The organism is Aeromonas allosaccharophila, assembly GCF_000819685.1.
GTDB classification, from domain to species: domain Bacteria; phylum Pseudomonadota; class Gammaproteobacteria; order Enterobacterales; family Aeromonadaceae; genus Aeromonas; species Aeromonas allosaccharophila.
In genome coordinates this window covers 1-103,109 of record NZ_CDBR01000119.1, presented here as the reverse complement: position 1 = coordinate 103,109, position 103,109 = coordinate 1, and the positions used below count along the sequence as shown (strand labels likewise).

Below are 103,109 nucleotides of genomic sequence, written 5' to 3'. Positions count from 1 at the left end.
CCTTAACTGATCGGCATTAAGCCGTGATGGCTCCCTTTTCAGCGATGTGAACACCCACTTATTCTGCGGCGGCGTCATCCTGCTTGTACTTGGCGGCAGTTTCCTTGATCAGGGTCTGCAACTCGCCAGCCTGGAACATCTCGATCATGATGTCACAGCCGCCGATCAGCTCACCCTCAACCCACAGCTGGGGGAAGGTCGGCCAGTTGGCGAATTTTGGCAATTCGGCGCGGATATCCGGATTTTGCAGAATATCAACGTAGGCAAACGGCTCGCCGCAGGACATCAGAGCCTGGGAGGCCTGGGCAGAGAAGCCACAGCTGGGTAGCTTGGGGGAGCCCTTCATGTAGATGATGATGGGGTTGTCAGCCAGCTGCTGCTTAATCTTTTCAATAGTTTCCATAGGTGCCTCACTAGAGCGATTTCGGCGGCCATTCTACTGCAATCTTGCCCGAGCACAAACTGACAAAGGGGTGACCCGGCTCGAATTGCGCAAAGAACCCACAAAGGATTGATCGCGATCATGGCGCCAATCAAGAGTTGTTAGGCCATCTTTGATACTGCTACAATCCCTTGGCTTTGGGCTACCCAGCCCCATCATTTTAAAAACAACTCTTTTCACATATAGAAAAGAGTACGCAATGTCTTGCAACCGTCGCCTTCGCACGGTCCAGCCAATGGAGAGTAGAAAATGGCATTCGAACTTCCCGCTCTGCCCTATGCAATCAACGCTCTGGAACCGCACATCTCCCAGGAAACTCTGGAATATCACCACGGCAAGCACCACAACACCTACGTGGTCAACCTGAACAATCTGGTGCCGGGTACCGAGTTTGAAGGCAAGTCTCTGGAAGAGATCATCAAGACCTCCAACGGCGGCATCTTTAACAACGCCGCCCAGATCTGGAACCACACCTTCTACTGGCACTGCCTCTCCCCGAATGGAGGTGGCGAGCCGACTGGCGCCCTGGCTGAGGCCATCAACAAGGCATTCGGCTCCTTCGCCGAGTTCAAAGATGCCTTCACCAAATCTGCCATCGGCAACTTCGGTTCCAGCTGGACTTGGCTGGTGAAGAAAGCTGACGGCTCTCTGGCTATCGTCAACACCTCCAACGCCGGTTGCCCGCTGACCGAAGCCGGCACCACCCCGCTGCTGACCGTTGACCTGTGGGAGCACGCCTACTACATCGACTTCCGCAACCTGCGTCCGAAGTACATGGAAACCTTCTGGGCTCTGGTTAACTGGGAATTCGTGGCCAAGAATCTGGCTGCCTAATCAGCCTCGCTTGCCAAAACGCCCCGCACTGCGAGGCGTTTTTTTATCTCGACATGGCTGCAAAAATGAATACGGCGCCCGCAGGCGCCTTTTACATATCGAGATGACCCGCTTACTGGTCCAGCTCGTCCATGTATTCATCCAGATTGGCATCGTCGGCCTGCTCTTGCTGAGACGCTTTCAGCTCGGTCTGCTTGCCCGTCACCTTGCCCTGGTTATATTGCAGGTAGAAGTCCTTGGTCAGCGCATAAGGATCGAGGGAGTTGTCGATGATCCGCTCCTGATCGATCAGCTTGGCGCGTGTGCCCAAGCCATCCAGGGCCCAGTGTGCAACCTTCATCGGGAAGGTTAACAAGGCATAGGGGAAGTAGAAGCTGTCAATCGCATCGCCAACCAGCTCCCGGGTGGTAGTCGGGCCGTAGACAGGCACCATGATGTAGGCGCCATTACCGATATCGGCCCTGCCCAGTACGGTATCCATCTCCAGCTTGTTGCGCTCGAGGCCGGCATGTTTGGCCACATCGAAGATACCCAGCAGACCGACCGTGGTGTTGAGGGTAAAGCGCCCCAGGTTAGTGCCCGCCCCCTTCAAATCACCGGTGATCAGATGGTTCACCATACTGCTTGGCTCATCAAAGTTGGCAACAAAGTTGGCAATGCCATCCTTCACCCCTACCGGAATGTAGCGGGCATAGGCATGTACCACTGGACGTGCCACATAGGGCTCCAGCACATCATAGTTGACCGCCCACATGGCCCGGTTGGCCCCCTGGAAGGGATCGCGCGGATCGGCCGCCGTACTGGTGGCACCCGGATTATTCATGCCGGGATTGAGATCCAGACTCTCTGGGCCAGGCTTGGGTGGGCCACCGGCACAGCCAGCCAGCAAGAGGGCTGCCAGTATGGCCCCTGAACGAAGATACATATGATTGTCCTGACGTTTTATTTTGATTTATCAGAAGTATAGATAACCCGGCCCCCATCCAGGGGCCGGGTTATCCAAAGGCATATTAGAGAGCGTGATCGATGCGGATGTCAATCGGAGCAGCAGGGATCTCGGCCGTCTTGACCGGCACGGATACTCCTTCGAAGGCTCCTTCCTTGTTCATCACATTACCACCGCGCGAGAGACGCGCCTTGAACTGCAGCTCCGGATAGGCCGCCAGCTTGCTGCCTTCCATCATGGCATCGCCATCCCCGAGTGACAGGGTAACAGGCAGGGTTGGCCCTGCGATACGCTTCACGGCGATGGGCATAGGCGGCCCGTTGGGCACCACGGCGAAGACGAAGAGATGGGCATCTTCCGGCAGCTGAATGCCCGCAGCCAACGTGATATGGATGGGGAATTCCCCCTCCTTCACCGCGAGCGGTTGCTCTTCAATTGCGCCCGCTTTGACTGCGCCTGAATTCGTCACCTCGATGCCGCGTTGCTTGAGCTGCGCACGGGCATACTCCATGGAGCGCTCGACCATCACGTAACGGGGGGTACCTTTCTCCATCAGTGGCAACATCGCCTGCCAGCGATCAAGCGCGGTCTGGAAGTCCTCTTTTTGCAGCGCCATAAAGGCATAGACGGAGCGCGCTTCAATATTGTCCGGATCCTGCGCGATAGCCGCCTGCAACAGGGCATCCGCTTGCGCCTCATCCCCCGTCATCATCAGCGCCTGCGCGTAGGGCACCGCCACCAGCGATTTCTGGGGGGCAAGCGTGTAGGCCCGCTCCAGCGCCTCGTTGGCCATCTCGGGATCGTTGCCATCCAGCGCCAAACGTCCCAGCAGCAACCAGCCGCGGTAGTCATTCGGTTCATCCTTGAGACGGGTACGCAGTGCCAGCGTGAAGTCCAGCAGATCCTGCTCGGTCACCTGGGCGTCGCGTTCCACCAGAATGCGGTTGCTCAGCTCGCCAAGACGGCTGCTGGCATCTTGCCAACGGCTCACCTCCTGCCAGGAGCCCAGCTTGTAGTAGAGCCCCAGACTCACCACCACCAGCACCAGCACACCCGGGATCCAGATCAGACTCTTGCCACTGCGGGCGGTCTGCTCCACATCGGGAATATCATCCAAGAGGCTTCGCTGCAGCTCAACCAGCGAATCGGACTCCTCGGCCAAGACACCCTGATCACGCTCTTCACCAATCTCCAGCAGCCGCTGGCGATAGAGCTGTTTGTTGAGCGCCGAGCGACTGATGCTCTGTTTGCCTTCACCACGCCACAGCGGCACGACGAGTGCCAGACTCACCAGCACCAGCAAGCCCGCAATCACTATCCAAAAAGCGGTCATTGTTTCTCTTCCTCTTTGAGCAGCTCGGCCAGTCGGCGCTGCTCCTCCTCGCTCAGGGCGTTATCCAGTTGTTTTTTCACCGCAGGGACCCGGCGGCTGCGCATCACGACCACGGCACCACCGATCAGGATCACCAGCAGCGGGCCGAGCCAGAGGATCAGGGTAGAAGCCATCAGGGGCGGGTTATAGAGGATAAAGTTGCCATAGCGGGCCACCATGTAATCCACGATCTCCTCTTTATCCTTGCCCTCGCGCACCATCTGGTAGGTCTTGTCGCGCAAGTCCTTGGCCAGCCCCGCATTGGAGTCGGCGATATCCTGGTTCTGGCACTTGGGGCAGCGCAGCTCCTTGGTCAGTTCGCGAAAGACCTGCTCCTGATTGTCGTTGTCGAAGGTGTAGACATCGATAGCGGCCATGGCGGGCGCTTGCACCACCCATCCCAGCAACAGCAGCATGGAAGCAATAAATACTCTCATCAGGGCTCCCCTCACTTCATGGCATCAAAGATGGGTTTGAGGGTCGACGCCCAGTTCTCGGGGTTGATATCCCCCACGTGGCGATAGCGGATGACCCCCTTGCTGTCGATAAAGAAGGTCTCCGGCGCGCCATATACCCCGAGATCCAGTCCCAGCATGCCGTCCGGATCATAGAGGTTGACCTGATAGGGGTTGCCCAGCTCCGCCAGCCACTTGATCGCCTTGTCGCGCTCATCCTTGTAGTTCATGCCGATAATGGGAATGCCCTGCCCCGCCAGCTGTTTGAGGTGGGTGTGCTCGCCATAGCAGGTGGGGCACCAGGTGGCCCAGACGTTGAGCAGCATGGGGCGACCGGTGAGGATGGTGCGATCATGCTGTTTGTTCAGATCGTAAATGTCCTGCAGAGTGAACATCGGCACCTCTTTGCCCACCATCACGGATTCAAGCTTGGTTGGGTCGGAGTAGAGCCCCTTGAACAGGAACACAGCCCCCAGCAAAAAGACGATAAAGGGGATTAAAAACAACCAGGTCTTTTTGTTCATGCCTTGGCCTCCTCCTCACGACGGCCGAAACGGTAACGCTTGTCGAGCATCGCCAGCACGCCTCCGATGGCCATAAAGACGCCGCCGAACCAGATCCAGCGCACAAACGGTTTGTAGTAGATCCGCACCGCCCAGGCTCCGTTGTCGAGCTGCTCACCCAGCGCCGCATAGAGATCACGGGTGATACCGGCATCGATGGCCGCTTCGGTCATCGGCATCCGGGTCACCTTGTACATCCGCTTCTCGGGCTTGAGCAAAGCGACCTGCTTGCCATTCTTGTGCACTTCCAGCACGCCCTTGAAGCCATCGTAGTTGGGGCCGTTCTTCTCCTTGATGCCGGTGAAAACAAACTCGTAATCGGCAAAATGGACCCGATCCCCCGCCTGCATCCGCAGATCCTTCTCGATGCTGTAGTTCTGGGTACAGGCGATACCTATGATGCTGACTGCCAGCCCCACATGGCCAAGGATCATGGCCCAGTGGCTGTTACCAAGCTTGCGCACACCGACCGCAAAACTGTGCTTGTGGGTCGCTCGCGCCCAGGTCTCCTGCACGCTGGTGACGATGATCCAGGCACCCAGCCCAATCCCTACCGCCGCCCACGGCTTGAAGGTTTCGGCAAAGAGCAGCGGCAACAGCAAGGCAGCGGCCAGACTCAGCACCAGTGCCACGACCACCTTGCTTTTGAGTTCCCCCAGCTCCTGACGACGCCAGCGAAACAGTGGGCCAACCCCCAGCAGCAGGGCAAACGGGATGATCAGCCAGCTATAGATGTGGTTGAAGAAGGGAGTACCGATAGAGATGCTCCCCAGCCCCAGCTCCTTGTGCACCAGCGGCAACAAGGTGCCAAGCAGCACGGTCAGCAGACCCGCCACCAGCATGATGTTGTTGCAAAGCAGCAGGGTCTCGCGACTCCACAGCTCGTGTTTGCCGTGGCTCTTCACCTGCGAGCCTTTAAAGGCAAACAGCAGCAAGGATGAGCCGATCACCGCCAGCAGGAAACCGAGAATAAACAGACCGCGGGTCGGATCGGAGGCAAACGCATGCACCGACACCAGCACGCCGGAGCGCACCAGGAAGGTACCGAGCAGGCTCAGCGAGAAGGCAGAGAGGGCCAACAGGACGGTCCACGCCTTGAAGGTGGCACGCTTCTCGCTCACCGCCAGCGAGTGCAGCAGGGCGGTACCCGCCAGCCAGGGCATAAACGAGGCATTTTCTACCGGATCCCAGAACCACCAGCCCCCCCAACCGAGCTCGTAGTAGGCCCACCAGGAGCCGAGAACGATGCCGAGAGTCAGGAATACCCAGGCCGCCATGGTCCAGGGGCGAGACCAGCGGGCCCAGGTCGCATCGAGACGGCCGGTCATCAGCGAGGCAATGGCAAAGGCAAACGCCACCGAGAAGCCCACATAACCCATGTAGAGCATCGGCGGATGGAAGATAAGACCCGGATCCTGAAGCAGCGGATTGAGGTCACGGCCATCGACCGGAAAATAGGGCAAGGTGCGGGTGAAGGGATCGGAGGTGAACAGCACGAATGCGGTGAAGCCGACCGAGATCAGACCCAGCACGCCGAGTACCCGCGCGACAGCATCGAGCGGCAGACGGCGACTGAACATGGCTACCGCCGCAGTCCAGCCACCCAGGGTCAGTACCCACAGCAGCAGGGAACCTTCGTGGGCACCCCACACTGCCGAGATGCGATAGGCCAGCGGCAGCAGGCTGTTGGAGTTAGTGGCCACATATTGCACGGTGAAGTCGTTATCGATAAAGGCCCAGGTCAGGCAGAGAAACGACAGCAGCAGCAACAAGAACTGGGCATAGGCGAGCGGGCGGGCCGCCGACATCATGCCAAGACGCCCCCAACTGGCGCCAAGCAGCGGGTAGCTGCCCAGCAGCAGGGCGGTGGCAAAGGCCAGGATCAGCGCAAACTGACCTAATTCCGGGATCATGAAGGCATTCCTTTCAATTGAACGGTGACAACAGCCGCATCACGCACGGCAGGCAAAGCGAAAAAGGCAACCACCACAGGGATCACTGTTTGGCTCCCTTCAACTGCGCCTCGGAGTACTCCGGCTTGAAGTGCATGCCGTTGGTGGCGTCGGCCACTTCCGGCGGCATGTAGTTCTCATCGTGCTTGGCCAGCACCTCGAACGCCTCTACGGTCGTAGCATCCTTGAGGGTGCCCTGGGCAACAATCCCCTGCCCTTCACGGAACAAGTCCGGCAGGATACCGTCAAACTCGACCGTCACCAGATGCCCGCCGTTATCCACCAGCTTGAAGGCCACCTTGAGGCTCTGGGGATCCCGCTGCACCGACCCCGGCACCACCAATCCACCGATGCGCAGGCGCTGCCCCTCTTCCGGCTTGATCTTATCCGGGCCCTTGCCCTCCACCAGCTCGCTCGGGGTATAGAAGAGGTCGATATTCTGACTGAGGGCGTAGAGCACCAACCCGCTGACGGTCGCCAGACCCAGAGTGATAGCCAGAATGATGGTGAGGCGTTTTTTGCGTCTCGGGTTCATAGGGTGTTCTCCATCTGCCGGGCCGCCTTGCGACGGGCCTCGCGCGCCTGTTTGCTGCGCAGCTCGCCGAGCAGGCTGCGAGTTTTCATGCGGGTAGAAATGATGATGCCGACCAGACACACCAGCGTCAGGCCAAAAGAGAGCCAGACATAGAAGGCGTAACCGCCCATCGCCATAAAATCACTGAAAGAGGCAAAGTGCATGCTTACTTCTCCTGCTCTGCAATCTCTTTGACCCAGGGACGATGCCACTCCCGCATCAGGAGTTCATTGCGAAAACGCATCAGGGTCAGGGCCCCGAGAAACGCGGCAAACGCCAGGATCATGATCAGCAGCGGCCAGAGCATCTCGGGTGAAATGGAGGGTTTGTCAAATTTGGTGATGGTGGCCCCCTGATGCAGGGTGTTCCACCACTCTACCGAGTAGTGAATGATGGGCAGGTTAATCACCCCCACCAGCGCCAGAATGCCGGCAGCACGGCCAGCAACCACCTTGTCGCTGAAGGCGTTGTAGAGGGCAATCACGCCGAGGTAGAGAAACAGCAGGATCAGCTCAGAGGTGAGCCGCGCATCCCACACCCACCAGGTTCCCCACATGGGCTTGCCCCAGGCGGCACCGGTAAAGAGGGCAATAAAGGTAAATACGGCGCCGACCGGTGCGATAGCCGCAACCGTCATATCCGCCATCCGCAGTTGCCACACCAGGCCGATAAAGGCGGCCACCGCCATGGTGGAGTAGGCCCCCATGGAGAGAATGGCGGAAGGCACGTGGATATAGATGATCCGGAACGAATCTCCCTGCTGGTAATCCGCTGGCGCAAACGCGAGGCCCCAGACAGTACCGATCACAAACGAGAGCAGACTAATCACCGCAAACCAGGGCAACAGCGTGCCTGCCAGCTGATAGGCCCGCTCCGGTTTGGCATAAGGGTGCAACCATTTCCACATAGCTCACAAAACCTTTTTGTTATTAATCGTTTGGCGAGGCCTACCATACCGACCACGGGGCAGCATCAAATACCCCGAAAGCAATAAGCGGCGCTCTCCTTGATCCATCGCAACATTATTTTTTGTAAAAAGACTCCGTTCGGAGCCAAATCCGGTTCAGCAAACAGCCATCAGTTGAGGCTGACCCGCAATGCCGCCGACACAGCCAGCGGCGTCAGCGTCAAAGCCCCCACCAGCATGGCGGCCAGAATGGCAAGCTGCCCGCCATAGGGCAAGCTCATCCCCGCCGCATCAATGGCGGAGGTGGCAAAAATCAGTACCGGAATATAGAGCGGCAGGATCAGCAGACTGAGCAATACCCCGCCTTTGCGCAGCCCCACCGTCAACGCGACACCAACCGCGCCGAGCAGGCTCAATACAGGAGTGCCAAGTGCCAGCGTCGCGACGACGGCCAGATAGGTGTTCATATCCAGCGACAGCAAAATCGCCAGCAAGGGAGAGATCAGCAGCAGCGGCAAGCCGGTCAGCAACCAGTGAGCGACCACTTTCGCCAGCGCCAGCAAGCCCAGCGGGTGCGGCATCAGCATCATCTGCTCCAGCGCGCCATCGGCAAAGTCGTCGCGAAACAGCCGCTCCAGTGACAGCATGGCCGCCAATAGCGCCGCCACCCAAATAATCCCCGGGGCAATACGGGCCAGCAGCTTGGGCTCCGGGCCAATCCCTAGCGGAAACAGTGTGATGACAATGAGGAAAAACCAGAGCGGATTGAGAATATCGGAACGCTGGCGCAGGGCCATCAGCAGTTCACGATGAATAAGGTGCATAACAGCGCGCAACATGGCGTTACTCCTGCAATGTCGAGGCGAAGGGGGTCAACGAGATACTCTTCAGCCGTCCCTGCATCAGGGTCAGATCCTGATGGGTGGTGAGGATCACCATGCCGCCCCGCTCGGCGTGGGCCAGAAAGAGCTGCTCGAGCACCTTGACCCCCTGCTTGTCGATGGCCGTAAAGGGCTCGTCGAGGATCCAGAGCGCCGGTTTCTGTGACAGCCAGAGTCTGGCCAGGGCCACACGACGTTGCTGACCGGCAGAGAGTTGCCCGGTCGGGTTCTCTTCAAAACCGGCCAGCCCTACCCGGGCCAATATCTGCCACAAGTCAGTCTCTGTTTGCTGCGGGTGATGCAACTGCTGGTAGAACTTCAGGTTTTCAAAAGGGGTCAGCGCCGCTTTGACACCAGGCTGATGACCGAGATAGAGCAGATTGGCATGATACTCATCACGACAGTGACGAATATTCTCCCCATTCCAGCACACCTCACCGGCAAACGGCTGCGACAGCCCGGTCATCAACCGCAACAGACTGGTCTTGCCGACACCGTTGGGCCCTTCGATTTGCACCAGATCGCCGGGCGCAACAGAGAAAGAGAGGTGTTCAAACAGAGTGCGATCTTCGCGCACGCAGCTCAGATTGTTAACTTGAAGCAGCATGGGGATTTTTTCAGAGAAAATGAAGCGGTCTGCATCTTAACACAGTATTGGAATACGTCTTTTCAAAGATGCAACAATTGAACTGACTGGCGACCAGGATCACAAAGAAAATGCGGTAGAAACGACCCGTTCACCGCAGTTGGGGGACAAGCGGCTGCACGCCATAAAATTCAGGAAGGCAGTTGCCTTCCTGAATCATCAAGAACGACCTTTTCGCAACGATATCAAGAGCTCGGCCTCTGCCTTTGGCAACTCGCACTCACTCATGACTTCATCAAGATCGGCGCCCAGTTCGACCATCTTTGCCGCTCGGCTATAGAGCCTGCGCTCGGGATCCTGCAGGGTCAGCTCTTGCTGGCGATCATTGACCTGCTGCATCGCCCCTTCCACCGACTGCAGACGCTGCCCCATGCCAATGGCACCGGTATGCAGCTCCATCATCTGCTTGCGCAAGCTTTCCAGCTGACCTTGCAGGGTTGCCACACTGGCCTCGGACTCCTGCTTGCTACGCTTGCTCTTGAACCAGATATAAGAGGCAAACACCAAGGCAATCAGGGACAACCCCAAGGCAACCATCTCGATTATCAAAACATCACCTTACTTATCAGAGGGAACCGATATCTTCCCACTCTTCATCAGAGAGCAGCTTGTTCAAGTCAACCAGGATCAGCAGTTGACCATCACGGTTGCTCACCCCTTGAATAAACTTGGCGCTCTCTTCAGTGCCGACCGCTGGTGCCGCATCGATTTCGGAAGAACGCAGATAAACCACTTCTGCCACGCTGTCGACCATGATGCCGATCACCTGCTTCTCGGCCTCTATGATCACAATGCGGGAGTTTTCACTCACATCACCGGAAGGCAGACCAAAACGGGAACGGGTATCGATGACAGTCACCACATTGCCGCGCAGGTTGATGATCCCCAGAACGTACTCGGGCGCACCCGGCACCGGCGCAATTTCGGTGTAGCGCAACACCTCCTGAACCTGCATCACATTGATGCCGTAGGTTTCGTTTTCCAGTTGGAAGGTTACCCATTGCAGCACTTCATCTTCGGCCAGATTCTGTGCAATATTGCGCTTTTCTGTCATGTTTTTATTCCTTTTATGAAAACGTCTACTGCTAAAACTAGCAATAAAACAGCTCGATTGCAGAAGTTATCAGCGACCTTCTATGTTCACCCCACGCTCCAGCAACAGGAGCAGTTCACGAACATGTAACAGGGCACACATTTTTTCTTTGACCATGCCAGCCAACCAGGGGCGCTTGCCCTCCTGATGACGCCACTTCACCTGATCACGGTGTAACAGTTCAGTCCCTTTCAGGTGATGACACGCCAGCCCCCAAGGGGATTCGCCCAACATAATCAGATACTTGTAATCATCCATCTCGAGATGCTGACCCGGCATGACCCACTGGGCCGTATCGACCACATTCATCTTCTGCTCGCGTGAGGTCATGATCCCCTTGTACCAGCCCGGCTGGCCAAACAGGGAGGTGATCTCGCCCAACTGGTGGATCCCGCCAAGCTCGGTCAACGGCACCGCAAACGTCATGCCCGCGACTTCAAAAAAGAGGGCCTGAAACTCTTTGCCGGTATCGATATTTTCCCAAGCCACTGGTTCACTGGCCTCTACCGGAGCAACCTCCAGCGCCGTCTCGGTCAGGATAGTGGTATGAGGCTCTGCAACCTCGGGAGCCAGCACTTCAGCTGGCCATTCCGGTTCCACCGGCAACAGTGACTCTTCCGCGACAATCTCCAGCGGTGCGGTGAGTGTTGCTTCATGGGTGAAGGCGTCATTCTCGAACTGGACTTGTCCCACCTGCGCCAGCAACTCACCGAGCTGGGCAAGCCGTGGATCACTTTCGAGGTAAGGTGCAGCCACCACATCAGGAACGCTCTGGGGTTGACGTTGCAATTGCAGAACAGGGGCAGATTGAACCTCTTCCGCCTCATCCAGCACCAGCGGCTCATCGAGCAGCAGGGAGTGGAAATAGTCATCCATCGCCCGGACTTGAATGGTATCTCTCATGGCGTCACCTCATGAACCCGTTGCCGCTCAAGGGCATCAAGATGGTTGAGCAGCGTTTCGTATGCATAGGTTCCGCGACTCCCGGGAGAATAGATAGACGGGGGGATATGCAGCAAGCTGGCATCCCGAAACTTGGTATCAATCGGGATCACCGCATTCCACACCGAATCACCGTATTGATCCTTGATCGATTTCAAGGTCATCAGAGAGGCACGGGTGCGCTTGTCGAACATGGTCGGGATCACGGTATAACGAAACTTGTCACGCTTGGAACGCTGCATGATCTCGAATGTTTTCATCATCCGCTCCAACCCCTTGAGGGCCAGAAACTCGGTCTGGACAGGCACCAGAATGCGATCGCAGGCAGCCAGCGCGTTGACCATCATCACCCCAAGCACCGGCGGGCAATCGATCAGCACGTAATCATATTGATCCTGAATGCGCAGCAGTGCCCGCTTCAGTACCAATCCCATTCCCTCACGATTGCCCATCACCCGATCAAGGGTCGCAAGGGTAATTGAGGCAGGCAGCAAATGGATATTTTCAAACTTGGTTCTGAGCGTCAGTTTATTGACAAGCTCGGCGGTCGGTTTGACAGCCTGAAACAGCTCATAGAGAGTGCCATCCAGGCGATCGGAATCAAAATCAAGATATGCAGTCAGCGAGGCATGGGGATCGGTGTCAATCAACAGCACCCGCTGGCCACGCTGGGCCAGGATCCCGGCAAGCGAGACCACTGTGGTGGTTTTACCCACTCCACCTTTCTGGTTGGCAACCGTCCAAACAATCACTGTATCAATCCTGCCTTGTTGTTATGCGTATGCCACCACCGGGCAAGGTGATCACCTTTATCTCTCCAGCATCCACCGCCTGCTGCACCGCAGGGACTGGCTCGGCAACCACAGTGGGCGTTGCAACCACAGGTGCCGGCGGCACCCAGGCAAATTTGGAGATAGCGACCACAACCTTGCGATTCTGCAGTCTGCCCTGCTCGCTGCCGTTGTCAGCAAAGGGGGAAAACTCGCCATATGCCTCGAACGCCAAACGCTGGGGGGCTATACCATCGGCGATCAAACCATTGAGTACCGCCTCGGCCCGAGCGGCAGAAAGCGCCCAGTTAGAACGATAAATTTCATTATTTATCTGCTGGTTATCGGTATAACCCCGAACTCTTACATAGTTATCGACCGGTTTGAGAATACTTGAAAGAGTATTAATGACCGGTGCTGCATTTGGCCCCATAAAGGCGCTGCCGCTGCCAAACAACAACCCGGAGCTGAGTTCAACCGTCAGCCAGTTCTCATCTTGTGTCAGTTTGACGATACCGGCATCCACCAACGAGCCCATGCTCTGTTGCAACTGCATATCGAGTTTCGCAAGTGTCGTGCCATCTTGCAGCACTGGCACACCAGAAATGGGAGCAAGTGAAGGAGAAGGGGACGCAGGACTTTCCAGCAACGAGGGGGATGCAGAGACCGCATTGTCCAGCAGGGAATTGCCCTGCCCCTCAAGCAAGCCATGGCTACCGGGCTGCATGACACTGAACGCCTGACTCATGCCATCAATTACTGCGCGGTATTTGTCCTTGTTCACCAACGCAACGGAGTAGAGCACCACGAACAGAGCAAAGATCAGCGTCATATAATCGGCATAGGAGACCAGCCAACGGTCAAGATGCTCGCGACCCTGCAAGTGCAACCGATAGCGCTTGCGCATGGCTACTCTCCTTTCAAATAGGCCCTGAGCCGACGCTCAACCTGCACACCATTTTCACCATGGGCGATGGCCAGTAGCCCTTCCAGGGTCATCTCCTGAAAGAGTGCGTAATGATAGTGAAATGCACGCAACCGGTTGGCGATCGGCAGATAAATGAGATTGGCAAAACCCACCCCATAGATGGTTGCCACAAATGCGACTGCGATACCTGCCCCCAGCGCTGACGGATCTTCGAGATGAAACATGGCCTGGATCAGGCCCAGCACGGCACCGATGATCCCGATGGTCGGACTGTATCCCCCCATGGCTTCAAAGACCCTGGCGGCATGTTCATTGCGCTCCTGCTCGATATCGATGTCCGCTTCCAGCAGCATACGAATATCCTCTGTGGATACCCCATCGACAATCATGCCAAGCCCTTGGCGGGTAAAGTTGTCCTCCTCCTGCTCGGCCTGATTTTCAAGGGCCAGCAGCCCTTGCTGGCGTGCAAAGACGGCCCACGACTGCAACCGTTCAGCCTGCGTCGAGAGATCTTGTCGGGGAGGGGTAAAAATCCATAACAGCTGGCGCAACGCCAGCAGAATGTACTTGGCAGGAGTCTGCAATGTAACGGCACCGACAGTACCGCCCAGCACGATCAGAAATGCGGGCCCATCCACCAGCGTCAACAGGGAGCCACCATGCCACAGCTGGGCAATAGCAATAGCCCCCAATGCCAGGAGCAGACCGAGCAAGCCCATGATTAGCGCCCCAACTCAACCAGAATGCGCTGGGCCACCTTGTCCAGAGGAAGTGATTCGCTGGCAATCCCTGCTTTGGCAACCGCTTGGGGCATCCCATATACCACGCAGGAAGCTTCATCCTGAGCCCAGATGGTAGAGCCTTGCTCTTTCAGCAGTCTGGCACCATCACGGCCATCAGCGCCCATACCGGTCAACACAATCGCCAACACCTTATCGGCATAGGTTTTGGCCGCCGAGGCAAAGGTAATATCTACGCAAGGCTTGTAGTTCACCTTGTCGTTGCCATCAATGATACGGATTCGGGCACCTGCACCACGCCCTTCCAGCAGCATCTGTTTACCACCAGGCGCCAGATAGGCATGGCCCGGTTTGAGCACATCGCCATCCTCGGCCTCCTTGACGCCAATCTGGCACAAGCCATTGAGACGGGCGGCAAATGCGGCGGTGAAGGTGGCAGGCATATGCTGGATAAGCAGGATGGGATGGGGAAAATCCCCCGGCAACTTGGTCAGCACGTTTTGCAGCGCAACCGGCCCACCAGTAGAAGTACCGATCGCCACCAACTGGTAAGTCTTGCCACTGCGCTTGAATGAGGCACTTGGCACAGTACGTTGCAGGTCAGACGGACGCTCAGGCGTTCTGGGCGCAGTGCTGCCCAGTGGCGCACGAGCAACCGGTTCAGGTGCTTTGGGGCGGGCTGCAGGTGCCATCAGGAAGCGCTTGCGGGAGATCTCCTTCACCCGCTGTTGCAACAGCCTGACCGCTTCGTCCTTGTCTCTGGCAATGTCCTCAAACTTCTTGGGCAAAAAGTCGAGGGCACCGGCGTCCAGTGCATCCAGCGTCGCCTTGGCTCCTTCATGGGTCAGGGAGGAGAACATCAGAATGGGAGTCGGACACTTGGCCATGATCTCGCGCACCGCACTGATGCCATCCATCACGGGCATCTCGATGTCCATGGTGATCACATCAGGGCGCAGCGACATCGCCTTGTCCACCGCTTCACGTCCATTCTGGGCCGTGTCGATCACCGTCAGCATGGGATCCTGATTGATGATTTCACTCACCCGACGGCGAAAGAAGCTCGAATCGTCGACAACTAATACCTTGACTGCCATTGTTATTTTTCTAACTCCTTGGGCCTGAGCTATTAATGTCTACGCGCATATGCTTTGAGCAGACTCGGCACATCCAAAATAAGAGCAATCCCGCCATCGCTGGTAATCGTCGCTCCGGCCATCCCCGGCGTACCTTGCAGCAGGTTATCGAGTGGCTTGATCACCACCTCTTCCTGACCAATCAGGCTGTCAACCACAAATCCGATTTGCTGAGTGCCAATCTGCACGATCACCACATGCCCGGTATCCTGACGAGAACGCTTGTTTGAACCACGGATCAACCATTTGTGCAGATAGAAGAGCGGTATCGCCTTCTCACGCACAATGATGGTGAGCTGGCCATCAACCATGTTGGCCTTTTTCAGATCCAGATGGAAAATTTCGTTCACGCAACCAAGGGGCAACGCGAAGGTCTGCTCACCCACTTCCACCATCAGGGTCGGCAGGATCGCCAGCGTCAACGGAACCTTGATTTCGAGACGGGTACCTTTTCCCCAGGTGGAGTCGATGTGCACCGAGCCATTAAGACTGACAATGCTGGTTTTAACCACGTCCATCCCGACGCCACGACCTGAGATATCCGAGATCTCGGCCTTGGTTGAAAAGCCCGGGGCAAAGATCAGGTTATAGGCATCGTTGTCGCTCATGCGAGCGGCAGTATCTGCATCCAGAACACCGCGACTGATTGCGATGGACTTGAGCTTCTCCGGGTCCATCCCTGCGCCATCGTCCTCGATGCAAAGCAGAATATGGTCACCTTGCTGGGAGGCGCTAAGGGTAATCGTCCCTTGCCGCGGTTTGCCCGCTTTCTCCCGCACATCCGGCATTTCTACCCCGTGATCGCAGGAGTTGCGAACAAGGTGGACCAGAGGATCGGCAAGCGCCTCCACCAGGTTTTTATCAAGATCGGTCTCCTCCCCCACCATCACCAGCTCAATATCTTTCTTGAGGGTTCTGGCCAGGTCACGCACCACGCGAGGGAAACGACCAAACACTTTCTTGATGGGCTGCATGCGGGTCTTCATCACCGCGCCTTGCAGGTCAGCCGTTACCACATCCAGATTGGCAACCGCCTTTGACATCTCTTCATCATTGCTGGCAATACCAAGGCTCACCAAGCGGTTACGTACCAGTACCAGCTCACCCACCATATTCATGATGACATCGAGGGTCTTGGTATCCACCCGAACGGTGGTATCGCTCTGTACCGCACTGCTTTCAGCTGGCGCTGATGCCGCCTTGGCTGCGGGTGCTGGAGCCTTGGCTGCTTCTGCGGGTTTTGCCGGTGCGGCCGGTGCTGCCGGTGCGGGTTTCGCTACAGGGGCTGCCGGTTTGGGCGGCGTCACCGCGGCTGGTGCGGCTGGTGCCATCGTACTCTGCGGCCCCTGGCCACGACCATGCAATTCATCAAGCAGACGCTCAAACTCATCATCATCAATAAGCTCGTCCACCTCTTTTTGCACGGACTTCAAGGGGTTAACCTCTGGCGCCCCCATGTGCTGGCCCTGACCATGAAGCTGATCCAGCAAGGCCTCAAACTCATCATCGGTGATATCACCAGAGCCGCCAATAACAGGAGGGGCTGTGGTCGTTTGGGTGGGTGTACCACCCACGCCATGAAGTTCATCCAGCAGACGCTCGAATTCATCCGCAGAAATCTCGTCGATCGATCCACCACCATTGACAGGCGCGGGCTCACTGTTAACGATGACGGGCTCGACAATTTCGGGGGCAGCCTCGACGATCGGCGCAACAGGTTCCGGCTCGGCAGCACCAGCAGAGCTGGTAGCAGTACGCAACTGCTCTTCACCTTCAGGCTTGCACAGCTCATGGAGATCATGAAGCAAATCATCCGACGCAGGGCTAGGCGCTTCGCGATTTTGAACCTGGGTGAACATGACATTGATGGCATCCAGCGCTTGCAGGATCACATCCATCAGCTCGGCTGTCACGGTTCGCTTGCCATTGCGCAAGATGTCGAACACGTTTTCCGCACCGTGACACACATCAACCAGTTCACCGAGCGACAGGAAGCCAGCCCCCCCTTTCACGGTATGGAAACCACGAAAGATGGCATTCAACAGGTTCTTGTCATCGGGCCGCTTTTCCAAGTCGACCAGTTGTTCAGACAACTGTTCCAATATTTCGGATGCTTCGACCAGAAAGTCTTGCAGTATGTCTTCATCAACTTCGAAGGCCATGCGTCACTCCATTAGAATCCCAGGCTAGACAGCAGATCGTCCACATCATCCTGACTATTAACCACATCGGCGCGAGCCTCGGGGTTCATGATCGGTCCTTCTGCTTCAATCCCGCTGACAGGAAGAGTACGAGTTGAATGCTCAGCAGAAGCCTCACCAAACATGGTCAGCATTTCTATTAATTTTGTTTCAACTTCCTGAACAAGCTTGATGACCTTGCGGATCATCTGGCCTGTCAAATCCTGAAAATCTTGCGCCATCAGGATTTCTGTCAGCAGTTGCCGTAATTTATCGGCATCAGACTCCGAAGCCTTAATAAAATCATCAAGTTGGTGACATAAAGCTTTGAACTGTCCCACGCTCATGTCACGGGACATCAAGGCATTCCAGTTCGGCATCACCAGCTGGATATTGTCATTCAGGCGATCCGCTATCGGTAAACTGGCTTCCACCGCATCCATGGTGCGATTGGCCGCCTTGTCGGTCATATCGATAACGTAGCTCAAACGTTCCCGTGCATCGGGAATGTCATGAGTAGCCAAGTCAGGAATACGGGGGTCAATGCGAAATTCTTGAAGTGAATCATGCAGTTGTCGGGTCAGCTTACCTACTTTTTCAAACAGATCAGCTGCGTTGGGGGCACATACTTCGGCAAGCAGTTCATCGGCCAGCTCAAATTCGCCTTGCTCCAGATGAGCAACAAGCATCCTTGCCTGGTCGAGCGAAATCATTGCTCTCGTTTTGGCCATCATCCCTGCAGCTCCTTAGCCAATTCGTTCGAAAATTTTGTCGAGTTTTTCTTTGAGCGTTGCTGCAGTGAAGGGCTTGACGATGTAACCGTTGACGCCAGCTTGCGCGGCCTCGATGATCTGCTCGCGTTTGGCTTCAGCCGTTACCATCAGAACCGGCAGATGCTTGAGCTTCTCATCGACGCGAATAGCTTTAAGCAGGTCAATACCTTGCATGCCAGGCATGTTCCAGTCGGTAACCACAAACTGAAAATCACCATTTTTCAGCATCGGCAGCGCTGTATTGCCGTCATCCGCCTCATGGGTGTTGTTGAATCCCAAGTCGCGCAGCAAGTTCTTGATAATCCGGCGCATCGTTGAAAAATCGTCAACAATGAGGATTTTCATGTTCTTGTCCAAAATTCCCTCCTAAATAGCCACCAGAGTGGCTCACTTACATGATGCTAAAAACGGGTTGTGTCGTGCGGATTATGCCTTAGAGTTTCATCTCAGTGTAGCCAGTACAAACACTTATAGATGCCAATCTCTCAAACGAGCTCGCAATCTGTGCATCGCCTGACTGTGGATCTGGCTCACACGCGACTCGCTCACATTCAAAACCTCGCCAATTTCACGCAAATTCAGCTCTTCATCGTAGTAAAGAGAGAGAACCAGAGCTTCTCTCTCGGGTAAGCGACCAATTTGCTCCGCTAATTGAATTTGAAATCGCTCGGCAGCCAATTCATCGAATCCGGAGCCTGAAGGGGCATCATCGGGATTACCGATGACATCCTCACTGACACCCAAATCCTCGATACCGATAATTTTGCCGCAAGAGACATCCTGCAACATGACGTGGTAATCGGTGATGGAGACCCCCATCTGAGCGGCAACCTCGGTATCCCGGGCGTCACGCCCATGAGCCTGTTCGACATTCTCGATCGCTTCTGCGATAGCCCGGCTGTTGCGATGCACTGAGCGGGGCACCCAGTCACCACGCCGGATCTCATCCAGCATGGCGCCACGGATGCGGATCCCGGCATACGTCTCGAAGCTGGCACCCTTGCTACCGTCAAAGTTACGGGAGGCTTCAAGCAGCCCAATCATACCTGCCTGGATCAGGTCATCCAGCAAGACACTGCTGGGCAGGCGAGCCAACAAATGCTGGGCAATCCGCTTGACCAGGGGAGCATGACGCTCCACCAGCACGTAGGAATCCTGATGACGCAAGTACGCTTGGGCTTTATTCACGGGAACCTTCCTGTGTTGTGGCCGGTTTCTGCAACAAATTTTCCAGGAAAAACTCCAGATGGCCGCCTGGCTGGTTGGGAACCGGCCAGCTCGCCGCCTTGTTGGCAAGGGCCCGGAACGCCAGCGCGGCCGGCGACTTGGGAAACGCCTCGACAATCAATTTTTGCTTGCGCACGGCGGCACGCAGATTGGTGTCATAAGGTACACAGGCGACCAGCTCCAGCGAGGTATCGAGGAAACGATCCGTGACCCGGGTCAGTTTGGCAAAGAGCTCCTGCCCCTCGCGTAGGCTGCGCACCATATTGGCCACCACCTTGAAGCGGAACACGCCGTGATCCTTGGAGAGGATCTTGATGAGTGCGTAAGCATCGGTGATGGAGGTTGGCTCGTCACAGACCACCACCATGATGTCCTGAGCAGCACGGGTGAAGCTCAGCACCATGTCGGAGATACCGGCCGCCGTATCCACCATCAGAATGTCGACCTGGGTCTTCATCTCGCTGAAGGCGCGGATAAGCTCGGCATGCTGCACCGGCGAAAGCTCGACCATCGACTGGGTGCCCGAGGTCGCAGGCACAATCATCATGCCGTAGGGACCCTCGACGATGATGTCGTCGATGGTGCATTCACCCGCCAGCACGTGAGAGAGGTTGCGATGAACCCGCAGCCCCAGCATGACGTCGACGTTCGCCAGACCCAGGTCGGCATCCAGTACCATCACCCGCTTGCCTTGGGCTGCCATGGCTCCGGCCACGTTCAGGGTCACGTTGGTTTTGCCCACGCCACCTTTGCCACCGGACACGGCGATTACTTTTACTCGATTGTTTTGACGCATTTTGCGCAGACCACTCGCCTGATCCATATACATGTTACTCATAAAACTCCGAATCTTCGGCCTCGCCAAAGCCTGCGCCCCAGAAATAGGGCTCATCTGTTTCTCGCTCCAGCGAGCCCATGGCCGCTCCGACGAGCTGCGCCGCATTGGCAACCTGAATATCTTCCGGAACCCTTTGTCCGTCAGTGATATAGCTGATGGGCAAGGCATTCTGGATACACACGTTAATCACTTCGCCCAGATTCAGACTTTCATCCAATTTGGTAAGTATGCAGCCGCTTAATGGAATACGCCGGAAATGGTCTACCGCCTCCTGCATCACCCGACGCTGGGAAGTTGCCGACATCACCAGATAACTGCGGATCCGCACCTTGGCATTCTTGACCAAGGTATCGAGCTGCTCGGTCAGCCGGATATCCCGCTGGCCAACCCCGGCCGTATCGATAAGTACCAACCGACGATGGCGGAACTGATAAAGGGCATTGGCCAGCTCTTCGGCATCACGCACCTGCCGTACCGGGCAACCCATGATGCGACCATAGGTCTGCAGCTGTTCATGGGCACCAATCCGGTAGTTGTCGGTGGTGATCAGCGCCACCTGCTCGGCGCCATACTTCATGGCGAAACGGGCCGCCAGTTTGGCGATGGTGGTGGTTTTGCCCACCCCGGTCGGACCCAGCAGCGCCACCGCGCCGCCCTGACGCATGATCTCGTCCTCACTGATCTTGAGCTGGGCCGTCAGCACCTCGGCCAATTGGGCCATCGCCTGATGGATGGACATATCTTCGGGGATCAGTCCCGCAAGTTGATCGGCAAACGCATCGTCAAAGCCGAGCTTCTTGAGCTCCTTGATCAGCAGGGCCCGCATCGGTTCGCGGCGCTCCACCTCTTGCCACATCAGCCCGGAGATCTGGTGCTCCAGCAATTTACGGATGCTGGCCATCTCCTTGCGCATCCCTTCCATCTCCTGATCCCGCTGGGCAGGTTGAGAGGGGCGCTGGCCGGACGCAACCCGGGCCTTGGGCTTGGCAGGTTCAGGAGCGGCGCCCCACTGCCCCTGCTCGGCCAATGTTCTGGGCGCTGCATTGGCAGCGGCCAGACCGGCCGATTGGGTATTGCCCATTGGCGCCCCATTGCCCGGCTTGAGCTTCTGCTGGCGCGCCAGCAAGGCGGCCAGGGTATCGGCATAATGTTCGTTCTGCTCCTTCGCCGGCGACGGCTCGGGGCGGATCATCTGCCGTGCAGCAGACGAAATATTGACGCTCTCATCGTTCAGCTGACGGCGAACCGGCGCATCTTTGGGCCCCGGGACCTGGGATTGATAATCGACTGCGGCGACTATCTCTACCCCTCCGGTGACCTTCTTGTTGGACATGATGACGGCGTCCGGCCCGAGAGTCTCCTTGACCTCGGCCAGAGCCGTTCGCATATCCTTGGCAAAAAACCGCTTAATCTTCACCCGTCGTCTCCGCTAACTAGTTCTGCCCTACCGCACTGACGATGCGGATCTGCTTGTCGTCGGGCACTTCCTGATAAGACAGAACGCGCAATCCAGGAATGGCATTCTTCACAAACTTGGCCAGGGTATTGCGCAAGATCCCCGATGTCAGCAGCACGGCAGGTTGACCTTCCAACTCTTGCCGCTGTGTGGCCTCCACCAGCGAGCGCTGCATCCGCTCGGCCAGACCCGGTTCAATACCGGCACCATCACCGCCACCAGCCTGCAGGGATTGATGCAATATACGTTCCAATTCCGGCGCCAAGGTAATCACCGGCAGCTCGGGATCGGGGCCTGCAATCTCTTGCACAATCAGGCGACGCAGGGCAATCCGGCAAGCGGCCGTGAGCACTTCCGGATCCGGACTGCGCGGCGCGTATTCAACCAAGGTCTGCAGGATAGTGCGCATATCGCGGATTGGCACGCCTTCATTGAGCAAATTCTGCAATACCTTCACAAGGTTACCCATGCTGATCACTTCCGGCACCAACCCTTCGACCAGCTTGCTCTGATGTTTGCCAATCATGTCGAGCAGTTGTTGTACCTCGTCATGGCCCAGCAGCAGAGCCGCATGGTTGGTCAGGATCTGGCTCAGATGGGTAGCCACCACGGTCGCGGTATCCACCACCGTATACCCCAGCGTCTGTGCCTGAGAGACCATCTCCTTGGCAACCCAGACCGCTTCCAGTCCGAAGGCGGGATCACGGGTAGCTATCCCCTGGATCTGGCCGAACACCTGCCCCGGATTGATGGCCATCTCCTTATCATGGTAGACATTGGCCTCGCCGGTACTGACCCCCATCAAGGTGATGCGGTATTGGTTTGGCGCCAGATCCAGGTTGTCGCGAATGTGGACGGCAGGGACCAGAAAGCCCAGCTCTTGCGAGAGTTTCTTGCGCACCCCTTTGATCCGGTTGAGCAGTTCGCCCCCCTGATTGCGATCCACCAGCGGGATCAGCTGATAACCCACTTCCAGCCCGATGATGTCCACCGGCATCACATCGTCCCAGCTCAGCTCTTTCTGTTCATGAGGCTGCTCGGCTGTGGCAGGCAACAGCTCACCCTTGGCCGCTTTGGCGGCTGCCAGTTTCTCGCGGCGCAGCAACCACCAGGCGCCAGCGGCGGCAAGAGCACCCAGACTCAGGAAGGCGAAATGCGGCATCCCCGGCACCAGCCCCATCATCAACAGAATACCGGCCGAGATGATCAGCGCCTTGGGATTGTCAAACAGCTGGCCTAGTACTGCGGTACCCATGTCCTGATCGGTATTCTGACGGGTCACTATGATGGCGGCTGCAATTGAGAGCAGCAGGGAGGGGATCTGCGCCACCAGACCGTCACCGATGGCCAACAGGGTATAGATCTCGGCAGATTCGCTGAAGGTCAGCTGGTGCTGCATCATCCCGATGATGAAGCCCCCGATAATGTTGATAAAGAGGATCATGATGCCTGCAACCGCATCCCCTTTGACAAATTTGGAGGCACCGTCCATGGAACCGTAGAAGTCGGCTTCCTGGGTCACATCCTGACGACGCTTCTTCGCCTCTTCCTGATTGATGAGGCCGGCATTCAAATCGGCATCGATAGCCATCTGTTTGCCCGGCATCGCATCAAGGGTAAAACGGGCGCTCACTTCCGCGATCCGCCCGGCCCCCTTGGTGATCACCACAAAGTTGATGATCATCAGGATGGTAAAGACGATGATGCCGACCGCATAGTTGCCGCCGATCACCACGTTACCGAACGCCTCGATCACATGACCGGCCGCCGCACTACCATTATGGCCTTCCAGCAACACCACCCGGGTCGAAGCAACGTTCAACGCCAAACGCAGCAAGGTAGCGAGCAGCAGTACGGTCGGGAAGGCAGCGAATTCGAGGGGGCGGCGAGTATAGACAGATACCAGCAGCACCACGATGGAGAGGGCAATGTTGAAGGAGAAGAGCACATCCAACATCAACGGTGGAATGGGCAACACCACCATGCCGAGCGCAGCCAATACCAGCAGAGGGGTACCCAGGCCTTTGCTCAATACTCCCCGGTACTCTTTGAACTGGCCCAATACTGCCTTGAATTCCATCGCGCTTCTCAATTTCAACCTGCTGGTGCCAGATTAAAGCAAACATCAAGCCAACAATGCAAGGCATTGAAATGCAATGAATTTATTTTGACTACGTCAGAACTTTGTCATTTGCGATATTCGGTCGGAATGGGGAGATCCTTGGCCAGCGGCTGGGGACGACGCCCCTGACCACGACGGAATTTCTTGAGCTGGAAGACATAAGCAAGCACCTGGGCAACCGCCGCAAACAGCCCTTCCGGGATCTCGTGGCCCAGCTCGGTTGAGTGGTAAATCGCCCGGGTCAAGGCCGGTGACGGCATGATCGGGATCTCGTACTCTCTGGCTATCTCCCTGATCTTCATTGCAATTTCATCAGTGCCCTTGGCCACGACCTTGGGCGCGGCACCGGGTTTGCCCGCATCATACTTGAGCGCCACCGAGTAGTGGGTCGGGTTGGTGATCACCACATCGGCCTTGGGCACATCGCCCATCATCCGGCGCATCGCCATCTGCATCTGCAACTGGCGGATCTTGCCTTTTACCTCGGGCTTGCCTTCGCTGTCCTTGAACTCGTCCTTCACCTCCTGCTTGGTCATCTTGAGCTGACGCATGTGGTTCCACTGCTGGAAGGGTACATCGATGGCCACGATGGGAAGCAGGGCGCAGCAGAGAATGATCAACATCCAGAGAAACAGCTCCAGCGCATCGATAATGCCGCCGGGAAATCCCTCCATGGAGAGGTTGAGCAGGTGATTGAACTGGCTGGATAACATCCACCAGGCAAACAGGGTAATAAACACCACCTTGGCGATGGACTTGACCAGCTCGATCAACGAATGCACCCCGAACATCCGCTTGAGGCCACTGAGCGGACTCAACTTGCTCATCTTGGGCATCATGGCTTCGGTGGAGAAGTTCATCCCCCCCATCAGGGTGTTGCCGATAAAAGCGGCAATTGCCACCAGCGCGAACAACAGCCCCAGCGGAAGCACCAGTTCCCCCAGCAGCGCCGGCAGCATGGCGATCATGGCATTGGGATCGAAAGCCTGCTCCCGATCCAGGGTAAAGCCCATGGTGACGACCTTGATCATGGCTGTCGCCAGCGAGCCCTTGAGCATCAACAGACCAAAAACCGCCGAGAGCAGAACGCTGGCGGTCCCCAACTCTTTTGAACGTGCAATCTGCCCTTTTTCACGGGCCTGTTGCAGTCGTTTGCCCGTGGGTTGTTCAGTACGTTCCTGGTCGGTATCAGCCATGAGCGCCCCCGAAGCACTGGGTGTTGATCAGCTCGCAGCTGACCTCCTGCACCCGCTCCCACATGATGTCGAAGTGGCCGAGGAACCCGCCGATAGTGAGCCAGAGGATCAGCAGACCCGACATCATGCTGACCGCAAAACCGATACTGAAAATGTTGAGCTGAGGCGCGGCCCGGGTCATGACGCCAAAGGCGAAGTTGATCAGCAGCAGGGCGACGATGGCAGAAAGGGCCATCACCAGTGAGGCCTGATACATCACCCCGAGAAAACCGATCAGGGTGCGGATGGCGGGCAAGGTGAGTCCGCTGTCCGACACCGGCAAGGTTTCAAAACTGAGGATCACCAGCCGCAGCATCACCAGATGGCCATCCAGCGCCAGAAACACCAGGGTCGCCAGCATCAGATAGAACTGGCCGACCACGGGGGCCGACTGGCCATTCATCGGATCCACCAGAGTGGCAAAGCCGAGGCTGGTTTGCATGGCGATGACCTGACCGGCCATCACGAAGCTCTCCATCAGAAACTGGGTCATCAGACCAAGGGCAATACCGATCAGCAGCTGCTGGCCCAATACCAGAAAACTGCCAGCAGAAAAGAGCTCGATAGGGGGCATTTTCGGAAGCAACGGGGCTATCAGAAAGGTGATGGCCAAAGCCAGCCCCATCCGTACCCGCGCAGGAGCAAGGCGGCTGCCAAACACCGCCATCACCATCAACAGACTGCTCACCCGCGCCAGCGGCCAGAGGATCGAAGACAACCACTCTATGATCAGAGCGGTTGTATAGGTCATCCCACCACCTCGGGGATTTGGTTGACCATCAGCACGAAGAAGTCCATCAGACTCTGCAAGCCCCAGTGAGCGCCCGCGCCCAGGGCAAACAGCGTCACGATGAGACGGGGCAGAAAGCTCAGGGTCTGTTCGTTGATGGAGGTCGCGGCCTGAAAGATGGCAACGACCAAGCCAATCATCAGGCTGGGCAGGATCACGGCGCACACCATGATGGTCACCAGCCAGAGCGCCTCACGAAAGACGTCGACAAAGGTTTCAGGACTCATGTTCGGGCTCCTTGCGCTCGACCGGCTAACCGGCACCCAGTCCGAAACTGTTGGCCAGCGACCCCAGAATGAGGTTCCAGCCATCCACCATCACAAACAGCATCAGCTTGAAGGGCAGCGAGACGATCATCGGCGAGAGCATCATCATCCCCATCGCCATCAGGATACTGGCGACTACCAGATCGATGACCAGGAACGGCAAGAACAGCATAAAACCAATCTGGAAGGCGGTTTTCAGCTCGCTGGTGACAAAGGCCGGGATCAGCACCCGCAACGGCACATCGGCCGGTTTCTCCACCTGCACGTTGGCGATCTCCATAAAGGTATTGAGATCCTTGATCCGGGTCTGGGCCAGCATGAACTGGTGGATGGGCAACTCGGCCCGCTCCAGCGCCTCCTTTGCCTGAATGGTCTCGGCCAGATAGGGCTGCAACGCCTCATCATTGATGCGATCCAGCACCGGCGACATGATGAAGAACGACATGAACAGGGCGATGCCGATCAACACCTGGTTAGAGGGGCTCTGTTGCAGACCGATCGCCTGACGCAAGATACCCAGCACGATGATGATGCGGGTAAACGAGGTCATCATGATCACCATGGCCGGCAAGAAGGAGAGCGCAGTCATCAGCGCCAGCACTTGCAGGGTCAGGCTGTACTCCTGAGAACCATCCCCCATGGTCTTGACGGTCACCGCCGACATGGCGTCCTGTGCCAGCGCGGGCCAAGAGCAGAACAGGGGGATCAGCAGGCCGACCAGCAGCCCTGTTTTCAGCAATAAGCCGTTAGCTTTTTTCATGCTTGCCCATCAATTTGCCAAGCTGCTGTGAAAACGCCTGCTGCTGATTTTCATCGAGCGGCTGTTCCAGTCGATAGAGGAAGTTGACCTGCTGCGGCGTTACGCCAACCAGCAACTGCTGTTCCCCTACCTTGACCACCAGCAGCTTCTCTTTGTACCCCACCGGCAACGAGGCGATGACCCGCATCTGGCCGCCACCCATGGCGGTCGCCAGCTTGCTCTTCTTGAGCAGAAAGCCCAGCACCAGAATGAGGCCGATCACCATCAGACTGGAGAGCAACCAGGAGCTCAGAGTGGGCGCACTGGCGGATGCCACTGTCTCGGCAAAGGCCGGGACAGGCAGCAATAACAACAGGAGGCGCGTCATTTGAGCTTCTTGATCCGTTCAATCTGGCTGATGACGTCGGTCAGACGAATACCGAACTTGTCGTTCACCACCACCACCTCGCCGTGAGCGATCAGGGTACCGTTGACCAATACGTCCAGCGGCTCGCCTGCAACGCGATCCAGCTCTACCACCGAGCCCTGGTTCAGCTGCAGCAGGTTGCGAATGCTGATCTGGCTGCGGCCCACTTCCATGGCAATGGTGACAGGGATATCGAGAATGGTGTCGAGCTTGCGCCGCTCCTCGGCACTGATGGGGGCATCGTCGGTCAGCTCCTCAAGCGGGGCTGGCTTGGCTTCAGCAATCACCTGCTCCTCCAGCGCCGCAGCCCAGGCATCAGCCATCAAATCCTCTTCCTCAGTTCCGCTCATCTTGTTTCCTTATGCTACTTCGTGACCGTTTACCGCAATAAACCGTCGATTATCGCTGTTGATCTTCGATACTGCGCTCGAGCTCTTCCAGCTCGGCCTCGCCATCAATTCGTACACCACCGCGGGTCACCAGATGCATCTCTGTCTTGACCCCTTCCGGGCGCTTGAGTTTGTCGGTGATCTTGAGCGCCACATTGTCCTTGGTGCGGCCCATCTTGGCATGGAAGGTAGGCAAATCTTCCACATAGACCAGCAGATTTTCCGGCATCTCGACCGGGATGATATCGCCGGGTCGCAGCTCCATCAGTTCACGCAGGGTCAGTTCAGTCTCCAGTAGCTTGGCGCGCAGCTCTACCTTGACGTCCATGATTTCGTCACGCAGCGCCTTGCTCCAGCGCACGTCGGTATCTCCCTTGTCACTCTGCACACCGGCATCCAGCAGTTCGCGGATCGGCTCCAGCATGGAGTAGGGCATTGCGACGTGGAAGTCACCGCCACCGCCATCGAGCTCGATGTGGAACGAGCTGACCACAATCACCTCGGTCGGGCTGACGATGTTGGCCATCGCCGGGTTCACCTCGGAGTCGAGATACTCAAAGCCCACGTCCATCACCGGCGCCCAGGCATCCTTGTAATCCTCGAACACCAGTTTGAGCAGCATCTGGATGATCCGCCGCTCGGTCGGGGTGAACTCGCGCCCTTCAATCTTGGCGTGATAACGGCCATCGCCACCGAAGAAGTTCTCCACCAGGATGAAGACCAGCCGGGCCTCCATGGTGATAAGCGCAGTCCCCTTGAGCGGGCGGAAGCGCACCATGTTGAGACTGGTCGGCACAAACAGGGTATGGACATACTCGCCAAACTTGAGCATCTGCACGCCGTTGATGGAGACCTCGGCGGTGCGACGCATCATGTTGAACAGGCTAATCCGCATGTGGCGGGCGAAACGTTCGTTCACCAGCTCCAGCGTCGGCATGCGACCACGGACGATGCGGTCCTGGGAGGAGAAGTCAAACTGGGCAACGCCGGGATCCCCCGCCGAGCCTATCTCTTCCTCTTCGACATCATCGACACCGTGCAAGAGGGCATCAATTTCGTCCTGACTTAACAGATCGCTCACGCTTCACCTACTGCATTACAAAGCCGGTAAACAGCACTTGTTCGATAACGGGGGAAGAGACTAGGTCCTTGAGCACCCGACGGCACTCTTCCAGTGAATCCTTGCGCAGCTTCTCCTTGCCTTCAAAGGTCATCAGCTGTTCGGCACTGGCTGCACTGAATACCCGCAGCAAAGTGCCTTCAATCAGGGGAATATTCTGTTTGGCCAGCGTCTCGTCGGCAGTGCCGCGCACCATCAGCTGGATCTTGATCTGCACCAGTCGATCCCGCTGGGCACCCGCGACGTTAAAGACAAAGGGTCGTGGCATCCCCACATACAGGGAGGGTTGAGGCGCTTCCACCTTGGGCTTGCCCTCTGCGCCCTCCGCCGCTTCAACGGGCGGTTTTTCCGAACCGGAGAGCATCAGGAAGGCGCCAGCACCACCACCGCCCAGCAAAATAACCGCCAGGGCAATGATAATGATCAGCTTCTTTTTCTTGCCCGCAGCCGGGTCTTTTAGCGTCAACTCGTTATCGTCAGCCATCCCTTGTCCACCCTAGTCTCAAACTTGTTCGATATCATAAACTTACTCGGGATTGCATCAAGCATAGAAATCAATTCCGGAACCGTTTGTCGATTCCACCAGCAAACTGAGGTTGGCAGTGGTGGGTTCCCCCTCAACCTGCCCGTTACCGGCATGTGACTGACCGCCACTCTGACCCTGCTGCCCCTGCCCGCTAAAGGTAGGCTGGCCCTGTTGTTGCTGTTGCTGCGACTGCTGTTGAACCTGCGTCTGGCCAAGCTGGATCCCCTGCCCTGCCAGCATGTCACGCAGCCGGGGCATCGCCTGCTCCAGCATCTCGCGAGTCTGTCCATGTTGTACCACAAAATGGACGTTGGCCTGGCTGTCGGCCCCAATCTGGATCTGGATCTTCATCTTGCCAAGGCCGAGGGGGTCGAGCTGAATTTCCGCCTGTTGCAGTTTTTCGGCCAGCATCACGTTGACCTTCTGGTGCAATTCGGCAGGCGCTTCCTGACTGGCCAGCTTCAAATGGGGTAAATTCTGCGGTTCACGGCGCAACGTGCCCTCGGCAGCGGGCGCACGGCTGTCGGCCACCTGGGGCTGGGGCTGACTGTTCTGGCCATGCTGTACGGTCTGGCTCTGGCTGCTCTCGCTGCTCGATGTGGCAGCGACAAGACTCTTCTCAGACTCACCGGCCTTCGGTTTCACCTCCAACTGCACCGCCTTGCGCACCTCGTCGGTGCCCGTCACGTCCATCTGCTTGATACCGGCTGCAATGCTCGACAGCGGCGCTTGCGGCCCCTGAGATTCGGCCTGCGCCAACACCTGTTCTGGCGCCACCATCACGGGCGCGGCAGCGCTATCGGTCTGAGTCGTGGTATTTGACGTCACGCCGCTCTGGGCTGCGGCACTTTGCGCTGTCGTCACCGGCGCCGAACCTTGATTGGCGGCTGTGGCTGGCTGCTGGCTTCCCTCGGCGGCACTTTTTTCTGCCCCCTTGCCAGCCATACCAGTGTTCTCTGCGGTGGTGGCAGTGGTTACGGTGCCCGCATCAGGTTGCTTGAGCCCCTCGCTGAATGCCTTGAGCGCAGCCCCCTGAGTCGCGGCTTGCGCCGTCTGTCCCTTGCTGGTCACGGCGCTGCTGGTTACGGAGTCGGATTTGCTGTCGCTCCCCTCTTTCGCTGTTAATCTGCCTTCCTGTTTGGCTGTAAATGATACATCGTTCTGGTTAACCTTAGCTCCGCTATTGCTTACGCTCTTGCCTGTACTATTACTACTACCATCATGCCCCTCTGCGGTGGCTGAAGTGGCAGCAGCGCCCACTTCAGGTTGCTTGAGCCCCTCGCTGAATGCCTTGAGCGCAGCCCCCTGAGTCGCGGCTTGCGCCGTCTGTCCCTTGCCGGTCACGGCGCTGCTGGCTGCGGAGTCGGATTTGCTGTCGCCAGCTTCTTTTGTTGCGAGTGACTCCGCAGGTTTGGTGGTACTGGCCGACTCATCGACCGGCAGCACCTTGGCCAGCTGGGCCATTCGTTCTGCCCCCGTGAGGGGCTTGGTGTGCTTGCCACCCGCGGGGGTTTCTCCCTTGGCAGAGGCTTTTTCCCCGGACTGCTCATCCGCAGTGGTCGCGGCCTTCTCTCCCTCAGAGGAGAGGACTGAGGGGGAGAGAACGGCGGAGGATGCGTCGCCCTGCACCACCACTCGCGCCGCAGAGGGCGATACGGTGGTTTCAGGAGTCAATTGGGCGGTCGTGGCCAACGGCGATTGCGCCCCGGTCTGACCGGCAAGCTGGCGGGCGATCCTGGCAGCGGCAGGGGCTGGCTCGCTTTCATCAAGCGCAATGCCCTGCTGCTCACCCTCTTGCGGCAACGGATTGCCGTCTACCGCAGTGGCGCTCTGTTGGGCCACTACAGCCAGCTGGGGCGTCACTAGCGAGGTATCGAGCTTGAGGGAGTCTTGCAGGCGCAGCAGAAAGTCGGTGGCGGGAACCTCCTCCACCTTGCTGTCGGCGTCAGGATCCTGCTCCTTGCTGGCCTCCTCGTTGGGAGATGCGCTCTCGGTCGCCAAAGATTTGGCTGATCGGACATTGTTATCGCCCTGACTGGCCTCGGCGGCGCCCTGTTCGCAGTTCTGAGCCTTGGCAATCAGGATAGCGAAATCCCCCTTGCTGTCACTGCTGGTTCCCCCATCGATGCTTTTGCTCTCGACGGAACCGCTCAGAGGCGCTTTGTCCAACCCGTTGGCCGGAGCCGAAGGCGTTTGTGTCAACAGTGTCTGCATCATGATGGGATCCCTGAATTCTGGTGGCCCCCAAAGAGATGGCCGCCGACAATGTCCAGATCAAAGCAAGTTACAGGCCAGATTGATGAAAGCGCCGCAACATGGCGTACTCATCCAGCATCTTTTGCTCTTGACGCAGGGCCTTCTGCTGCTCGCGGCTCGCCTGCTTCTCCAGCAGCAGCTCTACCGCCTTGCGCCGCTGCTGGGCAGCCAGCCACTCTTCACGGCGCAGTTCGAGAGCCTGACGCACCTGCAGCACCCCCTCGTACTGCTGGGTCGCCGCCTGTTCTAGTTTGTTGATAAAGGCGTGATACTGGCTGTTTTGCTGGGGCGAGATCCCCTGCAAGCCGCGATCGGTCCACTGCTGGTGATAGATCTGGCGGTACTGGTTGAGGGCATTTTGCTGATCCATGAACAGCTTGAGATCCTGCTGCGCCTTCACCAGCGCCAGCGCACACTGTTGCTCCGCCTCCACCAACCGCTCGGCCAACAATATCAGCCCTCTACTCATCGTCGACCTCTCTGTTACCGACCATCATCAGCGCATCAATGGCATCGCCACCATCTGCAAGGCTTGCAGGCCATCATCGTAGTGAATGACCTCGCGCATCCCCTGCTGCAAGAACTGATCCAGATAGGGTTTTTGAATGATGGCGCGGTCGATGCGCGGATCGGAGCCCTGACTGTAGGCGCCGATGGTGATGAGATCCCGGTTCTGCTGATAGAGGGAGTAGAACTGCTTGAGGGTGCGCGCCAGATCCATATGTTCCGGCGAAGTCACCATAGGCATGACCCGGCTGATGGACTTCTCGATATCGATGGCCGGATAGTGGCCCGCATCGGCCAGCTCGCGCGACAAAACGATGTGGCCATCGAGAATGGCCCGCGCCGCATCGGCGATGGGATCTTGCAGGTCATCCCCCTCGGTCAACACGGTGAAAAAAGCGGTGATAGAGCCCTGGCCATCGCTGCCGTTACCCGCCCGCTCCACCAGCGCCGGTAATTTGGCAAAAACCGAGGGTGGATAACCCTTGGTCGCCGGCGGCTCGCCCACCGCCAGCGCGATTTCACGCTGGGCCTGGGCATAACGGGTCAGTGAGTCCATCAGCAGCAGCACGTTGAGCCCCTGATCGCGGAAATACTCGGCGATGGCCAGTGCCGTTTCACACCCCTTGAGCCGCATCAGCGGCGAGGCATCGGCGGGAGCCGCTACCACCACGGAGCGGGCACGCCCCTCCTCTCCCAGAATGTCTTCAATAAACTCTTTTACTTCCCGCCCCCGTTCACCGATGAGGCCGACCACCACCACATCCGCCACCGAGCCGCGGGTCATCATGCCAAGCAGCACCGATTTACCGACACCGGAACCGGCAAACAGCCCCATCCGCTGGCCCTGACCCACCGTCAGCACGGCATTGATGGCGCGTACCCCCACGTCCATCGGCTGATGGATCGGACGGCGAGAGAGCGGATTGATGCGATGCTGGGCAAACTGCACCGTCTGGGAGGAGAGAATGGGGCCGAGGCCATCGAGTGGCTGGCCGATGCCGTCGATGACCCGACCAAGCAGGTTCATGCCTACCGGAATGCCGTGCTCTTCGGTGATGGGCACCACCCGGGCACCGGGGATCACCCCCTTGAGCTGTTCGCTCGGCATCAGAAACAGGCGATCGCCAGAGAAGCCCACCACTTCTGCTTCCAGCATGCCGTCCTGGGTATCGATGCGGCAGAGCGCACCGATGGCGGCGCGGCAACCGATAGCTTCGAGGGTCAGCCCCACCACTCGGGTCAATTTGCCAGCAACCGGTGGTTTGGGGGCGCTGTCGCGTACCTTGTACCCTTGCAACCGGTTCAGTAGCGAGCCGCTCATCTGGCCTCCTGGAAGCTAAAAAGTGCAGCCGGACAGCAACGTCCGGCATCGGTTATGGGCGTGAGTCCGGCGAAGCCGGGTTCTGCGACGCATTGTCCCGCAAGAAGTTGCGCAGCAGCTGATCGATACGCCCGGAGAGGGTCAGATCGATGCTGGAGAGCTCGGTCACCAGTTGCAGATCGCCGGGGGAGAGGGTGGGATCGCTCTGCAATCGCCAGTGGCGCTTGGCGCATTCTTCGGCGCCAAATGCCTGCTCGATACGTGCGACATCGTCAGGATGCAGCATCAGGGTCACCCCCTGCTCGGCGGCGGGCAGCAACGCCAGCCCCTCCTTGAGCGCCTCCAGCAGAATGCGGGGGGAGGTCTCTGCTTCGTGACGAATAAGCGCGCGGGCCAGTTGCATCACCAGCGAGACCAGCTGCTGCTCCACCGCCTGATCCAGCTCATTGAGCGGATTGGCAAGGCGGGCAGCGAGCCCCTGCCAGTGGGCGATCTCCTGCTCCACCAGCTCGCGGCCCATGGCCAGCCCCTCCTCGCGCCCCTGTTCGAGACCGGCAGAGTGACCCTGTTGCAATCCTTCCAGCTTGCCCTCTTCCATCCCCTTGGCATAACCGGACTCCCGTCCCTCGGCCATTCCCTCTTCCCAGGCGGCCTGACGGATCGCTTCGAGCTCTTCGGCGGTGATGCTGGGGGTCGGCTCCTGTTCGGGCTCCGGCTCCACCACATCCTCTTCCTGCTGATACCAGTCAGGGGCCAGGCCGAGGGCATTGGTGGGCGCTCCGGGCTCCACCTCGACGGCCATCTCGGGCCAGCCCCAGGTCTCTACCCGGGCATCATCGCCGTCGGGGCGCACATAACCACGCAGTTTGTTGTTCATGCTTTGCGCGGCTCCTCACCACTGCCTGATGCGGGTTTGGCATCGCGATTCTGTTTATGGGCCATGGCTTAGAGGAACTCCTCGCCGCCACCGGCACCCAGCATGATCTCGCCGGCATCCGCCAGACGGCGGGCGATGGAGAGGATCTCTTTCTGGGCGGCTTCCACTTCGGAGACCCGGATCGGCCCCATGGCCTCCAGATCGTCCGCCAGCATTTCGGCCGCCCGTTTGGACATGTTCTTGAAGATCTTCTCGCGCATCTGATCGTCGGAGCCCTTGAGGGCGCGCTGCAGCAGATCCCCTGGTACTTCCCGCAGCATGGTCTGGATGCCGCGGTCGTCCACATCGATGAGGTTTTCGAACACGAACATCAAATCCTGGATTTGCTGGCTCATCTCTTCGTCCGACTCGCGGATAGAGTCCATCAGCTGGCCTTCGATGTTGGTATCCAGGTAGTTCATGATGTTGGCGGCCGCCTTCAGGCCGCCCATCTTGGCTGCCTGGGCACCGGCTGCACCGGCGAACTGTTTCTCCATGATATCGTTCAACTCTTGCAGTGCCGCCGGTTGTACCTCTTCGAGGTTGGCGATACGCATCACCAGATCGAGGCGCACCTGCTCCGGGAACTGGCTCAGGATCTCGGCGGATTGTTCCGGTTCCAGATAGGAGAGCACGATGGTCTGGATCTGCGGGTGTTCGTTCTGGATGATGCTGGCCACCTGACGGGCATCCATCCACTTGAGCGAATCGAGGCCACGGGCACCGGAACCGAGAATGATCTGGTCCACCAGGTTGCTCGCCTTGTCCTCGCCAAGGGCCGCCACCAGCGCCTTGCGCACGAAGTCTTCGCTGCCGATACCGATATTGGTGTACTTCTGGATATCGTCGATGAATTGACGGTGCACCGCCGCCACCCGATCGTGACTGAAGTCGGACATGGAGGCCATCGACATACCGAGCCGCTGCACCTGCTTGGGCTCGAGATGACGGAAGATCTGGGCGGCATCCTCTTCATTGAGGCTCAGCATCAGCACCGCAGCCATCTCCATCCCCGACATCTGGTCGAGGATCTGGCGCTGACTGTCGGTGATGTCATTGCCTGTAACCTGGCTCTTCTTTTCTTCAGGCATCTTTGTTCGTTACCCATTCTTTAATGACCTGAGCGGCCAGATCCGGCTCGTTCGCTACCAGCGCACGGACCGCCTTGAGCAAGTCTTCGTCACGGTGCAGATCAGGCAGCTTGAGCTGACCATCGCGTACACCGAATACCTGATCGTTCTCCACCTGGGCCGACAGCAGGCTCAACTCGTCGTCGCCACCCAGTACGGTGTGGTTGTCAAAATCCAGTTCCCCTTCCGGTTTGGCATCCGGATAGAGCAGTCGCTTGAGCATGGGACGAACCACGGTCACGATCAAGACGATGATCACCAGTACCGAGGCGGCGATGCGCACCGCACGCCAGAACCAGGGCTGATCATAAATCGGCAAGTCGGCAACCGTTTCCAGCTCGGGACGATTGAACGGAATGGCGACCACCTCAAGGGTATCACCACGGGTCACATCAAAGCCAAGACCACCGCTCAGCAGACGGCGCAGGGTATCGATCTCTGCCTGACTGCGCGCTTCGCGGGTCACGGCCCCGTCGGCACCGGGCACTGATTTATAGTCTACCGCGACCGAGACGGTCATGCGGCGAATCCCCCCCATCTGGCGACGGGTATGGCTGACGGTAGTATCCAGTTCAAAGTTACGAGTCGCCTCTTTACGGGAACGGCCGGAAGACGCCGCCCCTGCGCCATCGCCACCGGTGGCCTGCTCGGGAATGTTGGACGCAGCAGGTGGCTGGTTGGAGAGGGCGCCGGGCACGCCACCGCTGCTGCCATTGGCGCTGTTCTCTTCCATGGTCATTTCGGAGCGCACCGCAGGCAGGTCGGGGTTGTAAGTCTTGCGGGTCTGCTCCTGCTGGGAGAAGTCGAGGGAGAGATCCACTTCCGCCGTATAGTTGTCGGCCCCCAGCACCGGGATCAGGATGGCGTCAATTTTTTGTTTGTACTCCAGCTCCTGCTTCTGCTGCATGGCAAACTCTTTGCGAGTCTGGGCAGAGACCGGGTCTTGCGAGCCGGAGTTGAGCAGACGACCGTTCTGGTCGGTGACGGTCACCCGGGTCGGTTCGAGGCCATGAACGGCAGAGGCCACCATGTCGACGATGGAGTCCACCTCTCCCTGCCCCAGCGCTGCCCCTTTCAGGTTGAGCACCACGGTGGCACTGGGTTTGCGTTCGTTGCGGGCGAAGACGTTGTCTTTGGGGATGGCCAGCAGCACTTGGGCCTTGGCCACATTCTGGAACTGCTCGATAGCGCTCGCCAGCTGGCGCTCGCGGCTCAGCTTGAGGCGCTCGCCCTCCATCCGCTGGCTGACCCCGAAACTGGAATCTTTCAGCAGGATATCTTCACCACCGATGCTGGTATCGGCGGCATTGGCGAGACCGGCACGGGTCAGAGCCAACTGGATAGTGGCGTAATTTTCGGCGTTGACCAGCACGCTCTTGCCATCCACCTCATAGGGGATCTTCTGCTGATCGAGGAAGTCGAGGGTCTTGACCAGCTCCTGGGTGGTGTAGGTGCCGAGGGGACGCATGTCCGGCTCCTTGCCCCACAGCAGGATAAACACCGCGATGGCCAGACAGATGGCAAGCCCCAGGATCAGGGTGATTTGTCGCAGTACATCGGTATTGGACAGGAATCCCAGCGCCGAACTCTTCTGCTCATTTTCATCGAGGGCGGCGGTGCCCTCATCGTTTATCAGCAGATCGCCGTTTTGGTCAGTAGCCACGATTTATGTCCTTATTGCTGACATGTTCATGATGTTCAGTAATCACTTATACCGGCATGTTCATGATGGTCTTGTAGGCATCGACCATCTTGTTGCGCACCTGTACCGTGGCTTCAAAGGCGATGGAAGATTTTTGGCCGGAGATCATGACCTCGGCCAGATCCACCGACTTGTCGCCCATATCGAAACGGGTGCGCAGATCATTGGCGGCGCCTTGCAGCTCGTTGACGTTGCCCAGCGCCTGTTGCAGCAGCTGACCAAAGTCGGATGTCACCGGACGACCGGGCTGTGCCAGCGGCGTTGCGCCTGCTTCAATCTTGAGCGCCTGCATCTCTTGCATCAGGCTGCTTGCACTTATTTCCATTTTCCATCCCCAGACAATTCATTGACGCTGACTGGCTTAAAGCAATAAAAGTGCCAATCAGGAAAAATACTCTCAAGCCAAAGGAATGGGGTATTCGCAGAGCACTGATGAGGAGCCCGCATCACTCACGGGCGCGGTACGCCATCCTCACCAAATAACAGCCTCAGATAGCTAAGATGCAGATCGTAATGCTCTCCGGTGGGTAGTTTGACCAGCACTTCATCGTGAAGGTAACCCGCACGGCTCACTGCTCGTTCGGGCGAGATCAATCCCTCCACCACCAGCCTGGCGACAATCGCCTGCGCCAGGGCCATCGTCGCCTCATCGGCCTGCCCCCAGCCAACATGCCCCCGGTATTCCGATCCTGCCAGGCCGGGTTCGAGGGGAAAGACCTGTTCCCCCTTGACCCAGAAGGCCATGGGGATGCCATCCTGCAGACGCAGATAGATACTCTGCTTGTCCCACTCTCGACTCGGGCTCATCTCCATCCCACCCGGTTCCGTTGCTTGTACCATGCCACTCTCCTTGTTCTGTTGATAAATCTTGCTGGCGCCCACGTAAAAGAGGGCCAGTGGCCCTCTTTTACTGCACGTTGCCGCGTTTAAACAGACAGCGACTCACAGTGCATAAAGAAAAACGTGCGATCGCTCAAAGCACGAACAATTACTGGGTCAGATCCTTGTCGATCCAGTATTTGGAGCCGGAGATATTGGCATCAAACAACAGGCCCTTCTCACCAATCTGGTAGATCGCCATGCCGCCGTTGTATTTGGCGGTCAGCTCGGCACTCTCCTTGCCAGCCACCACCCCCACTTCGGAAGTGGCCTCCCAACCCTGGGTCACGAAGGCATCGAATCTGGCCTTGTCTTCGAACAGGATCACCTGCTGATAGAACTTGCCGCCGATCCCGGCAGCAAGACCCGCGCCAAACATCTTCATATAGGTGTGCTTGCCGTTTTTGCGATTAACCGCCACCCCGGCACCCTGATTGGTATGCAGCATCAGGGAAAACTTGCGCGAATCGAACACCGCATAGCCATAAGCCTTGTCAAACAGCAACTTGGCAGAGGGTTGCTCGTTGAACAGCCGCACCAGTGCGGTATCTGCCATGGTGTTGAGGGCCAGCCGGGCCTCTTGCGCCGTCTTGGGATTCAACATCTCGTCGAGCTTCTTGTCGGCGACTTTCAACCACTCCTTGCCGGTCGCGATGCTCTTGTCGGTCCAGACTCCGGCTGTGTTGAAAGCATCCTCACCCCAGGCGGAGATGGAGGCCCAACTCTTCTTGGAAAAATCGCTGACATCCTGCCACACCTCCTTGCCGGTCTCGCTCACCGCCGTCCCGAGATCGGAGGCGGCGGCCTTGAGCTTGGCCCAGTCGGCATAACAGGGTGAGAAGGCCAGACTCAGTGACAAGGCCAGCAACCAGTTACGATTGTTCATCTTCTTGCTCCCATTCCGTGTTACCCGTTTAGCCGCCCTCTCACCCGGAGCTCGGGTGATGGCCAACATAAACAGGTTTGTCGTGCATGTCGTGCGCAGGTCATCCCGCATTATCGGGACGATGGGCTATTGAGGCAATCATTGAGTCCATCCTCACCTCACACTTGGCACACAAACCCGTGCCGCAACCATAAAAAAAAGCTGCTCGCCAATGGCGAACAGCTTTGATGACAGCACAGGCAGAGGCGCTTATTCGACCATCATCACCTTGCAGGTGTTGGTACTGCCCACGGTTTCCATCTTGTCACCGTGAGTCAGCAGCACCATGTCGCCGCTCTGCAGCAGGCCTTTGGCCTTGAGCACGTCCAGCGCGTCGCGACACACTTCGTAGACCGGCTTGGTCTCGTCACCGTCAAACATCACCGGGGTAACGCCACGGTAGAGGTTGGTCCAGGCCAGGGTCTTGTTGTGGGGAGACATGGCGAAGATCGGCAGACCGGAGCTGATACGGGACATCAGCAGCGGGGTGGTGCCGGATTCGGTCAGCGCCACGATCGCCTTGACCCCTTCCAGGTGGTTGGCGGCATACATGGTGGACATGGCCACCGCCTCTTCCACCGAGGTGAAGGTGTAGTTCATGCGATGGTTGGAGACGTTCAGGCTCGGGTGTTTCTCGGCACCGACACAGACGCTCGCCATGGAGGTCACGGTCTCGATGGGGAACTGACCGGCGGCGGTTTCGGCAGAGAGCATCACCGCATCGGTACCATCCAGCACGGCGTTGGCCACGTCCATCACTTCGGCACGGGTCGGCAGCGGCGCGTTGATCATCGACTCCATCATCTGGGTCGCGGTGATCACCACCCGGTTCAGACGACGGGAGTGACGGATCAGCTTCTTCTGTACGCCAACCAGCTCGGGGTCACCGATCTCGACACCGAGATCGCCACGGGCGACCATGACGGCATCGGAACCGAGGATGATGTCTTCCATCGCCTCATCGGTCGCGACGGTTTCGGCACGCTCTACCTTGGCCACGATCTTGGCATTGGAGCCTGCTTCACGAGCCAGTTCACGGGCATAGCGCAGATCATCGCCACAGCGCGGGAAGGAGACCGCCAGGTAGTCGACGTTCATCAGGGCCGCGGTCTTGATGTCTTCCTTGTCTTTCTCGGTCAGGGCCGGTGCGGAGAGACCGCCCCCTTTCTTGTTGATGCCCTTGTTGTTGGAGAGCGGCCCGGCCACGGTCACCGTGGTGTGAATGCGGGTGCCTTCAACCTGCTCGACTTTCAGTTGCACACGGCCATCGTCCAGCAGCAGGATGTCGCCCGGTACCACATCGTTTGGCAGGCTCTTGTAGTCGATGCCGACCTGCTCCTGACAGCCTTCACCCTTGCCGAGTGCCGCGTCGAGAATGAACTTGTCACCGATGGCCAGATAGACTTTGCCATCCTTGAAAGTGGAAACACGGATTTTCGGGCCTTGCAGATCACCCATGATGGCGACGTGACGACCGAGCTTGGCAGCAATGTCACGCACCTGATTGGCGCGCAGGATATGGTCTTCAGCAGTGCCGTGAGAGAAGTTCATCCGCACCATGTCAGCCCCGGCGCGGATGATCCCTTCGAGGATCCCTTCGCGGTCGGTAGCCGGACCGAGTGTGGTTACAATCTTTGTACGTCTAGGCATGAAAGACTCCAATATGAAGTTGATATGACTTGAGATTCTGCCCCATCAAGCCCATGGCTCGATGCACCCGTTTGCAAACCATCTGGGTGGTTTTTGTTATTAAATTACAATACTACACCAAGGCGGGTGGCATAGACAGTCGGGGGCCGGAGCCCCCGACGGTTCAGGAAGAGTGCGGGGTTTCGAAGCGGGATTCGCGCAATCCCTCTTTCACTTTTTTCAGATTTTCGCGAAATTTCATCCCCCGGCGCAGGGTAAAACCGGTCGCCAGTACATCCACCAGCGCCAGCTGGGCAATGCGGGATGCCATCGGCATATAGACATCGGTATCTTCCGGCACATCCATGGAGAGCACCAGATTGCACTCGCGGGCCAGCGGGGAATCCTTGGCCGTCATGCCGATCACGGTGGCATCGTTCTCGCGGGCCAGCGCGGCGATCTCCACCAGCGCCTTGGTACGGCCGGTGTGGGAGATCAGCACTACCACATCCCCTTCACTGCTGTTGATGCAGCTCATGCGCATCATGACGATGTCCTCAAAACTCACCACCGGAATATTGAAGCGGAAGAATTTGTTCTGGGCATCGCGCGCCACGGCGGAGGAGGCACCCAGGCCAAAGAAGCTGATCTTCTTGGACTGGGTCAGGATATCGACACAACGGTTGATGGCGGAGATATCCAGACTGTTTTTGGCGGCATCCAGACAGGCCATGGTGGATTCGAAGATCTTGGCGGTGTAGGTATCCGGCCCGTCTTCCGCTTCCACATGACGATTTACGTAAGGGGTGCCATTGGCCAGGCTCTGGGCCAGATGGAGTTTGAAATCGGGAAAGCCCTTGGTATCGAGACGGCGGCAAAAGCGGTTGACGGTCGGTTCACTGACGTCGGCCATCTTGGCCAGGGCGGCGATGCTGGAGTGGATAGCGGTCTGGGGAGACGCCAGGATCACCTCGGCAACCTTGCGTTCTGATTTACTGAAACTTTCCAAGTTGTTCGTAATTTTATCAAGGGTATTCATCATCACCACCAGGCGTTTTTGTAATTTAGCTTCAGTGTCTTTGCACTCAATCTACGGCTAAGCAGGTTTCCAATCAAGCTAAGGACTATACAAGACAAGCGGTTATGGCCACTAACGCCTGCCATACAAAGTATGACTCATCTCTAATTATTTCGTACTTTTCGTTACAAAACGTCACCTTGCCGTGAAAGCGCTTACAAATGTTGCAAAGCAACAACACTGTGAGCAGGCGCACGTTTGTATCGATCCGGCGAGTGAGCGGGGCCCGGCTCGGATAGAATGGGCCGTCATAATCCAACAATAATCTCGGGACACCACGGTCGTCCCCATCCTGTAACGAAGGAGTTGTTATGCAGCATACCCATGCGCTGGTCGGCGATGTCGGCGGCACCAATGCGCGTCTGGCCCTGTGTGAGCTGGCCACCGGTACTATCTCTCAGGCAAAGACCTACTCAGGTCTGGCCCATCCCAGCCTTGAAGCCGTGGTACGCCTCTATCTGGACGAACACAAGGTAGAAGTGGGTGAAGCCTGCATCGCCATCGCCTGCCCCATCAACGGTGACTGGGTCGCCATGACCAACCACAGCTGGGAGTTCTCCATCAGCGAGATGCAGAGCAATCTCGGGCTGGCTCGCCTGCAGGTGATCAACGACTTCACCGCCGTCTCGATGGCGGTGCCGGTACTGGCTGAATCGGATCGCATCCAGCTGGGCGGCTCGGCGCCGGTGGCTGGCAAACCCATCGCCATCTATGGCGCGGGCACCGGCCTTGGGGTCGCCCATCTGGTCAAGGCGGGCGAGCAGTGGCTGAGTCTGCCGGGTGAAGGGGGTCATGTGGATTTTGCCGCCAACAGCGAAGAGGAAGATGCGGTGCTGCAGGTGATGCGTGGCGAACTGGGTCATGTCTCGGCCGAGCGCTTCCTCTCCGGCCCGGGTCTGGTCAATCTCTATCGCGGGCTGGTGAAGTCAGATGGCCGTGAGCCCGAGCCATTCGCCCCCAAAGACATCACCGAGCGCGCACTGGCCGGGGAGTGTCTCGATTGCCGTCGTACCTTGAGCCTGTTCTGCGTGCTGATGGGTCGCTTTGCCGGCAATCTGGCGCTCAATATGGGTACCTACGGCGGCATCTATATCGCTGGCGGCATAGTGCCACGCTTTCAGGAGTTCTTTACCGGTTCCGGTTTCCGGGTCGCCTTTGAAGACAAGGGGCGCTTCAAGTCTTACCTCAAGGAGATCCCGGTGTTCCTGATCACCCACGAAGGGCCGGGGCTGCTCGGCGCTGGCGCTTACTTGCGCCAGTCGATGGGGATCAGCATCTGATTGAAGAGGGGCATGAGGCGGGATCATCCATGGTTCAGCCTCGATTCAGTGTGAATGGCATAAAGTAGCTGCACGTAACCAAGAGGGTTGTGCTTCACAAGGAGTGGAAAGCGACTCTCATCCGCTGGATACGTTTGTCACCTGACAAGCCTGAACTGTTTCAACCGGCCTTTTGGCCGGTTTTTTTTATGTCTGAGATCCGGGATTACTGAGCCAGCGCCTTCAACTGCGCCTTGTCCGGCGGATTGTTCCAGTCGATAGGGCCGTGGGTAAAACGGTACTGCAACCGTGGCAGGCTGGTCTCCAGCCACTCTTCCCGAAAATAGGCATAACCCTGATCCCAATCCGGATCGTTGGCCCAACCGCTCTGCAGGAAGTAGAGGCGAGTGCCCTGCCCTTCCGGCACAAAACGCAGGCACACCTGGGTTTTCTGCTGGCGGATATGGGGTAGGCTAGGTGGGAAATTCCAGCTGAAACTGAGCAGGTCATAGGGCATGACGGCCATGACCCGGCACCCTTCGCTGCCACGCTCACCCAAGGGCGCATCAGGCCTGAAGTAGATCTCGAAAGGGCCATTCGGTTCGGCCACCATCAAACATTCGGGAGCCAGAAAGCTGCGCAGACCGCTCTCGGTGGTCCAGGCGTGCCAGACATCGTCTATGTGCGCCGGAACAAAAATGTTGCCTTCAATCTGTTTATTGTCCATAAATCAGCGATCCTCAAGCCATCCATACATGGGACTCCGGCAGTATAGCCCCATGGCAAATACAATGGACAGAGCTTAATCACACCCTTGTCATTTGCATCAGATTAACCTGCCGCCACGCGGTTGCCTCAGCGAACAGTGACTTGACCCGGGAGGTCATCATGATCCGGCTCATGGAAGAACAAGACATTCCCCAACTGGCCCGGCTGTTTTTAAAGAGCCGCCGCCACACCTTTCACTGGGTCGATCCTGCCCGCTTCCAGCTCGAGGATTTCGAGGAACAGACCCAAGGTGAACAGGTGTGGGTAGCCGAACAGGGGGGCAATATCTGCGGCTTTATCGCCATCTGGCAGCCCGACCACTTCGTCCATCACCTCTATGTATCAAGCGACTGGCACGGTCAGGGGATCGGGCGCGCTCTGCTTGAGCGGGGCCTCGCTGATTCGCCGCGCGGCTCGCTCAAGGTGGCGACCCGCAACACGGCGGCATTAGCCTTCTACCATCGACTGGGCTGGCAAAACAGCGACGAGACAGGCCACTGCGAGGTCACCGGCCCCTGGTGCAAACTGCTCAGAAACTAGCGAGTCACTCCGCGCCTGCGCTTTGCGGCTGAACAGGCACCAGCGGTGCCGGGGGGAAGAACCAGCGGTAGAGATCGAACCAGCCATCTCGCTGGGCAATCACGACCTCGTGCACCGGATCGCGCTGGAAGATCGCCACCTTGTTTTCGGTCAGCGGCACCCAGGCGTAATTGACCAGCGCATATTGCGACTGGATCAGGTTGTACTCATTGAGATAGGAGTCATCGTTATCCGACTCGTGCAGCTGGGTACGACTGTCGATGAGGTAAACAAGCTGGTTGAAGAAGGTCAGTTGAAAACCGGTCACCCGCCACTTCTCCCGGGTCGCCTCCTCCTCTTCAATCACGGTGATTTTTCCCCAGCGACACACCCCGTGATAGTTGACCCCGTTGGCCGACATCTTCAGCTCGTAATGACAGCCCAGACTGTTGATAAACATCCCGGCCACAAACAGCAGCACCAAAAGCAGTGGCAACAGCAGCAAGGTATTTTTCAGCGTTCGTTTCATCAGAGATCCCTTACAGCGTTTTTTCGAGCTCTTTATAGGAAAGCACGCGGACCTTGTGGCCGGAAACCAGCACCAGCGATGCCGGTTTGACTGGTGGCACGTCACTCCTGGCCTCCATCTGGCAAACAACACCGGTAGGCGAGTCGGCACACTGCACATGGAGCCACTCGAAATGGAGATAACTGGCGACAAAGACCACCAGCACAGCCAGTACCAGATTGACGTAAACCAGACTCCTGACCAGCATCGGCCGCCCGATACCGCTTAGAAAAGCGAGTTTGACACGCTCAGAGAAGGAACGGGCCGCGGCAGAAACAGGCTCTCTGATAGCCTCATTCTCAGGCCGTGGTGATGTCGACGATGACGGCTCAGCCACAGCGGGCGTGGGTTCGCTCACCGGCTCGGGCAAGGGCTCACTCTCTGTAGGCAGCGGCTTGCCGTAATCGCACTTCATCTTGCAGTTCAGATGCAGGGAATACCCTTTTTTCGGGGTACTTCTGATATCCAGCGTCTGGGGTGATGACACAAAGTGGCGGCGAATATTGGCGATGGCCACGTTCAGGGAGTTGGGGCTGATGGGGCGACCCAGCCAGCCGATATCGAGCAGCAGATCCTTGTCGCACACCTCGTCCTGATGATCGAGCAGGTAGCTGAAAATAAGGCTCTCGGCCGATGACAAGCGCACCACTCTGGCGCCTTGCTCGTTGTCCTTGTCGGCACAGAAAATCAGCTCTCGCCTTTTGACATCAAAGACATAATCACCGAAGTGATAGGCCGATATGTTATTGCCTGGCGCAGCCCCCGTCATACCAACCACCTGTTATTTGCATTCATCATGAAGAAGATGGGATTCCACGCCCGATGAGGCCAGATGGCGACTCAGGATGTAGTGTAATGGCGCGAAATTTTAATGGGTCGGGATCAGCGGCACAATAGATGCAATCAGGCATAAGCGGGGAAAATGAAAATATGCGTCCAGCGCTGTCGGAGTGCGTATTGGCCAGAGCATGATGCTACGATGCCCACGCGTCGCAGCCATGCCAATCTCAACGGAACAGCGGCGTGAGCATGGCTAAAAGCTCCACGACCGGACAGGGGGCCCTGTCCCTCACAACATCTCGCCGCTCCGCACAATAAAGAGAACCGGCCCCGCAGGATGCAACGACATCATCGGCGGGGCAAAGGGGCAAAGTTGACTGACTAGACCCGAAACTGCTTGAGCAAGGTGTCGAGCTGGGCCGACAACTGGCGCAGATCGCTGCTGGCTTCGGCAACCTGTGCCACTCTGGCCGCACTCTCGCTGTTGAGCGTCGCAATGCGGTTGACGCTGTGACTGACCGCCTCCGCCACCGAGTGCTGCTCCTCCGATGCCTGGGCGATATACATGTTCATCTCGCGGATCAGGCTGACCTGATTTTTTATCTTCTCCACCGAAGCCTGCACATCTGCCGCCTCGGCACCGGCCCGGGAGGCCTTCTCTTGGCTCTGCTGCATCCCGGCCCCGACATTCTGGGTCGCTTGCTGCAGCCGCTTGATGCTGGCACTGATCTCTTCCGTTGACTGGCGGGTACGGCCTGATAAGGTGCGCACCTCATCTGCCACCACCGCAAATCCGCGCCCCTGATCGCCCGCGCGGGCCGCCTCGATGGCGGCATTGAGGGCAAGCAAATTGGTCTGTTCGGCAATGCCGTTGATCACTTCTATGATGGTGCCGATGCTGCTGCTCTCGGTCGATAGGGTACGCATCAGCGTAGCGACCCTCTCCACCTCGCCCACCAGCTGATGAATCGCCTCATTGGCATGGCCCGCCAGATGGTAACCCTGCTCCACATAGTGATTGGCCTCATCGGTGGCGCCGGAGGTTTTCACCGCGTTGCCAGCCACCTCCTGCACCGCCTGACTCATTTCGGTAATGGCGGTGGCGACCTGATCCAGCTCGGACTGCTGGGCGTCACTGCCAATACGGGTATCTGCCGAGAGCGTGTCGCAGCGCTCGGCATTTTGCAGCACACCGGCGGACAGCTCATTAATCTCCGCCACCATATCCTGCAGCTTGGCAATAAAGTGGTTGATGTTGGTGGCCAGCGCCCCCATCTCATCCTGACGGTTGATCTTGAGTCGCCGGGTCAGATCCCCCTCCCCTCTGGCCAGATCAAATACCGCCTGATTCATCTGATGAAGTGGCCTCAGCACATTGCGGTGAATCAGCACCATCAGCAACGCGATGATGCAAAGATCGAGCACCAGGATCTGCCAGACGGTAGTAAGCAACTGCTGGCGCAAGTGGGCCTGAATGGCGGCATCACTGGTTTGCACCAGCAATCTGGCCACGGTGTTTTTCTGGCCGCTGTCGTCATAGACCAGATCATATTCCCCATAGGCAGAGGTATCGGCAGGCATGGCCGTCACGGGGGCAATGGCGCCCGCCGTGTCGCGGGCAAACCCGGCCACCAGCTTCTCCTTGTTGACCACCAGTAAAGCGCTGAGGATGTCGGCCGCCAGCTCGGACTTGAGCGATGCCTCGATGAAGGTCGATTCATAATTCCACAGCGGGCCGGGCAGGGAGAGTTGCAGCCGGCCGATGGCCTGTTCGACCAGCGCACTCTGTTTGCTGTAGCTCTCCGCTCTGGCGGCGTTGTAGTTGTAAGCACCAAACAACACCAGCAGCAGACTCACCGACAGGGAGGTCAACACGGCGATCCTGAACGTCAGACTTTTCCAATCCATGGCTTCCTCCCGGTTTTTACGGCAGCCGGCGCAGTGCCATTGCGTGGCACTTGCTATTGGTACTGTTACTGGTACTTGGCATTGATCTTGTCGATGGTGCCATCCGCCTTCATGGCGGCCAGGATCTCGTTGAGCCTGGTGATGAGCTCATCGGGCGTATCCTTGTTAAACGCCAAGCTCATCTGGGTTTCCTTGAATACGAAGACCTGCTTGGGACTGGCGACTTTCTCCTTGTTGGCCAGATAGGGGGCCAGATACTGGCCGGTAGCCCAGAGATCGATGCGGCCTGCCTCCAGTTTTTTCACGTTGGCGGTGTCGTTGGCCGCCAGCTGCAACTTGGTGAATCCCTGCGCCTTGAGATACTCGGCCGCCGCATCGCCGTTATAGCCCCCCACCGAATACTGCTTGGCATCGTCCAGCGAAGAGACGGTGATATTGGCGGTCGAACTGGAGAAGAAGACCCAGTTGTTATTGACCAGCGGCCCGACCCACTTGAACAGCGCCTCCCGCTCCGGGGTACGGGTCGTGGAGTAGAGGGCGGTATTGGGGGTGCCGAGGGTATCTTCGTACGCCCGCTTCCACGGCATCAGGGTCAACTTGTATTCGACCCCGGCACGCTTGAACAGCTCTTCAACCACCTCGGTCGACAGCCCGACAATCTTGCCCCCCTCCCCCTGCATGTTGAAAGGCGGGTAATCCTCGGTCATCACGTTCAGTGGCGCCGCCTGAATCGCGCTCATCGCCATCATGGAAGAGACTGAAAAAATTGCACTTTTCCACAGCAGTTGATAGTTCATTGCAACCTCGCTTTGCTTGCCATTCATCCCTGAACATCCGCCATTACCGATGGCGGTGCACGTCTGACCCGCCGGGGTCATGCCGGCTTTCACGGCTCGCCGCCCACCCATGTGCAGCAGCAAACAGATCCGGATTTGGCCAGCGCGCGATAAAACGCCACTGGCGAGAGAGGCTCACAACACATCGAGGTGGAAAACATGCCAGAGCAGCATGAGGGAAGCGTGTGGACAGGGGCGGAAAAAACCGGTGCCGTGCAACAGCGCCGTGGCAGAGAAGGGGCGCATCGTTCCATGACAGGGGTTTGGGAGAGAAATGATTGAAAACGCCAACATCCATTTTCCCATACAGCTCAAGGAGACCTCAGAGCCAAACCTGTCCTTTAGCTAAGGTCACGAAAAGAGATACGTCAAATGAGAGAGCTAACCTCCTCATCTGCTTCCAGATTACCTTCCTGATGGGCTCAGCCGAGCCGAAAACAGGCGCAAGAGACCCGAAAAACAGAAGGCCACCGCGAGGTGGCCTTCTCCGAATCAACGATGAACGTCTGGCGACACTCAATCCTTGGCAGCCTCCATCACACCCTCTTCGGAGTGTGCCGGCAGGATCAGGTTGAGCAGGATGGCGGCAACGGAGGCCAGACCAACACCGGCCAGCGCGAAGTCACCAATCTTCATCTCCAGCGCCCCGACACCCACGGTCAGGGTCACGGCGACGATGGCGATATTGCGTGACAGCCCCAGATCCACCTTGGATTCCACCAGGGTCTTGAGACCGATGGCGGCGATGGACCCGAACAGCAGCAGCATGATACCGCCCATCACCGGCATCGGGATGGAGGTGAGCAGCGCATTGAACTTGCCGAAGAAGGCCAGAATGATGGCAAACACGGCGGCCCAGGTCATGGTGACCGGATTGAAGTTGCGGGTGATCATCACGGCACCGGTCACTTCGGCGTAGGTGGTCACGGGTGGGCCACCGATGAAACCGGCGAAGCAGACACCGATACCGTCACCGGCCAGCGTACGATGCAGGCCCGGGTTCTTGGTGTAATCCTGCCCGGTTACCCCACCGATGGCCAGCACGCCACCGATATGCTCGATACAGGGGGCAATCGCTACCGGCAGCATAAACAGGGCGGCAGCCCAGTTGATCTCCGGCGTTTCGAAGTGAGGCAGCGCCAACCAGGGGGTGTTGATCAGGCCGTCGAAGTTCACCTGGCCCATCAGCACGGCAGAGACATAACCGGCAATCACACCGCACAGGATGGGGATCAGCTTGATCCAGCCCTTGCAGAACACCGCTGCAATCAGGGTCACCGCCAGCGAGATACCGGCCAGCGTCAGCGCAGTTCCCGCAGGCACCACCTGCTCACCACCGGCACGGCCCATCGCCATGTTGCAGGCAACCTGCGCCACGGAGAGGCCAATCACCATGATCACCGGACCAATCACCACGGGCGGCAGCAATTTGTGCACAAAGCCCATGCCCCGCACGCGAATCAGTGCGGCCAGGATGAAGTACATGAAACCGGCGGCAAACAGGCCAAACATGGTGGACGGCAATCCCCAGGTCTGGGTGGCGTAGATGATGGGGGCGATGAAGGCAAAGCTGGAACCGAGGAAAATCGGGACCTGGCGGCGGGTGCAGAGCTGGAACAACAGGGTGCCCACACCGGCGCCAAGCAGGGCCATGGAGGGGTTCAATCCGGTGAGCAGGGGCACCAGAACCATGGCACCGAAGGCGACAAACAGGATTTGCAGCCCGGCGACACTTTGCTTGACTAAGGAAAACATGGATGTCCTTAATTTTTTGATAACTGATGGGGATATTTATCACTTTTCAGTTATCACAAGACTTTTTCAAGGCACAAAATGAACACAAACGCGTCACTTGTTACCTTTTACTGCTTGGGGAGGGCATGAAACTGGCTTTTTAGGCGGGATTCGTTGCTACAAGCATCGAGTATGCGATTTTACGCATTATTGTGGCGAACGCCAATCGTTTTTCTGCCCAGTTTATTGAGATTGAATTCAACAGGGTGATGTTTTGTACGCCAAGTGGAGAAAACCACGGGGACTTGACCCCGATGCTGACAAGCTCACTATCTGGCTACCCGCTCTGGCAACCAAAACCGGAACACAGCGGTAAAAAAGGGGGATGGCCATGCCATCCCCCTTTACTATCAATATGTTAGTAAAACCCGTACGTGACCTATACCCGACGATAGGGCAGGTAAACCGGCTCCCACATGTGGTGGAGGATATGCTGCTGCAGATCCTGACCGATCAGCGAATGGGAGGGATCCCGGCGCACGATATCTTTCAGCACCGCGGTCGCCACATGCACCGAAATGCTGCGCAGCTCGCGAATACGCGGATAGACGGAGCCCTGTGCCAAATCCTCCTCGCTCACGCACTCGGCCAGTGCAAAAGCGGCGGTGGTGAAGATATCCGGGGTGATCTCGCGGATCTGGCTAACAATCGCCGCCAGCCCCACACCGGGGAAGATAAAGACGTTGTTACCCTGACCGATACGGTAATCCTTGCCCTCAAAAGCGACATCCTTGAACGGGCTGCCGGTGGCGACGATAGCCTTGCCGTTGCTCCAGCGATAGATATCCTCCGGCAGCGCTTCACAGTTGGCGGTCGGGTTGGAGAGCGGGAACACCATGGGGCGCTCGCAGTGCTTTTGCAGCAACTGGATATGCTCTTCCTTGAAGGCACCACCCGAGCCGCTGGTCCCCAGCAACACAGTGATAGGCACGTGGCGCAGCACATCGGCCAGATTGGCCTTGCCCGCCACCTCTGTATCCCAGCCCGCCAGCAGCAGACCCGGCTTGGCATAGCGGCGTTTGTATTCGTCGAGCCCTTCGCGGTTGTCACACACCAGCCCCTGGGTATCCAGGATATAGATGCGATCACGGGCCGCCTGCGGATCCATCCCCTCGCGGATCATCCCCGCGCAAATCTGATCCGCGACGCCAACCCCGCCAGCGCCAGCACCATAGACCAGATAGTTCTGCTGGCCGAGGGTTTCCCCCTTGACCTTGACCGCGCCTATGATACCGGCCAGCACCACGGCGCCGGTGCCCTGAATGTCATCGTTGAACGACGGCAGCGCCTGCTGGTAGCGGGCCAGATTGTTGAAGGCGTTGGATTTGCTGAAGTCTTCCCACTGCAGCACGGCATTGGGGAAGTGACGCTTGACCCCCTGCACGAACTTGTCGATGAAATCTTCATATTCCTTGCCACGAATGCGCTTGTGCGGGCGGCCCAGATACATGGGGTCATCGAGCAGTTTCTGGTTGTCGGTGCCCACATCCAGCGCGATGGGCATACAGCAGGCAGGATGGATCCCGGCCCCCAGGGTATAGAGCGCCAGCTTGCCGATGGGGATCCCCATGCCGCCGACCCCCTGGTCGCCGATCCCCAGAATGCCCTGGCTGTCGGTGACAACGATAATGCGGATCGATTTGGCATCGAAGTGGCGGGCCTGGATCCCCATGTCATCCACGTTGTCGGGAGTGATATAGAGACCACGCGGCTTCTGGAAGCGGTGGCTGAACTCCTGACACGCCTTGCCGACGGTCGGGGTATAGATGTAGGGAGTCATCTCCTCCACATGGCGCGACAACAGAGCGTAGAAGAGGGTTTCGTTGCGATCCTGCAGCGCCCGCAGGTTCTGGTATTTTTCGATGTCGCTGCAGGCACTCTTGAACCCTTCATAAACCCGCTCTAGCTGGGCTTCAAAGGTTTGCACCTGAGGGGGCAACAGGCCGTCGAGATCGAAATCGGCCCGCTCCTGTTCGGTGAAGGCAGTGCCCTTGTTGAGGTATCGATTGTTGAGCAGATCGGTGCCGGTCAGTGCAACGGGGCGAAAAGCCTGTCCCTGAGCATCTTTCCACAGCAGATATTGTCCGGTAGCCATAGTCATTCTCTTTGATTTACGTGAAATTGCCGTTCGGCAGGAGAGTAAGACTCATAATGAAATCAATCATATGACGTTTAATCGATCGGTTTTGTGAGCTTGGGCATACCCTGCGGCCAAAATAGGCGCCCGGCGCCCTCGGCGGGACAAATATCCACGGCAAGGAATGAGACTCATGTTAGCATTGCGGACAACCCAACCCCCTTAACCGCATTCCAGCCGGGAGTGACCCTGATGCCCTCGACTCAGCCAGCCTGCGCCCCCTTCTTGTTGCCATGCGCCTGATCCCGCTGCTTGCTCTGTGGTTGTGTCTGACCTGCCAGTCGGCTCTCGCCGCACCGGGGCGGGTGCTCAATATCATCGTCGGCGAGTGGCCCCCCTTTGTCTCGGAGCAGTCGAAACAGCACGGGCCGGTGGCGCATCTCATCCGCGATTTGTTCAAGGAGGCGGGCTATGAGGTGACGTTTCACTTCGCCCCCTGGGGGCGGGTCTATTCGCTGGCGGCCAACAGCCAGCTCTACGATGCCACCGCCGTCTGGATGTACAAGCCAGAGCGGGAACAGGATTTTCTGTTCAGCGAGGCGGTGCTGCAGGAGCAGTTTGTCTTCTTCTCCCTCAAAGCACGGAAATTGCAGGCCGAGCGCCTTGAGCAGATCACAGGCATGCGGTTGGGGGGCGATATCGCCTACAGCTACGGGCCCGAGCTGGACAAGATGGTAGCCGACGGCAAGGTAACCCAACAGAAAGTCACCGACGTGAAACAGAATTTCGGCAAGCTGCTGCGCGGGCGGATCGACCTCTATCCGCAAGAGCTGCGAGTCGGTCTGGCCGAGTTGCAGAGCCAGCTCGACCCCGCCAGCGCGGCACTCATCACCCACAGCCAGACCCCATTTCTGCGCAACGACAGCTTCGTGATGTTCCCGCGCAAGATGCCGGGCTCAGCCAAACTGCGGGATCAATTCAATCAGCAGTTGCAGCAGGCCATCGCCAGCGGACGTTATAAGCGCTACTTCGAACAGCTTTCCCGGGGGGAATATTGACCATGGCGAGGCAAAAACAGAGGGGATGAAACAACGGTGGCGGTCCTTTGTGGCCGCCACCGCCGTGATGCTTGTCAGCTGCTGGCATTAGCCGCTGATGCCCACCTCCAGCTTGAACGGCGTCTTGGCCTTGCTGCTCTCGGCCGCCCCCATCTGGTAGACCCGAATGGTATAAGTGCCCTTGGCTGGCAGGGTCGACTCAAAGTTGTTCCCTTCGGTAGAGCCGATAAAGATCGCCTCCCCCGTGCTGCCTGGCGGCAGAATATTGAAGTAGGGCTTGCCGGTCAGGATCACCACCATGCTCTGGCCCTTGTTGGCCGTCAGCTTGTAATCGAGGGTCTGACTGCCCTGAATGGTGCCGTTGATGGTCGCCCCGGACTCCCCCTTCTTGAACTGCACCTGCTGGGTCTTGATCCCGTCAGCCGCATGCGCAACGCCCGCCATACCACCGAATAGCGCCGATACACATACCGCAGCCAGCCATGCTTTTTTCATCATTTGTCATCCCTTATGTGAATGGAACCCCTGTTACTGTTGCTCAAGGTGGCCTAAAAAACCATCGCCGTTTGCGGCATCGCTCAATCAATTTGCCATCACCATCGACCCGCCATCAAAAGGGGCGCCGCAGCGCCCCTTCTCTTTACTTTTTGTCGACCATCAGCTTGATTTGCCCGTCTTGGGCTCATCGAGGGTGTGCTTCACCTCTTCATACCAGAGGTCGTGGTGCTCCCTGGCCCAGGTCTCGTCCACCTCGCCGGTCACCATCCCCTCCAGCGCCCCTTCCAGCTGGAACAGACCCATGTAGATATGGAAGATAAAGCCGCAGATGAGGATCAAGGCGCCTACGATATGGATAAAGCTGGCCCACTCCATCTGGCGGCGCAGCTGGCCGAAGATGGGGAAGTCCAGAAACAGCCCGGTCGCCACCACAATGCCGCCAAACCAGATCAGCAGCCAGAAGATCGCCTTCTCACCGCCGTTGGAGAAGCCCGCCGAGGGGTGACTTCCCTTGTGCTTGCCGAGCATGCCGCCAAACTTCATGAACCACTGCACATCCACCATATTGACGATGTTGTGGCGGAACCACTTGATGAGTACCCCCATCAGGCAGAGGAAGAAGAGCGGCCCCACATAGTTGTGGAACACCTTGGCAAACCATATCCAGTTCTCCCACACCCCGAGGCTCACCACCGGCTTGATGAAGTACTTGCCGTAGATGATGGCCAGCCCCGACCCGGAGAGGGTCAGGAACATGGCCGCCGTGGTCCAGTGCAGCGCCCGATCCAGCCTGCTCCAGCGCTTGAGCTTGCGCCCGGTGCGCGGTTTGGAGAGCTTGGTCTGCCCCACGATCAGGTACATCAGACCGCACATGGCCAAGGATCCGAAGATAGCGATGGCACCGAGCGGCGACACCCACTTGGTCTTTACCTCGAACCAGAGCTGGCCCGGCACCGAGATCAGCACCCCGTGCTCCGGCGAGCGGGAGGTGGTCACCCCCTCCTGCCCATCCTTCACCGCCCGCCAGTAGTCGGCGCCGGCAAAGCCGATCGTCTCCTTCTGCGCATCGGCGAAGCCGGGCGCGCTGAACAGCAGCAAGGCCGTCAGCAGCGCTGTCAGCCAGTGTCTCATTGGCCATCCTCCTGCTTGCCAAGCTTGAGCCCCTTGCCTCTGCCATCGTGAGGTTTGCTGGCATCGCGATAGAGCGCCTTATCATCCTCACCCCAGCCCGCATGAGGGGCGCCGCGATAGGCGACCCGCTCGCGGAAGATGTCGGATATCACCTGCGCATCCCCTGCCAGCAGCGCCTTGGTGGAGCAGAGCTCGGCACACATCGGCAGCTTGCCCTCGGCGATGCGGTTGGCACCGTACTTCTGGCGCTCCGCTTCACTGTGATCCTCTTCCGGGCCACCGGCGCAGAAGGTGCACTTGTCCATCTTGCCCCGATCGCCAAAGGCGGCGGTTTTCGGGAACTGGGGCGCCCCGAACGGGCAGGCGAACAGGCAGTAGCCGCAACCGATGCAGAGATCCTTGTTGTGCAGCACGATGCCGTCGTCAGTGTGATAGAAGCAGTCGGCCGGGCAGACCGCCATGCAGGGGGCGTCGGTGCAGTGCATGCAGGCGACCGAGATGGAGGTCTCACCCGGCAGGCCGTCGTTGAGGGTCACCACCCGGCGGCGCTGAATGCCCCACTCGAGGGCATCGTCGTTCTCGTTCTTGCACGCCGTCACACAGCCGTTGCACTCGATGCAGCGCTTGGTGTCACACATGAATTTCATTCTGGCCATGGGATCAGGCTCCTACTTTGCGAAAACGGCACAGGGTGACCTTGGTCTCCTGCATCTGGGTGACCGGGTCATAGCCATAGGTGGTGACTATGTTGACCGATTCCCCCAGCACATAGGGGTCTGACCCTTCCGGATATTTGGATCGCAGATCCTGGCCCTCAAAGTGGCCGCCGAAGTGGAACGGCATAAAGGCGAGCCCCGGCTTGACCCGCGGGGTCACCAGCGCCTTCACCTTGACCCGGCCCCCTTCCGGCCCCTCGACCCACACATCCTGACCGTCGCGGACGCCGACATCGTTGGCATCCGCCGGGTTCATCTCGACGAACATCTCCTGCTGCAATTCAGCCAGCCAGGGGTTGGAGCGGGTCTCATCGCCGCCCCCCTCGTACTCCACCAGACGGCCGGAGGTAAGAATGATCGGGAACTCCTTGCTGACATCCTTCTCCTGCACCGAGGCATACTGGGTCGGCAGGCGCCACAGGCTCTTCGAATCAGGCCAGGTGGCGTAGTCGGCCAGCAGATCCCGGCGCGGGGTGTAGAGCGGCTCACGGTGCTTGGGCACCTGATCCGGGAAGGTCCACACCACGCAGCGCGCCTTGGCGTTGCCGTAAGGCACGAAACCGTGCTTGATGGCCACCCGCTGGATACCGCCGGAGAGGTCGGTCTTCCAGTTCTTGCCCTCGGCCTCTTTCTTCTCGGCTTCGGTCAGCTCATCCCACCAGCCGAGCTGCTTCATCAGGTCGGCAGTGATCTCGGGATAGCCATCTTCCACCTCGCTCCCCTTCGGCCAGGAGTCTTCGGCCAGCAGCGAGACGCCCTGATACTCGATGCCGAAACGAGCACGGAAACCGCCGCCCCCTTCCGACACCGGAATGCTGGTGTCGTAGAGGATGTGGCTGCCAGGATGCTTCATCTCCGGGGTGCCCCAGCAGGGCCAGGGCAGACCGTACACTTCGCCACTGACCGGGCCGCCCTCAGCCTTGAGGTTGGTCTTGTGGAAGGTGTGCCAGTTCTGCTGGTGCGCCTTGAGCCGCTCCGGGCTCTGGCCGGTGTAGCCCACGCTCCACATGCCGCGGTTGTATTCGCGGGTGATGTCTTCCAAGAGCGGCTCGTTGTTCTCCACCTTGATGTGCTTGAACAGCTGGTCGGCAAAGCCGAGCTTCTTGCTCAGCAGATACATGATCTCGTGGTCCACCTTGGATTCGAACAGGGGTTCTATCACCTTGTCGCGCCACTGCATGGAGCGGTTAGTGGCGGTAACGGAACCATAGGTCTCGAACTGGGTGGTGGCCGGCAGCAGGTAGACGCCGTCGGTGCGATCATTCATCACCGAGGCGACGGTGGGATACGGATCGACAATCACCATCATGTCGAGCTTTTGCATCGCCTTCTTCATCTCGGGGCCGCGGGTCTGAGAGTTGACCGCATGGCCCCAGTAGAACATGGCGCGGATGTTGGAACCCTGCTCGATCAGATCGGCGTTCTCCAGCACACCATCCACCCAGCGGGAGACAGGAATGCCGTTGTTGTTCATCGGCAACTTGCCGTTGTAGGCCTTGTTGTCGAAGCGGGCCTTGATCCACTCGTAGTCGACATCCCACACCCGGGCCCAGTGCTTCCAGGAGCCCTCTTCCAGCCCGTAGTAGCCGGGCAGAGAGTCGGAGGTGACGCCAAAATCGGTGGCGCCCTGCACGTTGTCGTGACCACGGAAGATGTTGGTGCCCGCCCCGCTCTTGCCCACGTTACCGAGGGCCAGTTCGAGGATGCAGTATGCGCGGGTATTGTTGTTGCCGGTGGTGTGCTGGGTACCGCCCATGCACCAGACCACGCAGCCGGGACGGTTGTCGGCCAGCAGCTTGGCGGCGCCATGAACCTGCTGCTCGTTGAGGCCGGTCACCCGCTCAACTTCCGCCGGAGTCCAGCGCGCCACCTCTTTTTGCACCTCGTCCATGCCGTAGACGCGGGTGCGGATGAACTCCTTGTCTTCCCAGCCGTTCTTGAAGATATGCCAGAGCATGCCCCAGATAAAGGCGACGTCGGTGCCCGGACGCAGGGAGAGGTACATGTCAGCCTTGGCGGCGGTGCGGGTGCGGCGCGGGTCGACCACCAGGATCTTGCAGCCGTTGCGCTCTTTCGCCAGCAGGATGTGCTGCATGGCGACCGGGTGGGCCTCCGCCGGGTTGGAGCCGATAAACATGATCGACTTGCTGTTATGCATGTCGTTCAGGCTGTTGGTCATGGCGCCGTAGCCCCAGGTGTTGGCGACGCCAGCGACCGTGGTGGAGTGGCAGATCCGCGCCTGGTGATCCACGTTGTTGGTGCCCCACAGGGACGCCATCTTGCGAAACAGGTAGGCCTGCTCGTTGGAGTGCTTGGCGGAGCCGAGCCAGTAGACGCTGTCGGGGCCGGACTCCTTGCGCAGGCGCAGCACCTCGTTGCCCACCTCTTCGATGGCCTGATCCCAGCTGATGCGCTGCCACTTGCCGCCCACCAGCTTCATCGGATACTTGAGTCGACGCTCACCGTGGCCGTGCTCGCGCAGGGCCGCTCCCTTGGCGCAGTGACCGCCCAAGTTGAAGGGGTGATCAAAGGCCGGCTCCTGACCGGTCCAGACGCCGTTCTGCACCTCGGCATAAACGCCGCAGCCCACCGAGCAGTGGGAACAGATGGTGCGCTTCACCTCGACCGGCACCCCGGCCGCGACGGTTTTGGCTTCGGCCCGCTGCATCATGGCTGGCGCCAGCCAACCGGCGGCCACGGCGCCACCGGCCACCAGACCCGAGTTGACCATAAAGGCGCGGCGGGTCAGCCCCTGACCGCGAATGGCCTCATTGCCCTGCTCGCCCACTTGGGGCAGCTCGGCACGTTTTGTCAGTTTCATGAGTTCTCCTTCACTGATCCGGCTCAGTCGGTGCCGCGCAGGGTGCGATAAAAGTCGTGAACATGGGGGGTCTCCCGATAGCCCTTGTCAGGCTCGGTGTCGTGGGTCAGCACCTCTTTGCCCACCACCCGACCGGTGGCACCGGCCAACACGCCTATGGTGGCGACCACGCCAACTCCCTTGATTAGATTGCGGCGGGACGGGTCTTTCAGCTGTTCATCGCTCATTCTTGTGACCTCTGTTGTTGTTCTTGCTGGCGCCTGCGCGCCAGCTTCGCGTCCAATGGGATATCTCGTCTGCTCGTTTTGTTATGCGCAGCTCTTGTTATGCACAGCTCTTATTGTGCACAGACAGGGGCGTTCAGCCCCTCACCACGCAGGCGCCAAACGGCAGGCGCAATTCGTTTTCCAGCTTGAAGAAATCTTCGGCAAGGGCGCCGACCGCCCGGTAGAAGCTGCCCCCTTTCGCCTGTTGCTGATCGCGGCAGCAGGCGAGTACCCAGGGGGCAAGGTGGCGTTCATAGAAGCGGTTGCGCTCCGGGTGCTGCTCGCCAATCAGTACCGCCATCACCTCACAGAGGGCGGCGAGATGATCTTCCGGCTCGCATACTCCGCTCTGGCGCTCGAAACCGAGGGACTGCAGATCTGCGCGCAGCACCGCCAGCGGCAGCTCCATCAAAGAGCCGGTGAGATACCAGGATGCAAACGGCACTATCTCCCCGCGCCCCAGCCCGATAAAGAGATCCTGATACTCCTCGGTAAGCTCGTTTTCGTGGTGGCTGCTAGCCGCCAGCTGCACCAGCCCGAGCCCTCTGGCAAAGGGGCCCGGCATAGCCTGCAACCCTTGCAGCCAGGCGAGCTGTTCGCCACGGGGAGCGGCGCGCCAGAGGCTCGCCAGCAGGGCGTAGAGATCGGCGCTGCTCTGTTCCAGTTCTGTCATGGTCAGTTCGCCAGCCTTTTCGTTATGTTGTTCACTCATCACTGGCCCTCACACCTTGAGCTGGGAGACGGGATCCGCCGCCAGCGCCGCAAACACATCCTTGACCCGACAGTCCTCGCACATCAGCAACCGCTGGGCGGCCTCGTTCTGGAAGTGGGAGTGACCGGCCAGTTTTTGCTGGATGCGGCGGATCATCGAGGCGGGCGCGAACGGCTTGGAGCAGCGAATGCAGCAGGCAGCCTCTTCGGCTTTCAGGCTCTGCACGGCGCGGCGCGCTTCGGGCACGGGTTGCAGACGAGGCATGAGCACTATGGCCTGCTCGGGGCACGCCTTTTCACACATGCCGCACTGGATGCAATCCTGCTCGATAAAGTTGAGGCCCGGCGCATGACCCACCGCATGCAGAGCGCGGCTCGGGCAGACCGCCACGCAACCCATGCAGAGGGTGCAATCAGATTGTTTGAGCTCGACAGTGCCGTAAGGGGCGCCATGGGGCACTGCCAGCGGCTCGCGGCTCCCCTCATTGGCCTGCCAGAGCGCATCGAAGGCGGCGAACAGGTTCTCCCGCTTATCCCCTCTGAGTGGCTTCTCCAGCAGGGCAATGGCTGGTTCACCGGAGATCGGCTTATCTTGTTCGGCATCCGGGTTAAACAGGGCGATGCGATCGGTAGCAAGCCCAGCGCCCGCCAAGAGCACGGCGGCGCTGGCCAGCTCCCGCTCAACCAGCGCACGGACGCTTGCGGGGGCATCGTCGCCCAGCGCGATGCGCACCGCACTGGCGCCATAGGCGAGGGCGTCGAACCAGCTCTCGATGCCTAAACTGGCGCTCTCCTCCACCCAGACCGGCAGCCAGTTGGCAGGCAGAGCAGCAAGTTCGGTTTCCACCCATTCGCGCTCGTTTTCACCAGCGATCAGCAACTGCGGCGCTTCGCCGCCCGCCTCCCGATAATGCTTGAGCAATCGGAACAGGTAGTCACCGCTGGTGTTGGCATCGGGCTGGTGATAGGCAATCGCCCCGGTCGGACAGGCCGAGGCGCAGCTACCGAAACCCTGACAGAGATGGGGATCGATCTGGATGCGACCATTGATGGGCTTGAGCGCATCGGTCGGGCAGACATCGAGACAGCGGCTACAACCGGGCACGCCGCGGGCGGTAAAGGCGCAGGCCTCGGGGTCGAGGCGAAAATAGCGCGGCTTGTCGAAGATACCGGTCAGCGCACAGAGCTCGGCAAGCCGTTCGGCCAGCCCTTGATCATCGGCCAGATGCAGATAACCGACCGGCGGACGCTCCAGCGCAAAGAGCGGGGAACGGCCCAGATCGGCCACCAGATCAAAGCGCGGCTCGCCATTTTCCGCAGCCTGCTGAGTAAAACAGAGCGCCGCCAAGTTAACCCGCTCACCCTGCCCATTGAGGCCGGTAAGCTGGAACTGCCCCAGATACCCTGTCAGGCTCGGCTCGCGCAGGGCCAGGGCTGCGAGGGATGCGGTGGCATCGAAAATGGTTTCGAGATCGGCCGCCTCGGCATCGTGGACCGCTTCGCTCACCAGCAGGGTGGGCTTCACCCCGGCGGGCAGCAGGCTGGCGGCGCGGCGAATGCGATCTTCCGGGCCGACCAGCAGCAGGCGCCCCTGACTCTGGTAAGAGACAGTGGCCGGGATCAGGTTGTCGGTCTTGACCGTATGCTGCTGCGCATAGGCGCGAGCGCGCGCGTTATGCTCGGCCGCCCCCGCCCCATGGGCAAGATTGGAGGCTAGATTTGGGGTCAGATTTGGCAATGTTTGTTCAGTGCTCACATACGCTCCTGTGCGCACCACCTCATGGGATGGGCGCTTGTTGGTAAGCCGAGAGAGCAAGAGGCGAGCCAACTCCCCCGGAAAAAAAGTGACTGACAGGGAGTCAGGATCCTGAAGGTTCCATTCCCCCACCCTTGGTTGGGACATTTTGTCCACCAGAGGAAACCAAAATGTCCCGATCGTCGGTGTGGGTTTGAGAATGGTTATCAGCCAGCTCGTCGGCGGCAGGTGCGCTGACAAGCGCAACCGGTTCAACGGAGGCGCTGGCCGGGTTGGCCGATTCGCTGTCAGGGGCAGTCACCTGATCTACCAGCCAGTTGCGCAGCCCGGCGGTCAGGGCTGCGGGCAGCAATTCGGGCTGGCTGAAATCCTGGGTGTAGTCGTCGAGTCCATCCGGCTTGTGGCTGCGAAACATGGCCCGCAGCGCCTCCCTGTCGGGGAGTTTGGCCTTGCCCGGCTGGGCTGTTGTTAGCTGCGGCTCGCCACTCCCAGCCCCCTCAACGGCAAGGGGTTCACTGTTCCCCTTGTCAGTGCTGACTACGGGGCTATCCAGCGCAGTATCTGGAATTTCACCTTCGCCACTGCCTTCGATAGGGGCGGCAACCACCTCGGGGCTAACCTCTTCCTTCGGCTGCAATACCTGATGCTTGCGCGCCTCACTCTTGCGAGACGACCAGCGCTTGAGGAACTCACTCATGGGCGCTGTTTCCGGCCTTGTTTACGGCACAGGTTCCGGCGTCGCTGCCACGCTCACGGCCATCGGGGCCGGTGGCTTTGACGGCGCCACAGCTGGCTTGATCCTGGCTATCGACACCGAGCTGATCCTGCGCCCGCCCCTTGCCCTTCTTGCCCTTGCGACGGGCCTCCAGCAGCTCGCCGTGGCGACCGATAAAGGCCTCCACCCAGGCTTGCAGCGCCTCGGGCAGCGGGCAGGAGAGCACCTGCCGCTCGCCATCCATATAGGCAGCGGCCACGGTCTGGCTCAGGGTCAGGCCATCGGCCACAAAGCCACTGTCCACGCGGCTTCCGGTGACAAACAGGCGGGGCGAGCCGGAGCTCAGATTGAAGCGATAATCCCCCCGCTCATCACGAAACAGGGTAAGAGGCAAGGCACCGGCAGCCTCCGGTTCGGCGGGGTGGAGCGCCGCAATCTCGAAACGGCGGCTCTGCCAGCGGCCAACCTGGCTGTCGATGGCCTTTAACTCCAGTTGCAGCCAGCGCTGCGGGGACAAGGTATTGGTGGTGTCTTGCACTGTCACGGCTCCCATCAGAAAGTCTCTGCCGGGCCGCCCTCCCCCGTCATTCACCCCGTTCGGGGCGGATCACGGCAGGAAATTCATGGCGGCCACGGCCATCAATGGGATAAGACTTAGCAAGAGTGGGGCCAAGGCCGGTTTGGTGGTTGATGGGGGCTTTGATGCGGGTTAGGACGTCGTGCGGGACATAGGTTGGCGCAGGCGTAGGTTGGCGCTGAGCGCAGCGAAGCCCAACATGCGGAGTAAAACCAATCCGCCAGCGTCTAATCAAGAGGGATGGCAATAATCGAATAAGGCCGAATTATCCGATTATTGCCTTGATAAAGCTGTTCGCGGTAAACGTTGGGCTTCACTTAGTTCAACACCAACATACGAGTCGTTCAAGATGGAACAATATTAATCAATAGGCTACGAATAAAAACCTGCCTATGATTTAAAATTTATACTTACTTAAAAACGGTATGTTTTCCTTTACAGCCGACTCATACCATTTAAGACTCCATGACCACTCTTGTGCTCTAGGCTTACAGTCAGAACAACCTATACAATGCTGCTGTTTAAAGGAATATCCCAGATTAGGGCCATCCGAATCATCATATAACATGGTTAATAGATTTCCTGTTCCTTGAGCATAACCATACTTTAAGCATACTAATAGATGTAAACCACCAACAGAATGCATCCTTAGTGATTGAGCGATAATACCACCCGGACGATAATGAACAAATAAATGCTCACAATTCTTCATAATATTAGTAGGGTCATAGTTCTTTAACCCCATATCTACGACACGACCAAACTCACTGTCTTGGTCATCTGGATCCATTCCTAAGTTCTTAGCTATGTTTATAAAATATGCTTGCTGCTCTTCAATACTGATGGAATAAAAGTCTTGAACCTTGCTTTTTTCTTGTACAGCCCTCTCAATACCATCTAACACATCAGTCATATCAGGAATATTTGAAATAACGACTTCGCGTATCTCCTGCGCATTCACATGGTTTTTATTAACCATCATGAAAACCAAGTAGTATAATTGTTCAATTTTAACAAAATCTTTTGATATAACACAGCAAGTCATTACAAGACCAGCCATACTTTTATGCCAATTTCCCAAGAACTCTATTGATTCCTTTGTGCCACGTGCCTCATGAATTGAGGTAAAAATCAATATTGATGGGTATATATCGATAAAGAAATCAGAGAGGATATTATATTGTCCATCTCTTGTTAATCGATGGCATAACTCAATGCATTTTTGTAATGAAATGCAACCCTCATGATAGAGCTGCTGTGTTTGGTTATTAAATATAGCGTGTTCAAAAGAGCCTTTTTCAAAGTGACTAATGGAATTATGTATTGCATGCAATTGATCTAGTTGGAGCTTAAATTTAACTCTTCGAGCTTTGCCTATTGCAATCAGTCTATGAACCCTACTTTTTTGTTCTCTAGCCAGGGAAATAAACCTATGACAAATTTCATAGTTTTCATAAAGAATATCTTTACTTACATTTGTAAATGGCGCAATTTGAAAAGCTTGCCAATAATATAAAAGAGCAACGAACCTATCCTTAGCTGGAACTATTGGAGATAAGCATATTTCTGCGGCCTTCTGATAGACACCATGAAAATTCTTATCAAATAAATAATTATTTAGCTGCTGATGATACGCTTTGAATAGAGCGTCACCAATATCATCAATTTTCTTGCTCAGCGTTGATGGATTGACTATTGGATATCTTTTAATTGAATCCTGTAAGCCTTTCACATTAAGGTAATCCCAGCACTCCACAACAGACATCAGCATTTTGTTTGCTGAACTGGTATTTTTCCTAATTAAATAATTGTCGATTGGAAGGTGGACCTGAATCGACTCATTGTTTTCTGACTCCGCAGCTCTTTTTATTAAAGCCTCATTGTTTGTAATCATCAACCAGAAAATTTTCTCTGATGAGATTTCTACAACTACCAGAACAACTGGTACTTTGAAGTCTAAGTAATACTTCAACCTCTCCATTTTCAAATTAAAAGATAATATCTTACCATCGTTAATATATGTAGAGTTCTCCTCACCTTTAATCTGTACCTTAAAGACGCTTTCTTTACCTAAAGCCTTACCACTCTCATCCTTTAGCTCTATCTCGCCATCAATACCAAAATCATTTTGGTCCTCTTGACTGCGGAATATCCAGCTGCTTGGTAAGTTATACTCAAATATACGACCGGCTTCCGTTCCTATTTCACCTGCATTCATTAGATATTACAACCTTATTTAAAATATGTATAACGTGGATTCAATGGCATGTTTTACATACCACCTATAAAGTTTGGTTAAAATTCTAACCCTCTTGGTTTTCAAAGAAAAGCGTGACTGTTTACAACTTACTCAGAATGGGAGCAGGCTCGCTTTTATTAAAACAACATAATTATGCTTTGCGTACCATCACTCTGACATTTGGTCCGTCTCATTAATCTGGAACAAAACTTGCTGTATCCCTCCCCTTAGATCCCGGCAACCGGTCGCGAGGGGCCCATGACACCGACCTTTATCAAAAGCAATGCTGCCGCCCAGCTCACCATGGCCGTCGAGGTGATGGATGAACAGGGCACAATGAATACCCGCCAAATCGCCTGTGAACGGCCACTGACGGTCTACCTCAACTGGAAGGAGATAGTGACCCTGATGACGCTGGGGGCCCGCCCCGAGGCGCTGGTGCTGGGTTATCTGAAAAATCAGGGCTTTATCGAGGATATCTCGGCCATCGAGTCGGTGATTGTCGACTGGGAGAGCGAGGCCGCCGCCGTGGTGAGCAGCCAGCAGGCAGCCGATCTCGACAAGGCGCTGGAGAAGAAGACGGTCACCTCCGGCTGCGGTCAGGGCACCATGTATGGCAGCGTGATGAAGAAGCTCGAAGGGGTGGTCTTGGCGGCGCCCGAGCTTAAACAGAGCACCCTCTACGCCCTGCTCAAGGCGCTGTCGGCCCATAACGAAACCTACAAGATGGCCGGTGCCGTCCATGGCTGCGCCATCTGTCGCGGCGCGGAGATCCTCTCCTTTGTCGAGGATGTGGGGCGCCACAATGCGGTGGATACGCTGGCAGGCGAGCTGTGGATGCGCGGCGAGACCGGCCACGACAAGATCTTCTACACCACCGGGCGGCTCACCTCGGAGATGGTGATCAAAGTGGCGCAGATGGGGATTCCGGTGCTGCTGTCGCGCTCCGGTGTCACCCAGATGGGGCTGGATCTCGCCCGCCAGCTCGGCATCACCATGATTGCCCGTGCCAAGGGGCGCCACTTCGAGGTATTTAGCGGTCACGACCATATGGTGCTGGACGAGAAGCCGCCGGTGCTGGCGCCCAGTCCGGCCGGTCGCGGGATGCGGGACTAAGCCATGAACGAGTTTATGAACGTGAAGCAGGTGGCGGAATACCTCGATCTCAACGAGAAGAAGGTCTACCAGCTCGCCAACGAGGCGCGCATCCCCGCCACCAAGGCGACCGGAAAGTGGCTGTTTCCCCGCTCCCTGCTCGACCGCTGGCTGCTCGGCAGTTGCCACGAGGGGGTGATGAACGACCGGCTGCTGCTGGCAGGCTCGGACGACGTGCTGCTGCACTACGCCAGCAGCCGCTTGGCCCAGCAGCTCGGCACCCAGGCACTGGTGGGCTACACCCCGTGCGGCACCCGTCAGGGGCTGGCGATGCTGGCGCGCGGCCATGTGGATCTGTGCGCCATTCACTGGGGGCAGGCCGAAGAGGCGCACCTGCGCCACCCGGCGCTGGTGCAGCAGTATCAGGGCCACCGGCAATGGGTGATCGTTCATGGATTCAGGCGGGTGCAGGGGCTGGTGCTGCGCCAAGGGCTGCAACCCAAAGAGGCGAAAGAGGCGCTCGACTTGCGCTGGGCCATGCGTCAGGAGGGGGCCGGCAGCCAGCGCGCCCTGCAGGAGTGGCTGCAAACGCAAGGAGAGTCGCTGACCCGGCTGGAGCGCACCCTCGAGGTCAACAGCGAGCGGGAGCTGGCCGCCGCCATCAGCCGTGGCGATGCGGACGTCGGGCCCGGCGCCCAGAGCACCGCCACCGAGTTTGGCCTCGGCTTTATGCCGCTGTCACAGGAGTGCTTCGATCTGGTGATGCCACAGGGGGTCTTCTTTCGCACCCTGCTGCAACAGCTGATCGGCTGGCTGCAATCCCCCGAGGGGCGCGAGCTGGCGGCTCGCCTCGGCGGCTATGACCTGACCCAGAGCGGCAAGCTGGTATGGAGCCCGCAGTAAATAACCACTCACCCACAGACAGAACAGCCCGCCAACCATGTTGACGGGCTGTTTTTATCACGGGCCTTTTTATAACAGCATCAATCGCTTGTCTCACGCCCCTCGGCATTGAGCGCAATGCGCCACCCTTCCAGTTTCGCGGGCTCGCTGCCGCTGGGCAGCAGGGCGTGGCTGCGCAGCCGCACGGTAAAGCAGCTCCCCTGCCCCGGGGTGGAGTCCACCAACAGCTCCCCACCCCAGCGGTTGATGATGCGGTGGCTCAGGGCCAGCCCCAGACCGGTGCCGGTGGCGCGGGTGGTGAAGAAGGGGTCGAAGATCTTGTCGATAATGGCCGCCTCGATGCCGCTGCCGTTGTCGATCACCTGCACCTCGGCCCCGCGCAGCTGATCCAGTTCATCGACCCAGTCGCGGCTCTCGACCCGGATCTCCCCCTGCTCCCCCAGCGCGTGGCTGGCGTTGACCAGCAGGTTTATCAGCACCTGTAGCAGCTGCTGACGATCCGCCTCGATGGGCTGCTGGGCCCTGAGATCGGCCACCAGCTCCACCTGCTGCTGGCGCAGGGCGGAGCGCACCAGGGTCAGGCTCTCCTCAATGATGGGGTTGAGGTGCTGCCACACCGGCGCCGTCTCGTAGTCGCCGGGGCGTGAATATTGCAGCAGGCTGCGGGTGATGGCACGAATGCGCTCGATCTGGGCCAGCACCAGTGCCAGCTCCTCGCTGACCGGCTCGGCCGCTTCCCCCAGCTCCAGCTTCATCAGCTCCACATTGCCGAGGATCACCGCCAGCGGGTTGTTGATCTCGTGGGCCACCCCGGCGGAGAGCTCGCCGAGGGCCGCCAGCTTCTCGCTGATGAGCAGCTGCTGGCGCGCCTCGGTCAGCATATGGATATGATCTTCCAGCTCGGCGGTCTTGAGCTCGAGGCTTTGGGTACGCTCGGCCACCTTCTGCTCCAGCTCATCGGCACTGCGGGCCATCTGCTGCTGATGCGCTTCTTGTCTGTCCAGCATGGCGTCAAACTGGCGACCGAGTTGGGCCAGCTCGTGGTCAGGGTCGAGGGCCAGCGGGCCGATGCGAGCCGACTCCCCGGCCTGCACCTGCCGCACCACCTTGTGCATCCGCTCGATGGGGGAGAAGAGATCCCGCGCGCCGCGATAGACCAGCAGGCCGGAGAGCAGCAACAGCAGCACTACGCCCGAGCCCAGCTCCACCAGATTGGTGAGGTAGGTGCGGATAATGGGCCACTCGAGAAAGCCCACATAGAGCATGCCGAGCCGCTCGCCCCTGGCTCCCAGCAGCGGCTCGTAACCCGAGACATACCAGGCATCGTGGACGAAGGCGCGGTCAACCCACATCTCCCCCCGCCCCAGCACCTGCTCGCGCACCGGCGGCGAGACCCGGGTACCCACCGCCCGGCCCACCTGACGGCTGCTGCTGACAGGCACATTGGTGCTCACCCGCAGATCGTCGAGAAACAGGGTGACGGTGCCGACGCTGCCATCCGGCAGGGTATTTTTGGCAAACACCTGACCCTTGAGCTCATCTACCAGCCGAGTGCTGCCGTTGACAAGCTCGCCCCCCTCCAGCACGGCCCAAAGCGAGCCGTCGCGGCCCATCACAGGGGTCAGTGACAGGCTGATCAATCCCCTGTTCTCCACCACCCTGGTGCCATCCCGCTGCCACAGAACAGCCCGCTTGGCCAGTTGCGGGGAGAGGGTGAGCATCTCCTGCTGTGACCAGACCACAAAGTGGCTGACGCTGCGCCCGGCCGTGAGGGCGGCGCGCTCCTGCGCCGTCAGCTGATCCAGCTCGGGGCCACGGCGCAAGCGCAGAAAATCGAGACCATAGTTGGCTGCCAGCGGCATCACCCAGTCATGCAGCTGATCCGGCGATTCCCGCAGCCGCAGCTGAAAGGCCCAGGCATCGCGCAGATGCTCGAGATGCTCGGTCTGGCGCTGCTGCTGCACCGTGATGGCGTGGTGGGCCACCCCGAGATCGCTGCGCACCGTGGTGAGCAGGTTCTGCCAGCTGTAGGTGAGGGTCCAGTAGAGGGTGAGCGCAATCATGCCCACCAGGGTGAGCATGATGGGTACCGAGGTGAGCAGCAGCAGGCGCCAGCGCACTTTGGTGCGAACGCAACGGGGCAACAGGGCGCGCATGCAGCGGGAGAGCAGGGTCAGTTTCATCGCCACCCCATCCGATCAGCCTTCCTCATTCGATGGCCCACTCCTTGAATTTGCGATCCAGTGTCTTGCGCGCCACCCCGAGCACCCGGGAGGCGGCCGACTTGTTGCCATCATGGCTCGCCACCACTTGCAGGATGTGGGCTTTTTCCACCTCGGCCAGCGGCCACGCCAGCGGATAACCCTCCTCGCTCGTGCCCGGTTCGGCCGGCTTGCTGCTCTGCCAGTAATCCGCCGGGGGCTTGCCCAGCAGCAGGCAGCGCTCGATAAGGTTGCGCAGCTCGCGCACGTTGCCGGGCCAGGGGTAAGCCTGCATCGCCACCACATCCTCGTGGGTCCAGCTCAACGAGCCCATCCCCATCTCGGCGGTGAGCTGGCGGGTGAAGTGGTGTACCAGCGCGGGGATGTCATCGATCCGATCCCGCAGCGGGGCCACCGGCAGCGCCACCACGTTGAGGCGATAGAAGAGGTCTTCGCGAAAGCGGCCCGCCTCCACCTCGGCCTTGAGGTTGCGGTTGGTGGCGGCGACGATGCGCACATCCACCGCCAGCTCGCGCTCGGCACCCACCGGGCGGATGGCCTTCTGCTCCAGCGCCCGCAGCAGGGACGATTGCATGGCCAGCGGCATCTCGCCGATCTCGTCGAGGAATAGCGTCCCCTGATGGGCGACCCGAAACAGGCCGTCACGTCCCTTGCGGGCGCCGGTAAAGGCCCCCTGTACGTGACCGAACAGCTCGCTTTCGAGCAGCTCGGGCGCGATGGCGGCGCAGTTGAGCGGCACAAAGGCCCCCATCCGGCCGGAGAGTTGATGCAGGGCGCGGGCCACCAGCTCCTTGCCGGTGCCGGACTCCCCCTCCACCAGCACGGCGGCGTTGGAGGGGGCAACCCGGGCGATGAGGGTCTTGAGCTCGCGGGTCTTGGCACTGTCGCCAATCAGGGTGGGCGGGAACAGCTTGCTCACCTCCCGGCGCAGCAGCAGGTTCTCCCGCTCCATCTGGCGGCGCTCGATGACTCTGTCCACCGCCTGTACCATCTGATCGAGATTGAAGGGCTTGAGGATAAAGTCGCTGGCACCGAGGCGCAGCGCCTTGAGGGCCGTCTCCATATCGCCAAAACCGGTCATAAAGATGATGTCGCTGCGGCGGGTGGCGGGGTCGATGGCTTCGTGCCACTCGATGCCGGAGCGCCCCGGCAGCCGGATGTCGGCGATGATCAGGTCGAAGTGAAGGCGGCAGCGCAGGGCTTCCGCCTCCTCCACGCTGGCGGCAGTCTCAATCTGGGCGAAGCGCTTGGCCAGCGCCTTGGCCAGAAAGCTGCGCATGCCGGGCTCATCGTCAACGATGAGCAGGGAGAGGGCAGACCAGCGGCTGGCAGGTGCAGTCATGAAAAAAGTACCTCGGATGCACGTAAGGTCGGAGAATGTCCCGATAACCGGAACCTTAGTGGGACATTTTGTCCTTACCGTATCAAAAGCACCAACACCAATTATTAAAAGCGATAACAAGCTCACCTAATTGATTTTAATAAGCTTCTGTTTTTAAACGGCAAACCGTGAATGCAGCGACAAAGGTACAGTTTGGCACCTTGCTTGCTTACTCTTGCCCTCCTCTCATCGTTCATGAAAAGTTGCATCAAGATGACGATTAAAACCAACCTCAAACGTTTTGCCCTCTCCCTCGCGGCCAGCCTGCTGATCGCCGGGGCCGCCCACGCCGAAGCGGATACTAATGCCACAAAAGCGCCAATCCGCCTCGCCACCACTACCAGCACCGAGCAGTCCGGTCTGCTGGGCTGGCTGCTGCCCCAGTTCACCAAGGAGACCGGTTATCCGGTGCAGGTGATGGCGGCCGGCACCGGCCAGAGCCTGAAGATGGGCGAAAATGGCGACGCGGATCTGGTGATGACCCACGCCCCCTCTGCCGAGAAGAAGTTTGTCGAGGCGGGCTTTGGCATCGAGCCGGTACACCTGATGTACAACGACTTCATCATCGTCGGCCCGGCGAAAGACCCGGCGGGTCTTGGCAAGCTGCATGATGCCGCCAAGGGGCTGCAGGCCATCAAGGAGCAAGGCCAGACCTTTATCTCCCGCGGTGACGAGTCCGGTACCCACATCAAGGAGAAGACCCTGTGGCAAGCCGCTGACGTCAAACCCGAGTTTGCCGGGTACAAATCCATCGGCCAGGGGATGGGGCCGACCCTGACCATGGCCTCGGAGCTCGGTGCCTACACCCTGACTGACCGCGGCACCTGGCTCGCCTATCAGAGCAAGCTGGATCTCGCCGTGCTGCTGGAGGGTGACAAGCGCCTGTTCAACCCCTATCAGGTGATCCTGGTCAACCCCAAGCGCTACCCGGACCTCAACACCGAAGGGGCGCGCACCCTGAAAAACTGGCTGGTCTCCGACCATGGCCAGAAGCTGATCGGCGACTTCAAGGTGGCAGGTCAGGCGCTGTTTGTGGCAGATGCCAACGGGAAATAATGGCAACGCTGACTCCTGCGATGACCTTGATGGCCCTCCCCCGGTTCGCTGAGGAAGGTGCCTGATGCCGACCCTGCTCGACACGACATTAGCGGCCCTCGCCCTGCTGTTCAGTGGTGACACCGAACTGTGGCAGGTGGTGGGGGTATCCTTCTCCGTCTCCTGCATCGCGCTGCTGCTGGTGCTGCTGCCCGCCTTGCTGCTGGGCTTTGCCCTGGCCTATCTGCCGCTGCCCGGCCGCTGGCTCTGGCTCTCCTGCATCAATACCCTGCAATCGGTGCCGACAGTGGTGATTGGCCTCTTGCTCTACATGCTGCTGTCACGGGCCGGCCCCTTTGGCGACTGGAAGCTGCTCTTTACCCAGCAGGCGATGGTGGTGGGGCAGATGCTGATCGCCTTTCCGGTGATCGCCACCATGGCCCACGCGGCGTTTGTCCAGAGTGACCGCCGCGCCTGGGAGACCGCCCTGACGCTGGGGGTCTCCTGGCCCAAGGCGCTGATCGGCCTGATGCACGAGTGCCGCTTTGGCCTGCTGGCCGCCATCATCGGCGCCTTTAGCCGCATCGTTACCGAGGTGGGTTGCTCCATGATGGTGGGGGGCAATATCCTGCATTTCACCCGCAATATCCCCACCGCCATCGCGCTGGAGACCCAGAAAGGGGCCTTCACCCAGGGGGTTGCACTCGGTATTGTGCTGCTCACCCTCGCCCTGTTGCTCAACCTGCTGCTGACGGCCTGTCGTGGCCACAGCTATTTGAAGAACTGACCATGCCCCCACTGTGTATCAACAGGAGTACCCCATGGCCCTGACCGCCCAGCAACTCACCATGCGCTTTGGCGAGCGCCAGTTGTTCGAGATTGACCGGCTCGCCATCGCACCGGGGGATGCCATCTGGCTGCATGGAGCCAACGGGGTGGGCAAGACCACCCTGCTCAAGATCCTGGCGGGGCTGCTCGCCCCCACCCGTGGCCACACCAATCTGCCGGGGCGCTGGCAACAACGGCTCAACCGGCTGCTCAAGCGGGATCTGGGGCCGGGCCGGGTCACCTATCTGCACCAGACTCCCTATCTGTTCGATCGCACCGTGCACGACAACGTGGCCTGGGCGCTCGATAAACAGCTCGGCAGCGAGATCCGGGTGTTCGAGGCGCTGCGCCGGGTCGAGCTGGAGGGTCTGGCGCGGGAGCACATCAGCATTTTGTCCGGTGGCGAACGGCAACGGCTGGCGATGGCGCGAGCCTGGGCGCTGCAACCGGCCTTTCTGCTGATGGATGAGCCCACCGCCAATCTGGACACACATTCGGTTGCCCTGATGGCCGCATTGGCGCAAGATCTGCGGGAACATGGCAGCGGCCTGGTCGTCATCAGCCACCAGAGCAACGCCCTGACCGACCTGTGCGAGCGGCAATGGACCCTCGCCCGTGGCCAGCTGCAAGAGACGACCCCTTTAAAAATCATCGAGCGACATGACTTCAAGAAGCGAATCTCCCTCTAGGCTTTTTCCCGTATCGGCCGTGATCCTGGCAGGAGGCCGCGCCACCCGGATGGGGGGCGAAGACAAGGGATGGGTAGCACTGGCGGGACGCCCTCTTATCGACCACGTTTTGGCGCGCCTGCGCCCCCAGGCGGATGAGGTACTGATCAACGCCAACCGCAGTCAGGCCCGCTATCAGGCGCTGGCCCCGGTCATCAGCGATGACAACAACGACTATCTCGGCCCGCTGGCGGGCATGCAGGCAGGCCTTGCCGCCGCCCGTCACGACTGGGTGCTGTTTGTCCCCTGCGATGGCCCCGCCCTGCCGCTGGATCTGATGAGCCGCTTTCGCGCCGCCCTGACCCCGGATACCGAGCTGGTAGTGGCCCACGACGGCGACTGGCTGCAACCCGTGGTGGCCCTGCTGCACAAATCCCTGCTCCCCTCCCTCACCGCCGCGCTGGCAGAGGGTGAGCGCAAAATCGATATCTGGTTTGCCCGCCACAATATGGCGGTGGTGAGCTTTGCCGATCAGCCGGATGCCTTTATCAATCTCAACAGCCCGGACGAGCTGGCCGCCTACGAGGCCCGTCTGCTTGCCCCGGCTATCGACCCCCAACAAGGAGTCACCTCATGACCCCGGCCCCCACTCTTCCCCTGCTCGGCTTCGCCGCCTGGAGCGGCACCGGCAAGACCACCTTGCTGGAGCAGTTGATCCCCCTGCTGGTGGATCGCGGCCTGCGCATCGGGGTGCTCAAGCATGCCCACCACGACTTTGACATCGACCAGCCGGGCAAGGACAGCTATCGCCTGCGCAAGGCGGGTGCCCAGCAGATGATGGTGGCTTCCCGCCGTCGCCACGCTCGCATTACTGAAACAACGCACGGCGAGACAGAGCTGGCCGAAGCTGACTTTCGCCAGCTGCTGGCAAGCTTTGATCAAACAGAGCTCGATCTGCTGCTGGTAGAGGGGTTCAAGCACGAACACTTCCCGAAAATCGAGCTGCACCGCGCCGAAATTGGCAAGCCACTGCTTTTCCCCGAAGACGGCGACATCATCGCCCTGGCCAGCGATCAGCACCAACAGAGTGGCGAACAACAGCAGACAAGCCTGCCCCGCCTCGATATCAACGATCTGGCGGCCATCGCCGACTTCGTCTGTAGCTGGCTTGACGGCTGTCAGACCAAGGAGCCGGAGGCGGGCAAGGGCTTTCTCTCGGTCGAGGCGGCCCGCAACGCCATTCTGGCAGCCCTCACCCCGAGCAACGCCTGCTCGGACAAGCTGCTGGCCCAGTGCCACGGCGCTGTGCTGGCCGCCGATCTGATAAGCCCCATCAATGTGCCGCCCCACGCCAACTCGGCGATGGATGGCATTGGCCTTCGCAGCGACGATCTCGCCGCTGGTCGCTGGCAACTGGTGGGGGAAGTGCTGGCAGGCCAACAGCGCCACGAGCCGGTGCTGGCCGGTCAGGCGGTGCAGATCATGACTGGCGCCCCGCTGCCCCCCGGTGTGGATACCGTGGTAATGCGCGAAGAGACGCTGATTGAAGGTGAGTGGGTCACCGTCACCGCCCCAGTCCGGGCGGGGCAAAATGTGCGCCTCGCCGGGGAAGATCTCGCCAAGGGGGCGGTCGCCATTCCGGCAGGTACGTATCTTGGTGCCCCCCAGCTGGGACTGGCAGCATCGCTCGGTCAGGCATCGCTTAGCGTGCGCACTCCACTAAAAGTGGCACTGTTCAGTACCGGTGACGAGGTGCAGGCGCCGGGCGAACAGCTCGCCCCCGGCCATATCTTCGACAGCAACCGCTTCACCCTGATGGCCCTGATCCGCGCCGCCGGTTGCGAGGTGATGGACCTTGGCATCATTCCCGATGACAAGACCATCCTGCGCCAGCAGCTGGAGCAGGCCGCCGCCAGCGCCGATCTGGTGTTGAGCTCGGGCGGGGTCTCGGTGGGCAACGCCGACTTTATCAAGCTGGTGCTGGCTGAACTCGGCCAGATCGATTTCTGGCGCATCCAGATGCGGCCGGGACGCCCGCTCGCCTTTGGCAAGCTGGGGCAGACCCCCTTCTTCGGCCTGCCGGGCAATCCGGTGGCGGCGATGATCTGCGTGCTGCAGTTTGTCGAGCCCGCCATCGCCCGCTTGCAGGGCAAGCTGTGGCAGCCGCTGCGCCTGTCGGCGCTGGCAGACGAGAAGATGAAGAGCCGCCCGGGGCGCACCGAGTTTCTGCGCGGCATCTTCCATCAGGACCGTAACGGCCAGCTGCGGGTGCGCACCACAGGGCCACAGGGCTCCGGTATTCTGAGCTCCATGAGCGATGCCAACTGCCTGATTGAAATCGTACCGGACCAACCCGGGATCGCCGTTGGCGAGCGGGTCTGGATCCACCCATTGCAGGGACGACTGGCCTGAATCCCGACGGGGCGTCGGCCGGATGTAGGCGCCCTGTCAGCAACCTGATACGAGGCTCACTGTGCGTCTTGATGCCCCCCTCTCCCGACTCGATCTGCTGGTCTATGGCCGCTACCGGATCGTCCATGGCCTGCGCATTGCGCTCGCCTTTATGCTCACCTTTCTGCTGACCCGCGAGCTGAAACTGCCGGAGAGCACCTGGCCGCTGATCACCCTGGTGGTGGTGATGGGCCCCATCTCGTTCTGGGGCAATGTGCTCTCCCGCGCCCTGCAGCGGGTGGTGGGCACCATCTTCGGCGCCAGTTGCGGGGTGGTGGCGCTTTATCTGGAGATCTACTCCCTGCCGCTCACCCTGATCTGGTGCGGGTGCATCATGTTCCTTTGCGGCTATCTGGCCCTCGGCAAACGCCCCTATGTGGGGCTACTGATCGGTATCACCCTGGGGGTCACCATGGGGGCCATGCCGGGAGACATAGAGACAGCGCTGTGGCGCAGTGCCGATGTGATACTGGGCTCCCTGCTGGCGCTGCTCTTTTGCAGCATCTATCCCCAGCGGGCCTATAGCCACTGGCGGCTGCAACTGCACCAGATCCTGCAACAGTCGGGGCGGCTCTATCACACCCACCTCTCCCCCAATGTGTTGGAGCGCCCGCGCCTCAAGCACAATCTCTCCCAGTTGCTGGCACAGACCGGCAAACTGCGGGCCCTGCTGGCCCCCGCGGCCAAGGAGACGCGCCACAGCGTCGCCCTGTTTGATGCGGTGCAGGTCACCATGCGCAACACCCTCTGCACTCTTGAGATGCTGGCCAACACCTACTGGAACGATCGGGAGAGCCACTTCCTGATGCAGAGCACGGCTGCGCTGCAAGCCTGCCATCTGGCCACCGAGGAGGCGATCAACCAGCTTGCCCTGATGATGCAAACCGGTGACGGGCGTGGCGCGGATGCCGCCATCGCCCGCCTGCACGAGGTAGCGACGCAGGTGTCGCTGCCCCCCAACACCGAGGCGGCCATCAATGGCTACCTCTGGCTCAACGTGCAGCTGACCGAGCAGCTCACCCACCTGCGCCGCCTATTGGGGCTGATCCTCACCCCGCCCCATCGCAAGCAGCCCGACTAGGCCCAATGCAAAACGCCCCGCAGTTGCGGGGCGTTGTTTGTCGGTATGAGCCGTGATGATCAGGCTGCGGCGCTGGCGTTCGCGCTCATCTGCTCCAGCTCTGACCGGGTCAGGGTAGAGACAAACTTGCCGTCGAAGTAGATATCCATCAGCTCGCCGCGCTTCTCGCCGCGCATCATGCTGCTGCGACCATCCAGATAGTGCACTTCCATCTGGGCGGTACGCTCGTTCGGGTAGCTGATCTCCACCTCGCGCACCCCTTGTGGCAGCATGGCCAGCGGCACCTTCTTGAGGGCCGGATCCAGATGCTGGTTCACCTTGATCACCGGATTGGCCTTCATGTCCACCACGGCCGGGGATTTGCCGGTAATGGGGTTTTTGCCAGACCAGAACTCGATGGTATTGAAGACGAACAGGTCAGCGGTCGCTGCCAGACCGTAGACTGGTGCAAGCAGCATAAAGACCCCGGCACGACCGTAGCGGTTATCCACCACGCTCAGGTTGCCCTTGGTGACCATGCCGGAAAGCCCCATCTGCCCCATACAGCCGCCCAGACCCATGCTCGCGACCATAACCAGCAGGGCCATTGCCCGCCCCTTCTGTTGTAATGCCATCTTGTTCTGTTCCTGCTCTGAAATGAATGAGGCGGCAAGCCTAATCAAGAGGTCAAACCAGAACAATTCACAATGGCGGAACGATACAGGAGGGGTTCAGATTGGGGCACTGACTGCTCAAAGATGAGTCAATGCCCCGGCATGGCAGAACGTCCGGGGGCTCAGATCGCCAGATCCGAGACGGTGCTGGAGACGTTGTTGGCTTCCCGCCGGATCTCGCTCATCACCTCGTTCACCTCGCCCACCTGCTGTTTGCCCAGCTCGGCGCTGCTGGCGACGTCGGACATCTCGGAGGTGACCCTGGCGGTCAGCTCGCGGTTGTTCTGCACCACCTTGGCAATCTCGTCGGTAGAGAGGGAGGTGCGGGCCGCCAGCTGGCGAACCTCGTCGGCCACCACCGCAAAGCCGCGCCCCTGATCCCCCGCCCGCGCCGCCTCGATGGCCGCGTTGAGGGCCAGCAGGTTGGTCTGATCGGCGATGCTGCTGATGGTGGAGACGATCGCCTCGATGTTGCGCGACTGCTCGTTCAGCTGGTTGATCAGGCCAATGCTGTGGGTGAGCTGGCTGGCAATCAGGCTGGAGGTGTCGACCACCGAGGCGAGCAAACCTGCCCCGCGCTCGGCACAGCTCAGGGTCTCCCGCGCAGCACCGTGGGCCAGCATGGCCGCTTCGCGCACCGCATCGCTCTTGTTGATCCGCTCGGTGATGTCACTGGCGAACTTGATCACCTTCACCACCTTGCGATGCTCGTCGAGGATCGGGTTGTAGGTCGCCTCCAGCCACACCGTGCCGCCGTGACTGTTCTGGCGACAGAAGAGGCCGGACTTGTACTGGCCACGGCCCAGCTCCTCCCAGAAGTGGGGCTGTTCACGATAAAACTGATCATCGCAGAAGATACGGTGATGCTTGCCCTGCACCTGCGCCAGGGTATAGCCCATGGTATGGAGGAAGTTGCCATTGGCGGTAACGACCTCTCCGCTTGGGGTAAATTCAATCATCGCCATCGAGCGGTCCAGCGCCGTCACCAGCGCCTGCTGGCTGAGCAGTTGCAGATGGTGCTCGGTAATGTCGGCGGCAATCTTGATCACCTTGGTCACCACACCCCGCAACTTGACGGGAAAGTAGGTCGCCTCCAGCCAGATCGCCTCGCCCCGTTTGTTGAAGCGCTGGAACACCCCGGTACGGGAGCGCCCCTGTTTCAAATCGGCCCAAAACTGCTGATAGGCGCTGCTCTGGGCATACTGCGGGTCACAAAACATCCGGTGATGATGGCCCACGACCTCGGGCGCACTGAAACCCACCACATTGAGAAAGAGATCATTGGCGGCCAGCACTGTGCCATCCGGGGTAAAGGTGATGGTCGCCACGCTGCCGTGCACGGCGTCGAAAAATCCCTGCTGTGCCAGAAGTTGCTCCTGACACTGCTGCAACTCGGCTTTCAGTTTGCTATTGAACATCGAAACGTATCCTCCAGACTGGCCCCCACCATGGCCAAACCACACAGTGGATCAATAAGATAATGGTGGCGAGCTCCATCAGCATAGTTGGCCGCGTCATCGCGCTCCCATCTGACGCCATATTTATTGCGGTAAATCAAACGGACCGGCCGGGACTCACCAGAACGGGGTTGTCCCCTTATCCTGCCCCCGGTTGCCACTCCAGCGAGGCAGGATTGGTGACAAACCCGATCCGCTCATAGAGAGGGCGCCCCTCATCGCTGGCATGGAGCCACACCTTGCCGAGCTGACGCGCTCTGGCACAGGCGGTAATGGCGTCGAGCAGCGCCGTGGCGATCCCCTGCCGGCGCCATTGCGGCAGCGTATACATGTTGAGCAGATACCCTTCCACCCCCGCCAGATTGCCGGGATAGGGTGGCCGCACAAACAGCGCCAGCGTTCCCGCCGCTACGATCTGCTTGCCGCCCTCCTGCTTATCGACCTCGGCCAGCCAGGATAAACCCCCCTCTTCACTCATCGCCCGGGTAAAGTAGTCAACCGTCGCCTGCCACAGGGCAGGATCGGCCTGCGGGCTCGCCAGCTCACCCACCTCGCAGAACAGCTGCATGCGCAGCGCCACCAGCGCGGGAATATCTACGGCTCGGGCCTGACGAATGATCATCGCATCTCCTTGCATCACAGAGCACATTGAGAGAGGGGCCAAACGGAAGTGGGCCTGCTCGGCAAATCTGCACGGCACAGGAACCATCGACGCCGACCATGTAACCGGAATGCGGATAATAGCAGAGCACATAGTTAACTATATGTTTTTAAACATATAAAAAAAGACAGCCGAAGCTGTCTTTTTCATCGAAATCAAATTGCGGATTAGTAGAAGATCCGCTCGCCACGCTCGCTCATTTTGAGCCAAACCGGTTTGGTGCTGGTTTTGTTCCAGATCCGGTGCAGATAGCTGTAGAAACGGGCACGATCGCTGCGAAACAGCATCACGGGGAACGCCAGAATGCCCACCAGCAATACATAAATGCGACGAAGAATAATCTGAGTCAGGGAAAAGGGATGAAACATGATGTAACTCCTTACTGGTAAGACCACTGAGCAAAGATTACTCCACTCCATGTAGGATTACTACATCACCAACCCATTTTTTTATAAAAAAATGGCGAAAAACGGGAAATACTGAAAACGGGTTACGTCATTAACCAACAGTTAACAAACTTGCGAAAATCGTGCGCTTTGCCACAGTTATCAGGGGAAAAACATGCTGTAGGGAGACACGCATGAAACTGTCGGAAGTAGCACTGCTGGTGCTGATGATTGCCCTGACACGGGCACAACTGGAGGAGTGGCAGTTGAACAGGGACGATGCCATCGTGCTGGCCGAACGGGGTGTACCCACCGTCAGCCTGTGGCAATGCGGCACCCTGAAACAACGGATGGCGGATCTCGGACACCAGAGCGCCGAGCTGCAATTTCAATATCGGGGGCAAAACATGGCGGATGTGAGCCACTATCTCGAGCGCGAATGGAAACAGGCTGGTTGCGAACAGTTACTGGTTCAGCAAGGATACTGACCAAGGTTCACGGCTAGAAGAGTGATGATTCAGGGAAAACAGAGAGAAGATGGAGGCACGTTCCGGAGTCGAACCGGACTAAACGGATTTGCAATCCGCTGCATAACCGCTTTGCTAACGCGCCATGCTGACAAGACTGATTGTCTTGAAAGTGAGTTCCATCGTTGGTGCGATGGAAATTTGGAGCGGGAAACGAGACTCGAACTCGCGACCCCGACCTTGGCAAGGTCGTGCTCTACCAACTGAGCTATTCCCGCGTTACTGCTTTTTTCGTGCCAGTTGCCTGACAACGAGGCGCATTATACGTACCACGAGCGCCAGCACAACCCCTTTTTCGCAATTTAAGCCCTGACGCAGACTGTTTGCTCAGGGTTTAGACGGCTTGCTGCAATTTTCTCCATCCCGCTGTGACCCACCAAGCGAATTTGGGATAAAGTCGTTGAAATGATTACGCTTTCGTTCGAGACTTGAGCGGCTTAATAACCGGATTCTCAATTGAAAATCACAAGATGAAATGGATCTTCAAGCTTCGTGGACTCAGGCCGCAGCTAATGCTGGCTTTTTTCATGTTGGGGATGGTGCCATTTTTGGTCATCACCCTCTTCTTCCTCTACAGCCACGGCAAGGATCTCACCACCCAGACCTCCAACCATCTGGTCTCCGTCCGTAATATCAAGAAGAGTCAGCTCGAGGATTACTTCAACAACCTCAAAGAGCAGATCATCAACTTCTCCCAGCAGGATTTCGCCGGCAACAGTATCGGCCGTTTCTATGGCTTTACCGGTGCCTTCGAGAAACTAGGCACCACGCCGCAGGAGGCCCGCAGCCGCGCCCAGGCCCGTTATCTGCCCGGCACCTGGGATCAACTGCGCAAACCGGACAGCCAGGTGGAGATCGAGCCCTCCATCAGTGCCCTGATCCTCGCCGACGAGATGTATGGCCGGGTGCACCAGCGCTTTCATCGCGGCTATGCCGACATGGTGCGCAAGTCCAACTACAGCGACATCTTTCTGGTGGACCTCAACGGTGATGTGGTCTATTCGGTCACCAAACATCCTAACTTTGCCACCAATCTGCTCTCCGGCCCCTATCAGGGCAGCGGCTTGGGCCAGACTTTCGCCAAGATCAAACGCCGCCTCGATGGTGGCCAGAAGCCGCAGCAGATCTTCGAGTTCACCGATTTTGGCCGCAACGAGCTGACCGGGCAGGTGGTCGCCTACATGGCGGCGCCCGTGATGCAGTATGACTATGTGCGCGGGGTGGTGATTTTCGAGCTGCTGCCGGACAAGCTCAACCAGATCATGGCGGAGCGGGAGGGACTGGGCGAGACCGGCGAAACCATCCTGATCGGCCCTGACAAGCGGATGCGCGCCGATGCCTGGCTGGCGCCGGAGTTCAGCGTCGAGAACAGCTTCAGCCCCAACTTCCGGCCGCTGCAAACGCCCCTCATCACCAAGACCCTCTCCGGCGAGCAGGGGGTCGGGCTGTTCTACTCCTATCAGGATGACGAGGTGCTGGCCGCCTACACCCAGGTGAAGGTGTTCGACACCGAGTGGGCCTTTATCGCCGAGATTTCCACCCGGGAAGCCTATGCCCCGATCCGCCAGCTGGAAACCCTGGTGATTGTGCTGGGGGCGGGCTCGGTACTGCTGCTGATCCTCTTCTCCCGCTGGCTCTCCCACTCCATCACGGCGCCGCTGCGATCGCTTACCGAAGCGGCCGAGCAGGTGGCCGACGGCGCGCTGGATCACCCCATCGCCATCGAGCGCACCGGCGATGATATCGACCGGCTGGCCGAGGCGTTTCGCCATATGCAGCGCTCGGTGAAGGACAAAATCGAACTGATCGAGCAGCAGACTCAGGAGCTGCAACAGCAGGTCAAGCTGACCCACAAGCAGAACCTCAGCCTGCAACAGGCGGACAAGCTCAAGGATGAACTGCTGGCCAACACCTCCCACGAGCTGCGCACCCCCATTCACGGCATCAAGGGGATGGCCGAATCCATGCTTGCCAGCCAGCAGGATTTGACCGAAGGGCAGCAAAAGCAGCTCGGCCTCATCATCAAGAGTGCCGACGGCCTGGCCCGTCTGGTGGACGATCTGCTCGACTACCACCAGATGCGCTACGGCCAGCTGGAGATCCATCCACAGCCCGTCTCATCCAAAGGGGTGATCCGGCTGGTGCTGGATCTCTGCCAGCATCTGGTGCAGGCCAAACCCCTCACGCTGGTGGATATCAGCCCGGCCGAACTGCCGCCGGTGCTGGCCGACGAGCAGCGGCTCGAACAGGTGCTGTATAACCTGGTGGGCAACGCCATCAAATACACGCCGCAGGGCAAGGTGGTGCTCAGTGCCATCGTCGAGAACAACTTCCTGCGCATCAAGGTCACGGATACCGGCATCGGCATCGCCCCCGACCATCTGGAACATATCTTCGAGCCGCTGGTGCAGATGAGCCCGGAGGTAAGCAAGCAGGGGGCGGGCCTTGGCCTCTCCATCACCCGCCAGCTGGTACACCTGATGGGGGGCGAGCTGTTTGTCGAGAGCGAGCCGAGCGTTGGCTCCACCTTCGCCTTTACCCTGCCCCTTGCCACCGGCAAAGCCGCCAATCTGACCCTCGACAGCCGCCAGATCGAGCATCAGCTGGTGCGCCAGCAACCGCTGATCCTGCCGGACTGGGAGAGCGACGATCTGCCCCCTCCCCCCGAGGATGCGCCGCTTATTCTGGTGGTGGATGATGAGCCCATCAATCTGCACATCCTGCGCCATCTGCTGCAGCCCTGCGGCTACCGCATCCTGCCCAGCAGCGACGGTCACGATGCGCTGGCCAAGCTGGCCGAGGAGCCGGTGGATCTCATCCTGCTGGACGTGATGATGCCGACCCTCTCCGGTTTTGACGTCTGCCGCCGTCTGCGCCAGCAGCACCCGAAAGAGATGTTGCCGGTGCTGCTCCTCACCGCCCTCAACCAGCCCAAGGATATCGAGGAGGGCTTCGGGGCCGGTGCCAACGACTATCTGGTCAAACCCTTCTGCAAGGAGGAGCTGTTTGCCCGGGTCAAGGCACTGCTGGAGGCCAAGGCCGGACGCGCCTCTCTGGTGGAAAACCGGCTGTTGAAACAAGAGATCGAACATCGCCTCACCCTGCAGGATCGGCTGCATCAGGATCAACAGCGGCTGCTGGCCCTGCTCGGCGAAGGGGCCGACCCGATGATCTTCATCGACGAGCAAGGCACTGTGCTGTTTGCCTCGCGGGTGATGGCGCGCCTGCTCGGACAGGAGCCGGAAGCCATGGAGGGGCAACCCCTCAATGAGTGGCTCGCCACCCCGCTGCAACAGCAGTGGCCCGACCTAGCCAGCGAGCGGGAACATAATCTGGAGTTTCTGGTGGCCGGGCAGAAGGACGTGCTCAACGCTCGTGCCCTGCCTATCGCGCTCGGAGGACAGGCCGCTTTCGCCCTCACCCTGAGTACCGAACTGCGTCAGGACGAAAACCGGGTGATGGCGCTGGAGAACGCCCTCAAGAACCTCTCGCGGCAAGCCATCATCGAAGATGAGCAGCTGCTGGGCGAGCTGAGCCGCCTTGGCGGCGAGTTCCGCTCGCTGGCCGATGACCTTATTCGCCAGCAGGATGACGAGCCGCTGCGCCGGGCGCTGGTCGAGACCATGCAGCTCACCTTGGATGCCTGGCAGCAGGGCACCGGCAAGGGCAAAATCGTGCTGGCGGAGAAGAGCAAGCTGTGGCGGGTCTATATGGACAGATCCAGCCCGCAGACTCGCACCCTCGACAAGTATCTGAGTCTGGATACCCTCCCCAAGTCGCCGCGCTGGAAGACGGTGGTGGCCACTACCGAGTATGTGCTGGGCCACTGCCCGCTCAATGACCACCAGCGCCAGCAGTTGCAACACAGCGCCCAGACCCTGCGTCAACTCGCCAACCGCAAGCCGTGACCCGGCGCCCTAAACGGGCGCCGGATCACAATTGGCAATCTGGTTTCTTTTTGCGCAAAACAAAGCCCCGCACAACCCCGAAATCGAGAGCCGATCCAATTCACAATTTTGTCATATACGCCATTTTCACAGCCACTTTTTGCACGAAAACAAATAACGCAAACCAATGATTTTAAACAGATAAAAAAGCATTTTGACGAGATTGACGTGACGCCGTCAATTTTTACGAAAACGACGAAATCAATAGTTGTTGTTTTCCTGTTAATTCTGGTTTGCTAGGGACGTTGGAAAACAGAATGACAAAGGTTAGACACCTGACCAACACAGAGGGCCGATTTCATCAGCATGCGAAGTCGGTGCTCACACAAAACAAGGCGACCCCTCGGGAATGCCAAAAAAATAAGAAAGGAAAACATATGCTTGCCAAAGTATCCAAAATCTCTACTGCTGTAATGCTGGGCACCATGATGCTCGCCGGCGCCGCCGGCAACGCCATGGCTGCAGAAAACAAAACCGTGCTGACCATGGTCGCACAACAGGAAACTGCGTGGGTCAAGAACTTCAACCCCTTCCTGCAAGCGGGCCTGCTGCACACCACCCGTCACTTCATCTATGAACCGCTGGTGATCTTCAACGATATGCAAGGGGGTAAACCTGTCTATCGTCTGGCCACCAACTATGCGTTCAGCGATGACCTGAAATCCGTCACCTTCGATCTGCGTGACGGCGTGAAGTGGTCTGACGGCGAAGCCTTTGATGCCGATGACATCATCTTCTCCTTCAATCTGGTCAAGGCCAACAAGGCGCTGGATGAGCGCTCAATCTGGACCCAGATCAAGAGCGTCGAGAAACTGGCCCCCAACAAGGTCAAATTTGACCTGACCGAGGTCAACACCAACGTGGTGAATGATCTGGTGCTGGTACCCATCGTGCCGGAGCATCAGTGGAAATCGGTGAAAGATCCGGTTGCCTTCACCAACGACAAGCCGGTCGGTACTGGCCCCTTCACCGAAGTGGACAACTTCTCCGCCCAGCTCTATACCCAGTGCCGCAACCCGCATTACTGGGATAACGCCAACCTCGCCATCGACTGTCTGCGCATGCCGCAGATGGCCACCAACGACCAGGTGCTGGCTGCGGTCATGAAGGGTGACATCGACTGGTTCGGCTCCTTCGTGCCGGATATCGAGCGCCTCTACGTCGGCAACGATCCGAAGAACAATAAATACTGGTTCCCGGCCTCCGGTACCGTGGCGTTCAACGTCAACTTCCAGACCAAGAACCCGGGCAACCACGAAGCCTTCAACGACATCAACTTCCGTCGCGCCTTCTCCATGGCGATGGATCGCCAGTCCATGGTGGATATCGCGGGCTACGGCTACCCCACCGTCAACGAGTACCCGTCAGGTCTGGGCAAAGCCTTTGACTCCTGGAACAACCCGGAAGTGGACAAGAAGTACGGCAAGTACAACAAGTTCGATCTGGAAGGGGCCAAGGCACTGCTGAAAGAGGCAGGCTACAAGGATTGTGACGGCGACAAGTTCCTCGACACCCCGAGCTGCAAAAAGATCGAGTTCAAGGTACTGGTGCCGAACGGCTGGACCGACTGGGTCAACACAGTACAGATTGGTGTAGAAGGGCTGCAGGCACTGGGCCTGAACGCCAAGACCGCTACCCCGGAAGCGACCGTCTGGACCGAGAACCTCATCACTGGCGACTTTGATGTGGCGCTGCAGGGCTACTTTGCCGGTGCCAACCCGCACAAGTACTTCGAGACCGCGTTCCACTCACGCAACATGGGTGACCGTGGCAACCGCTTCGCCGCGCCGCGTTACAAGGATCCCGAGCTCGACAAGCTGATCGATGACTTCACCCAGACCGCCGATGCGGCCAAGCAGAAGGAGATCATGTTCGCCATCCAGGATCGTGTTGGTGCCAACCAGACCATCATTCCGGTCTTCAACAACCCGACCTGGTATGAGTACAGCACCAAGCGCTTCAACGGCTGGTTCAGTGCTGATAATCCGGTAGCCAAACCTCAGCTCCACCCGGACACCCCTGAGCGTCTGCTGCACGTGTTGTCCCTCAAGCCAAACAGCTAAACAATCCCGGCCCCCTGCGGGGGGCCATCTTCCCCGTTAATCCCCTTCTTGCCCGGTTCTGCCGGGGTTGGGGTAGCTATACCCGACGCGGGGCAGGCTTGCAGTAAAAGGTACCATCATGGGATTCATACTGAGACGCTTTTCCTTCTACCTGGTTGCCTTTCTGGTAGCCGCCACCATCAACTTCCTGTTACCTCGTGCCATGCCTGGCGACCCCGTATCTGTTATGTTTGCCCGTGCTGGCGCCATGATGGAACCCGCCGCCCTGGAAGCGCTCAAAGCCACCTTCGGTTTTGTTGACGGCCCCATCGGCACCCAATTTCTCACCTATGTGAAGAGTGTCTTCACCTGGGATCTCGGCACCTCGGTGCGCTTCTACCCGCAGCAGGTCTCTGACGTGCTGGGCCGTGCCATCGGCTGGACCCTGTTTCTGGTCGGCACCTCCACCATCCTGAGCTTCTCCATCGGTTCCATCGTCGGCATCTTCGCCGCCTGGTACCGCGGCGGCCGGATGGACAGCATTCTCTCCCCGCTCACCCTGGTGATGCAGGCCATTCCGCCGGTGGTGGTCTCCCTGCTCGCCCTGTTCCTGTTCGGGGTCAGCCTCGAGTGGCTGCCTATCGGCTACGCCTACAGTCCGGAAATTCCGGCAGACTGGGGCTGGGAGCACATCAAGAGCATCATGACCCACGCCATCATGCCGGTGCTGACCCTGGCCATCGTGCAGGTGGGGGGCTTTCTCATCACCATGCGCAACAACATGATCAACCTGCTCGGTGAGGATTACATCACCATGGCCAAGGCCAAGGGGCTCTCCAGCAACCGGGTGATCTTCAACTACGGCGCCCGCAACGCCATTCTGCCCAGCGTCACCGCCCTCTCCATGGCGCTCGGCTTCGTCATCGGTGGCTCCCTCATCACCGAGGTGATCTTCAACTACCCGGGGCTGGGCCTGACCCTCTATCAGGGCATTCTGGCGCGCGACTACCCGCTCATTCAGGGGCAGCTGCTCATCATGACCATCACCATGCTCAGCTTCAACTTCCTGGCCGACGTGCTCTACGTCTTCCTGGATCCCCGTCTGCGTACAGGAGGCAAATAAGATGCAAATGCCCACCATCCTCAAAATATTACTGGGCAACCGCAAAGCCGCCTGCGGCCTCGCCATCGTGGTTGCCTTCGTGCTGATGGCCATCTTTGCCCCCATTCTGGCCAGTAACGAGCCGACCAAACGGGTGGCTCGCCCGCACCAACCGCCCAGCACCGAGTTCGTGATGGGGTCCACCCGCATGGGCCACGACATCTGGTCCCAGTTCACCAACGGCGCCCGTATCTCGCTGCTGGTGGGCTTTAGCGCTGGCCTGCTGGTATGCACCCTGGCCGTTGCCATCGGCATCACCGCCGGTTACTTCGGTGGTCTGGTGGATGAGTGCCTCACCTTCCTGATGAACGTGGTGCTGGTGATCCCCAACCTCCCCTTGCTACTGGTGTTGGCGAGCTTTATCGGGGAGGCGTCACCGACGGTGATTGCCGTGATAATAGGGTTGACCTCGTGGGCCTATGGCGCGCGGGTCATCCGCGCCCAGACCCTGGCGCTGCGGGAGAAAGAGTTCGTCATCGCCGCCGAAGTGCTGGGCGAGCCGGCCTGGCGCATCATTCTGGTGGAGATCCTGCCCAACCTCATCTCCATCATCGGGGTGAGCTTTATCGGCTCCATCATCTACGCCATCGTCACCGAAGCGACCCTGGAGTTCCTCGGTCTCGGCGACCCGACCGTGGTGAGCTGGGGCATCATGCTCTACAACGCCCAGACCTCCAGTGCCATCCTGATCGGCGCCTGGTGGGAAGTGCTGGCCCCCTGCTTCGCCATCGCCACCCTGGGTGCCGGTCTGGCCCTGCTCAACTTCGCCATCGACGAGATCGCCAACCCGCAGCTGCGCTCCCACAAAGGGCTCAACCGCTGGAAGAAACTGGCCACACCGGTCGCCACACCGCTCTCTGCCGCACAGGAGAAGACAGCATGAACAAGCATCCCCTGCTGTCAGTACGCAATCTTTGCGTCGACTACATCACCGAAAACGGCGACGTGCGCGCCGTCAACTCGGTCAGCTTCGATATCAGACAGGGTGAGGTGTTCGGCCTCGCCGGCGAGTCGGGCTGCGGCAAATCCACCGTCGCCTTCTCGGTCGCCCGGCTGCACAAGCCGCCCGCCTACATCAGCGGTGGCGAGATCCTGTTCAAGGGGGAGAACATCCTCCACTACAACGAGGAGCGGCTGCGCTCCTACCGCTGGCAACAGGTGTCAGTGGTGTTCCAGTCCGCCATGAATGCCCTGAACCCGGTACTGCGGATGGAAGAACAGTTCTGCGACGTGCTGCTGGCCCACAACCCCGGCATGACCCGCTACGAGGCGATCAAGCGCGCCCAGGAGCTGCTCACCATCGTCGATATCCACCCGAGCCGGCTCAAGGATTACCCGCACCAGTTCTCCGGCGGCATGCGCCAGCGGCTGGTGATCGCCATCGCCATGGCGCTCAATCCCGAGCTGCTGATCATGGATGAGCCGACCACGGCGCTCGATGTGGTGGTGCAGCGGGAGATCCTGCAGAAGGTCTATGCCCTGAAAGAGAAGTTCAACTTCTCCATTCTGTTCATCACCCACGACCTCTCCTTGATGGTGGAGTTCTGCGATCGCATCGGCATCATGTATGCTGGCGAACTGATTGAAGTCGCCCCCTCCAAGGCGATCCTGACCGCGCCGCTGCACCCCTATACCAAGGGACTCGGCAACTCCTTCCCGCCCCTGCACGGGCCGAAGACGGTGCTGGAGGGGATCCCGGGCACCCCGCTCAACCTGCTGGAGGTGCCGGTCGGCTGCCGCTTCCAGGCCCGCTGCGGCAAGGTGCACGATCGCTGCCGTCAGGAGTACACCAAGTTGGCCGAGATCCGCCCCGGGCAACAGACCGCCTGCCACCTCTATGAAGAGCAGGGGCGGCAACAAGATTCCGTGATCTATCTGGACAAGGCCGCTGGCTGTTAAGGATGTCTGTCATGCAAATCGCCAAAACCGATGCACCCATCATCGAAGTCCAGCACCTCTACAAGGACTTCCCCATCAACTCCAATGCCATCAAGAGTGGCAAGATGCGGGCACTGTCCGACATCACCTTCAACCTGCACCGGGGCCGCGCCCTGGCGGTGGTCGGGGAGTCGGGCTCCGGCAAGAGCACCATCGCCAAGATCATCGCCAAGATGTACAAGCTCAGTGCCGGGCGCATTCTCTATCGCGGCCACGATCTGGAGGAGTTCAACAAGGGCACCGCCCTGCTGGACTATCGCCAGAGCGTGCAGATGGTGTGGCAAGACCCGTTCGGTTCATTGAACCCGACCCACACCATCTATCACCACATCGCCCGCCCCCTGCTGCTGCACAGTAAGGTGATCGACAAGAAAGATCTGCCCGACATGGTCCACGCCCTGCTGGAGAAAGTCGGCCTGACCCCCGCCAAGGCGACAGCGGCCAAATATCCGCACCAGCTCTCCGGCGGTCAGCGCCAGCGGGTCAACATCGCCCGCAATCTGGCGGTGGAGGCGGAAGTAGTGCTGGCGGACGAGCCGACTTCCATGCTCGATGTCTCCATTCGCATCGGCATCCTCAACCTGATGGAGCAGATGAAGAACGAGCTGGGGGTCTCCATGCTCTACATTACCCACGACATCGCCACCGCCCGCTATGTGGCGGAAGATCTGGCGGTGATGTATGTGGGTCACATGGTGGAGTGGGGCGAGGTGGACGAGATCCTGCACCACCCGCAGCACCCCTACACCCAGCTGCTCATCTCGGCGGTGCCCGACCCCGAGAAGAGCATCCACGCCGAGCTGGAGGGCGGCCGCAAGGGGGAGATCCCGCTCTGGACGCCAGAGTCCTGCGGTTGTCCGTTTGCCGGGCGCTGCAATCAGGCGATGCCCCGCTGCAAGGAAGCGCTGCCTGCCATCACCAAGCTTGCCGACAACCACTTCGTGCGCTGCTACCTCTACGAGTGATGGTGAGCCTTAGACCGGCCGGACAGCCCCGTCCGGCCATGCCTCGATACGGGGCGGCCACAGCCCCGTGATGTGCCTCACCGCCCGGCGGTGAACCACAGGAGTAAGAAGTTGATGGAACTCTTGATCAATCAGGTGGGCTACGAGTGCGACGGACACAAGGTCGCCCTCTTGCAAACCTCCCCCGCCCCTGATCTCGGCGGCTATGTCAGGCTGCAACGCCTCGACGATGGCCAGATCCTGTTTGAAACCCCGCTGCAACCGGCCGGCAGCGTGCCCGGCTGGCAGGGCCGCACTTACCTAAGCGCCGACTTCTCTGCCTTCAAGGAGCCCGGCCATTACCGGCTGGAGGCAATAACGGCCCAAGGCATTGTCCGTTCGACCCGTTTCGCCATCGGCCAGGATCTGCTGGCTAGCCGCTGCCTCTCCGATGTCATTCACTACTTCAAGGGGCAGCGCGCCAGCGGCACCTTCGATCGGGCCGACCGCAGCGCCCGTCTGTTTGGCACCGACCTGCGCCGGGACGTGCACGGCGGCTGGTTCGATGCCAGCGGTGACATGAGCAAATACCTGAGCCACCTCTCCTACGCCAACTACCTCAACCCCCAGCAGACCCCCATGGTGGTGTGGGCCCTGCTCAAGTGCCGCGAACTCTTGGCCCCGCGCCGCGATATCGACGGGGTGAACCTGTGCAAGCGGCTCAATGACGAGGCGCTGCACGGCGCCGATTTCCTCTGCCGGATGCAGGATGAGTCGGGCTTCTTCTTCATGACCCTGTTCGACAAGTGGAGCAAGGATCCCGCCCAGCGCGAGCTGTGCGCCTATGCCACCCAGCAGGGGCTCAAATCCGCCAACTGGCAGGCGGGGTTCCGCCAAGGGGGTGGCATGGCCATCGCCGCGCTGGCCCGCGCCGCCCGCGAGCACATCGGCGGTGACTTCTATACCAACCATTACGCCGAGGCGGCCAGACGCGGCTACCTGCATCTGCGTGAGCACAACCTTGCCTATCTGGACGACGGGGTCGAAAACATCATCGATGACTACTGCGCCCTGCTGGCAGCGGTGGAGCTGACCCGCATCTTTGGCTCCGAGTGGCTGGCCGAGGCCAGAGTCCGTGTCAGTAAGCTCTGCGCCCGTCAGCGCATCCATCCGGAGCTGGGTCACTACTGGTCGGCCAACGAGGATGGCTCGCGCCCCTACTACCACGCAGCAGAAGCGGGGCTGCCGGTGCTGGCACTGCTGGAATATCTAGGCATAGAGCCGGATCAGGAGCACAAGGCCCGGGTACAAACCATAGTGGAGCAGGCGCTGGCCGCCGAGCTGGCGCTCAGCGCCAGCGCGGGCAATCCCTTCTCCCTCGCCCGCCAATATGTCAAAGGGGTGGATGAAGCGCCGCGCGTCAGCTTCTTTATGCCCCACAACAACGAGTCCGGTTACTGGTGGCAGGGGGAGAATGCCCGCCTAGCCTCGCTGGCCGCCATGGCGTTTGCCGCCGCAGCACAACTGCCCCATCAGAGCAGGTTGCTGCGCACTTTCGGTCAGCACCAGCTCGACTGGATCCTCGGGCAGAACCCGTTCAACGCCTGTATGCTGGCGGGTCACGGCATCAACAACCCCGCCTATACCGCCGGGTATCCCAATGCGCAGGGGGGGATCTGCAACGGCATCACCGCCGGGTTTGATGACGAAAACGATGTGGCATTCATCCCCGAGGAGTACAAGGATCGGCTGGATCAGAACTGGCGCTGGGGCGAGCAGTGGATCCCCCACGCCGCCTGGTTTGCTCTGGCCATCAGCTGGCAGAGCGCTTTGGGTGATCGAAATGAGCAGGGAGAGCACCATGATTGAGATCAGCTCGAGCATCATTGGCATTGGGGAGAGTAGTGGATCCTCCATACAGCCAGCCTGGTTTGCCCTGGCCATCAGCTGGCAAAGTGCCCTGAGTGATCGAAATGAGCAGGGAGGTCGCCATGATTGAGTTCTGGGTCGGCGTCGATGGCGGGGGCACCCACACCCGCGCCCGCATTCGGGATCGGGCGGGCAAGCTGCTCGGAGAGGGGCGCGCGGCCGGCTCCAATCTGGAGCTGGGCATCCCCCATGCCCACGCCAATGTGCTGGCCGCCATCGCCAGCGCCCGCCTTGCCGCCGGGATCGCTATCGAGTGCGAACAACAGATGGGGGTCGGGCTGGCGCTCGCCTCCGCCGAGCTGGCCGACTGCTATCACGCCCTGCTCGAGATGCCCTTCCCTTTCGCCAGCGTCAGGCTCACCTCCGATGCCTTCGGTGCCTGCCTCGGCGCCTTTGGCGGCCGTGAGGGGGCCATCCTCATCGCCGGTACCGGCTCGGTGGGGCTGGTCTATCAGGAGGGGCAGATCCGCACCTGCTCCGGCCGCGGCTTCCCCATTTCAGACATAGGTAGCGGCGCCTGGCTGGGGCTGCGCGCCATCCAGCAATCCCTGCTCTGCCACGACGGCATTCTGCCCCCCAGCACCCTCGCCATCCGCCTGATGGACCGCTTCAAGCGGGATCAGGCCGAAGTGGTACGTTGGGCCGCCCGCGCCATTCCGGCGGACTATGGCCACTTTGCCCCCTGGGTGTTCGATGCCGCCAGCGATGGCGACGAGCTCGCCAATCAGCTGCTGGACGAAACCTGCGAACAGCTGCGGATCCTGCTGGAGGGAATGACCCAGCTCGGTGCCAGACAGATCGCCCTGCTGGGAGGGATTGGCACCCGCCTCGCTCCCCGTCTCGGCCAGCTCAACCTGACCCCCCCCCAGGCAGATGCGCTCGATGGCGCCATCCTGTTTGCCCAATCAGAGGATTTTCCATGTCTACACCCCTGATCCACACCCAGGTCGCCCGACGTGACGGCGAGGATGTCTGGTTCACCTTCACCCTCTCCCGCATGCCGGATACCAAGTGGAAGCTGCACTTCTGTCTGGCTCGCCATATCGACCCCGATTCCTTGCAAGGGGGCGAGCTGGAGCGCCAGAGCGGCAGCTACAAGGTGATTGTCCCGAACGCTGACAGCTGCGAGCTGCGCTTTTGCTGCCGCCAGACCCCCATCAAGAAGCTCTCCGACATGCCGCAGGGCTTTTTCCTCAGCTTGCCGGAGGCGACCACAGGTGCCCAGCTGCTACCGGTGACGCTGGCGGCGCAGGATCTCGGACTGGAGAACCCGCCGGTAACCCGCCCAGATCTGCCGGATGTCGAGCCCCTGCCCGGCATAGTGCCACAACCGGCCCATCTGGTACTGCTGGAGGGGAACTTCCGGCTGGCCGAGCGGGCTCATGTCAGCGCCCCTCACGATGTGCCGAAGCTGCTGGCCCACTTCAACGAGCTGACGTCGCTGGCACTGGAGCAGGATCACGACGCTGAAATCCGGCTGACCGAGGCCAAACTGGCCCCCGAAGCCTATCAACTCACCATCACGCCGCAGGAGGTGGTGATTGCCGCCGCCGACGAAACGGGCTGGCGTCATGGGCTGGTCACGCTGGCCCAGTGGTATCTGCAACATGGGGAGAGCCTGCCCTGCGTCACACTGGAGGATGCCCCGCGCTTTGGCTTTCGCGGCATTTTTCTCGACTGCGCCCGTCACTTCCACACTCCGGCCACCATCAAGCGCCTGCTCAAACTGATGAGCCTCTACAAGTTCAACCGCTTCCACTGGCACCTGACCGATGACGAGGGGTGGCGACTCGAGATAAAGGCCTTCCCGGCACTGACCGACGTGGGTGCCTGGCGCGGCCATAATCTGGCGATCGACCCCCAGCTCAGCGGCGGCGCCGAGCCCTATGGCGGCTACTACACCCAGAGCGAGGTGAAGGAGCTGGTGAGCTATGCCAGTGAGCTCGGCATCACCGTCATTCCCGAGATCGACATTCCGGGCCACTGCCACGCCGCCATCAAGGCGCTACCCGAGCTGCTGATCGAAACGGCGGATCACTCCCGCTACCGCTCGGTTCAGCATTTCGATGACAACGTGCTCAACCCCGCACTCCCCGGCACCTACCGCTTTCTGGAGACTGTGTTGGACGAGGTGTGCGAACTCTTCCCCGGCCCGCAGATCCACATGGGCGGTGACGAGGTGCCGACCGGTGTCTGGACCGACAGCCCAGCCTGCCAGCAGCTGATGACCGAGCAGGGCTACTCCGACTGCCGCGAGCTGCAGGGCCATCTGCTGCGCCACTGCCAACGCTATCTGGCCGACAAGGGCAAGCGGATGATCGGCTGGGAGGAGATCCTGCACGGCGACAAGGTAAGCCGCAAAGCCGCCGTCTGTGCCTGGACCAGCTTCCAGGCGGGGCTGGACGCCGCCGCAGCCGGTTATCCGGTGGTAATGGCGCCCGCCCAGTCCCTCTATCTGGATCTGGCCTGGAGCCAGGACATTCATGAACCCGGCCTCTACTGGGCGGGGACCCTCAATCTGGAGCAGGTCTATGCGTGCGATCCTGCGCCAGCCGATTTCCATGCCAACGATAACATCCTCGGGGTGCTGAGCCCCTTGTGGTCAGAATTGATCACCAGCCGTGATCGTCTCGACTACATGTTGTTCCCGCGTATGCTGGCCACGGCCGAGGTGGCCTGGAGCGATCCCGCCCACAAGGGCTGGGATCACTTCGCCGCCCGCCTGCCGGGCCAGCTGCAGATCCTCGATCAGTTGCAGGTGCGCTACCGGATGCCACAGAGGTAATGTTGTCTCTATTTTGGCGGCCGCTTGGCCGCCTTTTTTCATTTCAGCCCCCGCCCAACCTTATTCCGCCCACTCTCCCGCACTCTTGCTACCGGCTACGCCAAGAGGCCACAATGGCCCATCCGTACAACAGCAACTACCGCAACAACAGGCATCCATGTTTCACCCCTCCAATGAAAAAGTGGCAAGAATCGAGGCGATCATCGCCCTGATCCCGGCTGGCAGAGTGGTCAGTTATGGTCAGGTGGCCGATCTGGCCGGGCTGCCCGGACGGGCAAGACTGGTGGGCAAGGTGCTGCGGGAAACCGACAAGGTACTGCCGTGGCATCGGGTGCTGGGCGCGGCTGGTACCATCTCGCTACCCAAAGGATCGCAAGGCTTTGCCGAACAGACGGGACGCCTGCAGCAGGAAGGGGTCGTGGTGATCGGGGGGCGGGTCAGAATGAAGGAGTGGCAATGGCAGCCCGACTTGGCCGAGCTGCTTTTTCTACTGCCGTTTTGAGGGGGTCACTGCCGGATCACTCCAGCGGCGCCAGGATCTCTTCGCTGCGCACCTGCACCGGTATGGTTTCGTCCTCGCGCTGCAGCAGCACCAGCAGGCTCTGCCGATCTACTTCCAGCACATAGGCCGCCCCTTCCCGAGTCATGCAGCTCATGCCCGGCCGGATCTCGTTAATTTCCATCACCACCTCCTTGTTACAACGCTGCACTCCTTGCAGCTGGTACTCAGTATATGCTGCTCGACAAGCAAAGAGGCCCCTTGTCGGGGCCTCTTTTCATCACGCTTTCTTCGGCTTCGGCAAGCTCTCTTGCCAGGTGCCGTTGTCGTAGTGAGCGGTCCAGCCCGTCGCCTTGCCGTTGACCTCGCTCATCACGTACTGCTCCTTGGTCTTGCGACTGAAGCGCACGATGGCGGGGTTGCCATCCGGATCGGTGAGCGGGGCACCGGCCAGATACTTGTGCTTGGCGGAGATGCGATCCTTGAAGCGCTGCAGCTCTTCCACCAGCGGCGCGCGGGTCTCGCGGGATTTGGGGAAGTTGCTGGCTGCCAGGAACAGACCGGCAGCCCCGTCACGCAGCACGAAGTGGGCGTCGGACTGGGTGCACTTGAGCTCAGGCAACGGCACCGGATCCTCTTTCGGCGGTGCGATATCGCCGTTTTTCAGGATCTTGCGGGTGTTCTTGCAGGTGTCGTTGGTGCAACCCATGTACTTGCCGAAACGGCCGTTCTTGAGCTGCATCTCGCTGCCGCAGCGGTCGCACTCGATGCTTGGCCCTTCGTAGCCCTTGAGCTTGAACTGGCCTTTTTCAATTTCGTAGCCATCGCAATCCGGGTTGCGACCACAGACGTGTAGCTTGCGGCTGTCGTCGATGATGTAGGCATCCATCGCGGTGCCACAAACGCCGCAGCGGTGCTTGGCGCGCAGCGCTTCGGTTTCCGCTTCGTCACCGTCAGTGGTGGAGACAAACTCGTCGGCAGAGACCAGGTTGATGGTCTTCTTGCAGCGCTCTTTCGGCGGCAGGGCATAGCCGGAGCAGCCGAGGAACACGCCGGTGGTGGCGGTACGAATCCCCATCTTGCGGCCGCAATCCGGGCAGTCGATATCGGTCATCACCATCTGGTTGGCACGCATGCCGCCCTCTTCGGGCGCCTTGTCGGCCTTCTCCAGCTCCTGGGTAAACTCGGCGTAGAAGGCATCGAGCACCTTCTTCCACTCCAGCGTCCCTTCGGCGATGCCATCGAGCTTGTCTTCCATCTTGGCAGTGAACTCGTAGTTCATCAGCTCGACGAAGTTCTCCACCAGACGATCGGTGACGATCTCGCCCATCTTCTCGGCGAAGAAACGACGGCTCTCGACTCGCACATAACCGCGATCGACGATGGTGGAGATGATGGAGGCGTAGGTAGACGGACGGCCGATGCCGCGTTTTTCCAGCTCGCGCACCAGCGCTGCTTCGGTAAAGCGGGCAGGCGGCTTGGTGAAGTGCTGACGGGGATCCAGCTTGACCAGTTTCAGTACCTCGCCCACGGTCACCGCAGGCAGCTGGCTATCTTCACCCTTGCGGCCCATCGGCGGCAGCGCCTTGGTCCAACCGGCGAAGCGCAGGGTACGGCCACGAGCCTTGAGTTCGAACTCACCCGCCTTGACGGTCAGGGTAGAGGAGTCGTACTGGGCCGGGGTCATCTGGCAGGCAACAAACTGACGCCAGATGAGATCGTACAGACGCATGGCATCCGGCTCCATCCCTTCCAGCATCTCGGACGTGACCAGCACGCTGGAGGGACGGATCGCCTCGTGCGCCTCTTGAGCGCCCGCCTTGGAACCATAGAGGTTCGGCTCGGCCGGCAGATAGGCTGCGCCATACTGCTCGCCGATATATTCACGCACCGCCTCGACCGCCTCTTTGCTGAGGTTGGTGGAGTCGGTACGCATATAAGTGATGTAACCCGCTTCATAGAGACGCTGGGCCATCATCATGGTCTTCTTGACCCCGAAGCTCAGACGGGTAGAGGCCGCCTGCTGCAGGGTGGAGGTGATAAACGGCGCAGAGGGCTTGGAGCCGGTCGGCTTGTCTTCCCGGTTCACCACCTTGTAGTCGACCCCTTCCAGGGCAGCCACGGCGGCGAAGGTCTCGGCCTGGGTCACCGGCTTGAAGTCGGCGCCGTTGCGGCTGACCACTTCCATCCGCAGATCAGCCTTGTCACCGGTCAGCAGATCGGCATTGAGATCCCAGAACTCGACCGGTACGAACGCCTTGATTTCGCGCTCTTTATCGACAATGAGGCGCACCGCAACGGACTGCACCCGACCGGCGGAGAGACCGCGAGCCAGCTTCTTCCACAAGAGCGGGGAGACCATGTAACCCACCACGCGGTCGAGGAAACGACGGGCCTGCTGGGCATTGACGCGGTCAATATTCAGTTCGGATGGCTGGGCAAACGCCTCCTTGATGGCGCTCTTGGTGATCTCGTTGAACACCACGCGCTTATAGCGGCTGTCGTCGCCACCGATGATCTCGCGCAGGTGCCAGGCGATCGCCTCTCCTTCTCTATCCAAGTCGGTTGCGAGATAGATGGTGTCGGCTTTCTCGGCCAAACTTTGCAACTCGCTGACCACCTTCTCCTTGCCGGGCAAAATCTGGTAGTTAGCCTGCCAGCCAGCGGTCGGATTGATACCCATCCGGGCAAACAGGGCCTTGCGATCCTTGGCAGCCTTCTCGGTTTCGCTCAACTTGATGCCGCGAATGACAGGTTTCTTGGGCTCGGTGCTGGCGCTGCCGCTGGTGGGCAGATCGCGAACATGACCCACGCTGGATTTCACCACGTAGTCCTTGCCCAGATATTTGTTGATCGTCTTGGCCTTGGCCGGAGACTCCACTATGACCAGTGATTTGCCCATGCTGTAACTATTATCCTCATTGCACCCGACGGGGTTGGTGTGCGGTTTTGTGGGGCTGTATAAGAGATTTGGCGCGAAAAAGCAATCTTGTGAGCAAATTTGCCTGACCAGCCCGAACCACACGGCTTCTTTTATTGCTTCTTTATTTATTAATGCGAAGGGTGCGGGCCAGACGCAACCGCTTTTTCAATTTTCTGCCATACCGCCCCTCTTTTTATATCTGAAACGACATAAAAACGTCTGCTGGTTACCGGCTTGTTACAAAAACATAAAATCTCTTTATAATGGCCCAACCCCGACGCATCGTGCGCGGAAGGAACCGCTACCCATCATAAAAATCGAAAGGATGTACTCAATGAAGCACTTCGAGGTCAATTTCGACGGTCTGGTCGGCCCGACTCACAACTATGCCGGCCTCTCCTACGGCAACGTTGCCTCCCAGAGCAATGCCCAGGAGGCCTCCAATCCGAAAGAGGCCGCCAAACAGGGGCTGCGCAAGATGAAGGCGCTGACCGAGCTTGGCATGACCCAGGGGGTACTGGCGCCACAAGAGCGCCCCGATCTCGCTACCCTGCGCCGCCTCGGCTTCACCGGCAACGATGCCCGAGTGCTGGAGCAGGCCGCCAAACAGGCTCCCGCCGTACTGGCCGCCTGCTATTCGGCATCCAGCATGTGGACCGCCAACGCCGCCACCGTCTCTCCCAGTGCCGACACCCAGGATGGCCGCATTCACTTCACCCCCGCCAACCTGACCAACAAGTTTCACCGCTCCCTGGAACCGGACGTCACGGGCCGCATCCTGCGCGCCGTGTTCAACAATGATCGCCACTTCAGCCACCACCTCCATCTGCCGGAAAATGATCACTTCGGCGACGAGGGCGCCGCCAACCACACCCGCCTCTGCCGTGCCTATGGCGAGGCAGGCGTCGAGCTGTTCGTCTATGGCCGCAGCGCTTTTGACCACTCCCGCCCGGCGCCGACGCGCTACCCGGCTCGCCAGACCCTGGAAGCGAGCCAGGCCATCGCCCGCCTGCATGGCCTCGGCGAGGAGAGCGTGGTGTTTATCCAGCAAAACCCGGAGGTGATCGATCAGGGGGTGTTCCATAACGACGTGATTGCGGTGGGCAACCAGAACGTGCTGTTCTTCCACCAACAAGCGTTCCTCAACACCGAGGCGGTGCTGGCCGAGATCAGCGGCAAGTTTGGCGAGGGGGACCTGCACTTTATCGAAGTGCCGACCGCCGAGGTCTCCGTGCTGGATGCGGTGAAATCCTACCTGTTCAACACCCAGATCCTCACCCTGCCCAATGGCGAGATGACCATCATCGCCCCTACCGAGTGTCGCGACAATCCGGCGGTCTCTGCCTATCTCGACAAGCTGCTAACGCAGGGTACCCCGATCAAGACGGTGCATTACATGGATGTGAAACAGAGCATGCGCAATGGCGGCGGCCCGGCCTGCCTGCGGCTGCGGGTCGCCATGAACGATCAGGAACTCGCCGCGGTCAATCCGGCCTGCCTGATCAACGACAGCCAGTTTGCTCGCCTCGATGGCTGGGTAGATCGCCACTACCGCGACCGTCTGACCCTCGATGATCTGCGGGATCCGGCGCTGGTGCAGGAGTCCCGCAGCGCACTGGACGAGCTGACCCAGATCCTGAAACTGGGTTCGGTCTACCCGTTCCAGCGCTAGATGTGAGGCCCAGGAAGACCGCCGACACTGGCGGTCTTCTCTTATCTGCCTCGTGTTCACCGTGATCGCCAGCTTGCACGCATGCTGTTTTGTGCAGAAAAGCAGCGCACAACTTGCTGATAAGCTTGAATTTTGAGCTGTATGTATAAAAAAATCGACGAACAGTCATTTTTTACTGCCAGAAGCCTCATCAAGGGGTTCACAAAGCCTCTGGATCTGATAGTATGCGCCTCGCACTTGGGGAGGGGTTCCCGAGCGGCCAAAGGGATCAGACTGTAAATCTGACGGCTCTGCCTTCGAAGGTTCGAATCCTTCTCCCTCCACCATTCAAGTGCAAAAGTAGTGACAATCAGGAAATACCCCGTGGAGGGGTTCCCGAGCGGCCAAAGGGATCAGACTGTAAATCTGACGGCTCTGCCTTCGAAGGTTCGAATCCTTCTCCCTCCACCATTTCCCTGATTGAAATGGCTGAATACAATTTGCTTTACCCCTGTGGAGGGGTTCCCGAGCGGCCAAAGGGATCAGACTGTAAATCTGACGGCTCTGCCTTCGAAGGTTCGAATCCTTCTCCCTCCACCATTCTTCAGAAGACCCGGCCTCGCGCCGGGTTTTCGCTTTGTATACCCACCCACTCGTTTCTGCCCTTGTCAGATCTGACAGTTGCAATTGCATCCGATCTTGCTCATCGTGGCATCATCAATATCAGAGTATTCACATCATGTTTGAAGTCTGGGACGAGCACGGTCATGCCATCGGTCTGACACTGCAGGCGCTCAAAGTCAGAATAAGCAACGACTATCGGGGCGATCTGATGGTGCGCTACAGCAACAAGCTGGGACTTCCCACAACCCTTTTTCTGACCATCCATCAGGGCGTGGCCTATCAACGCTTCAAAGCTGGCTCGCCAAAACTGGATTGGGAGTGGCTGGCCGGTGCAGGCAATGGTCACAGCCCCCGCGATTTTATGAGTGAACAGTTTCCACTATTTCAGCTCTCCCTCGATAGCTGAGTCGCTCTCGCTCAACTGCCGCAACTCCCCAATGATGTGCTGCAACCGGGTGCGAAATAGGGCCAGTTCGCTCATACAAACCTGCGCCCCGAGCTGACGGATCTTCTCTTCCAGTCGCCATGCCTCTTCGGCAAGCTGCGGCGCCATCATCATACTGATGGTGCCAGCCTGACGATGTACCCAATTGGCCAATGCCTTGTCATCCTGTGGCTGCTGCGCCATCGCCTGTTCAAGCTCCTGACGAAAGAGCGGAAACATCTGCCGCAATTTGTCACCTTGGCCAAAAAATGCCGCCATGGCAGCGACATCAATCAAGGGGGGCGATGGCAAGATGCGCCACTTCTGCAACATCTGACGCAGCCCGTCCAGCAGCACCGGCTTGCCCAGAAGATCGTCCATGCCCGCGGCGAAACAGCGTTCAGCCTGTTCCGGCAACACATTGGCCGTCATGGCGATGATCAGTAACCGCTCGCCCTGCTCGGCTGCACGTATACTGCGCGTGAATTCATAGCCATCCATCACCGGCATCTGGCAATCACAGAGCACCAGATCATAGGAGTGCTGTGCGACCATTTCGAGGGCCTGCTGGCCGTGCTCCGCCAGATCGCAGCCCAGATCAAGCTGCCTGAGCTGGCGCATCACCAGTGCCTGGTTGAGGGGATTATCCTCCACCAGCAGTACTCGACAGGGCAGCATGAGCGCACTCTGTGTGCTCTTTCGCATCGCTGATGTGGCAGTCCCATCGCTCAAGCCAAGCTGGCGATAACAGACCTCCCGCACCGCATGCCAGGTCATGGGGTTGCTGTTGAGCAGATAGCGTCCCACCTCGTAGCGATAGCCGAGGGGTGATGTCAGTGGCAACACACAGATAACCCCTTCAGGCGCCTGCAGATTGTCACTGAAACGCAACTCGGCGTCGCTGTGCTGCGTGGTGCGCTCAATCCCCAGTGCCTCGAGGTGCAACAGCAGGGTGTGGCACAACTTCTCGTCATGCAGCTCGACAGAAGCCTGCATCCTGTTCAGCCGGGGATCCGGCTCTCGCTGCGCCAGTACCGGCAACGTGACCGTCAGGGTGATGAAGGTGCCAAGCCCGGGCGCACTCTCCAGCCGGATCTCCCCCCCCATCAAGCGAGCCAGGGTCTGACAGATACTCAGCCCCAGCCCGCTGCCACCATGGCTGCGGGTGGTGGAACTCTCCGCCTGTTCAAAGGCATTGAAGATCCGGCCAAGCGCCTCGGCACTCATGCCGATGCCGCTGTCGCGCACGCCGAAGCGCAGTTGCTGTTGCCCCTCCTCCTGCACCAGCCGTTGCACCGAGATCTCGATAAAGCCTCGCTCGGTGAACTTGATGGCATTGCTGACAAAATTGAACAGGATCTGGCGCAGACGCAGCGCATCACCGCTGACCCGGGCTGCCACACCGGCATCCGCCCACAGGTAGACGCGCAACCCCTTGCGGTGTACCTCGCTCATCGTCATGGTCATGGTCATGGTCAGCACGCTGTCGAGCAGCTCACGGATAAGAAACGGCTCGAGCTCAAGCTGCATTTTGCCCGCCTCCAGCTTGGCGAAGTCGAGCACATTGTCGATCAGTGCATGCAACCCCTGCGCCGAGGGGAAGAAGAAGCCGAGACGATAAAAATTGGCCTCATGGAGTCGCTCCCCGTAGATCTGGGCCATCCCCAGCTCGGTTGACTCCCCTTCCTGCCAGGTGGCATCCCCCTCCATAAAGGGGGTCCACTGTCCCCAGCTGCCTTCCAGCTGCAGGTTGTAGTGTCCATTACGCTGAGTACCCTGCACCAGGTTCAGCTGGTTCTGGACAAGCAGCCCCTTGCTCTCTTGGGGCAATGCCATAAAGCGCTGATCCCGCGCCTCCTGCTCCACCTTGCCGGTCAGCACCGAGAGCTGGGACTCCTCCAGGCTGTATTGCAATCCCACAATGCCTTCAGGACAGGCACGGCGGCACTCGCCGAGCGGCAGCTGGGTTCCCAGCTTGCTCAACCAGCGTTCACGTGCCCCCTCATCAAACTCGCTCTCCTGCACATCCAGCAGCGAGAGTAGTTGCAACGAGTTATCCCGCCCGAGCAGCACTTCACCATCACCTAACAGGCGGCCATCGACGGTAACTCTCACCATCAGCGGCACACCAAAAAAGTGCTCTTCAAACCCATCTGGCAATTGTCGCGCCTGTTGCAACAGCAGTGCTGGCTCTACCGCTATCACAGTGGTCGAGAGCAACAACCCGAACAAGAGAAGAAGAGAACGAACCATGAAGTGCAACCGTAAGCGTCCAGCGAAGGCC

The 103,109-nt window shown here is 59.1% G+C and carries 94 protein-coding genes, 5 tRNA genes and 1 pseudogene; 28 read left to right on the top strand and 72 right to left on the bottom strand.

Annotated features, from left to right (window positions below):
• Positions 1-58: 58 nt before the first annotated feature.
• Positions 59-403: a Grx4 family monothiol glutaredoxin gene (locus BN1115_RS21190; protein ID WP_042658726.1), complete on the bottom strand. Its 345-nt coding sequence runs from the start codon at positions 401-403 to the stop codon at positions 59-61.
• A gap of 288 nt (positions 404-691) precedes the next feature.
• On the opposite strand from BN1115_RS21190, the gene sodB reads away from it, so the two are divergent.
• Positions 692-1,276 (top strand): superoxide dismutase [Fe], encoded by a 585-nt coding sequence (gene sodB, locus BN1115_RS21185; protein ID WP_019444736.1) that lies wholly within the window; start codon positions 692-694, stop codon positions 1,274-1,276.
• Positions 1,277-1,388: 112 nt separating this feature from the next.
• Here the strand turns inward: sodB and BN1115_RS21180 are convergent, their stop codons facing one another.
• The 43 genes from BN1115_RS21180 to BN1115_RS20970 form a co-directional block, all read right to left on the bottom strand.
• Positions 1,389-2,201 (bottom strand): MlaA family lipoprotein, encoded by an 813-nt coding sequence (locus tag BN1115_RS21180; RefSeq protein WP_005334673.1) that lies wholly within the window; start codon positions 2,199-2,201, stop codon positions 1,389-1,391.
• An 85-nt stretch (positions 2,202-2,286) separates the two neighbouring features.
• Positions 2,287-3,555, bottom strand: a complete 1,269-nt coding sequence (ccmI, locus tag BN1115_RS21175; protein ID WP_042658725.1) for a c-type cytochrome biogenesis protein CcmI — start codon at positions 3,553-3,555, stop codon at positions 2,287-2,289.
• Positions 3,552-4,031, bottom strand: coding sequence for a cytochrome c-type biogenesis protein (locus BN1115_RS21170; RefSeq protein ID WP_042658724.1), 480 nt, complete (start codon positions 4,029-4,031; stop codon positions 3,552-3,554). The genes ccmI and BN1115_RS21170 overlap by 4 nt, the downstream gene beginning before the upstream one ends.
• Positions 4,032-4,042: 11 nt before the next feature.
• Positions 4,043-4,573 carry a DsbE family thiol:disulfide interchange protein gene (locus tag BN1115_RS21165; protein ID WP_042658723.1) on the bottom strand — a complete coding sequence of 177 codons (531 nt, stop codon included), beginning with the start codon at positions 4,571-4,573 and terminating at the stop codon, positions 4,043-4,045.
• The gene (locus BN1115_RS21160) at positions 4,570-6,525 is read right to left on the bottom strand and encodes a heme lyase CcmF/NrfE family subunit (RefSeq protein WP_042658722.1); all 1,956 of its coding nucleotides are present in this window, start codon (positions 6,523-6,525) and stop codon (positions 4,570-4,572) included. The genes BN1115_RS21165 and BN1115_RS21160 overlap by 4 nt, the downstream gene beginning before the upstream one ends.
• An 82-nt stretch (positions 6,526-6,607) precedes the next feature.
• The gene (gene ccmE, locus BN1115_RS21155) at positions 6,608-7,099 is read right to left on the bottom strand and encodes a cytochrome c maturation protein CcmE (RefSeq protein WP_042658721.1); all 492 of its coding nucleotides are present in this window, start codon (positions 7,097-7,099) and stop codon (positions 6,608-6,610) included.
• Entirely contained in the window at positions 7,096-7,302 is a 207-nt protein-coding gene (ccmD, locus tag BN1115_RS21150; RefSeq protein WP_042658720.1) for a heme exporter protein CcmD, read from the bottom strand. Before ccmD ends, ccmE begins: the two co-directional genes overlap by 4 nt.
• A 2-nt stretch (positions 7,303-7,304) precedes the next feature.
• Complete coding sequence (locus BN1115_RS21145) at positions 7,305-8,045, bottom strand: heme ABC transporter permease (RefSeq protein WP_005334687.1); 741 nt, start codon at positions 8,043-8,045, stop codon at positions 7,305-7,307.
• Between the two features lie 170 nt (positions 8,046-8,215).
• A complete protein-coding gene (gene ccmB / locus BN1115_RS21140; protein ID WP_005353658.1) occupies positions 8,216-8,884 on the bottom strand; it encodes a heme exporter protein CcmB in 669 nt (222 codons plus the stop codon).
• Positions 8,885-8,888: 4 nt separating this feature from the next.
• Positions 8,889-9,533: a cytochrome c biogenesis heme-transporting ATPase CcmA gene (ccmA, locus tag BN1115_RS21135; RefSeq protein ID WP_042658719.1), complete on the bottom strand. Its 645-nt coding sequence runs from the start codon at positions 9,531-9,533 to the stop codon at positions 8,889-8,891.
• Between the two features lie 198 nt (positions 9,534-9,731).
• Complete coding sequence (locus tag BN1115_RS21130; protein ID WP_042011720.1) at positions 9,732-10,109, bottom strand: DUF2802 domain-containing protein; 378 nt, start codon at positions 10,107-10,109, stop codon at positions 9,732-9,734.
• Between the two features lie 28 nt (positions 10,110-10,137).
• Positions 10,138-10,626, bottom strand: a complete 489-nt coding sequence (locus BN1115_RS21125; RefSeq protein ID WP_005298836.1) for a chemotaxis protein CheW — start codon at positions 10,624-10,626, stop codon at positions 10,138-10,140.
• A 69-nt stretch (positions 10,627-10,695) separates the two neighbouring features.
• Positions 10,696-11,568 (bottom strand): chemotaxis protein CheW, encoded by an 873-nt coding sequence (locus BN1115_RS21120; protein WP_042658718.1) that lies wholly within the window; start codon positions 11,566-11,568, stop codon positions 10,696-10,698.
• Positions 11,565-12,359, bottom strand: coding sequence for a ParA family protein (locus tag BN1115_RS21115; RefSeq protein WP_042060512.1), 795 nt, complete (start codon positions 12,357-12,359; stop codon positions 11,565-11,567). Before BN1115_RS21115 ends, BN1115_RS21120 begins: the two co-directional genes overlap by 4 nt.
• Positions 12,360-12,363: 4 nt before the next feature.
• Entirely contained in the window at positions 12,364-13,284 is a 921-nt protein-coding gene (locus tag BN1115_RS21110) for a flagellar motor protein MotB (RefSeq protein ID WP_042658717.1), read from the bottom strand.
• Positions 13,285-13,286: 2 nt separating this feature from the next.
• Positions 13,287-14,024: a flagellar motor protein gene (locus BN1115_RS21105; RefSeq protein ID WP_042658716.1), complete on the bottom strand. Its 738-nt coding sequence runs from the start codon at positions 14,022-14,024 to the stop codon at positions 13,287-13,289.
• A gap of 2 nt (positions 14,025-14,026) precedes the next feature.
• A complete protein-coding gene (locus tag BN1115_RS21100; protein ID WP_042658715.1) occupies positions 14,027-15,142 on the bottom strand; it encodes a protein-glutamate methylesterase/protein-glutamine glutaminase in 1,116 nt (371 codons plus the stop codon).
• 32 nt (positions 15,143-15,174) lie between these two features.
• A complete protein-coding gene (locus BN1115_RS21095) occupies positions 15,175-17,343 on the bottom strand; it encodes a chemotaxis protein CheA (RefSeq protein WP_042658714.1) in 2,169 nt (722 codons plus the stop codon).
• Between the two features lie 11 nt (positions 17,344-17,354).
• Positions 17,355-18,095: a protein phosphatase CheZ gene (locus BN1115_RS21090; protein WP_042658713.1), complete on the bottom strand. Its 741-nt coding sequence runs from the start codon at positions 18,093-18,095 to the stop codon at positions 17,355-17,357.
• 12 nt (positions 18,096-18,107) lie between these two features.
• A complete protein-coding gene (gene cheY / locus BN1115_RS21085) occupies positions 18,108-18,479 on the bottom strand; it encodes a chemotaxis response regulator CheY (RefSeq protein ID WP_005334709.1) in 372 nt (123 codons plus the stop codon).
• Between the two features lie 123 nt (positions 18,480-18,602).
• Positions 18,603-19,322: an RNA polymerase sigma factor FliA gene (locus BN1115_RS21080; RefSeq protein ID WP_042658712.1), complete on the bottom strand. Its 720-nt coding sequence runs from the start codon at positions 19,320-19,322 to the stop codon at positions 18,603-18,605.
• Positions 19,315-20,190: a MinD/ParA family protein gene (locus tag BN1115_RS21075; protein ID WP_042011658.1), complete on the bottom strand. Its 876-nt coding sequence runs from the start codon at positions 20,188-20,190 to the stop codon at positions 19,315-19,317. The genes BN1115_RS21080 and BN1115_RS21075 overlap by 8 nt, the downstream gene beginning before the upstream one ends.
• Before the next feature lies 1 nt (position 20,191).
• Positions 20,192-21,616, bottom strand: coding sequence for a flagellar biosynthesis GTPase FlhF (flhF, locus tag BN1115_RS21070; protein WP_042658711.1), 1,425 nt, complete (start codon positions 21,614-21,616; stop codon positions 20,192-20,194).
• Between the two features lie 16 nt (positions 21,617-21,632).
• Positions 21,633-23,735, bottom strand: coding sequence for a flagellar biosynthesis protein FlhA (flhA, locus tag BN1115_RS21065; protein WP_042658710.1), 2,103 nt, complete (start codon positions 23,733-23,735; stop codon positions 21,633-21,635).
• 107 nt (positions 23,736-23,842) lie between these two features.
• A complete protein-coding gene (flhB, locus tag BN1115_RS21060) occupies positions 23,843-24,973 on the bottom strand; it encodes a flagellar biosynthesis protein FlhB (protein WP_042658709.1) in 1,131 nt (376 codons plus the stop codon).
• Positions 24,966-25,763, bottom strand: coding sequence for a flagellar biosynthetic protein FliR (fliR, locus tag BN1115_RS21055; protein WP_042658708.1), 798 nt, complete (start codon positions 25,761-25,763; stop codon positions 24,966-24,968). The genes flhB and fliR overlap by 8 nt, the downstream gene beginning before the upstream one ends.
• On the bottom strand, positions 25,760-26,029 hold the full coding sequence (gene fliQ / locus BN1115_RS21050) for a flagellar biosynthesis protein FliQ (RefSeq protein WP_042011652.1): 270 nt from the start codon (positions 26,027-26,029) through the stop codon (positions 25,760-25,762). The genes fliR and fliQ overlap by 4 nt, the downstream gene beginning before the upstream one ends.
• 25 nt (positions 26,030-26,054) lie before the next feature.
• Positions 26,055-26,828 carry a flagellar type III secretion system pore protein FliP gene (gene fliP / locus BN1115_RS21045; RefSeq protein ID WP_042658707.1) on the bottom strand — a complete coding sequence of 258 codons (774 nt, stop codon included), beginning with the start codon at positions 26,826-26,828 and terminating at the stop codon, positions 26,055-26,057.
• Positions 26,815-27,195 carry a flagellar biosynthetic protein FliO gene (gene fliO / locus BN1115_RS21040; protein WP_042658706.1) on the bottom strand — a complete coding sequence of 127 codons (381 nt, stop codon included), beginning with the start codon at positions 27,193-27,195 and terminating at the stop codon, positions 26,815-26,817. The genes fliP and fliO overlap by 14 nt, the downstream gene beginning before the upstream one ends.
• Entirely contained in the window at positions 27,192-27,584 is a 393-nt protein-coding gene (gene fliN, locus BN1115_RS21035) for a flagellar motor switch protein FliN (protein WP_042011648.1), read from the bottom strand. Before fliN ends, fliO begins: the two co-directional genes overlap by 4 nt.
• A gap of 49 nt (positions 27,585-27,633) precedes the next feature.
• Positions 27,634-28,704, bottom strand: a complete 1,071-nt coding sequence (gene fliM / locus BN1115_RS21030; protein ID WP_042658705.1) for a flagellar motor switch protein FliM — start codon at positions 28,702-28,704, stop codon at positions 27,634-27,636.
• A gap of 7 nt (positions 28,705-28,711) precedes the next feature.
• The gene (gene fliL, locus BN1115_RS21025) at positions 28,712-29,227 is read right to left on the bottom strand and encodes a flagellar basal body-associated protein FliL (protein ID WP_042658704.1); all 516 of its coding nucleotides are present in this window, start codon (positions 29,225-29,227) and stop codon (positions 28,712-28,714) included.
• Positions 29,228-29,284: 57 nt separating this feature from the next.
• Positions 29,285-31,486 (bottom strand): flagellar hook-length control protein FliK, encoded by a 2,202-nt coding sequence (locus BN1115_RS21020; RefSeq protein ID WP_042658703.1) that lies wholly within the window; start codon positions 31,484-31,486, stop codon positions 29,285-29,287.
• Between the two features lie 67 nt (positions 31,487-31,553).
• Positions 31,554-31,994, bottom strand: a complete 441-nt coding sequence (gene fliJ, locus BN1115_RS21015; protein ID WP_042658702.1) for a flagellar export protein FliJ — start codon at positions 31,992-31,994, stop codon at positions 31,554-31,556.
• 27 nt (positions 31,995-32,021) lie between these two features.
• Positions 32,022-33,353: a flagellar protein export ATPase FliI gene (gene fliI, locus BN1115_RS21010; RefSeq protein ID WP_042060547.1), complete on the bottom strand. Its 1,332-nt coding sequence runs from the start codon at positions 33,351-33,353 to the stop codon at positions 32,022-32,024.
• Positions 33,354-33,405: 52 nt separating this feature from the next.
• Entirely contained in the window at positions 33,406-34,230 is an 825-nt protein-coding gene (gene fliH, locus BN1115_RS21005; protein WP_042658701.1) for a flagellar assembly protein FliH, read from the bottom strand.
• A 68-nt stretch (positions 34,231-34,298) separates the two neighbouring features.
• Positions 34,299-35,360: a flagellar motor switch protein FliG gene (gene fliG, locus BN1115_RS21000; protein WP_005334749.1), complete on the bottom strand. Its 1,062-nt coding sequence runs from the start codon at positions 35,358-35,360 to the stop codon at positions 34,299-34,301.
• Positions 35,353-37,062 carry a flagellar basal-body MS-ring/collar protein FliF gene (gene fliF, locus BN1115_RS20995; protein WP_042060553.1) on the bottom strand — a complete coding sequence of 570 codons (1,710 nt, stop codon included), beginning with the start codon at positions 37,060-37,062 and terminating at the stop codon, positions 35,353-35,355. Before fliF ends, fliG begins: the two co-directional genes overlap by 8 nt.
• 46 nt (positions 37,063-37,108) lie before the next feature.
• Entirely contained in the window at positions 37,109-37,426 is a 318-nt protein-coding gene (fliE, locus tag BN1115_RS20990; RefSeq protein WP_042658700.1) for a flagellar hook-basal body complex protein FliE, read from the bottom strand.
• A gap of 125 nt (positions 37,427-37,551) precedes the next feature.
• Complete coding sequence (locus BN1115_RS20985; RefSeq protein WP_042658731.1) at positions 37,552-37,941, bottom strand: hypothetical protein; 390 nt, start codon at positions 37,939-37,941, stop codon at positions 37,552-37,554.
• 148 nt (positions 37,942-38,089) lie between these two features.
• Positions 38,090-38,866 (bottom strand): beta cell expansion factor BefA, encoded by a 777-nt coding sequence (befA, locus tag BN1115_RS20980; protein ID WP_042658699.1) that lies wholly within the window; start codon positions 38,864-38,866, stop codon positions 38,090-38,092.
• A 249-nt stretch (positions 38,867-39,115) separates the two neighbouring features.
• Complete coding sequence (gene pyk / locus BN1115_RS20975; RefSeq protein ID WP_042658698.1) at positions 39,116-40,555, bottom strand: pyruvate kinase; 1,440 nt, start codon at positions 40,553-40,555, stop codon at positions 39,116-39,118.
• A gap of 163 nt (positions 40,556-40,718) precedes the next feature.
• Positions 40,719-41,573 carry a MurR/RpiR family transcriptional regulator gene (locus BN1115_RS20970; protein WP_167335576.1) on the bottom strand — a complete coding sequence of 285 codons (855 nt, stop codon included), beginning with the start codon at positions 41,571-41,573 and terminating at the stop codon, positions 40,719-40,721.
• 347 nt (positions 41,574-41,920) lie between these two features.
• Between BN1115_RS20970 and glk the strand changes: the two are divergent.
• Positions 41,921-42,892 (top strand): annotated as a pseudogene (gene glk, locus BN1115_RS20965) (glucokinase); the annotation flags it as partial.
• 205 nt (positions 42,893-43,097) lie between these two features.
• Here the strand turns inward: glk and BN1115_RS20960 are convergent.
• On the bottom strand, positions 43,098-43,598 hold the full coding sequence (locus BN1115_RS20960; protein ID WP_042060561.1) for an SRPBCC family protein: 501 nt from the start codon (positions 43,596-43,598) through the stop codon (positions 43,098-43,100).
• A 161-nt stretch (positions 43,599-43,759) separates the two neighbouring features.
• On the opposite strand from BN1115_RS20960, the gene BN1115_RS20955 reads away from it, so the two are divergent.
• On the top strand, positions 43,760-44,179 hold the full coding sequence (locus BN1115_RS20955; protein WP_042658696.1) for a GNAT family N-acetyltransferase: 420 nt from the start codon (positions 43,760-43,762) through the stop codon (positions 44,177-44,179).
• A gap of 4 nt (positions 44,180-44,183) precedes the next feature.
• Here BN1115_RS20955 and BN1115_RS20950 read toward each other — a convergent pair whose 3' ends face one another.
• The 6 genes from BN1115_RS20950 to BN1115_RS20925 form a co-directional block, all read right to left on the bottom strand.
• A complete protein-coding gene (locus BN1115_RS20950) occupies positions 44,184-44,687 on the bottom strand; it encodes a hypothetical protein (protein WP_042658695.1) in 504 nt (167 codons plus the stop codon).
• A gap of 10 nt (positions 44,688-44,697) precedes the next feature.
• On the bottom strand, positions 44,698-45,495 hold the full coding sequence (locus BN1115_RS20945; RefSeq protein ID WP_042658694.1) for a winged helix-turn-helix domain-containing protein: 798 nt from the start codon (positions 45,493-45,495) through the stop codon (positions 44,698-44,700).
• 392 nt (positions 45,496-45,887) lie between these two features.
• Positions 45,888-47,414, bottom strand: coding sequence for a methyl-accepting chemotaxis protein (locus BN1115_RS20940; RefSeq protein WP_042658693.1), 1,527 nt, complete (start codon positions 47,412-47,414; stop codon positions 45,888-45,890).
• Positions 47,415-47,479: 65 nt separating this feature from the next.
• The gene (locus BN1115_RS20935; protein WP_042658730.1) at positions 47,480-48,211 is read right to left on the bottom strand and encodes a substrate-binding periplasmic protein; all 732 of its coding nucleotides are present in this window, start codon (positions 48,209-48,211) and stop codon (positions 47,480-47,482) included.
• Between the two features lie 555 nt (positions 48,212-48,766).
• Positions 48,767-50,005 carry a uracil-xanthine permease family protein gene (locus tag BN1115_RS20930; protein WP_042658692.1) on the bottom strand — a complete coding sequence of 413 codons (1,239 nt, stop codon included), beginning with the start codon at positions 50,003-50,005 and terminating at the stop codon, positions 48,767-48,769.
• A 418-nt stretch (positions 50,006-50,423) separates the two neighbouring features.
• Positions 50,424-52,139, bottom strand: a complete 1,716-nt coding sequence (locus BN1115_RS20925) for an NAD-dependent malic enzyme (protein WP_042060575.1) — start codon at positions 52,137-52,139, stop codon at positions 50,424-50,426.
• 275 nt (positions 52,140-52,414) lie between these two features.
• Here BN1115_RS20925 and BN1115_RS20920 point away from each other — a divergent pair, with 275 nt between their 5' ends.
• On the top strand, positions 52,415-53,179 hold the full coding sequence (locus BN1115_RS20920; RefSeq protein WP_042658691.1) for a substrate-binding periplasmic protein: 765 nt from the start codon (positions 52,415-52,417) through the stop codon (positions 53,177-53,179).
• An 87-nt stretch (positions 53,180-53,266) separates the two neighbouring features.
• Here BN1115_RS20920 and BN1115_RS20915 read toward each other — a convergent pair whose 3' ends face one another.
• The 10 genes from BN1115_RS20915 to BN1115_RS20870 all read right to left on the bottom strand — a co-directional run bounded on the left by BN1115_RS20915 (position 53,267) and on the right by BN1115_RS20870 (position 64,588).
• Positions 53,267-53,677, bottom strand: a complete 411-nt coding sequence (locus tag BN1115_RS20915; RefSeq protein WP_244152308.1) for a DNA breaking-rejoining protein — start codon at positions 53,675-53,677, stop codon at positions 53,267-53,269.
• Between the two features lie 159 nt (positions 53,678-53,836).
• Positions 53,837-54,808: a formate dehydrogenase subunit gamma gene (locus BN1115_RS20910; RefSeq protein ID WP_042658690.1), complete on the bottom strand. Its 972-nt coding sequence runs from the start codon at positions 54,806-54,808 to the stop codon at positions 53,837-53,839.
• Positions 54,805-55,464 carry a formate dehydrogenase FDH3 subunit beta gene (gene fdh3B / locus BN1115_RS20905; RefSeq protein ID WP_042658689.1) on the bottom strand — a complete coding sequence of 220 codons (660 nt, stop codon included), beginning with the start codon at positions 55,462-55,464 and terminating at the stop codon, positions 54,805-54,807. The genes BN1115_RS20910 and fdh3B overlap by 4 nt, the downstream gene beginning before the upstream one ends.
• A gap of 4 nt (positions 55,465-55,468) precedes the next feature.
• The gene (locus tag BN1115_RS20900; RefSeq protein WP_042658688.1) at positions 55,469-58,345 is read right to left on the bottom strand and encodes a formate dehydrogenase subunit alpha; all 2,877 of its coding nucleotides are present in this window, start codon (positions 58,343-58,345) and stop codon (positions 55,469-55,471) included.
• A 23-nt stretch (positions 58,346-58,368) separates the two neighbouring features.
• Positions 58,369-58,572 carry a transcriptional initiation protein Tat gene (locus tag BN1115_RS20895; protein WP_005303194.1) on the bottom strand — a complete coding sequence of 68 codons (204 nt, stop codon included), beginning with the start codon at positions 58,570-58,572 and terminating at the stop codon, positions 58,369-58,371.
• A 133-nt stretch (positions 58,573-58,705) separates the two neighbouring features.
• Positions 58,706-59,323 carry a TorD/DmsD family molecular chaperone gene (locus BN1115_RS20890; protein WP_042658687.1) on the bottom strand — a complete coding sequence of 206 codons (618 nt, stop codon included), beginning with the start codon at positions 59,321-59,323 and terminating at the stop codon, positions 58,706-58,708.
• Between the two features lie 9 nt (positions 59,324-59,332).
• Positions 59,333-61,078 carry a 4Fe-4S dicluster domain-containing protein gene (locus BN1115_RS20885; protein WP_128821595.1) on the bottom strand — a complete coding sequence of 582 codons (1,746 nt, stop codon included), beginning with the start codon at positions 61,076-61,078 and terminating at the stop codon, positions 59,333-59,335.
• A gap of 103 nt (positions 61,079-61,181) precedes the next feature.
• Positions 61,182-61,775: a DUF3306 domain-containing protein gene (locus BN1115_RS20880; protein ID WP_042658685.1), complete on the bottom strand. Its 594-nt coding sequence runs from the start codon at positions 61,773-61,775 to the stop codon at positions 61,182-61,184.
• A complete protein-coding gene (locus tag BN1115_RS20875; protein WP_042658684.1) occupies positions 61,768-62,346 on the bottom strand; it encodes a DUF3305 domain-containing protein in 579 nt (192 codons plus the stop codon). The genes BN1115_RS20880 and BN1115_RS20875 overlap by 8 nt, the downstream gene beginning before the upstream one ends.
• 421 nt (positions 62,347-62,767) lie before the next feature.
• Positions 62,768-64,588 (bottom strand): DUF4365 domain-containing protein, encoded by a 1,821-nt coding sequence (locus tag BN1115_RS20870; RefSeq protein WP_042658683.1) that lies wholly within the window; start codon positions 64,586-64,588, stop codon positions 62,768-62,770.
• A 279-nt stretch (positions 64,589-64,867) separates the two neighbouring features.
• Between BN1115_RS20870 and BN1115_RS20865 the strand changes: the two genes are divergently transcribed.
• Positions 64,868-65,725 (top strand): formate dehydrogenase accessory sulfurtransferase FdhD, encoded by an 858-nt coding sequence (locus BN1115_RS20865; protein WP_042658682.1) that lies wholly within the window; start codon positions 64,868-64,870, stop codon positions 65,723-65,725.
• A 15-nt stretch (positions 65,726-65,740) separates the two neighbouring features.
• On the top strand, positions 65,741-66,607 hold the full coding sequence (locus BN1115_RS20860; RefSeq protein ID WP_082034914.1) for a helix-turn-helix transcriptional regulator: 867 nt from the start codon (positions 65,741-65,743) through the stop codon (positions 66,605-66,607).
• Positions 66,608-66,687: 80 nt separating this feature from the next.
• Here the strand turns inward: BN1115_RS20860 and BN1115_RS20855 are convergent, their stop codons facing one another.
• Together BN1115_RS20855 and BN1115_RS20850 are read right to left on the bottom strand one after the other, a co-directional pair.
• Positions 66,688-68,790, bottom strand: coding sequence for a sensor histidine kinase (locus tag BN1115_RS20855; RefSeq protein ID WP_082034913.1), 2,103 nt, complete (start codon positions 68,788-68,790; stop codon positions 66,688-66,690).
• A gap of 25 nt (positions 68,791-68,815) precedes the next feature.
• Positions 68,816-70,171 carry a sigma-54-dependent transcriptional regulator gene (locus tag BN1115_RS20850; protein WP_042658680.1) on the bottom strand — a complete coding sequence of 452 codons (1,356 nt, stop codon included), beginning with the start codon at positions 70,169-70,171 and terminating at the stop codon, positions 68,816-68,818.
• A gap of 252 nt (positions 70,172-70,423) precedes the next feature.
• Between BN1115_RS20850 and BN1115_RS20845 the strand changes: the two genes are divergently transcribed.
• The 6 genes from BN1115_RS20845 to BN1115_RS20820 all read left to right on the top strand — a co-directional run bounded on the left by BN1115_RS20845 (position 70,424) and on the right by BN1115_RS20820 (position 76,273).
• Positions 70,424-71,266 carry an ABC transporter substrate-binding protein gene (locus BN1115_RS20845; protein ID WP_042658679.1) on the top strand — a complete coding sequence of 281 codons (843 nt, stop codon included), beginning with the start codon at positions 70,424-70,426 and terminating at the stop codon, positions 71,264-71,266.
• A gap of 64 nt (positions 71,267-71,330) precedes the next feature.
• Positions 71,331-72,032, top strand: coding sequence for an ABC transporter permease (locus tag BN1115_RS20840; protein ID WP_005347674.1), 702 nt, complete (start codon positions 71,331-71,333; stop codon positions 72,030-72,032).
• A gap of 34 nt (positions 72,033-72,066) precedes the next feature.
• Positions 72,067-72,762, top strand: coding sequence for an energy-coupling factor ABC transporter ATP-binding protein (locus tag BN1115_RS20835; protein ID WP_042658678.1), 696 nt, complete (start codon positions 72,067-72,069; stop codon positions 72,760-72,762).
• Positions 72,734-73,378, top strand: coding sequence for a molybdenum cofactor guanylyltransferase MobA (gene mobA / locus BN1115_RS20830; RefSeq protein WP_042658677.1), 645 nt, complete (start codon positions 72,734-72,736; stop codon positions 73,376-73,378). The genes BN1115_RS20835 and mobA overlap by 29 nt, the downstream gene beginning before the upstream one ends.
• A complete protein-coding gene (locus tag BN1115_RS20825; RefSeq protein ID WP_042658676.1) occupies positions 73,375-75,153 on the top strand; it encodes a bifunctional molybdopterin-guanine dinucleotide biosynthesis adaptor protein MobB/molybdopterin molybdotransferase MoeA in 1,779 nt (592 codons plus the stop codon). The genes mobA and BN1115_RS20825 overlap by 4 nt, the downstream gene beginning before the upstream one ends.
• 61 nt (positions 75,154-75,214) lie before the next feature.
• Positions 75,215-76,273, top strand: coding sequence for an FUSC family protein (locus BN1115_RS20820; RefSeq protein WP_021229852.1), 1,059 nt, complete (start codon positions 75,215-75,217; stop codon positions 76,271-76,273).
• Positions 76,274-76,332: 59 nt separating this feature from the next.
• On the opposite strand, the gene BN1115_RS20815 is transcribed toward BN1115_RS20820, so the two are convergent.
• From BN1115_RS20815 to BN1115_RS20800, 4 genes are all read right to left on the bottom strand, one after another.
• Positions 76,333-76,887 carry a DUF3332 domain-containing protein gene (locus BN1115_RS20815; RefSeq protein WP_042061387.1) on the bottom strand — a complete coding sequence of 185 codons (555 nt, stop codon included), beginning with the start codon at positions 76,885-76,887 and terminating at the stop codon, positions 76,333-76,335.
• 161 nt (positions 76,888-77,048) lie between these two features.
• On the bottom strand, positions 77,049-78,344 hold the full coding sequence (locus BN1115_RS20810; RefSeq protein WP_042658675.1) for a methyl-accepting chemotaxis protein: 1,296 nt from the start codon (positions 78,342-78,344) through the stop codon (positions 77,049-77,051).
• Positions 78,345-78,522: 178 nt separating this feature from the next.
• Positions 78,523-79,005, bottom strand: a complete 483-nt coding sequence (locus BN1115_RS20805; RefSeq protein ID WP_042658674.1) for a GNAT family N-acetyltransferase — start codon at positions 79,003-79,005, stop codon at positions 78,523-78,525.
• Positions 79,006-79,211: 206 nt separating this feature from the next.
• Entirely contained in the window at positions 79,212-79,412 is a 201-nt protein-coding gene (locus tag BN1115_RS20800; RefSeq protein WP_005334863.1) for a YbfA family protein, read from the bottom strand.
• Between the two features lie 212 nt (positions 79,413-79,624).
• On the opposite strand from BN1115_RS20800, the gene BN1115_RS20795 reads away from it, so the two are divergent.
• The gene (locus BN1115_RS20795) at positions 79,625-79,918 is read left to right on the top strand and encodes a hypothetical protein (RefSeq protein ID WP_042658673.1); all 294 of its coding nucleotides are present in this window, start codon (positions 79,625-79,627) and stop codon (positions 79,916-79,918) included.
• Positions 79,919-79,968: 50 nt separating this feature from the next.
• Here the strand turns inward: BN1115_RS20795 and BN1115_RS20790 are convergent.
• A tRNA-Cys gene (locus BN1115_RS20790) sits at positions 79,969-80,042 on the bottom strand.
• Between the two features lie 57 nt (positions 80,043-80,099).
• Positions 80,100-80,175: transfer RNA gene (locus tag BN1115_RS20785), tRNA-Gly, on the bottom strand.
• Positions 80,176-80,427: 252 nt separating this feature from the next.
• Between BN1115_RS20785 and BN1115_RS20780 the strand changes: the two genes are divergently transcribed.
• The 10 genes from BN1115_RS20780 (at position 80,428) to BN1115_RS20735 (ending at position 95,206) form a co-directional block, all read left to right on the top strand.
• Positions 80,428-83,865, top strand: a complete 3,438-nt coding sequence (locus BN1115_RS20780; RefSeq protein ID WP_042658672.1) for an ATP-binding protein — start codon at positions 80,428-80,430, stop codon at positions 83,863-83,865.
• Positions 83,866-84,281: 416 nt separating this feature from the next.
• Positions 84,282-85,967: an ABC transporter substrate-binding protein gene (locus BN1115_RS20775; RefSeq protein WP_042061376.1), complete on the top strand. Its 1,686-nt coding sequence runs from the start codon at positions 84,282-84,284 to the stop codon at positions 85,965-85,967.
• Between the two features lie 118 nt (positions 85,968-86,085).
• On the top strand, positions 86,086-87,069 hold the full coding sequence (locus tag BN1115_RS20770; RefSeq protein ID WP_033135896.1) for an ABC transporter permease: 984 nt from the start codon (positions 86,086-86,088) through the stop codon (positions 87,067-87,069).
• A gap of 1 nt (position 87,070) precedes the next feature.
• Positions 87,071-87,991, top strand: a complete 921-nt coding sequence (locus BN1115_RS20765; protein ID WP_042061373.1) for an ABC transporter permease — start codon at positions 87,071-87,073, stop codon at positions 87,989-87,991.
• Positions 87,988-89,007, top strand: a complete 1,020-nt coding sequence (locus BN1115_RS20760; protein WP_042658671.1) for an ABC transporter ATP-binding protein — start codon at positions 87,988-87,990, stop codon at positions 89,005-89,007. Before BN1115_RS20765 ends, BN1115_RS20760 begins: the two co-directional genes overlap by 4 nt.
• An 11-nt stretch (positions 89,008-89,018) precedes the next feature.
• A complete protein-coding gene (locus BN1115_RS20755; protein WP_042061369.1) occupies positions 89,019-90,011 on the top strand; it encodes an ABC transporter ATP-binding protein in 993 nt (330 codons plus the stop codon).
• 114 nt (positions 90,012-90,125) lie between these two features.
• Positions 90,126-91,859: a glycoside hydrolase family 9 protein gene (locus tag BN1115_RS20750; RefSeq protein WP_042658670.1), complete on the top strand. Its 1,734-nt coding sequence runs from the start codon at positions 90,126-90,128 to the stop codon at positions 91,857-91,859.
• Positions 91,860-91,981: 122 nt separating this feature from the next.
• A complete protein-coding gene (locus BN1115_RS20745) occupies positions 91,982-92,854 on the top strand; it encodes a glucosamine kinase nucleotide-binding domain-containing protein (protein ID WP_042658669.1) in 873 nt (290 codons plus the stop codon).
• On the top strand, positions 92,839-94,704 hold the full coding sequence (locus tag BN1115_RS20740; RefSeq protein WP_042658668.1) for a beta-N-acetylhexosaminidase: 1,866 nt from the start codon (positions 92,839-92,841) through the stop codon (positions 94,702-94,704). The genes BN1115_RS20745 and BN1115_RS20740 overlap by 16 nt, the downstream gene beginning before the upstream one ends.
• A gap of 157 nt (positions 94,705-94,861) precedes the next feature.
• The gene (locus BN1115_RS20735) at positions 94,862-95,206 is read left to right on the top strand and encodes an MGMT family protein (RefSeq protein WP_042658667.1); all 345 of its coding nucleotides are present in this window, start codon (positions 94,862-94,864) and stop codon (positions 95,204-95,206) included.
• 16 nt (positions 95,207-95,222) lie between these two features.
• On the opposite strand, the gene BN1115_RS22615 is transcribed toward BN1115_RS20735, so the two are convergent.
• Both BN1115_RS22615 and topA read right to left on the bottom strand, forming a co-directional pair.
• The gene (locus BN1115_RS22615; RefSeq protein WP_162851498.1) at positions 95,223-95,387 is read right to left on the bottom strand and encodes a hypothetical protein; all 165 of its coding nucleotides are present in this window, start codon (positions 95,385-95,387) and stop codon (positions 95,223-95,225) included.
• A 96-nt stretch (positions 95,388-95,483) separates the two neighbouring features.
• Positions 95,484-98,105, bottom strand: a complete 2,622-nt coding sequence (gene topA / locus BN1115_RS20730; protein ID WP_042658666.1) for a type I DNA topoisomerase — start codon at positions 98,103-98,105, stop codon at positions 95,484-95,486.
• A 355-nt stretch (positions 98,106-98,460) separates the two neighbouring features.
• Between topA and astB the strand changes: the two genes are divergently transcribed.
• From astB to BN1115_RS20705, 5 genes are all read left to right on the top strand, one after another.
• The gene (astB, locus tag BN1115_RS20725; RefSeq protein ID WP_042658665.1) at positions 98,461-99,798 is read left to right on the top strand and encodes an N-succinylarginine dihydrolase; all 1,338 of its coding nucleotides are present in this window, start codon (positions 98,461-98,463) and stop codon (positions 99,796-99,798) included.
• A 241-nt stretch (positions 99,799-100,039) separates the two neighbouring features.
• Positions 100,040-100,124 (top strand) — tRNA-Tyr (locus BN1115_RS20720).
• A gap of 39 nt (positions 100,125-100,163) precedes the next feature.
• Positions 100,164-100,248: transfer RNA gene (locus tag BN1115_RS20715), tRNA-Tyr, on the top strand.
• A gap of 44 nt (positions 100,249-100,292) precedes the next feature.
• Positions 100,293-100,377, top strand: a tRNA-Tyr gene (locus BN1115_RS20710).
• 139 nt (positions 100,378-100,516) lie between these two features.
• Complete coding sequence (locus BN1115_RS20705) at positions 100,517-100,807, top strand: hypothetical protein (protein ID WP_042658664.1); 291 nt, start codon at positions 100,517-100,519, stop codon at positions 100,805-100,807.
• Here BN1115_RS20705 and BN1115_RS20700 read toward each other — a convergent pair.
• Positions 100,781-103,078: an ATP-binding protein gene (locus BN1115_RS20700; RefSeq protein WP_082034912.1), complete on the bottom strand. Its 2,298-nt coding sequence runs from the start codon at positions 103,076-103,078 to the stop codon at positions 100,781-100,783. The genes BN1115_RS20705 and BN1115_RS20700 overlap by 27 nt on opposite strands.
• Positions 103,079-103,109 lie beyond the last annotated feature (31 nt).

What these genes read in the sequence shown, in the direction of transcription:
- BN1115_RS21190 (WP_042658726.1), bottom strand. Translation starts at nt 403, where the DNA reads ATGGAAACTATTGAAAAGATTAAGCAGCAGCTGGCTGACAACCCCATC.
- sodB (WP_019444736.1), top strand. Translation starts at nt 692, where the DNA reads ATGGCATTCGAACTTCCCGCTCTGCCCTATGCAATCAACGCTCTGGAA.
- BN1115_RS21180 (WP_005334673.1), bottom strand. Translation starts at nt 2,201, where the DNA reads ATGTATCTTCGTTCAGGGGCCATACTGGCAGCCCTCTTGCTGGCTGGC.
- ccmI (WP_042658725.1), bottom strand. Translation starts at nt 3,555, where the DNA reads ATGACCGCTTTTTGGATAGTGATTGCGGGCTTGCTGGTGCTGGTGAGT.
- BN1115_RS21170 (WP_042658724.1), bottom strand. Translation starts at nt 4,031, where the DNA reads ATGAGAGTATTTATTGCTTCCATGCTGCTGTTGCTGGGATGGGTGGTG.
- BN1115_RS21165 (WP_042658723.1), bottom strand. Translation starts at nt 4,573, where the DNA reads ATGAACAAAAAGACCTGGTTGTTTTTAATCCCCTTTATCGTCTTTTTG.
- BN1115_RS21160 (WP_042658722.1), bottom strand. Translation starts at nt 6,525, where the DNA reads ATGATCCCGGAATTAGGTCAGTTTGCGCTGATCCTGGCCTTTGCCACC.
- ccmE (WP_042658721.1), bottom strand. Translation starts at nt 7,099, where the DNA reads ATGAACCCGAGACGCAAAAAACGCCTCACCATCATTCTGGCTATCACT.
- ccmD (WP_042658720.1), bottom strand. Translation starts at nt 7,302, where the DNA reads ATGCACTTTGCCTCTTTCAGTGATTTTATGGCGATGGGCGGTTACGCC.
- BN1115_RS21145 (WP_005334687.1), bottom strand. Translation starts at nt 8,045, where the DNA reads ATGTGGAAATGGTTGCACCCTTATGCCAAACCGGAGCGGGCCTATCAG.
- ccmB (WP_005353658.1), bottom strand. Translation starts at nt 8,884, where the DNA reads ATGTTGCGCGCTGTTATGCACCTTATTCATCGTGAACTGCTGATGGCC.
- ccmA (WP_042658719.1), bottom strand. Translation starts at nt 9,533, where the DNA reads ATGCTGCTTCAAGTTAACAATCTGAGCTGCGTGCGCGAAGATCGCACT.
- BN1115_RS21130 (WP_042011720.1), bottom strand. Translation starts at nt 10,109, where the DNA reads ATGGTTGCCTTGGGGTTGTCCCTGATTGCCTTGGTGTTTGCCTCTTAT.
- BN1115_RS21125 (WP_005298836.1), bottom strand. Translation starts at nt 10,626, where the DNA reads ATGACAGAAAAGCGCAATATTGCACAGAATCTGGCCGAAGATGAAGTG.
- BN1115_RS21120 (WP_042658718.1), bottom strand. Translation starts at nt 11,568, where the DNA reads ATGAGAGATACCATTCAAGTCCGGGCGATGGATGACTATTTCCACTCC.
- BN1115_RS21110 (WP_042658717.1), bottom strand. Translation starts at nt 13,284, where the DNA reads ATGCGCAAGCGCTATCGGTTGCACTTGCAGGGTCGCGAGCATCTTGAC.
- BN1115_RS21105 (WP_042658716.1), bottom strand. Translation starts at nt 14,024, where the DNA reads ATGGGCTTGCTCGGTCTGCTCCTGGCATTGGGGGCTATTGCTATTGCC.
- BN1115_RS21100 (WP_042658715.1), bottom strand. Translation starts at nt 15,142, where the DNA reads ATGGCAGTCAAGGTATTAGTTGTCGACGATTCGAGCTTCTTTCGCCGT.
- BN1115_RS21095 (WP_042658714.1), bottom strand. Translation starts at nt 17,343, where the DNA reads ATGGCCTTCGAAGTTGATGAAGACATACTGCAAGACTTTCTGGTCGAA.
- BN1115_RS21090 (WP_042658713.1), bottom strand. Translation starts at nt 18,095, where the DNA reads ATGATGGCCAAAACGAGAGCAATGATTTCGCTCGACCAGGCAAGGATG.
- cheY (WP_005334709.1), bottom strand. Translation starts at nt 18,479, where the DNA reads ATGAAAATCCTCATTGTTGACGATTTTTCAACGATGCGCCGGATTATC.
- BN1115_RS21075 (WP_042011658.1), bottom strand. Translation starts at nt 20,190, where the DNA reads ATGTATATGGATCAGGCGAGTGGTCTGCGCAAAATGCGTCAAAACAAT.
- flhA (WP_042658710.1), bottom strand. Translation starts at nt 23,735, where the DNA reads ATGGAATTCAAGGCAGTATTGGGCCAGTTCAAAGAGTACCGGGGAGTA.
- flhB (WP_042658709.1), bottom strand. Translation starts at nt 24,973, where the DNA reads ATGGCTGATACCGACCAGGAACGTACTGAACAACCCACGGGCAAACGA.
- fliR (WP_042658708.1), bottom strand. Translation starts at nt 25,763, where the DNA reads ATGACCTATACAACCGCTCTGATCATAGAGTGGTTGTCTTCGATCCTC.
- fliQ (WP_042011652.1), bottom strand. Translation starts at nt 26,029, where the DNA reads ATGAGTCCTGAAACCTTTGTCGACGTCTTTCGTGAGGCGCTCTGGCTG.
- fliP (WP_042658707.1), bottom strand. Translation starts at nt 26,828, where the DNA reads ATGAAAAAAGCTAACGGCTTATTGCTGAAAACAGGGCTGCTGGTCGGC.
- fliO (WP_042658706.1), bottom strand. Translation starts at nt 27,195, where the DNA reads ATGACGCGCCTCCTGTTGTTATTGCTGCCTGTCCCGGCCTTTGCCGAG.
- fliN (WP_042011648.1), bottom strand. Translation starts at nt 27,584, where the DNA reads ATGAGCGGAACTGAGGAAGAGGATTTGATGGCTGATGCCTGGGCTGCG.
- fliL (WP_042658704.1), bottom strand. Translation starts at nt 29,227, where the DNA reads ATGGCTGACGATAACGAGTTGACGCTAAAAGACCCGGCTGCGGGCAAG.
- BN1115_RS21020 (WP_042658703.1), bottom strand. Translation starts at nt 31,486, where the DNA reads ATGATGCAGACACTGTTGACACAAACGCCTTCGGCTCCGGCCAACGGG.
- fliJ (WP_042658702.1), bottom strand. Translation starts at nt 31,994, where the DNA reads ATGAGTAGAGGGCTGATATTGTTGGCCGAGCGGTTGGTGGAGGCGGAG.
- fliI (WP_042060547.1), bottom strand. Translation starts at nt 33,353, where the DNA reads ATGAGCGGCTCGCTACTGAACCGGTTGCAAGGGTACAAGGTACGCGAC.
- fliH (WP_042658701.1), bottom strand. Translation starts at nt 34,230, where the DNA reads ATGAACAACAAACTGCGTGGTTATGTGCGCCCCGACGGCGATGATGCC.
- fliG (WP_005334749.1), bottom strand. Translation starts at nt 35,360, where the DNA reads ATGCCTGAAGAAAAGAAGAGCCAGGTTACAGGCAATGACATCACCGAC.
- fliE (WP_042658700.1), bottom strand. Translation starts at nt 37,426, where the DNA reads ATGGAAATAAGTGCAAGCAGCCTGATGCAAGAGATGCAGGCGCTCAAG.
- BN1115_RS20985 (WP_042658731.1), bottom strand. Translation starts at nt 37,941, where the DNA reads ATGGTACAAGCAACGGAACCGGGTGGGATGGAGATGAGCCCGAGTCGA.
- befA (WP_042658699.1), bottom strand. Translation starts at nt 38,866, where the DNA reads ATGAACAATCGTAACTGGTTGCTGGCCTTGTCACTGAGTCTGGCCTTC.
- pyk (WP_042658698.1), bottom strand. Translation starts at nt 40,555, where the DNA reads ATGCCTAGACGTACAAAGATTGTAACCACACTCGGTCCGGCTACCGAC.
- BN1115_RS20970 (WP_167335576.1), bottom strand. Translation starts at nt 41,573, where the DNA reads ATGAATACCCTTGATAAAATTACGAACAACTTGGAAAGTTTCAGTAAA.
- BN1115_RS20960 (WP_042060561.1), bottom strand. Translation starts at nt 43,598, where the DNA reads ATGGACAATAAACAGATTGAAGGCAACATTTTTGTTCCGGCGCACATA.
- BN1115_RS20955 (WP_042658696.1), top strand. Translation starts at nt 43,760, where the DNA reads ATGATCCGGCTCATGGAAGAACAAGACATTCCCCAACTGGCCCGGCTG.
- BN1115_RS20950 (WP_042658695.1), bottom strand. Translation starts at nt 44,687, where the DNA reads ATGAAACGAACGCTGAAAAATACCTTGCTGCTGTTGCCACTGCTTTTG.
- BN1115_RS20945 (WP_042658694.1), bottom strand. Translation starts at nt 45,495, where the DNA reads ATGACGGGGGCTGCGCCAGGCAATAACATATCGGCCTATCACTTCGGT.
- BN1115_RS20940 (WP_042658693.1), bottom strand. Translation starts at nt 47,414, where the DNA reads ATGGATTGGAAAAGTCTGACGTTCAGGATCGCCGTGTTGACCTCCCTG.
- BN1115_RS20935 (WP_042658730.1), bottom strand. Translation starts at nt 48,211, where the DNA reads ATGAACTATCAACTGCTGTGGAAAAGTGCAATTTTTTCAGTCTCTTCC.
- BN1115_RS20930 (WP_042658692.1), bottom strand. Translation starts at nt 50,005, where the DNA reads ATGTTTTCCTTAGTCAAGCAAAGTGTCGCCGGGCTGCAAATCCTGTTT.
- BN1115_RS20925 (WP_042060575.1), bottom strand. Translation starts at nt 52,139, where the DNA reads ATGGCTACCGGACAATATCTGCTGTGGAAAGATGCTCAGGGACAGGCT.
- BN1115_RS20920 (WP_042658691.1), top strand. Translation starts at nt 52,415, where the DNA reads ATGCGCCTGATCCCGCTGCTTGCTCTGTGGTTGTGTCTGACCTGCCAG.
- BN1115_RS20915 (WP_244152308.1), bottom strand. Translation starts at nt 53,677, where the DNA reads ATGATGAAAAAAGCATGGCTGGCTGCGGTATGTGTATCGGCGCTATTC.
- BN1115_RS20910 (WP_042658690.1), bottom strand. Translation starts at nt 54,808, where the DNA reads ATGAGACACTGGCTGACAGCGCTGCTGACGGCCTTGCTGCTGTTCAGC.
- fdh3B (WP_042658689.1), bottom strand. Translation starts at nt 55,464, where the DNA reads ATGGCCAGAATGAAATTCATGTGTGACACCAAGCGCTGCATCGAGTGC.
- BN1115_RS20900 (WP_042658688.1), bottom strand. Translation starts at nt 58,345, where the DNA reads ATGAAACTGACAAAACGTGCCGAGCTGCCCCAAGTGGGCGAGCAGGGC.
- BN1115_RS20895 (WP_005303194.1), bottom strand. Translation starts at nt 58,572, where the DNA reads ATGAGCGATGAACAGCTGAAAGACCCGTCCCGCCGCAATCTAATCAAG.
- BN1115_RS20890 (WP_042658687.1), bottom strand. Translation starts at nt 59,323, where the DNA reads ATGAGTGAACAACATAACGAAAAGGCTGGCGAACTGACCATGACAGAA.
- BN1115_RS20880 (WP_042658685.1), bottom strand. Translation starts at nt 61,775, where the DNA reads ATGAGTGAGTTCCTCAAGCGCTGGTCGTCTCGCAAGAGTGAGGCGCGC.
- BN1115_RS20875 (WP_042658684.1), bottom strand. Translation starts at nt 62,346, where the DNA reads ATGGGAGCCGTGACAGTGCAAGACACCACCAATACCTTGTCCCCGCAG.
- BN1115_RS20870 (WP_042658683.1), bottom strand. Translation starts at nt 64,588, where the DNA reads ATGAATGCAGGTGAAATAGGAACGGAAGCCGGTCGTATATTTGAGTAT.
- BN1115_RS20865 (WP_042658682.1), top strand. Translation starts at nt 64,868, where the DNA reads ATGACACCGACCTTTATCAAAAGCAATGCTGCCGCCCAGCTCACCATG.
- BN1115_RS20860 (WP_082034914.1), top strand. Translation starts at nt 65,741, where the DNA reads ATGAACGTGAAGCAGGTGGCGGAATACCTCGATCTCAACGAGAAGAAG.
- BN1115_RS20855 (WP_082034913.1), bottom strand. Translation starts at nt 68,790, where the DNA reads ATGAAACTGACCCTGCTCTCCCGCTGCATGCGCGCCCTGTTGCCCCGT.
- BN1115_RS20850 (WP_042658680.1), bottom strand. Translation starts at nt 70,171, where the DNA reads ATGACTGCACCTGCCAGCCGCTGGTCTGCCCTCTCCCTGCTCATCGTT.
- BN1115_RS20845 (WP_042658679.1), top strand. Translation starts at nt 70,424, where the DNA reads ATGACGATTAAAACCAACCTCAAACGTTTTGCCCTCTCCCTCGCGGCC.
- BN1115_RS20840 (WP_005347674.1), top strand. Translation starts at nt 71,331, where the DNA reads ATGCCGACCCTGCTCGACACGACATTAGCGGCCCTCGCCCTGCTGTTC.
- BN1115_RS20835 (WP_042658678.1), top strand. Translation starts at nt 72,067, where the DNA reads ATGGCCCTGACCGCCCAGCAACTCACCATGCGCTTTGGCGAGCGCCAG.
- mobA (WP_042658677.1), top strand. Translation starts at nt 72,734, where the DNA reads ATGACTTCAAGAAGCGAATCTCCCTCTAGGCTTTTTCCCGTATCGGCC.
- BN1115_RS20825 (WP_042658676.1), top strand. Translation starts at nt 73,375, where the DNA reads ATGACCCCGGCCCCCACTCTTCCCCTGCTCGGCTTCGCCGCCTGGAGC.
- BN1115_RS20815 (WP_042061387.1), bottom strand. Translation starts at nt 76,887, where the DNA reads ATGGCATTACAACAGAAGGGGCGGGCAATGGCCCTGCTGGTTATGGTC.
- BN1115_RS20810 (WP_042658675.1), bottom strand. Translation starts at nt 78,344, where the DNA reads ATGTTCAATAGCAAACTGAAAGCCGAGTTGCAGCAGTGTCAGGAGCAA.
- BN1115_RS20805 (WP_042658674.1), bottom strand. Translation starts at nt 79,005, where the DNA reads ATGATCATTCGTCAGGCCCGAGCCGTAGATATTCCCGCGCTGGTGGCG.
- BN1115_RS20800 (WP_005334863.1), bottom strand. Translation starts at nt 79,412, where the DNA reads ATGTTTCATCCCTTTTCCCTGACTCAGATTATTCTTCGTCGCATTTAT.
- BN1115_RS20795 (WP_042658673.1), top strand. Translation starts at nt 79,625, where the DNA reads ATGAAACTGTCGGAAGTAGCACTGCTGGTGCTGATGATTGCCCTGACA.
- BN1115_RS20780 (WP_042658672.1), top strand. Translation starts at nt 80,428, where the DNA reads ATGAAATGGATCTTCAAGCTTCGTGGACTCAGGCCGCAGCTAATGCTG.
- BN1115_RS20775 (WP_042061376.1), top strand. Translation starts at nt 84,282, where the DNA reads ATGCTTGCCAAAGTATCCAAAATCTCTACTGCTGTAATGCTGGGCACC.
- BN1115_RS20770 (WP_033135896.1), top strand. Translation starts at nt 86,086, where the DNA reads ATGGGATTCATACTGAGACGCTTTTCCTTCTACCTGGTTGCCTTTCTG.
- BN1115_RS20765 (WP_042061373.1), top strand. Translation starts at nt 87,071, where the DNA reads ATGCAAATGCCCACCATCCTCAAAATATTACTGGGCAACCGCAAAGCC.
- BN1115_RS20760 (WP_042658671.1), top strand. Translation starts at nt 87,988, where the DNA reads ATGAACAAGCATCCCCTGCTGTCAGTACGCAATCTTTGCGTCGACTAC.
- BN1115_RS20755 (WP_042061369.1), top strand. Translation starts at nt 89,019, where the DNA reads ATGCAAATCGCCAAAACCGATGCACCCATCATCGAAGTCCAGCACCTC.
- BN1115_RS20750 (WP_042658670.1), top strand. Translation starts at nt 90,126, where the DNA reads ATGGAACTCTTGATCAATCAGGTGGGCTACGAGTGCGACGGACACAAG.
- BN1115_RS20745 (WP_042658669.1), top strand. Translation starts at nt 91,982, where the DNA reads ATGATTGAGTTCTGGGTCGGCGTCGATGGCGGGGGCACCCACACCCGC.
- BN1115_RS20740 (WP_042658668.1), top strand. Translation starts at nt 92,839, where the DNA reads ATGTCTACACCCCTGATCCACACCCAGGTCGCCCGACGTGACGGCGAG.
- BN1115_RS20735 (WP_042658667.1), top strand. Translation starts at nt 94,862, where the DNA reads ATGTTTCACCCCTCCAATGAAAAAGTGGCAAGAATCGAGGCGATCATC.
- BN1115_RS22615 (WP_162851498.1), bottom strand. Translation starts at nt 95,387, where the DNA reads ATGGAAATTAACGAGATCCGGCCGGGCATGAGCTGCATGACTCGGGAA.
- topA (WP_042658666.1), bottom strand. Translation starts at nt 98,105, where the DNA reads ATGGGCAAATCACTGGTCATAGTGGAGTCTCCGGCCAAGGCCAAGACG.
- astB (WP_042658665.1), top strand. Translation starts at nt 98,461, where the DNA reads ATGAAGCACTTCGAGGTCAATTTCGACGGTCTGGTCGGCCCGACTCAC.
- BN1115_RS20705 (WP_042658664.1), top strand. Translation starts at nt 100,517, where the DNA reads ATGTTTGAAGTCTGGGACGAGCACGGTCATGCCATCGGTCTGACACTG.
- BN1115_RS20700 (WP_082034912.1), bottom strand. Translation starts at nt 103,078, where the DNA reads ATGGTTCGTTCTCTTCTTCTCTTGTTCGGGTTGTTGCTCTCGACCACT.